This is a genomic window from Aquabacter albus, assembly GCF_040049275.1.
Taxonomy (GTDB): Bacteria; Pseudomonadota; Alphaproteobacteria; order Rhizobiales; family Xanthobacteraceae; genus Aquabacter.
In genome coordinates, this window is sequence record NZ_JBDZDT010000008.1 from 114,009 (window position 1) to 228,474 (window position 114,466).

The 114,466-nt window shown below is 65.9% G+C and carries 102 protein-coding genes (2 of these 102 only partly in view); 48 read left to right on the top strand and 54 right to left on the bottom strand.

Annotated elements, in window-relative coordinates:
* The 6 genes from ABLE91_RS20765 to ABLE91_RS20790 form a co-directional block, all read left to right on the top strand.
* Window positions 1–980, top strand: partial view of an Ldh family oxidoreductase gene (locus ABLE91_RS20765; protein WP_348933914.1) — the 3' portion only. The gene continues 100 nt to the left of window position 1, outside the view; the window shows 980 of its 1,080 coding nt (coding positions 101–1,080); its start codon lies off the left edge, out of view; its stop codon occupies window positions 978–980.
* A 214-nt stretch (window positions 981–1,194) separates the two neighbouring features.
* The gene (locus tag ABLE91_RS20770; protein ID WP_348933916.1) at window positions 1,195–1,749 is read left to right on the top strand and encodes a phosphonopyruvate decarboxylase; all 555 of its coding nucleotides are present in this window, start codon (window positions 1,195–1,197) and stop codon (window positions 1,747–1,749) included.
* 4 nt (window positions 1,750–1,753) lie between these two features.
* Window positions 1,754–2,356 carry a thiamine pyrophosphate-dependent enzyme gene (locus ABLE91_RS20775; RefSeq protein ID WP_348933918.1) on the top strand — a complete coding sequence of 201 codons (603 nt, stop codon included), beginning with the start codon at window positions 1,754–1,756 and terminating at the stop codon, window positions 2,354–2,356.
* A gap of 151 nt (window positions 2,357–2,507) precedes the next feature.
* The gene (locus tag ABLE91_RS20780; protein ID WP_348933920.1) at window positions 2,508–3,500 is read left to right on the top strand and encodes a Bug family tripartite tricarboxylate transporter substrate binding protein; all 993 of its coding nucleotides are present in this window, start codon (window positions 2,508–2,510) and stop codon (window positions 3,498–3,500) included.
* Window positions 3,501–3,658: 158 nt separating this feature from the next.
* Window positions 3,659–4,465, top strand: coding sequence for an N-acyl homoserine lactonase family protein (locus ABLE91_RS20785; RefSeq protein WP_348933921.1), 807 nt, complete (start codon window positions 3,659–3,661; stop codon window positions 4,463–4,465).
* Window positions 4,466–4,499: 34 nt separating this feature from the next.
* A complete protein-coding gene (locus ABLE91_RS20790) occupies window positions 4,500–5,501 on the top strand; it encodes a Bug family tripartite tricarboxylate transporter substrate binding protein (protein WP_348933923.1) in 1,002 nt (333 codons plus the stop codon).
* Between the two features lie 251 nt (window positions 5,502–5,752).
* Here ABLE91_RS20790 and ABLE91_RS20795 read toward each other — a convergent pair whose 3' ends face one another.
* From ABLE91_RS20795 to ABLE91_RS20840, 10 genes are all read right to left on the bottom strand, one after another.
* The gene (locus ABLE91_RS20795; RefSeq protein ID WP_348933924.1) at window positions 5,753–6,721 is read right to left on the bottom strand and encodes a Bug family tripartite tricarboxylate transporter substrate binding protein; all 969 of its coding nucleotides are present in this window, start codon (window positions 6,719–6,721) and stop codon (window positions 5,753–5,755) included.
* 146 nt (window positions 6,722–6,867) lie between these two features.
* Window positions 6,868–8,109 carry a CoA transferase gene (locus ABLE91_RS20800; RefSeq protein ID WP_348933925.1) on the bottom strand — a complete coding sequence of 414 codons (1,242 nt, stop codon included), beginning with the start codon at window positions 8,107–8,109 and terminating at the stop codon, window positions 6,868–6,870.
* Window positions 8,110–8,340: 231 nt separating this feature from the next.
* A complete protein-coding gene (rraA, locus tag ABLE91_RS20805) occupies window positions 8,341–8,829 on the bottom strand; it encodes a ribonuclease E activity regulator RraA (RefSeq protein WP_348933926.1) in 489 nt (162 codons plus the stop codon).
* 53 nt (window positions 8,830–8,882) lie between these two features.
* The gene (locus ABLE91_RS20810) at window positions 8,883–9,224 is read right to left on the bottom strand and encodes a YdhR family protein (protein WP_348933927.1); all 342 of its coding nucleotides are present in this window, start codon (window positions 9,222–9,224) and stop codon (window positions 8,883–8,885) included.
* A gap of 166 nt (window positions 9,225–9,390) precedes the next feature.
* Complete coding sequence (locus ABLE91_RS20815) at window positions 9,391–10,248, bottom strand: helix-turn-helix domain-containing protein (RefSeq protein WP_348933929.1); 858 nt, start codon at window positions 10,246–10,248, stop codon at window positions 9,391–9,393.
* 31 nt (window positions 10,249–10,279) lie between these two features.
* Entirely contained in the window at window positions 10,280–12,988 is a 2,709-nt protein-coding gene (locus tag ABLE91_RS20820; protein WP_348933931.1) for a 2-oxoglutarate dehydrogenase E1 component, read from the bottom strand.
* Window positions 12,989–13,142: 154 nt separating this feature from the next.
* Window positions 13,143–14,261: an isocitrate/isopropylmalate dehydrogenase family protein gene (locus ABLE91_RS20825; RefSeq protein ID WP_348933933.1), complete on the bottom strand. Its 1,119-nt coding sequence runs from the start codon at window positions 14,259–14,261 to the stop codon at window positions 13,143–13,145.
* 24 nt (window positions 14,262–14,285) lie between these two features.
* Window positions 14,286–15,167 (bottom strand): amidohydrolase family protein, encoded by an 882-nt coding sequence (locus tag ABLE91_RS20830; protein WP_348933934.1) that lies wholly within the window; start codon window positions 15,165–15,167, stop codon window positions 14,286–14,288.
* Between the two features lie 12 nt (window positions 15,168–15,179).
* On the bottom strand, window positions 15,180–15,782 hold the full coding sequence (locus ABLE91_RS20835) for an HD domain-containing protein (protein WP_348933936.1): 603 nt from the start codon (window positions 15,780–15,782) through the stop codon (window positions 15,180–15,182).
* A gap of 25 nt (window positions 15,783–15,807) precedes the next feature.
* Window positions 15,808–16,881 carry an Ldh family oxidoreductase gene (locus ABLE91_RS20840; RefSeq protein ID WP_348933938.1) on the bottom strand — a complete coding sequence of 358 codons (1,074 nt, stop codon included), beginning with the start codon at window positions 16,879–16,881 and terminating at the stop codon, window positions 15,808–15,810.
* 516 nt (window positions 16,882–17,397) lie between these two features.
* Between ABLE91_RS20840 and ABLE91_RS20845 the strand changes: the two genes are divergently transcribed.
* From ABLE91_RS20845 to ABLE91_RS20855, 3 genes are read left to right on the top strand one after another with little or no spacing between them, the layout of a single operon-like run.
* On the top strand, window positions 17,398–19,086 hold the full coding sequence (locus tag ABLE91_RS20845; protein ID WP_348933939.1) for an acyl-CoA dehydrogenase family protein: 1,689 nt from the start codon (window positions 17,398–17,400) through the stop codon (window positions 19,084–19,086).
* Window positions 19,087–19,140: 54 nt separating this feature from the next.
* Window positions 19,141–19,986 carry an HTD2 family dehydratase gene (locus ABLE91_RS20850; protein WP_348933941.1) on the top strand — a complete coding sequence of 282 codons (846 nt, stop codon included), beginning with the start codon at window positions 19,141–19,143 and terminating at the stop codon, window positions 19,984–19,986.
* Between the two features lie 2 nt (window positions 19,987–19,988).
* Window positions 19,989–20,789: an HpcH/HpaI aldolase/citrate lyase family protein gene (locus ABLE91_RS20855; protein ID WP_348934354.1), complete on the top strand. Its 801-nt coding sequence runs from the start codon at window positions 19,989–19,991 to the stop codon at window positions 20,787–20,789.
* 101 nt (window positions 20,790–20,890) lie between these two features.
* On the opposite strand, the gene ABLE91_RS20860 is transcribed toward ABLE91_RS20855, so the two are convergent.
* Window positions 20,891–21,724 carry a Bug family tripartite tricarboxylate transporter substrate binding protein gene (locus tag ABLE91_RS20860; protein ID WP_348933943.1) on the bottom strand — a complete coding sequence of 278 codons (834 nt, stop codon included), beginning with the start codon at window positions 21,722–21,724 and terminating at the stop codon, window positions 20,891–20,893.
* A gap of 1,050 nt (window positions 21,725–22,774) precedes the next feature.
* Between ABLE91_RS20860 and ABLE91_RS20865 the strand changes: the two genes are divergently transcribed.
* The 10 genes from ABLE91_RS20865 (at window position 22,775) to ABLE91_RS20910 (ending at window position 32,520) form a co-directional block, all read left to right on the top strand.
* Window positions 22,775–23,875, top strand: coding sequence for an MHYT domain-containing protein (locus ABLE91_RS20865; protein WP_348933944.1), 1,101 nt, complete (start codon window positions 22,775–22,777; stop codon window positions 23,873–23,875).
* A gap of 439 nt (window positions 23,876–24,314) precedes the next feature.
* Window positions 24,315–25,178: an FAD binding domain-containing protein gene (locus tag ABLE91_RS20870; protein WP_348933946.1), complete on the top strand. Its 864-nt coding sequence runs from the start codon at window positions 24,315–24,317 to the stop codon at window positions 25,176–25,178.
* A 9-nt stretch (window positions 25,179–25,187) separates the two neighbouring features.
* Window positions 25,188–25,688: a 2Fe-2S iron-sulfur cluster-binding protein gene (locus ABLE91_RS20875; RefSeq protein ID WP_348933948.1), complete on the top strand. Its 501-nt coding sequence runs from the start codon at window positions 25,188–25,190 to the stop codon at window positions 25,686–25,688.
* Window positions 25,685–28,126 (top strand): aerobic carbon-monoxide dehydrogenase large subunit, encoded by a 2,442-nt coding sequence (locus ABLE91_RS20880; RefSeq protein ID WP_348933950.1) that lies wholly within the window; start codon window positions 25,685–25,687, stop codon window positions 28,124–28,126. Before ABLE91_RS20875 ends, ABLE91_RS20880 begins: the two co-directional genes overlap by 4 nt.
* A 7-nt stretch (window positions 28,127–28,133) precedes the next feature.
* The gene (locus tag ABLE91_RS20885) at window positions 28,134–29,006 is read left to right on the top strand and encodes an AAA family ATPase (RefSeq protein ID WP_348933952.1); all 873 of its coding nucleotides are present in this window, start codon (window positions 28,134–28,136) and stop codon (window positions 29,004–29,006) included.
* Window positions 29,003–30,184 (top strand): vWA domain-containing protein, encoded by a 1,182-nt coding sequence (locus ABLE91_RS20890; protein ID WP_348933953.1) that lies wholly within the window; start codon window positions 29,003–29,005, stop codon window positions 30,182–30,184. Before ABLE91_RS20885 ends, ABLE91_RS20890 begins: the two co-directional genes overlap by 4 nt.
* Window positions 30,185–30,187: 3 nt before the next feature.
* Window positions 30,188–31,021 (top strand): XdhC family protein, encoded by an 834-nt coding sequence (locus ABLE91_RS20895; RefSeq protein WP_348933954.1) that lies wholly within the window; start codon window positions 30,188–30,190, stop codon window positions 31,019–31,021.
* Window positions 31,011–31,613, top strand: a complete 603-nt coding sequence (locus tag ABLE91_RS20900; protein WP_348933956.1) for an SRPBCC family protein — start codon at window positions 31,011–31,013, stop codon at window positions 31,611–31,613. Before ABLE91_RS20895 ends, ABLE91_RS20900 begins: the two co-directional genes overlap by 11 nt.
* Window positions 31,610–32,083: a hypothetical protein gene (locus ABLE91_RS20905; protein ID WP_348933957.1), complete on the top strand. Its 474-nt coding sequence runs from the start codon at window positions 31,610–31,612 to the stop codon at window positions 32,081–32,083. Before ABLE91_RS20900 ends, ABLE91_RS20905 begins: the two co-directional genes overlap by 4 nt.
* A gap of 122 nt (window positions 32,084–32,205) precedes the next feature.
* Window positions 32,206–32,520: a hypothetical protein gene (locus tag ABLE91_RS20910; RefSeq protein WP_348933959.1), complete on the top strand. Its 315-nt coding sequence runs from the start codon at window positions 32,206–32,208 to the stop codon at window positions 32,518–32,520.
* Between the two features lie 158 nt (window positions 32,521–32,678).
* On the opposite strand, the gene ABLE91_RS20915 is transcribed toward ABLE91_RS20910, so the two are convergent.
* From ABLE91_RS20915 to ABLE91_RS20930, 4 genes are all read right to left on the bottom strand, one after another.
* Window positions 32,679–34,307: a putative bifunctional diguanylate cyclase/phosphodiesterase gene (locus ABLE91_RS20915; RefSeq protein WP_348933961.1), complete on the bottom strand. Its 1,629-nt coding sequence runs from the start codon at window positions 34,305–34,307 to the stop codon at window positions 32,679–32,681.
* Window positions 34,308–34,819: 512 nt separating this feature from the next.
* Window positions 34,820–35,029, bottom strand: coding sequence for a hypothetical protein (locus ABLE91_RS20920; protein WP_348933963.1), 210 nt, complete (start codon window positions 35,027–35,029; stop codon window positions 34,820–34,822).
* A 325-nt stretch (window positions 35,030–35,354) separates the two neighbouring features.
* Entirely contained in the window at window positions 35,355–38,495 is a 3,141-nt protein-coding gene (locus ABLE91_RS20925; protein WP_348933965.1) for a multidrug efflux RND transporter permease subunit, read from the bottom strand.
* Window positions 38,492–39,685 carry an efflux RND transporter periplasmic adaptor subunit gene (locus tag ABLE91_RS20930; protein ID WP_348933967.1) on the bottom strand — a complete coding sequence of 398 codons (1,194 nt, stop codon included), beginning with the start codon at window positions 39,683–39,685 and terminating at the stop codon, window positions 38,492–38,494. The genes ABLE91_RS20925 and ABLE91_RS20930 overlap by 4 nt, the downstream gene beginning before the upstream one ends.
* Window positions 39,686–39,965: 280 nt before the next feature.
* Here ABLE91_RS20930 and ABLE91_RS20935 point away from each other — a divergent pair, with 280 nt between their 5' ends.
* Genes ABLE91_RS20935 through ABLE91_RS20945 form a run of 3 tightly spaced genes read left to right on the top strand, consistent with a single transcriptional unit; the run spans window position 39,966 to window position 41,479 of the window.
* Window positions 39,966–40,511, top strand: a complete 546-nt coding sequence (locus tag ABLE91_RS20935; protein WP_348933969.1) for a sigma-70 family RNA polymerase sigma factor — start codon at window positions 39,966–39,968, stop codon at window positions 40,509–40,511.
* Window positions 40,512–40,514: 3 nt separating this feature from the next.
* The gene (locus ABLE91_RS20940) at window positions 40,515–40,985 is read left to right on the top strand and encodes a hypothetical protein (RefSeq protein ID WP_348933971.1); all 471 of its coding nucleotides are present in this window, start codon (window positions 40,515–40,517) and stop codon (window positions 40,983–40,985) included.
* Window positions 40,982–41,479 (top strand): periplasmic heavy metal sensor, encoded by a 498-nt coding sequence (locus ABLE91_RS20945; protein ID WP_348933972.1) that lies wholly within the window; start codon window positions 40,982–40,984, stop codon window positions 41,477–41,479. The genes ABLE91_RS20940 and ABLE91_RS20945 overlap by 4 nt, the downstream gene beginning before the upstream one ends.
* Before the next feature lie 101 nt (window positions 41,480–41,580).
* Here the strand turns inward: ABLE91_RS20945 and ABLE91_RS20950 are convergent, their stop codons facing one another.
* Window positions 41,581–42,579: an AraC family transcriptional regulator gene (locus tag ABLE91_RS20950; RefSeq protein WP_348933974.1), complete on the bottom strand. Its 999-nt coding sequence runs from the start codon at window positions 42,577–42,579 to the stop codon at window positions 41,581–41,583.
* 83 nt (window positions 42,580–42,662) lie between these two features.
* On the opposite strand from ABLE91_RS20950, the gene ABLE91_RS20955 reads away from it, so the two are divergent.
* Complete coding sequence (locus ABLE91_RS20955) at window positions 42,663–43,853, top strand: MFS transporter (RefSeq protein WP_348933975.1); 1,191 nt, start codon at window positions 42,663–42,665, stop codon at window positions 43,851–43,853.
* 238 nt (window positions 43,854–44,091) lie between these two features.
* On the opposite strand, the gene ABLE91_RS20960 is transcribed toward ABLE91_RS20955, so the two are convergent.
* The 3 genes from ABLE91_RS20960 to ABLE91_RS20970 are packed head-to-tail and all read right to left on the bottom strand — an operon-like array spanning window position 44,092 to window position 47,309.
* On the bottom strand, window positions 44,092–45,633 hold the full coding sequence (locus ABLE91_RS20960; RefSeq protein WP_348933977.1) for an MDR family MFS transporter: 1,542 nt from the start codon (window positions 45,631–45,633) through the stop codon (window positions 44,092–44,094).
* Entirely contained in the window at window positions 45,626–46,843 is a 1,218-nt protein-coding gene (locus ABLE91_RS20965) for an HlyD family secretion protein (protein WP_348933978.1), read from the bottom strand. Before ABLE91_RS20965 ends, ABLE91_RS20960 begins: the two co-directional genes overlap by 8 nt.
* Window positions 46,836–47,309 carry a MarR family winged helix-turn-helix transcriptional regulator gene (locus ABLE91_RS20970; protein WP_348933980.1) on the bottom strand — a complete coding sequence of 158 codons (474 nt, stop codon included), beginning with the start codon at window positions 47,307–47,309 and terminating at the stop codon, window positions 46,836–46,838. The genes ABLE91_RS20965 and ABLE91_RS20970 overlap by 8 nt, the downstream gene beginning before the upstream one ends.
* 141 nt (window positions 47,310–47,450) lie before the next feature.
* Here ABLE91_RS20970 and ABLE91_RS20975 point away from each other — a divergent pair, with 141 nt between their 5' ends.
* Window positions 47,451–47,804: a hypothetical protein gene (locus tag ABLE91_RS20975; RefSeq protein WP_348933982.1), complete on the top strand. Its 354-nt coding sequence runs from the start codon at window positions 47,451–47,453 to the stop codon at window positions 47,802–47,804.
* Between the two features lie 175 nt (window positions 47,805–47,979).
* Here ABLE91_RS20975 and ABLE91_RS20980 read toward each other — a convergent pair whose 3' ends face one another.
* The gene (locus ABLE91_RS20980) at window positions 47,980–48,924 is read right to left on the bottom strand and encodes an NAD-dependent epimerase/dehydratase family protein (RefSeq protein WP_348933983.1); all 945 of its coding nucleotides are present in this window, start codon (window positions 48,922–48,924) and stop codon (window positions 47,980–47,982) included.
* Window positions 48,921–50,123, bottom strand: coding sequence for a glycine C-acetyltransferase (gene kbl, locus ABLE91_RS20985; protein WP_348933984.1), 1,203 nt, complete (start codon window positions 50,121–50,123; stop codon window positions 48,921–48,923). Before kbl ends, ABLE91_RS20980 begins: the two co-directional genes overlap by 4 nt.
* Window positions 50,124–50,253: 130 nt before the next feature.
* Between kbl and ABLE91_RS20990 the strand changes: the two genes are divergently transcribed.
* Together ABLE91_RS20990 and ABLE91_RS20995 are read left to right on the top strand one after the other, a co-directional pair.
* Window positions 50,254–50,799, top strand: coding sequence for a helix-turn-helix domain-containing protein (locus tag ABLE91_RS20990; protein ID WP_348933985.1), 546 nt, complete (start codon window positions 50,254–50,256; stop codon window positions 50,797–50,799).
* Window positions 50,800–50,847: 48 nt separating this feature from the next.
* Window positions 50,848–52,095, top strand: a complete 1,248-nt coding sequence (locus tag ABLE91_RS20995; protein WP_348933987.1) for a D-amino acid dehydrogenase — start codon at window positions 50,848–50,850, stop codon at window positions 52,093–52,095.
* Window positions 52,096–52,142: 47 nt separating this feature from the next.
* Here the strand turns inward: ABLE91_RS20995 and ABLE91_RS21000 are convergent, their stop codons facing one another.
* Genes ABLE91_RS21000 through ABLE91_RS21020 form a run of 5 tightly spaced genes read right to left on the bottom strand, consistent with a single transcriptional unit; the run spans window position 52,143 to window position 56,552 of the window.
* Entirely contained in the window at window positions 52,143–53,084 is a 942-nt protein-coding gene (locus tag ABLE91_RS21000; protein ID WP_348933989.1) for an NAD(P)-dependent oxidoreductase, read from the bottom strand.
* The gene (locus ABLE91_RS21005) at window positions 53,085–54,005 is read right to left on the bottom strand and encodes a LysR family transcriptional regulator (RefSeq protein ID WP_348933990.1); all 921 of its coding nucleotides are present in this window, start codon (window positions 54,003–54,005) and stop codon (window positions 53,085–53,087) included. It lies immediately after the preceding gene.
* A gap of 48 nt (window positions 54,006–54,053) precedes the next feature.
* Window positions 54,054–55,214, bottom strand: a complete 1,161-nt coding sequence (locus ABLE91_RS21010) for a M20 aminoacylase family protein (protein WP_348933992.1) — start codon at window positions 55,212–55,214, stop codon at window positions 54,054–54,056.
* A 2-nt stretch (window positions 55,215–55,216) separates the two neighbouring features.
* Window positions 55,217–55,723 (bottom strand): hypothetical protein, encoded by a 507-nt coding sequence (locus tag ABLE91_RS21015; RefSeq protein WP_348933994.1) that lies wholly within the window; start codon window positions 55,721–55,723, stop codon window positions 55,217–55,219.
* 13 nt (window positions 55,724–55,736) lie between these two features.
* Complete coding sequence (locus tag ABLE91_RS21020) at window positions 55,737–56,552, bottom strand: DUF3100 domain-containing protein (protein ID WP_348933996.1); 816 nt, start codon at window positions 56,550–56,552, stop codon at window positions 55,737–55,739.
* A gap of 585 nt (window positions 56,553–57,137) precedes the next feature.
* On the opposite strand from ABLE91_RS21020, the gene ABLE91_RS21025 reads away from it, so the two are divergent.
* The 5 genes from ABLE91_RS21025 to ABLE91_RS21045 all read left to right on the top strand — a co-directional run bounded on the left by ABLE91_RS21025 (window position 57,138) and on the right by ABLE91_RS21045 (window position 66,364).
* Window positions 57,138–60,269 (top strand): DUF2169 family type VI secretion system accessory protein, encoded by a 3,132-nt coding sequence (locus tag ABLE91_RS21025; protein WP_348933998.1) that lies wholly within the window; start codon window positions 57,138–57,140, stop codon window positions 60,267–60,269.
* Entirely contained in the window at window positions 60,262–61,353 is a 1,092-nt protein-coding gene (locus ABLE91_RS21030) for a pentapeptide repeat-containing protein (protein WP_348934000.1), read from the top strand. Before ABLE91_RS21025 ends, ABLE91_RS21030 begins: the two co-directional genes overlap by 8 nt.
* A 46-nt stretch (window positions 61,354–61,399) precedes the next feature.
* Window positions 61,400–61,756, top strand: coding sequence for a DUF4150 domain-containing protein (locus ABLE91_RS21035; protein WP_348934002.1), 357 nt, complete (start codon window positions 61,400–61,402; stop codon window positions 61,754–61,756).
* 34 nt (window positions 61,757–61,790) lie between these two features.
* A complete protein-coding gene (locus ABLE91_RS21040; RefSeq protein WP_348934004.1) occupies window positions 61,791–64,550 on the top strand; it encodes a type VI secretion system Vgr family protein in 2,760 nt (919 codons plus the stop codon).
* Between the two features lie 65 nt (window positions 64,551–64,615).
* Window positions 64,616–66,364: a tetratricopeptide repeat protein gene (locus ABLE91_RS21045; protein ID WP_348934006.1), complete on the top strand. Its 1,749-nt coding sequence runs from the start codon at window positions 64,616–64,618 to the stop codon at window positions 66,362–66,364.
* 219 nt (window positions 66,365–66,583) lie between these two features.
* Here ABLE91_RS21045 and ABLE91_RS21050 read toward each other — a convergent pair whose 3' ends face one another.
* Entirely contained in the window at window positions 66,584–67,510 is a 927-nt protein-coding gene (locus ABLE91_RS21050) for a nitrilase family protein (protein WP_348934008.1), read from the bottom strand.
* A gap of 98 nt (window positions 67,511–67,608) precedes the next feature.
* On the opposite strand from ABLE91_RS21050, the gene ABLE91_RS21055 reads away from it, so the two are divergent.
* Window positions 67,609–68,097 (top strand): winged helix-turn-helix transcriptional regulator, encoded by a 489-nt coding sequence (locus ABLE91_RS21055; protein ID WP_348934010.1) that lies wholly within the window; start codon window positions 67,609–67,611, stop codon window positions 68,095–68,097.
* A 119-nt stretch (window positions 68,098–68,216) separates the two neighbouring features.
* On the opposite strand, the gene ABLE91_RS21060 is transcribed toward ABLE91_RS21055, so the two are convergent.
* From ABLE91_RS21060 to ABLE91_RS21070, 3 genes are read right to left on the bottom strand one after another with little or no spacing between them, the layout of a single operon-like run.
* The gene (locus tag ABLE91_RS21060) at window positions 68,217–68,900 is read right to left on the bottom strand and encodes an MOSC domain-containing protein (RefSeq protein WP_348934011.1); all 684 of its coding nucleotides are present in this window, start codon (window positions 68,898–68,900) and stop codon (window positions 68,217–68,219) included.
* On the bottom strand, window positions 68,900–69,427 hold the full coding sequence (locus ABLE91_RS21065) for a peroxiredoxin family protein (protein WP_348934013.1): 528 nt from the start codon (window positions 69,425–69,427) through the stop codon (window positions 68,900–68,902). Before ABLE91_RS21065 ends, ABLE91_RS21060 begins: the two co-directional genes overlap by 1 nt.
* 16 nt (window positions 69,428–69,443) lie before the next feature.
* Window positions 69,444–70,154 (bottom strand): glutamine amidotransferase, encoded by a 711-nt coding sequence (locus ABLE91_RS21070; protein WP_348934015.1) that lies wholly within the window; start codon window positions 70,152–70,154, stop codon window positions 69,444–69,446.
* A gap of 133 nt (window positions 70,155–70,287) precedes the next feature.
* Here ABLE91_RS21070 and ABLE91_RS21075 point away from each other — a divergent pair, with 133 nt between their 5' ends.
* The 3 genes from ABLE91_RS21075 to gmd all read left to right on the top strand — a co-directional run bounded on the left by ABLE91_RS21075 (window position 70,288) and on the right by gmd (window position 73,859).
* The gene (locus ABLE91_RS21075) at window positions 70,288–71,217 is read left to right on the top strand and encodes a LysR family transcriptional regulator (RefSeq protein WP_348934016.1); all 930 of its coding nucleotides are present in this window, start codon (window positions 70,288–70,290) and stop codon (window positions 71,215–71,217) included.
* Between the two features lie 207 nt (window positions 71,218–71,424).
* Window positions 71,425–72,780: a glycosyltransferase gene (locus ABLE91_RS21080; RefSeq protein ID WP_348934018.1), complete on the top strand. Its 1,356-nt coding sequence runs from the start codon at window positions 71,425–71,427 to the stop codon at window positions 72,778–72,780.
* The gene (gene gmd, locus ABLE91_RS21085; protein WP_348934019.1) at window positions 72,777–73,859 is read left to right on the top strand and encodes a GDP-mannose 4,6-dehydratase; all 1,083 of its coding nucleotides are present in this window, start codon (window positions 72,777–72,779) and stop codon (window positions 73,857–73,859) included. The genes ABLE91_RS21080 and gmd overlap by 4 nt, the downstream gene beginning before the upstream one ends.
* A 105-nt stretch (window positions 73,860–73,964) precedes the next feature.
* Here gmd and serA read toward each other — a convergent pair whose 3' ends face one another.
* Entirely contained in the window at window positions 73,965–75,233 is a 1,269-nt protein-coding gene (serA, locus tag ABLE91_RS21090; RefSeq protein WP_348934021.1) for a phosphoglycerate dehydrogenase, read from the bottom strand.
* Window positions 75,234–75,524: 291 nt separating this feature from the next.
* Here serA and ABLE91_RS21095 point away from each other — a divergent pair, with 291 nt between their 5' ends.
* The 6 genes from ABLE91_RS21095 to ABLE91_RS21120 all read left to right on the top strand — a co-directional run bounded on the left by ABLE91_RS21095 (window position 75,525) and on the right by ABLE91_RS21120 (window position 84,465).
* Entirely contained in the window at window positions 75,525–76,211 is a 687-nt protein-coding gene (locus ABLE91_RS21095; RefSeq protein ID WP_348934023.1) for a response regulator transcription factor, read from the top strand.
* On the top strand, window positions 76,208–77,584 hold the full coding sequence (locus tag ABLE91_RS21100) for a sensor histidine kinase (RefSeq protein ID WP_348934025.1): 1,377 nt from the start codon (window positions 76,208–76,210) through the stop codon (window positions 77,582–77,584). The genes ABLE91_RS21095 and ABLE91_RS21100 overlap by 4 nt, the downstream gene beginning before the upstream one ends.
* Window positions 77,585–77,703: 119 nt before the next feature.
* The gene (locus ABLE91_RS21105) at window positions 77,704–78,294 is read left to right on the top strand and encodes a class I SAM-dependent methyltransferase (protein WP_348934026.1); all 591 of its coding nucleotides are present in this window, start codon (window positions 77,704–77,706) and stop codon (window positions 78,292–78,294) included.
* 613 nt (window positions 78,295–78,907) lie between these two features.
* Window positions 78,908–81,835, top strand: coding sequence for an autotransporter domain-containing protein (locus tag ABLE91_RS21110; RefSeq protein WP_348934027.1), 2,928 nt, complete (start codon window positions 78,908–78,910; stop codon window positions 81,833–81,835).
* Window positions 81,836–82,042: 207 nt separating this feature from the next.
* Window positions 82,043–83,527 carry a S10 family peptidase gene (locus tag ABLE91_RS21115; RefSeq protein WP_348934028.1) on the top strand — a complete coding sequence of 495 codons (1,485 nt, stop codon included), beginning with the start codon at window positions 82,043–82,045 and terminating at the stop codon, window positions 83,525–83,527.
* 203 nt (window positions 83,528–83,730) lie between these two features.
* The gene (locus ABLE91_RS21120) at window positions 83,731–84,465 is read left to right on the top strand and encodes a DUF2161 domain-containing phosphodiesterase (RefSeq protein ID WP_348934355.1); all 735 of its coding nucleotides are present in this window, start codon (window positions 83,731–83,733) and stop codon (window positions 84,463–84,465) included.
* A 29-nt stretch (window positions 84,466–84,494) separates the two neighbouring features.
* Here the strand turns inward: ABLE91_RS21120 and ABLE91_RS21125 are convergent, their stop codons facing one another.
* The 6 genes from ABLE91_RS21125 to ABLE91_RS21150 form a co-directional block, all read right to left on the bottom strand.
* Window positions 84,495–84,746 (bottom strand): BrnA antitoxin family protein, encoded by a 252-nt coding sequence (locus ABLE91_RS21125; protein ID WP_348934029.1) that lies wholly within the window; start codon window positions 84,744–84,746, stop codon window positions 84,495–84,497.
* Window positions 84,747–84,827: 81 nt separating this feature from the next.
* On the bottom strand, window positions 84,828–85,967 hold the full coding sequence (locus ABLE91_RS21130) for a mandelate racemase/muconate lactonizing enzyme family protein (protein ID WP_348934030.1): 1,140 nt from the start codon (window positions 85,965–85,967) through the stop codon (window positions 84,828–84,830).
* Between the two features lie 7 nt (window positions 85,968–85,974).
* A complete protein-coding gene (locus ABLE91_RS21135) occupies window positions 85,975–86,940 on the bottom strand; it encodes a hydroxyacid dehydrogenase (RefSeq protein WP_348934032.1) in 966 nt (321 codons plus the stop codon).
* On the bottom strand, window positions 86,930–87,832 hold the full coding sequence (locus ABLE91_RS21140) for a fumarylacetoacetate hydrolase family protein (RefSeq protein ID WP_348934034.1): 903 nt from the start codon (window positions 87,830–87,832) through the stop codon (window positions 86,930–86,932). The genes ABLE91_RS21135 and ABLE91_RS21140 overlap by 11 nt, the downstream gene beginning before the upstream one ends.
* 1 nt (window position 87,833) lies before the next feature.
* Window positions 87,834–88,976, bottom strand: coding sequence for a mandelate racemase/muconate lactonizing enzyme family protein (locus tag ABLE91_RS21145; RefSeq protein ID WP_348934036.1), 1,143 nt, complete (start codon window positions 88,974–88,976; stop codon window positions 87,834–87,836).
* Between the two features lie 65 nt (window positions 88,977–89,041).
* Complete coding sequence (locus ABLE91_RS21150) at window positions 89,042–90,019, bottom strand: tripartite tricarboxylate transporter substrate binding protein (RefSeq protein ID WP_348934038.1); 978 nt, start codon at window positions 90,017–90,019, stop codon at window positions 89,042–89,044.
* Window positions 90,020–90,176: 157 nt separating this feature from the next.
* On the opposite strand from ABLE91_RS21150, the gene ABLE91_RS21155 reads away from it, so the two are divergent.
* Both ABLE91_RS21155 and ABLE91_RS21160 read left to right on the top strand, forming a co-directional pair.
* Window positions 90,177–90,866: a GntR family transcriptional regulator gene (locus ABLE91_RS21155; RefSeq protein ID WP_348934356.1), complete on the top strand. Its 690-nt coding sequence runs from the start codon at window positions 90,177–90,179 to the stop codon at window positions 90,864–90,866.
* 102 nt (window positions 90,867–90,968) lie between these two features.
* Complete coding sequence (locus ABLE91_RS21160; RefSeq protein ID WP_348934040.1) at window positions 90,969–91,358, top strand: RidA family protein; 390 nt, start codon at window positions 90,969–90,971, stop codon at window positions 91,356–91,358.
* A gap of 25 nt (window positions 91,359–91,383) precedes the next feature.
* Here the strand turns inward: ABLE91_RS21160 and ABLE91_RS21165 are convergent, their stop codons facing one another.
* The 14 genes from ABLE91_RS21165 to ABLE91_RS21230 form a co-directional block, all read right to left on the bottom strand.
* Window positions 91,384–92,205: an HpcH/HpaI aldolase/citrate lyase family protein gene (locus ABLE91_RS21165; protein WP_348934042.1), complete on the bottom strand. Its 822-nt coding sequence runs from the start codon at window positions 92,203–92,205 to the stop codon at window positions 91,384–91,386.
* A complete protein-coding gene (locus tag ABLE91_RS21170) occupies window positions 92,202–93,050 on the bottom strand; it encodes an HTD2 family dehydratase (RefSeq protein ID WP_348934044.1) in 849 nt (282 codons plus the stop codon). Before ABLE91_RS21170 ends, ABLE91_RS21165 begins: the two co-directional genes overlap by 4 nt.
* Before the next feature lie 8 nt (window positions 93,051–93,058).
* Entirely contained in the window at window positions 93,059–94,222 is a 1,164-nt protein-coding gene (locus tag ABLE91_RS21175; RefSeq protein ID WP_348934046.1) for an acyl-CoA dehydrogenase family protein, read from the bottom strand.
* 117 nt (window positions 94,223–94,339) lie between these two features.
* On the bottom strand, window positions 94,340–95,083 hold the full coding sequence (locus ABLE91_RS21180) for a short-chain dehydrogenase/reductase (RefSeq protein WP_348934048.1): 744 nt from the start codon (window positions 95,081–95,083) through the stop codon (window positions 94,340–94,342).
* Window positions 95,084–95,086: 3 nt separating this feature from the next.
* Window positions 95,087–95,968, bottom strand: coding sequence for a polysaccharide deacetylase family protein (locus ABLE91_RS21185; RefSeq protein ID WP_348934050.1), 882 nt, complete (start codon window positions 95,966–95,968; stop codon window positions 95,087–95,089).
* A gap of 20 nt (window positions 95,969–95,988) precedes the next feature.
* Window positions 95,989–96,744: an ABC transporter ATP-binding protein gene (locus ABLE91_RS21190; RefSeq protein ID WP_348934052.1), complete on the bottom strand. Its 756-nt coding sequence runs from the start codon at window positions 96,742–96,744 to the stop codon at window positions 95,989–95,991.
* Window positions 96,745–96,752: 8 nt separating this feature from the next.
* Window positions 96,753–97,616 carry an ABC transporter permease gene (locus ABLE91_RS21195; protein ID WP_348934054.1) on the bottom strand — a complete coding sequence of 288 codons (864 nt, stop codon included), beginning with the start codon at window positions 97,614–97,616 and terminating at the stop codon, window positions 96,753–96,755.
* Window positions 97,617–97,674: 58 nt separating this feature from the next.
* Window positions 97,675–98,646: an ABC transporter substrate-binding protein gene (locus tag ABLE91_RS21200; RefSeq protein ID WP_348934056.1), complete on the bottom strand. Its 972-nt coding sequence runs from the start codon at window positions 98,644–98,646 to the stop codon at window positions 97,675–97,677.
* Window positions 98,647–98,715: 69 nt separating this feature from the next.
* Window positions 98,716–99,495, bottom strand: a complete 780-nt coding sequence (locus tag ABLE91_RS21205; protein WP_348934058.1) for an enoyl-CoA hydratase — start codon at window positions 99,493–99,495, stop codon at window positions 98,716–98,718.
* Window positions 99,492–100,685, bottom strand: a complete 1,194-nt coding sequence (locus ABLE91_RS21210; RefSeq protein WP_348934060.1) for a CaiB/BaiF CoA transferase family protein — start codon at window positions 100,683–100,685, stop codon at window positions 99,492–99,494. The genes ABLE91_RS21205 and ABLE91_RS21210 overlap by 4 nt, the downstream gene beginning before the upstream one ends.
* Entirely contained in the window at window positions 100,682–101,962 is a 1,281-nt protein-coding gene (locus ABLE91_RS21215; RefSeq protein WP_348934062.1) for an amidase family protein, read from the bottom strand. Before ABLE91_RS21215 ends, ABLE91_RS21210 begins: the two co-directional genes overlap by 4 nt.
* A gap of 89 nt (window positions 101,963–102,051) precedes the next feature.
* Window positions 102,052–102,936 carry a LysR family transcriptional regulator gene (locus tag ABLE91_RS21220; RefSeq protein ID WP_348934064.1) on the bottom strand — a complete coding sequence of 295 codons (885 nt, stop codon included), beginning with the start codon at window positions 102,934–102,936 and terminating at the stop codon, window positions 102,052–102,054.
* 90 nt (window positions 102,937–103,026) lie between these two features.
* Complete coding sequence (locus ABLE91_RS21225) at window positions 103,027–103,947, bottom strand: ketopantoate reductase family protein (RefSeq protein WP_348934066.1); 921 nt, start codon at window positions 103,945–103,947, stop codon at window positions 103,027–103,029.
* A 27-nt stretch (window positions 103,948–103,974) separates the two neighbouring features.
* Entirely contained in the window at window positions 103,975–104,784 is an 810-nt protein-coding gene (locus ABLE91_RS21230; RefSeq protein WP_348934068.1) for an SDR family NAD(P)-dependent oxidoreductase, read from the bottom strand.
* 94 nt (window positions 104,785–104,878) lie between these two features.
* Here ABLE91_RS21230 and ABLE91_RS21235 point away from each other — a divergent pair, with 94 nt between their 5' ends.
* The 4 genes from ABLE91_RS21235 to ABLE91_RS21250 all read left to right on the top strand — a co-directional run bounded on the left by ABLE91_RS21235 (window position 104,879) and on the right by ABLE91_RS21250 (window position 109,339).
* Window positions 104,879–105,328 carry a winged helix-turn-helix transcriptional regulator gene (locus ABLE91_RS21235; protein WP_348934070.1) on the top strand — a complete coding sequence of 150 codons (450 nt, stop codon included), beginning with the start codon at window positions 104,879–104,881 and terminating at the stop codon, window positions 105,326–105,328.
* Window positions 105,329–105,343: 15 nt separating this feature from the next.
* Entirely contained in the window at window positions 105,344–106,525 is a 1,182-nt protein-coding gene (locus tag ABLE91_RS21240) for a thiolase family protein (protein WP_348934072.1), read from the top strand.
* A 120-nt stretch (window positions 106,526–106,645) separates the two neighbouring features.
* The gene (locus ABLE91_RS21245) at window positions 106,646–107,686 is read left to right on the top strand and encodes an alpha/beta fold hydrolase (RefSeq protein WP_348934074.1); all 1,041 of its coding nucleotides are present in this window, start codon (window positions 106,646–106,648) and stop codon (window positions 107,684–107,686) included.
* 105 nt (window positions 107,687–107,791) lie between these two features.
* Window positions 107,792–109,339, top strand: coding sequence for a serine hydrolase (locus tag ABLE91_RS21250; protein WP_348934076.1), 1,548 nt, complete (start codon window positions 107,792–107,794; stop codon window positions 109,337–109,339).
* A 10-nt stretch (window positions 109,340–109,349) separates the two neighbouring features.
* Here the strand turns inward: ABLE91_RS21250 and ABLE91_RS21255 are convergent, their stop codons facing one another.
* Genes ABLE91_RS21255 through ABLE91_RS21265 form a run of 3 tightly spaced genes read right to left on the bottom strand, consistent with a single transcriptional unit; the run spans window position 109,350 to window position 112,048 of the window.
* Complete coding sequence (locus tag ABLE91_RS21255) at window positions 109,350–110,132, bottom strand: heme ABC transporter ATP-binding protein (RefSeq protein ID WP_348934078.1); 783 nt, start codon at window positions 110,130–110,132, stop codon at window positions 109,350–109,352.
* Window positions 110,133–110,135: 3 nt separating this feature from the next.
* On the bottom strand, window positions 110,136–111,215 hold the full coding sequence (locus ABLE91_RS21260) for a FecCD family ABC transporter permease (RefSeq protein ID WP_348934080.1): 1,080 nt from the start codon (window positions 111,213–111,215) through the stop codon (window positions 110,136–110,138).
* On the bottom strand, window positions 111,215–112,048 hold the full coding sequence (locus ABLE91_RS21265; RefSeq protein ID WP_348934082.1) for a heme/hemin ABC transporter substrate-binding protein: 834 nt from the start codon (window positions 112,046–112,048) through the stop codon (window positions 111,215–111,217). Before ABLE91_RS21265 ends, ABLE91_RS21260 begins: the two co-directional genes overlap by 1 nt.
* A gap of 396 nt (window positions 112,049–112,444) precedes the next feature.
* Here ABLE91_RS21265 and ABLE91_RS21270 point away from each other — a divergent pair, with 396 nt between their 5' ends.
* Window positions 112,445–114,466 carry the 5' portion of a TonB-dependent hemoglobin/transferrin/lactoferrin family receptor gene (locus tag ABLE91_RS21270; protein ID WP_348934084.1) on the top strand. Its footprint extends 165 nt past the window's final position, so 2,022 of the gene's 2,187 nt are visible here — the first part of the coding sequence; it begins with the start codon at window positions 112,445–112,447; the stop codon falls past the right edge of the window.

The window sequence follows — 114,466 nt, forward strand, 5'->3', positions numbered from 1 at the left end:
TGGACGCCTCTCTTTCAGGCCACGATTCCCATGGGCCGATCCGGGCGCTGGCCTACATCAAGGCGGTGAAGAAGAACGAGCTGATCCCCAACGCGCAGCCTACCGTGCTGTTCTCCACCGACACCATCGCCACCCTGGAGGGCAATCACGGCTACGGCCAGGTGATCGCGCGGGCTGCCACAGACCTCGGCATCGAGAAGGCCAAGAAGAGTGGCCTCGCCATGATCACGGTGCGCAATGCGGGACATATCGGCCGGCTGGGCGCCTGGGCGGAGCGCGCCGCCGCTGCCGGCCAGGCGACGCTCACCTTCGTCAACGCCGCGCGTCCCGGCGGCGCGCAGCTGGCGCCGTTCGGCGGCACCGACCGCCGGCTGAATGCCGGCCCCATCTGCTTCGGCATGCCGTCCGCCGAGGGCAAGCCCGTGGTGCTGGATGTCTCCACGGCCTCGGTCGCCATGGGCAAGATCCGGCTCGCCCGGAACAAGAAGGAGAAGCTGCGCGAGCCCTGCATCGTCGATGGCAACGGCAATCTGAGCGACGATCCCGAAGCGCTCTACGGGCCGCCTCCCGGAGCCGTGCTGCCGTTCGGCGGCCATAAGGGCTCGGGCCTGTGCATGTTCACGGATTTGTTCGCGGGCCTGCTCTCCGGGGCCGGCGCCGACTACGAGGGCCCGCCCTGCGAGTGGTACCCCATCAACAACATGATGGTGCTCCACATCGACGTGGGTACCTTCGCGGACTTCGGGGCGGTCTCGGAGCAGCTCGGCGCCTATGCGGCGTGGGTGAAGAAGTCCCCGCCCCAGACGCCGGGCGGCGAGGTGCTCATGCCCGGCGAATACGAGCGCCTGTCGCGCGAGAAGCGCGGCGCGGGCCTGATCGAGGTGGACGACACCACCTGGAAGCAGGTGATGGAAGCCGCCGATCTCGCCGGCGTGCCGCGCGAGACCATCGATAGCCTGATGGGCAGCGCGGCGGCCTGAGGGCCATCCGCGCGCGCCGGCAGCTGCTGCCGACGGCCGTTGCGGTCATAGCTGTTATGGGCGCCCGCCGCGTTCTGGTCGTGGCCGCCGGACGCTAACGTCGCTTCATCAATTCGCAACGGCGTGTGGGGCGGGCCCCCGCCCGCCGCGAGAGACAACGGGCACTTACGGCGCGGATGCCGCGACCGGCCATCTTCATCCCTGGAGTACATGTATGAACGCATTGGTCAACGCCGAGCATGCGTCCGCCGCGGCCGACTGGCCGGACCGGATCTATGACCTGCTCATCAGCCACGACATCCGGCAGGTGGCATACGTCCCGGATTCGGGCCATTCGCGCCTGATCCGCCGCTGCCATGAGAATGCGGACCTCAAGGTCACCCGCCTCGCCACCGAGGAGGAGGGGATGGGCCTTCTCACCGGCGCCTGGCTCGGCGGCGAGCGCGGCGTGGTGCTGATGCAGAGTTCCGGCGTCGGCAACTGCATCAACCTGCTCTCGCTCAGCATCATGCACCGCATTCCCATGGCGATGATCGTCACCATGCGGGGCGATTTCGGCGAATTCAATCCCGCCCAGGTCCCCATGGGACAGGCCACCCAGACGGTGCTCGAGGCCATGGGCACGCTGGTCTACCGCGCGGACAAGCCGGAGGACGTGGCGCCCACCGTGGACGCCACCCTGCGCTTCGCCTTCAACACCTATCGCCCCACCGCGACGCTGATCGGCCAGAGGATCATCGGCGCCAAGGTCTTCGGAAAGAAGGGCTGACCCCATGACGACGCAAACCCCAACCCTGCTGCGCCGCCGCGAGGTCGTCGGAGCACTGCTCGCCGACCGCGGCGATCTTGTGGTGATCGCCGGCCTCGGTGCGCCCGCGTGGGACATCACGGCAGCCGGCGACGCGCCGCGCAACCTCCCGCTCTGGGGCGGCATGGGCTCGGCGGCCATGATCGGGCTCGGCCTCGCCCTCGCCCAACCTGATGTGCCTGTGCTCGTGGTGACCGGCGACGGCGAGATGCTGATGGGCCTCTCCTCGCTCGCCACCATCTCGGTGAAGCGCCCGCCCAACCTGTCCATCGTCGTGCTCGACAACGAGCATTATGGCGAGACCGGCGGGCAGACGACCCATACCCATTTCGGGGTCGATCTCACGGGGATGGCGGCGGCGGCGGGCATCGCGCGCACGCCCCAGGTCCAATCCATGGCCGATGTCGAGACGCTCCGCAAAGCCATCCACGACAAGTCGGGCACCCTGTTCACCGCGGTGAAGGTGGATCCCGAAACCTTGCCCCTCGTGCTGCCCCCCCGCGAGGCGGTCATTCTCCAGACCCGGATGCGGGAATCCCTGCTCGGGCCGCAAGCGCTCCTGGTCTGACAGGGGGCGGGGCGCAGGATCACAGCGGTGCCCCGCCCCACCCGATTTTCGCGCGTTCAAGACCCGCGCCGCCTGGCGGCGCGGCAATGCCTCTCTACGGCCCAAAGAAGGTCGAAGCAAACAGCCGCAACGCCCCAGGAGAAACGCCGCCATGTCTCATGTCATTGGTAGATGCAGCCTTATCGCCTCGGCCTTTGCCGCCCTGGTTCTGCTCGCAGGCGCACCGGCCCTCGCCGCGGGCTTCCCCGACCGGACGGTCACGATCATCGTTCCGTTCACCGCCGGCGGCGGGCTCGACACCATCGCCCGCATGGTGGGCGAGCAGCTGAACAAGGCCTGGCAGCAACCGGTGGTGGTGGAGAACCTGCCGGGCGCCAACGGCTTGATCGCCACCTCCCGCGTGGCCCGTTCCACGCCGGACGGCTACACCTTCATGATCGCGGGCGCCGGCGAGGTGGCGGTCAATCCCACCCTGATGAAGGGCAAGCTCACCTACGACCCCGTGGATGGGCTCACGCCACTCGCCTTCGCGGCGCGCATCCCCAACGTGGTCGTGGTGAGCAAGGACAGGAAGATCGCATCCTTCCAGGACTTCCTCGCCTACGCCAAGGCCAATCCGGGCAAGGTCACCTATGCGACCGGCGGCGTCGGCAACACCCAGCATCTTGCGGGCGGGCTGATCAGCGAGAAGCTGGGCGTGAGCCTCCTTCCCATCCCCTATAAGGGGGCCGCGCAGCAGGTCACGGACGTGATCGGCGGGCATGTGGACGCGACGCTCGCGAGCTACGCCGTCGTGCAGCCTTTCATCTCCGAGGGGCGCCTCGTTCCGCTCGCCGTTTCCTCGGCGGAGCGGCTGCCGGCGCTGCCCAATGTTCCGGCTATCGCCGAAACGCCGGGCCTTGCCGGCTTCGATGTCATCAATTGGTTCGGCTTCCTCGCGCCCGGCGGCACGCCGGAGCCGATCGTCAACGCGCTCCACGACGCTCTGACCAAGGCTCTGGAGAATCCCGCCGTGCAGGAGCGCATGAAATCCCTCGGCGCCTACTATGTCCGGATGACGCCGACAGAATTCAAGGCCTTCATAAAGGAAGAGACCGCGAAGTTCGCGGACATCGTTCAGAAATCCGGCATCACAGTCGAATAGATCCCCGCCCTCGCGAGGGTCGCCGCAGGCTCCGGTGCCCGACGTCATCGCGGGCTCGCTCATCCTGCGAAATGTGCCGTCGAAAGAATGCTGCGTAGGCACGCCGTGCCCGCGTGCACGACGGTTTCTTCGAAAGAAAAGCTCGACCGAGGAAGACCATGCCCGACGCGTTGCCCGAATACGACCTGTTCGCCATCCGCTATGCCATGCGCAATGCGCAGCGGCGGGATCATTTCATGGGCGGCGACCCTCACGAGGGTCCCATGCCCATGGATTATTTCCTCTGGGTGGCGAAGTCGCCGGAGCGGACCTTCGTCATCGACTGCGGCTTCACCAAGGAGGTGGCCGACAAGCGCAAGCGCACCTTCCTGCGCGATCCCATCGACGCCCTGAAGCTGGTGGGCGTCGATGCGGACGAGGTGAAGGACGTCATCATCAGCCACCTCCATTACGACCATGTCGGAAACTTCCATCGCTTCCCGCTCGCGCAATTCCATCTCCAGGAGCCGGAGATGCACTACGCCACGGGCCGCTACATGCGCTATCCGCGCCTGTCGCACTCCTTCGAGGTGGAGGACATCTGCGGCATCGTCCGGCTGAACTTCCAGCAGCGGGTGCTGTTCTACAATTCCTCCGCCGAGCTGGCCCCGGGCATCACTGTCCATCTGGCCGGCGGGCATTCCGCCGGGCTCCAGTTCGTGCGCGTCCACACGAAGCGCGGCTGGGTGGTGCTGGCCATCGACGTCTCGCACTTCTACGAGAACATGGAGAGCAACCGGCCCTTCCCCACCGCCTTTCACGTGGGCGAGATGCTGGAAGGCTTCGACGCGCTGCGCGCCCTCGCGCCCTCCCCCGCCCATATCGTGCCCGGCCACGACCCTCTGGTCATGAGCCGCTATCCCGCCCCGAGCCCGGAGCTTGAAGGCATCGTGGCGCGCCTCGACGTGCCGCCGAATGTGAGTTGAGCAATCAAACAATCAAAACAGAGAGGAAACGCCAATGCCATCCGTGTCGTCCACCACCAAGCGTCTACTAGCCGCGGCTCTCGCGGTCGGATGCCTCTTCGCCGCCGGCCCCGGCAGGGCCGACACTTATCCGTCCCGCCCGATCACCCTGGTGGTGCCCTTCGTCCCCGGCGTGCCCATAGACCTCGCGGCCCGGCGCCTCGGCCAGGCGCTCACCGAGATCCTGCGCCAGCCGGTGGTGATCGAGAACCGCCCCGGTGCAGGTGGCATTCCCGGCTCCACCTATGTGTCGAAGGCGACGCCCGATGGCTACACGCTGCTCGCCGCCACCCAGAGCACCCACGCCATCAATGTGGGCCTCTACAAGTCCCTGCCTTACGACCCCATCAAGGACTTCACCCCCATCTCGCGCATCAGCACTGCGCCCAACGTGCTGGTGGTCAATCCCGGCCTGAAAGTGAAGACGCTCGCCGAGCTGATCGCGCTTGCCAAGAAGCGCGCTGCGGAGGGCAAGCCCCTCACCTTCGCTTCCGGCGGCAACGGAACCACCTCCCACATTGCCCCCGAGCTGCTGAAGCAGGCGGCCGGCATCGACCTTGTCCATATTCCCTACAAGGGCTCGTCCCAGGGCGTAATGGACGTGATCAGCGGCCAGGTGGATATGGTCTTCGGGCCCATCGCGGTGGTGCGCGGCTTCGTGGACAAGGGAGCGCTCGACGCCCTCGTCATCACCTCGGACAAGCGCTCGCCGCTCATGCCGCAGGTGCCGACCGTCGATGAGGCCGGCCTCAAGAGCGCGGAGATGTCGGTCTGGATGGCGATCTACGCCCCGCCCGGCACACCGGAACCCATCATCGCCATTCTGTCCAAAGCCATCAACGAGGCTGGTGAGGTCAAATCGCTGAAGGAGGGCTTCATCGCCGATGGCAGCGACGTGGTCACCGACAAGTCTCCGGCCGATTTCGTCAAGTTCAACAAGGAAGAGATCGACCGATGGGTGAAGGTGGTCAAGGCTTCCGGCGCGACCGTCGATTGACCCGAACTATTTGACCGGGCGCTGGCCAAGCGTCTGGCATGTCCGCAAGCGCGGCATGCGGTGCACCTTGGCGCGGCGCCCGGCGGGCGGCACAACGGCTCTGGTCGCTCGACTTCGTCAGCGACCAGTTCACAGGCGGATAGCGCTTCGTATCCTCACCGTCGTGGATAATTGCACGCTTGAATGTATCGGCTCGATGGCCGTCACCTCACTGGTGCCGAAATCGCAATGCGGCGTTCAACTACGACCGCTCAAGGCTGATAATTGATCTGCTTGCAGACCTCTCCCCACTTCTCGATATCGTGGGCCAGCAGCTTATCGAATTCCGCAGTTGTCGTGACGAATGGCTCGGCCCCTTGCTTCTCGAGCACGGAGCGGAATTCTTCGGACTTGGCGATGCCGCTGACGTCGGCGGCGATCTTCGTAACGAGCGCAGGGTCCATCTTGGCAGGACCGAGCACACCCCACCAGTGGGTGACGTCGAAACCGGGAACGCCCGATTCCGCAATGGTCGGCACAGTGGGAGCGACGTTGGACCTGGTTCCACCCGTCACGGCCAAAGCCCGGAGCGTCCCTGAATTGACGTAGCCAATCGCTGAAGGGATCGAGGCGACAGTGCTGTCGATCTGTCCGGCGACGACGTCCGTCAGCGCCTGCGCAGCGCCCTTATACGGCACATTCCGGATCTTCACATTCGCATCGATCTTCAGCATCTCGGCAATGAGATGATTGGAAGATCCCGTCACGGCCCCATACATGAGCTGGTCCGGATCTTTACGGGCGAGCTCGATGAATTCCTGGAACGTCTTCACCGGAAGCTTGGAGTTTACGACAATCATGAAGCCCGCGCGTGCTGCCGTCGCGATTGGAGTGAAATCGCGCAGGGCGTCGAAGCCGGGATTTGCAACGACATAGGGAAGCAGCGCATGGGCGCCTTCATAGGTGAATAATAGAGTATATCCGTCCGGCGTGGCCTGGGCCACGCGGCGCGTACCAATTGCAGCCGCCGCGCCGACGATATTCTCCACGACGACCGGCTGTTTCCATCTCTCGCTCAACATCGTCGCGAGAGTCCTGCCGATAACATCTGTAGACCCACCGGGCGCATGGGGCACAATCAATCTGACTGCTCGGCTCGGGTAGGTTTCAGCATGCGCGAGCTGCGCGAAAACAACAGAGACCCCGACAATACAGGCCTTCAGGAAAGCATTGTATTTCATTTATGTCCCTCCCCGGTGTTCTTTTGTGAGCTAGCCGCAACGCATTGAATGCACGCGCGGCCACAGCATGTGGGTCCGACACGTGAGCCCTTGCCAACTCGATTGTCAACGAAATTTGAAATTAGTATTCACTATGTGAAATACAATTAGGAGGCGCGTGGAAGCGCTACCTCCGCTCCTGCGACGATCCCCTTGTCGTGAAGCCCTCCGATCTGGCCGGAGGAAAGCCCGAGGACATTTGCGAGTATCTCATCGGTATGCTCGCCAAGATGCGGAGCGCCTCCTGGCCCGATGCGCTCGGCACCCATGAAACTCGCGGCTGCGCCGGGGGTCGGGTATCGAAGGCTTCCTTGGTGCGCAATCGTCGAGAAAATGGGGTTCTCCGTGCACAATCGGCCATCCTCGGTGATGGCTTCCTTGAGCGTGCGGTAAGGTGCCCAACAAACCCCTGCCCCATCAAAAGCGGAAGAAAGTTCGCTTGCGGTCCGGCGGGAAACGGCAGCTTCAACCAGAGGGAACAGGCGATCGCGATGGCGGAATCTCAGACCCTCGTCGTGCTTGAAAGATGCGCCGATTTCCATTTCCAGCGCCCCGACCTGAGCTTCCAGGCCGAGAACAGCCAGAAGCCCGGACCACTGGCGCGACGTTATCGCGACGATCATGAGGCGATGCCCGTCGGATGTCGCGAAATCACGGCCGAATGCGCCGAAGAGATCGTTCCCCATGCGCGGGCGATCCTCACCCGCCAGCACCTCAGCCACGTTGCCGAGATTGGCCAGGGTCGCAATGGCCATGTCGGAGAGTGGAATTCGCACCTCCTGCCCGATCCCACCGTCGCGCCGACGACGCTCGGCCGCCAGCAGCGCAAACGCGGCGTAGGCGCCTGTCGTTAGATCCCAGGCCGGCAGGACATGGTTGACGGGCAGGTCTCCGAGGCTGCTGGGGCCGGTCATATAGGGCACGCCGACCGCTGCATTGACCGTATAGTCCACCGCGGTCTGCCCATCATTCCAGCCCATGACACGGACCGAGATGAGATCCGCCCGCCGGCTGGCAAGCCTCGCATGGGACAGGAAGCCGTCCGGGGGATAGTTCGTCACGAACAGTCCAGTGTTGGGACCGGGCGCCGTGATGAGTTCGGCGGCGAGTTCACGCCCTTCGGGCCTGGAGAGATCAATGGCGACGGATTTCTTCCCCTTGTTGAGCCCCTGCCAGTAGAGGCTCTCTCCGGTGGGCGCCAAGGGCCAGCGGTGACGGTCGGGTCCTCCACCGATCGGATCCAGCCGAATGACCTCTGCACCCAGCTGAAGCAGATAAAGTCCGCATAGCGGCCCCGCGACGAAGGACGCGGCCTCCACCACCCGGATGCCTCCAAGCAAATCGTACATGGAACTCACCTTCGAAAATTAGAGGCCGCTTTCGATAGCTGACAGCAGGCTTTGGAGGGCTGCAGATGCTGCCTCCAGGCGGCTCTTCGCGGGCGTCGGGAAAATCGCCGGCGGGTATTACAGACTGAGGTGCAGTGAGGGGGAGCAATGGGCTTGGGCGCACCAGAGACACCGCCATTGGCGATCATGCTGGTGTGGTCAGCCTCCTGGAATCATCAGGTCGGCATCCGCTCAATCGAGCGGCCCATCAGCGACAATCAGGCCATCCTCATCCGCGTAGACCCAGCCGCCGGGCTGAAACACGGCATCGCCGAAGTGAAGCGGCACATCGATCTCGCCTGCGGTGGTCACGGTGCTTCTCCAGGGCGTGGAGCCCAACGCCAGAATCCCGATATCGAGCGTGCGCAGAACGCCCACGTCGCGCACCGCGCCACGGATGATCATGCCGGCCCAGCCGTTGGAGACCGCCAGCCCCGCGACCCGATCGCCGGAGAGGGCACTGCGCAGCGAACCGCCACCATCGGCGACCAGCACGGCCCCCTGCCCCTTCTCCGCCAGCACCTGCTTGATGAGGCCATTGTCCTCATGACACTTTACGGTGCGGATGGGCCCGCTGAAGGCGCGGCGTCCGCCGAAATGAGCGAACACGATACCGCAGCTCCGGATGCGGCCGGACGTTTGATAGACGTCTACGAGATCAGTGGTGGCTTTGTCGCTCATGCGTCCTCCTTCGCGAAGCCGTGCAGGGATTGCCGGCTCTTCTTGGCGGAAAATCAGGCGGCGCCGTTGATGGGCGCAACGGCCGGTGGGATCGGGCCGTGGGTGATGCGGCTCATCTCGTCACGGACGTCGAAGATCTCCATCCGCACGTCCGAAAGGGCCGGATTGCTCTTGGCCTTCTGGCCACGCGGAGATGCTGCATAGGCCTCGGCATCGGCGCGTGTGGCAAACAGGAAAAGCCCCCCGCTCTGGCGCTGTTCCGGCTCGTCGAGCCAGAGCTTCCAGACCAAGCCCGGCACGTCGAGGAAGGAGCGCGCGCGCTCCTCGGTATAGGCCTTGGCCCATTCGGCAGGGTCTGCAGTGTAGGTGTAGCTGACCTTGAAAATGGTGGCCATTGGCGTGCCCTCCCGATGCGTCCGGCGGATCGGTTCTCCGCCGTCATTTTCATTTTATTCGCTTGTTGAAAATTATATTCATTTTTCTATCGACGCAAGCCAAAAGCCACCCCGCTGCCGCCCGGGTCAGCAGCGGGGCCTGACGATGGCTTTTGTGGTGAAAGGGCTAGCTGGGCGAAGCGGTGCGTCGGCGGCGCTGTGCCACACCTTTCGCGCCGGGCGCGCTCTGCCCGCCGATGAGGCCGGCATCCTGCGACAACAGCTCGGCAATGGTGCCGGCAGCGCGGCGCAGCGATGGCAGGATCTGCGCCAGGATGCGTTTGCGCTGGCCAGCGCTGTCGAGCACGAGGCTACTCAAGGCGGCGACGATGCGGCCATTCACAATGATGGGTACAGCCACCGCCCAGATGCGCGAGTGGTAGATCTCGTCCAGATACGTCTCATCGGCGAAAGCGTGGCCTTCGCGCCGGGCGAAGGCGAGGCGCTCCGGCAGCTTCTTGCGCAGCTCCGGGCTGGTGTCCCAGCGGCTCTCGGAACTGTCGAGACGCCGCAACATGTCCTCCACTTCCACATCGGACAGGCTGGCGAGATAGACGAGGCCCGTCGCGGTGGCGAGGATCGGAATGCGCGCTCCGAGCCTGCCGGGAATGGACATGCCCTGTGCGCCGCGATTCGTATAAGCGATGATCATGCCGTCGCGCTCGAACACCGCAAGGTTCGAGGGCCAGCCGATCTCCGCGCGCAAGTTCTCGATCAGCGGCGTCGCAAGCTGCACAAGGCGCGATGTGGCGTTGAACCCTCGGCTCAGGGCGAGTGTCTGCGCGGTTACGCCATAGGCTGCGGAGTCCGGCTCGCGATAGACATAGCCAGCGCTCATCAGTGTTTCGAGAATGCGGATGATCGTCGGCTGGGGCAGCCCCGCCCGCTTGGCAATGTCGGTGGCGACGACGGGGCCGACCTCATTGATGATCCTGAGAATATCCAGGCCCCTCAGAATTGCGCGGACAGGCTCGAAGGATGCCATGGATGTTCAACTTTTCTCTGATTCCCCCACATCAGCTATCGGATACTGACGAGAGGTCAAGAGCCCGGGCCAGCAGGTCGCGCTGCTCCGCCTCGTGGCGCTCAACCGAACCGGCGGCAGAGACGGGCATGGCGGGACGCCCCGCATAGCCGAGCGGCACCTTGCCACTCAGCTCACGCAGCACATGATGCCATGGCCCCTGATTCCTCGGCTCCTCTTGGCACCACACCCACTCGGCCCCGGAATAGGTCTCCCGCAGCTTCGCCAAGGCGTGGTGAGGGAAGGGATAGAGCTGCTCCACCCGCACCAGGGCGATTTCCCCGGAAAGGCCGGCTGCGGCACGTGCCTCGGCCAATTCGTAATGAATCTTGCCCGAGCTCAGTACGACGCGACGCACCTTGCCGGGATCCACGCCCATATCCGGAAGCAGCGGACGGAATCGCGTGCCCGGTCCCATGTCCGCGAGCGGCGACACCGCCGCCTTGGCTCGCAGCAGGGACTTCGGGGCGATCACGAAAAGCGGTTTGCGCCAGGGCGCGAGCATCTGGCGCCGGAGCAGATGGAACAGATTCGCAGGGGTGGAGGGATTGACCACCAGCATGTTGCCGGCCGCACAGAGCTGAAGCAGACGCTCGATCCGCGCGGAGGAGTGATCGGGCCCCTGCCCTTCCAATCCATGGGGGAGCAGCACCACGAGCCCGGATTGCAAGCCCCACTTGGCCTCGGCCGAAGCCACATACTGGTCGACCATCACCTGGGCACCGTTGAGGAAATCGCCGAACTGGGCCTCCCACATGACGAGCTGACGGGGATCGGCGAGGCTGTAGCCATATTCGAAGCCGAGCACGGCATATTCCGTGAGCGGGCTGTTCACCGCCTCAAGCCTCGCGCCCTCCTGCGCCAGCGCCGAGAGCGGAAAAAAGCTGCCCGCGCCGTCCTCTGCATGGAGGGCAAGGTGGCGCTGGGTGAAGGTACCTCGCACAGCGTCCTGGCCGGAGAGACGCACGGGGATGCCTTCCGCGAGCAGGCTGGCGAACGCCAGAGCCTCTGCCGTGGCGAAGTTGAGCCCATCGCCCTCGGTGATCGTGGCATTGCGCGCTTCGTAGAACTTTCGCACCTTCCAATGGGGTTCTAATCCTTCGGGTACAAGCCCGGTAGAGCCGCCAAGGCGGCGCAGCTCATCAAGATCGAGCCCGGTGGCGACGTCGTCGCGCATCAACGCTTCCTCGTCTGCAGCCGCGACCGTTTCCCACGCGCGCCCCTGGTCGATACGGCTGTTGTCACGGAAGCTGGCGCTCGCGTCGTAGCTCGCGCGCAATTCCTCCCGGAAGGTTTCTACCGCAGCCCCCGCCCGGGCCTCGGCCTCGGGAAAGAGAGCCTTCACCTGTGCGGCGAAGCTGGTGCGCACCGGCGCATGGGTGTCGATGGCAGCCCAGGTGGCTGGCTGGGTGAACCGTGGCTCGTCCAGCTCGTTGTGGCCATACCGGCGATAGCAGACGAGGTCGATGAGCACATCCTTGCCGAACCGCCGGCGCCAGCCGTAGGCGATCTGCGCCACCCGGGCGACGGCGAGCGGGTCGTCAGCATTGACGTGCAGGATGGGTGCCCCGACCGACTTGCCAATATCGGTGCAATAGCGCGAGCTGCGTCCTTCGGAAGGGAGCGTGGTGAAACCGATCTGGTTGTTGACCACCAGATGCACGCTCCCGCGCACCGAATAGCCGGCAAGTCCGCCGAGCTGCATGATCTCGCTGATCAGGCCCTGGCCCGAGAAGGCCGCATCCGTGTGCAGCAGGACGCAGAACGTCCGGGTCGGGTCCACATCGCGTCCGGCCTGCGTGGCGCGCGCTTGGCCGAGGGTGACGGGCGCGACCACGGCAAGATGCGAGGGATGGGGCAAGAGCCGCACCCGCATGGTGCGCCCATCGTGGTTGAGCTCGCCCGCATAGCCGAGATGATAGGGCACGTCCCCAGTAAAGGTGACGCTGCCGTCAGTGAAATCGTGCCCCTTCAGCTCGCCAAAGAGCGCGGCGAGAGGCTTTCCGAGCACGGTGGCGAGCAGCGAAAGACGGCCGCGATGCATGCCGCCCATCACGACATCGTCCACATCCGGAGACGCCGACAGTAACAACTCGCGCAGGAAGGCGATGGCCGCCTCCCCGCCCTCGACGCCGAACCGCTTCTTGGTGGGGAATTTGAGGCGGCAGAAGCCCTCGAACTCGTCTGCAAGGGCGATGGACGTGAGCGCGCGGCCAAGGACACCGCCATCCGGCGGGGCCCCGAAAGCGGCCTCCATGGCCGCATAGAACCACTCGCGCTCCCCTTCATCGGTGAGGTGCGCGGCCTCGATGCCCACATGTCCCGCGTAGATGCGGGAGAGGTCGTCATTGAGGGCACTCAGGGAGTATCGCTGCGCACGGCCGGCGAGCTTGATGTCCACCACCTCCTCCCCGGCCTCGTCCGCATCTGCCCGGAGGCGATTGAGCAGCGGAACGGTCTCGCGGGGCGCGAGGCCGAGCGGGTCGAGGGCCGCTTCCAGATGTCCGTACTGGCGGTAGGCGTCGCAAAGCAGCGGGGCGAGATAGTGCGCAGTGGACCGCTGCGGGGACGGTGCGGAAGCGTCCTCGAACGTGGTCTCGAAATAGAAGGCCCAGTCCGCCGGAACCGATGACCTGTCGCGCCGATACCGGGAATAAAGGTCAAGGAAGAAGGCGTTGTCGCCGCCGACCGGCAAATGCATGGGCTGCGTCTTCCGATATTCAGGAACGGTCGCCCGGAACTGAGCCGCGCAATAGACTAGGCGCGCAACCCAGTGCCGGCCTCGCATTCCAGGCTTTAACTTTGAAACATGTATTCGACAAGCGAATAAAATAGCCCGCCGGCGGGCGAGGGCATCACCCCCCGGATGCCGCAAGGCGCTCGACGGCGGCGGCCACATGCCCCGCGAACGCCTCGGTTCCAGCCGTGCCGCCGAGATCGCGCGTGCGCTTCTCCGGCGCGCCAATGGCCTCGTCCAGCGCGGCCTCGATCAGCTCGGACGCCTTGACGAGGCGCGGGTCGCCGCGCCGCTCGCCGAGCCAGGACAGGAGCATCGCCGCTGAAGAGATGAGCGAGGACGGATTGGCAACCCCCTTGCCCGCGATGTCGGGCGCCGAGCCGTGCTGTGCCTGCGCAACCGCATACTGGCTGCCGGCATTGAGGGAGGCGGCAAGGCCGAGGCTGCCGGAGATTTCGGATGCTTCGTCGGAGAGAATGTCACCGAACATGTTGGTGGCCACCACGACGTCGAACACGCTGGCGTCGCGGATCAGCAGCGCAGCCATGGCGTCGATGATCTTCTCGTCATAGGCGACGTCCGGATACTCCTTCGCCACCGCGCGGGCGCACTCCACGAAGAGGCCGTCCGACACGCGCAGCACGTTGGCCTTGTGGATCGCCGTCACCTTGTTCCGCCGGCGGCGGGCAAGCTCAAAAGCGGAGCGCACGATGCGGGTCGAGCCTTCGCGGGTGATCTTGCGCACCGCCAGGGCAACATCCGGCGTCGGCATGAACTCGCCCGAGCCCACGAACATGTTCCGGTCGGCATAGAAGCCTTCCGTGTTCTCGCGCACAACCACAAGGTCGATGGGCGAGCCGCAACGCGGCGGGAAACCGGGCCGGGACTTGGCAGGGCGGATATTGGCATAGAGGTCGAGCCGCTTGCGGAGCTGACCCGAGGGGTTGAGGCCGCCCTTGGCGGCGGGGGGATAGTCCATGTGCGAGACCGGACCGAGGATCACGCCGTCCACCGCCTTCGCTACGACCTCCACGTCGTCATGGAAGGTGGTGCCGTGCTTCTCCAGGCTGGCAAAGCCGATGAGCTCCGTTTCGAAAGCGAAGGAGAGGCCGAGGGCCCGCTCCGCCGCCCGCAGCACGGCGAGAGTGGCATTGCAGATCTCGGCACCGATGCCGTCACCTTCGAGCACCAGCAGGCGGACGGGGGATTGGGTCTTGTCCACGATAACCTCGTTCATCGCATCGTTTCGGCAGGAGCCCGCTCAGGCGGGCGGAAATCCATAAAGACGGGCCGGGTTGTCCACGAGCACACGGCGCAGCAACTGCGCATCCCCGAGCGCCTCCCCCAGCAATGACAGCAGCGCGCCGTCATCGAGCGGCCGGTGCGGGTTCAAAGGCATCTCACCACCAGCGCCCCCTGCGTGGCGGCCGGTGTGTGGCCAATCGCTGCCCCAGACCACCCGTTCGGGATTGGCGGCGACGAGCGCACGCATGACCGGCACGGCGGGGGCGAAATCCGTATCGGAACCTGTGACCCGGTCCGCACCGGACAGCTTCACCCAGCATGCTCCGGTCGAAAGCAGCTCCTTCAGCGTCTGAAAGGCGGGGCTGTCCAAGTGACCGGGCTTGGTGAGTGCCATATGGTCGAAGACCAGCGGCACGCCGGCCGTCCGGATGGATTCAGCGGCCCCGGCAATGGAGGCGAGGGACGCGAAAATCTGGATTTGCCACCCGAGCGGGGCGAGCCGCGGAACAAGCCCGGCAATGGCTCCAGAAATCGCCTCCGCGCTGTCTGATCCTTTTGCATTGAGCGTCACACGCACACCGCGGACGCCGGCGGCGTCCATGGCAGCGAGATCCGCATCCTGGGTCGACGCGTCTATGGCAACAATGCCCCGCCCGGCGCCCCCCATGCGACGCAAGGCATCCAGCAGGCAGGAATTGTCCACGCCGTATGGGCTCGGCTGAACGAACACCACCCGCGCGAGGCCGAGCGCGGCCGCCCGGGCCAGGTAGTCCTCCAGGGTTGCCGGCGGCGGTGTGTAGCTGCGCTTTGGCGAGAGGGGGAAGTCCGCCTCCGGCCCGAACACGTGCATATGGCAGTCGCAGGCCCCTGCCGGCATTGAGAAGGAAAGAGAGGTCATCGTCCCGGCGGCTCAGACGAATTCGACGCGGCTGGCAAAGGTCTTGCCCTTGCCCTGGATCACGCCGATGTCTGAATCTGCGAAGTCTGCGTAGAACAGATAGGACGCTTCCAGCGTGTTGGAGCGCAGCCCCGAGGCATGGGTGTGAGTGAGCACCAGGTGCGCCACCTCCAGCGGCAGGCCGTGGGCGAACACCTTATGGGTCGCATAGCCCGCATGCTGGATCTTGGAGCCGAGCTCGCTCTTCTTCCCCGGCAGGGCTGGCCCGCCCGTTGGCTTGCCGGATGGGTCCGGCTCGATCTCCACCACCTTGCTGACATCATGCAGCAGGCAGGCGGCCAGCAGATACTGGTGGTTATAATCTTGCCCATGAAGGCGCTTGCCGATCTCCGCGAGCTCCAGCGCCATGACGGTCACGCCGCGAACATGGTCGATGAGCCGCCGCCCCTTCTCTGCATCGAGATTCTTCGGCACATCCTCAAAGCGGTCCCACGCGCACTCGTCAGCAATCTCCAGCCAGATGTCGATGACACCCTTGCGGAGCTGCGGGTCCGTGAGCCCTTCGATTTCGGGCAACAGCCGGATCAAGCCGGCCGCATCGATCTTTACAGCCATTTGCGTATCCTCGGTCTCAGCTCGATCAGGCGTTGCCGAAGGCGATGCGCTTCGCTTCCTCGCGCGGAACGCCGAATGCCTCGCCTGCCTCCAGAAGCTGTTCCCAGGTCTTCTCATCAAGCTCGATGCCGGTCTCGCGGCGCTTCTTTCGATTCAGCACCTCAAACTCGCCCGGCATCAGGACGCCTTCGGGATTGGGCGAGGGGGATTCCTTGATCCATTCGGCATAGTCCATGACCTGCTGGGTCAGCCCGTGCCCGTAGCCGAGCTGGGCCACGTCGATATGGATCGCCACCATATTGTTGTGGGGATACCACTCGCACGGCTCGCCACGGTAATTGGCGCCTGCTCCGCTGAGGATGCCGCCAAACAGGTCCGTGAAGATGCAAAGGCCCGAGCCCTTGTGCCCGCCGAACGGCAGCAGGGCGCCGGGTGGCGGTCCATAGAGCGCATTCGGATCGTCGGTGAGCTTGCCGTTGGCATCGACGACGCAGGCTTCGCGCAGCGGCGTGCCCCGATTGCGCGCGAGACGCACCTTGCCCATGGCGACGGAGGCGGTGGAAATGTCGAGGATGACAGGGTCCTTCCCCTCCACCGGCATGCCAAGGCAGACAGGCCCCGAATTAAGCCTGCGGTCGCTGCCGCCGAAGGGGGCGAGCTGAGCCCCGCCGGGACGGGCGGAATTGGCGAAGTAGATGGTAGCCTGGCCGGCTTCCGCTGCCCGCTCCGCCCAGGCGCCGAGGCGCCCGAAATGTCCGGCCTCCCGCACCGTGACCATGGCGATGCCGCTCTTGCGCGCCTTGGCGATGCCGGCATCCGTGGCGTCGTGCGCCACCACCTGCCCGTAGCCGTGATTGCTCTCCAGCACCAGAAGGCTGTCGGTCTCCAGCATCGTTGTCGCCGGCCTGTTGGGAAACAACTCGCCCTTCTTCACCGCGTTGACATAGGCCGCGACGCGGATGACGCCGTGTGAATCATGCCCGGAGAGGCATGCATCCACCACGTGGTTGGATACGATATCCGCTTCGCGCTCATCGCTTCCGGACTTCAGGAAGAGGAGACGGGAGAGATCCTTCAGGCGGTCTGAACTGAACAGCATGGCGTCCTCGGTCGGTCATCGAAAGCGGGGGCTAAGCCCGGCGCCTTGAGGGAAGAAGCCGGCGCGTACGCCGGCACCTCGAAGTTGCAGATCCTGGACTGGGCCGAGGCGATCAGGGGAGGGAGGAGAGTGCGCTTGGCACGATGCCGGCCATGAGCTTGGGGATCGAGGCTTCGGGGACGAAGCCGTCGGGGCACGATCCAGAAAGTCGCTCATCGCTCCTCCGAGTGCGTGATACCGAGCAGGCGCGGCGCGGCGAAGCGCCGACAACTCGATCTTTGGACAACCGGGCGCCGGCAACCGGACGGCATATCCGCACGCCTGCCGGTCTTGCGTTCCTCCCGTGCGACCCACGCGGATCGCCACCCATTCCAGGGACTTGCAGGAACGCTAATGGCGTTCAGAAAATTCATCAAGAGAATAAACTGTTCACCAGATGATTTTTTCCGTGACGTCGCGCATGAGCTCCGACTAAGCCTGTGCACCGAAAAAACAGTCCGCCGGGAGGGTGATGAGATGTCCGTGAGCGCCGCTGTTATGAGCATCGAGAAAGAGCGGCTCGACGCCGTCGCCCTTGGCCGCACCGCGAGCGGCCTTCTGGAGAAGCTGCTGGCGGAAGCCACCTCCGCCGTGCGGGCGCGGGTGAGCGAGGGCGGCAGGCTCTCCGCCAAGCTGCTCGATGAAGAGCAGCGCGCCACCCACGGCCTCGCCTGGCTCGCAACTTACGTCTTCGGCGTGCGCGAGCTGGTCCATTACGCTGACCGGCTCACCGAGATGGGCAGGTTCGGTGAGACTGAGCGCCTTCTGGTGCAGATCGGCCTCGGCGAATATGTCGCCCAGGTGCTCGGCGGCATCTCCATGAGCCAAGGCGAGGTGGTGCGCCTCGAAGACCTGTTCGTCGCCCCTGACCTCATCGCCGAGCTGCGCGCGGACGCGGCCATCGCCGCCCTCCTGCGCGGCGGCAACACCTCTGCCGCCCGCGCCGCGCTCGCCGCCATCATCCGCGAGACCGGGTCGACCACCATCGGCGATGCCGGCCTCGACGAGACCATGGAGGCCATGCGCACCGAGATGCGCCGCTTCGTGGAGGCGGAGGTGGCCCCCCACGCCCATGAGTGGCACCTGGAGAACGCCTATATCCCCATGGAGGTGATCCAGGGCCTCGCCGATCTCGGCGTGTTCGGCCTCACCATCCCCGAGGAATATGGCGGCCTCGGCCTGCCCAAGGAGGCCATGTGCCTCGTCACCGAGGAGCTCTCGCGCGGCTATATCGGCGTGGGATCGCTGGGCACCCGCTCGGAGATCGCGGCGGAGCTGATCCTCGGCGGCGGCACCGACGCGCAGAAGGACAAGTATCTCCCCAAGATCGCCTCGGGCGAGATCCTGCCGACCGCGGTCTTCACCGAGCCCAATACCGGCTCGGACCTCGCCTCCCTGCGCACCCGCGCGGTGAAGGAGGGCGAGGTCTACAAGGTCTTCGGCAACAAGACCTGGATCACCCATCCGGTGCGCGCGGACGTGATGACGCTCCTGGTGCGCACCAATCCCGCCGAGCCCGGCTATAAGGGCCTCTCCATGCTGCTGGCGGAGAAGCCGCGCGGCACGGACGCGGACCCGTTTCCCGCCAAGGGCATGACGGGGGGCGAGATCGAGGTTCTGGGCTATCGCGGCATGAAGGAGTTCGAGATCGGCTTCGACGGCTTCGAGGTGCCGGCCGACCAGCTCCTCGGCGGGGTCGAGGGGCAGGGCTTCAAGCAGCTCATGAACACGTTCGAGGCGGCGCGCATCCAGACCGCGGCCCGCGCGGTGGGCGTCGCCCAGTCCGCCATGGAGACGGGGCTGCGCTATGCCGAGGAGCGCATCCAGTTCGGCAAGCCGCTCATCGCTTTTCCGCGCGTGGCCGACAAGATCGTGATGATGGCGGTGGAGATCGCCATCGCCCGCCAGATCACCTATTTCGCCGCTAGAGCCAAGGACGAGGGCCGGCGCACGGACCTGGAAGCGGGCATGTCCAAGCTGCTCGGCGCCCGGGTCGCCTGGGCGGCGGCGGACAATGCGCTGCAGATCCACGGCGGCAACGGCTTCGCGCTGGAGTACCCGGTCTCGCGCCTGCTGTGCGATGCCCGCATCCTCAACATCTTCGAGGGCGCGGCCGAGATCCAGGCCCAGGTCATCGCCCGGCGCCTCCTGGAGGGCGGGAACTGAGCGGGGCATTCCCTGCGCGCCCGCAAACTTCTTCCTCTTTCAGAAAGCAGCCCGATGGCACCTGCGGAGACACTGAATATCGCCCATTTGCGGTCGTGGATCGGGCACGAAGATATCGCGACGGAACACGTCGGCGCGGAGATCGTCCGCAGATTCCACGCCACCTTTGAAGAGCCGACGGACGAGCCCCGACGTGGTGACACGGCACCCCAGCTTCTGCATTTCTGCCTCACCCAGCCCGCGGCGCAAATGTCCGCACTTGGCGAGGACGGTCACCCCGCACGCGGCGGCTTCCTACCGCCCATCCCCTTACCGCGCCGCATGTGGGCGGGAAGCACCCTCACGTTCCATAGCGACCTGAAGATCGGGGAGACGGTTCGCAGAGTCTCCCACATCGCGGACGTGGTCCTGAAAGAGGGGCGGACCGGGCCGCTCTGCTTGGTGACAGTGCAGCACGACATCGACGCCGACGGGCGCGCGATCCTCAGCGAGAGCCAGACCATCGTCTATCTCGGCCTGGGCGATGCGGCGAAAACAGCCGCCGCGCCCGCGCCGGAAGGACGCCACCGGCAGGAGGTTGCCCCCTCTACACCTCTCCTGTTCCGCTATTCCGCGATCACCTTCAACGGCCACCGCATTCACTACGATCGCGCTTACGCCACCCAGGCTGAAGGCTATCCCGGCCTCGTGGTGCACGGTCCCCTCCAGGCGACACTGCTTCTGCGCTACGCTGCTGAATTGCGCGTTGCGCCGCTGGCACGCTTCACCTTCCGAAGCCTTTCGCCCCTGTTCGATACCGAGCCGTTCCTGATGCACGCGGTGGAAGAGGGAGACAGGCTCAAGCTGTGGACAGCATGCACAGGTGGGCCAATCGCGATGATGGCGGAGGCCGGGTGGTGACCATGCAGCCCCTTGATTTCACCGTTCCCCTCTTCGTTCCGGGACACCGGCCCGAGCGGTTCGCGAAGGCTGCCGCCGCCGGGCCGGACGCCGTCATCATCGATCTTGAGGATGCGGTTCCCGCGGACTTGAAACGGGATGCCCAGGCAGCCTTGCGCACCGATTTCTGCGAGTCTCCCGTCCTGGTTCGGATCAATGCAGCGGGAACGCCGTGGCACGCCGGAGACCTCGCCGCGGCCGCGCGGCTCCGTCCCGCAGCCGTGATGTTGCCGAAGGCAGAGGACCCGGCGCTCATCTCCATCATTGTCGCCGATCTCGGACCCGGCATTCCCATCCTGGCCTTGATCGAGACCGCACGCGGCCTTGCGGCGGCTCGCGACATAGCGGCCCATCCCGCGGTTGGTCGCCTGGTCTTCGGCTCGGTGGACCTCTGCGCCGATCTCGGCATGGCGCATGTCCGTGAGGCGTTGCTGTTCGCCCGGTGCGAACTGGTCCTCGCCTCGCGCCTCGCAGGATTGCCCGCGCCCATCGACGGCGTGACCACCAATATCGAGGACGCTGCGGCGGCGACCAGCGATGCCCGCTATGCCCGATCGCTCGGGTTTGGCGGAAAGCTCTCCATCCACCCCCGGCAGATCGCACCCATCCGCGCCGGCTTTCTGCCTGACGCAGAAGAGGTTGCGTGGGCCTATCGTGTGCTTGCCAGCGGGGATGGCGCAACGACCGTGGACGGTGCCATGGTCGATGAGCCCGTGCGGATCCGGGCTCGCTCCATTCTCGCGCGCCAGGCGCGCGCGAGCTAGCTGGGTATCTCGTAACGTATCCAAAGCAGACCGCGATGGATGTGCCTTTACCGGGCTCCCCCCGCGCGGGCACACCCATACGGTGCACAAACAGCGCCCTCTCAGTTCTCCGGCTGAATGTTGGCGTCGCGAATGAGCTGGCCGAGCTTGGTGGTCTCGGCATCCACGAAGGTTTTGAATTGTGCGGCCGACATCGGATCCGGCTGGGCGCCTTGCTCTTCGAGTTTCTTGATCAACGTAGGATCGCGCAACGCCGTCGTGGCGGCAGCGTTGAGGCGCTCGAGGATTGGGGCCGGAGTGCCCGCCGGCGCGAAAAGTCCGTACCAATTGACCAATTCATAAGCCGCCAGTTCGGGGGTCTCTGAAAGAGCCGGAACGTCCGGGAGCCGGGGAAGGCGCTGACGCGAAGTGACACCGATCGGGCGCAGCTTCCCTTCCTTGATGAGCGGCAAAAGTGATGCAGCGCCACTATAGGTCATGCTCACGCGGCCCGTAACCACATCGGTCACGTATGAGCCCGCGCCGCGATAAGGAACTTGAACGATATCGACATTGGCAATCTTGTTGAGCAACGCTCCATTGAGATGCGTAACATTGCCAATCCCGGCATTCGCGAAGGTCAGGATTCCGGGATCCTTCCTTGCCAGCGCTATCAGCTCGGACGCGTCCCGCACCTTCACGTCGCTGGACACGACCAGGACGTTGGCGACGCGCACAACGTTGGTAATCGGTACCAGATCCTTGGCCGGATTGTACGCCAGCTTTGCACCGTAGAGCGCCGGTGCGGCGGCCACCTCGCCGGCCGTTCCCAGCAGGATGGTGTAGCCGTCCGGCGCTGCAGTTGCTGCGGCACGGGCACCCAGCTGGCCGCCCGCGCCGCCGCGGTTCTCAACGACGATGGTCGCCGATCCATTTGGGCTCAATGCGGCTGCCATGGGTCCCGCGAGCAACCGAGCGACGATGTCGCTTGCGCCGCCCGGCGCGAAGCCCACGATCAAGCGGATAGGACGGTCCGGGTAGGTCGATTGAGCATTCGCTGTTGAAGAGCTTCCTGCCGCGAGGCCAAGCAAGCCAAGAAGTAGCGCGGCGACTATACCGCGTCGCGTCCATGGTCGGTGACCGACCTCAAAACCGGTAGCCCTACAATTTACTCCCGTGCTTACATTCATGGCGCGTCTTCTCCCTTGATTTATTTTTCGGAGCTGTCGGCATTTCTCGAACGTTGGCGCTCAGCTCGGTGGCCCCGATGTTCGCGAGGCAAAACAGGGCAACGAGACGGGGCGCCGGCGACCAGAAGAATTCAGATCGAGCGATGCGCTCGGCTTGGTTCACAGCGAGCGACCACCGGGCATTCCCGCACCTATAGATCGCAGGCCGCACTATCCGAGCCCGGTGCCGCCGAAACAAAGCGGCACATCGAGGAAGAAACGGGCTCACATTCTTCGGAATAGATTTTGGCCCGCTCGACAGGACCAGATGGATAGGTGCAGCTGACCTCGAAAGGGGGAGCCATCGGCGTGCTTCCTCACCAGACGGCTTGACGCCATCATCAATTTTTTCATTATTCGCTTGGTGAACATTAAATTCATTTTTATTTCTCGGCAAGCGATATTTCCCCGCGGCCCTGCCCCCAGGCTTCGGCCTCCATGCCGTCCCACGCGTTCAGCAACCGGCAACGTTTCAAACGTTGACGGATAGATGCCGTCAGCTCGGAAAGAGAGGACGATCGCCGGGCCGGACGACCGAGGCTCCTGACCTGCCTCTTCAATGACGCGGGCGCCGACGTAGCCCGCCTTTTTCGACGCCTACGGCCAAGGATCGAGCGCGGAAATCGCCTTCTCGATATTTGCCATGGGCGATGAGAAAAGAGGCGCCGAACCGGGTGGGGCGAATTGTGATCCGCCCGGCTTTGGTAGTAGAAATGTTCAAAAATGCGCCGTCATGGGAGGAACGAAGCGGTGCATGTTCCACATGAGCCATGGCTCGTGGCCCTGTCCGTCCTGGTGGCAATCCAGGGGGCCTATGTGGGCCTGAGCCTTGCTGTGCGCATCAAGGGCACAGACGGTTCTCGGCGCCGCATCTTTCTTGCGGCCTCGTCCATCTGCCTCGCCGTGGCCATCTGGTCCATGCACTTCGTGGGCATGCTGGCGGCGCGCCTGCCCTTCCCCGTGGACTATCTGGTCTTCCCGACCCTGCTCTCGGTGCTGGTCTGCGTGCTGGTGGTGGGCATCGGCATCTTCGCCGCCACGGCCGGGCGGCTGACGCCGCTCTCGCTCGCCGCAGCCGCCACCTTCATGGGGCTCGGCATCGCCTCCATGCACTACATCGGCATGCAGGCGCTCCACGCGAGCGCCCACATGGAGCATGCGCCCCTCTTCGTGGCGGCGAGCGTCATCATCGCCATCGCCGCGTCCGCCCTTGCGTTGCGTCTCGCCGCGCGCTCGGGCCGCCCGCCGCTCTTCCTCTCGGCGGTGGCGCTGGGCATCGCCATTTCCGGCATGCACTATACCGCCATGGCGGGGATGACCATCTTCCCCCATCCCGATCCTCAGCCCCTCGCCCCTGCTTTGTCGCCGGACCTGCTGGCCATCGTGGTGGCCGTGGTGGCCTTCCTCGTGTCCGGTCTTTTCCTGCTGGTGCTGGTGCCCGATCGGCCGGACCGCGACGAGGTGGCACTCGGAGTACCCGCCGGACCGGCCGAGACGATGCCCGAGCCGCCCCCGCGCCATGGTGGGCAGCACCTGCCGGTGGAGCGCGACCGGGCCATCTACCTCCTGCCGGTGGAGGAGATCGTGGCGGTGCGCGCCAATGCCCACTACACGAGCGTGTTCGACGGCACAGCCACCTATTTCTGCTCCCACTCCATCTCGGAAGTAGAGGCGCGCCTCGCCGACACGCGGTTCGTGCGGGTGCATCGCAGCCACATCATCAATCTCGACCGGGTGGTGGCGCTGAAGAACACCGGCGACAACTGCCAGATCGAGCTTACCTCCGGCGGGGAGGCTTATCTGGTGCCGGTGAGCCGCAGCCGCACCGCCTGGCTGAAATCCCAGTTCGGGCTGAAGACGGGGCACGCGGTGTCCTGATCAGGGCTATCGCGGCCCTGCCCGATAGAACCACCGTCATGCCCGGGCTTGACCCGGCCATCCCGGGGGCTCCCGCCGGGTAGAGCTCAAGGGAGAGACATGGATGCCCGGGTCAAGCCCGGGCATGACGGGGGAAATGGGGCGCCCCGTTCCCTCGCCCTGCGCGCCGGAGAGGGCTTGCAGCGCCCCACTCGCCGCACCACAGCAACGCACCTGCGAAACTGCCCCCGCTTCACCGCCCATCCCCTGCCGTGCGAGGGCATACCGGCGCTTTCCGCCATTCGTGCAAGCCTCCCGCAGCTCGTGCAGACGGGCGCCGTTCGTGCAGCCGGCCTTGATGCTGCGCCGCACGGCTCGCCAGACTCCATAGACGAAACCAATCAAGACGCGCCGCGACCGGAGCCTCCCGCTCCGCCAACGCCGGCCAGGAGGAAGCGACGTGATCCCAGGCCCGTTCGCCTACCACCGCCCCAAATCCGTCCAGGAAGCCGTCGCCCTGCTCGCCGATCTCGGCGAGGATGCGCGCCCGCTCGCCGGCGGCCACAGCCTCATCCCGGTGATGAAGCTGCGCCTCGGCGCGCCCTCGGACCTCGTGGACCTCGGCGGCATCGCCGACCTGAAGGGCATCCGCACAGAGGGCGCCGAGATCATCATCGGCGCCATGACCACCCAGCACGAAATCATCGGCTCGGACCTGCTGGCGCAGCGGGTGCCGATCCTGCGGGAGACCTCCCTGCTCATCGCCGACCCGCAGGTGCGCTACATGGGCACCATCGGTGGAAACGTCGCCAATGGCGATCCCTCCAACGACATGCCGGCTGTGATGATGACGCTCGATGCCACCTTCGTGCTCGCGGGCACGGGCGGCGAGCGGCGGGTGGCCGCGCGGGACTTCTACAAAGGCATCTATTTCACGGCCCTCGGGCCCGGCGAGGTGCTCACCGCCATCCGCATCACGCCACCGCCGGCGGGCCACGGCTATGCCTACAACAAGCTGAAGCGGAAGATCGGCGACTACGCCACCGCCGCCGCCGCGGTGATCCTCACCCTGGAAAGCGGCAAGATCGCCAGCTGCGCCGCCGCCCTCTCGAACGTGGGCGACACCGCCCTGTTCGCGGAGGAGGCCTGTCGGTTGCTGGTGGGCACCGCGCTCGACAAGGTGAGCATCGCCAAGGCCCGCGCCGCTGCCGAGGCCATCACCTCCCCCGCCTCCGACAATCACGGGCCGGCGGAATACCGCACCAAGATGGCCGGCGTGATGTTCGAGCGGGCGCTCGCCCGCGCCTTCCAGCGCGCCCAGTAGGAGCCCGCAATGGCCAAGACCCACATCCAGCTCACCATCAACGGCAAAGCCATCGAGGCTTTGGTGGAGCCGCGCACGCTGCTCATCCATTTCCTCAGGGAAGACCAGAACCTCACCGGCCCGCATATCGGCTGCGACACCAGCCATTGCGGCGCCTGCACGGTGGATTTCAACGGCCGCTCCGTGAAGTCCTGCACCGTCTTCGCCGTGCAGGCGGACGGCGGCGACATCCTCACCATCGAGGGCATCGCCAATCCGGACGGCACGCTCAACGCCCTCCAAGAGGGCTTCCGCGAGATGCACGGCCTGCAATGCGGCTTCTGCACCCCCGGCATGATCACGCGCGCCTGGCGTCTGCTCCAGGAGAACCCGCACCCCACCGAGGAGGAGATCCGCTTCGGCATCGCCGGGAATCTCTGCCGCTGTACGGGCTACCAGAACATCGTCAGCGCCATCCAATACGCCGCCGACCGGCTCGCGGGCGGCACCATCAAGGAGGCCGCGGAATGAACGAGATGGCGACCCCTCCGGCGGACGACCGCGCCGCCAAGCTCGAAGGCCTCGGCTGCAAGCGCAAGCGGGTGGAGGACATCCGCTTCACCCAGGGCAAGGGCCAGTATGTGGACGACGTGAAGCTGCCGGGCATGCTTTATGGCGACTTCGTCCGCTCCCCCTTCCCCCATGCCCGCGTCAAGTCCATCGACACCTCGAAGGCGAAGGCGGTGCCGGGCGTCATCGCCGTGCTCACCGCCGCCGACCTGAAGCCCCTCGGCCTCCATTACATGCCGACCCTCGCCGGCGACGTGCAGGCGGTGCTGGCCGATGAGAAGGTGCTGTTCCAGAACCAGGAAGTGGCCTTCGTCGTCGCCACCGACCGCTATGCGGCGGCGGATGCGGCCGAATTGGTGGAGGTGGAATACGAGCAGCTTCCCGCGCTCGTCGACCCCTTCAAGGCCATGGACGCCGACGCGCCCATCCTGCGCGAGGACATCAAGGACAAGACGGAGGGCGCCCACGGCCCCCGCACGCACCCCAACCACGTCTTCACCTGGGAGATCGGCGACAAGGACGGCACCGCCATCGCCTTCCAGAAGGCGGAGGTGACCATCAAGGAGCTGATCTCCTACCAGCGCGTCCACCCCTCGCCGCTGGAGACCTGCCAGTGCGTCGCCGCCTTCGACAAGATCAAGGGCGAGCTGACCCTCTGGGGCACCTTCCAAGCGCCGCACGTCATCCGCACCGTGGCCTCGCTCCTCTCCAAGATCCCCGAGCACAAGATCCACGTGATCGCGCCCGACATCGGCGGCGGCTTCGGCAACAAGGTGGGCGCTTATGCGGGCTATATCTGCTCCATCGTCGCCTCCATCGTCACCGGCCTGCCGGTGAAATGGGTGGAGGACCGGATCGAGAACCTCTCGGCCACCTCCTTCGCCCGCGACTACCACATGACCACCGAGATCGCGGCGACCCGCGACGGCCGCGTCACCGGGCTGCGCGTGCATGTGCTCGCCGACCATGGCGCGTTCGACGCCTGCGCCGACCCCTCCAAATGGCCGGCGGGCTTCTTCAACATCGTCACGGGGTCCTATGACTTCCCGGTGGCGCAGTGCACGGTGGACGGCGTCTACACCAACAAGGCGCCGGGCGGCGTCGCCTATCGCTGCTCGTTCCGGGTGACGGAGGCGGCCTACTGCATCGAGCGGGCCATGGACATCCTGGCCCAGAAGCTGGGCATGGACCCGGCCGAATTGCGCATGAAGAATTTCATCAAGCGCGAGCAGTTCCCCTATCAGTCCGCGCTCGGGTGGGAATACGATTCCGGCGACTACCACGTGGCCATGCAGAAGGCGCTGGACACCGTCGGATATAAGGACCTGCGCGCCGAGCAGAAGGCAAAGCAGGAGGTGTTCCGGCGCGGCGAGACGCGCGAACTGATGGGCATCGGCGTCATCTTCTTCACCGAGATCGTCGGCGCCGGGCCCTCGCGCAATTGCGACATCCTCGGCATCGCCATGTTCGATTCCGCCGAGATCCGCATCCATCCCACGGGCTCGGTCATCGCCCGGCTCGGCACCAAGTCTCAAGGCCAGGGGCACGAGACCACCTATGCCCAGATCATCGCGACCGAGATCGGCATCCCGGCAGACCTCATCACCATCGAAGAGGGCAACACCGACACCGCCCCCTATGGCCTCGGCACCTATGGCTCGCGCTCGACGCCGGTCTCCGGCGCCGCCACCGCCGTCGCCGCGCGCAAGATCAAGGCGAAGGCGCAGATGATCGCCGCGCACATGCTGGAGGTGCATGACGACGACCTGGAATGGGACATCGACCGCTTCCGCGTGAAGGGCAATCCCGAGCGCTTCAAGACCATGACGGAGCTGGCCTGGGCGGCCTACAATTCGCCCCCTCCGGGCCTGGAGCCGGGCCTCGAGGCGGTGAGCTATTACGACCCACCCAACATGACCTATCCCTTCGGCGCCTATGTCTGCGTCGCCGACGTGGACGTGGACACGGGCGAGACGAAGATCCGCCGCTTCTACGCGCTGGACGACTGCGGCACCCGCATCAACCCCATGATCATCGAGGGGCAGGTGCATGGCGGGCTCACCGAGGCCTTCGGCATCGCCATGGGCCAGGAGATCCGCTACGACGAGGACGGCAACGTGGTGACCGCCTCCTTCCAGGACTATTTCATCCCGACCGCGGTCGAGACGCCGCATTGGGAGACGGACTGGACCACCACCCCCTCCCCGCACCATCCCATCGGCGCCAAGGGCGTGGGCGAGAGTCCGAACGTGGGCGGCGTGCCGTGCTTCTCCAATGCGGTGAACGACGCCTTCAAGTTCCTCGGCTCCACCCACATTCCCATGCCCCACGACCATTGGCGCACCTGGATGGCGGCGGAGAGGTTGGGGCTGCACCGGGAGGCCGGCGAAGCCGCGTGAGGCCGCCATGGATCGCGACACCATCGCATCTCGGCTCGCGGGCACCGGCTATGTGGCGGACCGCGACCTCTCGACCGCTTTGTGGCTGATGGATTTCCTGAAGCGCCCGCTGCTGCTGGAAGGCGAGGCGGGCGTGGGGAAGACGGAAGTTGCCAAGGCTCTCTCCGCGCTCCACGGCGCAGAGCTGATCCGCCTGCAATGCTATGAGGGCCTCGACCAGAACAGCGCGCTCTATGAGTGGAACTACCAGCGCCAGCTCCTCGCCATCAAGGCCCATGAGGGAGAGGACCCGGAGGCGGTGGAGGACCGCATCTTCTCGGAGAAGTATCTCCTGGAGCGGCCGTTGCTGGCCGCCATCCGCCGCCTCGACCCCCCGGTGCTGCTGATCGACGAGGTGGACCGGGCGGACGAGGAGTTCGAGGCGTTCCTCTTGGAGCTGCTCTCCGACTTCCAGGTGAGCATCCCCGAACTCGGCACCATCACCGCCACCTCCATCCCCCGCGTGGTGCTCACCTCCAACGGCACGCGGGAACTCTCCGACGCCCTGCGCCGGCGCTGCCTCTACCACTATCTGGACTTCCCCGACGTGGACCGGGAGGCGCGCATCATCCTTGCCCGCATCCCCGGCATCGATACTGCGCTTGCCTTGCAGGTGGCGCGGATGGTGGGCGCCATCCGGAAGGAAGACCTGCGCAAGGTGCCCGGCGTCGCCGAGACGCTGGACTGGGCCGCGACCCTCGCCGGCCTCGGCGTCGCGGACCTCAGGCAGGAGCCGGAGATGGTGCACGATACGCTCATCTGCCTTTTGAAGACGCAGGAGGACCGCGCCGCCATGCCACGCATGGTGAGCGACCGCCTGCTGGCGAAGGTGGAGGGATGAACGCCGCCCTCCATATGGGACCCGAGGGCATCGGCGGTGCCTTGCGCCTGCGCCTCGCTGGCTTCGTGCGCACGCTGCGGGATAGCGGCTTCAAGGTGGGGCTGGCGGAGAGCCGCGACGCACTCGCCTTCCTCGCCTCTCCCCTCGCGCTCCGCCGCGCCACACTCCAGCCGGGCCTGAAAGCTTTGTTCTGCGCCGACCGCTCCGACTGGGCGCGCTTCGACGAGGTGTTTTCGGCCTACTGGACCGGCCACGGCGTGCGCAGCGTCCAGAAGGTGAGCGGCAGCGCGGGCAAGACCCGCGCGCTGGAACGCGCGCCCTCCCCCGGCGCGAGGGGCGAGGGCCTGCCGGACCATACGGAGCGCCGCGAGGGAGACGCCGAGACAGCCAGAGGCGGCAGCCGGCGCGAAGGGGCCTCGCGGGCGGAGCTGATCACCGCCACCGACATCCGCCATATCGCCGACCCTGACGAGACCGCCCGCGTCCACGAACTGACCGCCCGTCTCGCCCGGCGCATGCAGGCCCGCCTCGTGCGGCGCGCCCGGGCGCGGGCCAGCGGGCAGCGGCTCGACCTCCGCCGCACCATCCACCGCTCCATCCCGCGCGGCGGCACGCCGGTGGATCTCGTCTGGCGCAGGCGCAAGAGGAAGCCGCTGCGCATCGTGGCGCTGCTGGACGCCTCCGGCTCCATGAGCCTCTACACGGCCTTCTTTGTCCGCTTCCTCCACGGCCTCGTGACCAGCTTCCGCGAGGCGGACGTGTTCCTGTTTCACACGCGCCTCGTCCATGTCTCGCCCTCGCTGCGCGACCGCAATGTCGCCCGCGCGGTGGACCGGCTCGCCTTGATGGCGCAGGGCATCGGCGGGGGCACGAAGATCGGCGAGAGCCTCGCCGACTTCAACCGCTGGCACGCCAAGCGCATGCTCCATGCGCGCACCGCGCTGCTCATCGTCTCCGACGGCTACGACACCGGCGCGCCTACGGCGCTGGCCGCCGAGATGCGCCGCCTGCGCCGCCGCTGCCGCCGCATCGTCTGGCTGAACCCCCTGATCGGCTGGCGCGACTATGCCCCGGAGGCGCGGGGCATGAAGGCGGCCCTGCCCTACATCGACCTCTTCGCCCCCGCCCACAATCTCGAAAGCCTCGCTGCCCTCGAACCCTATCTCGCGAGGATATGAGCCATGAGCTACGCCCACGACATCCTCACATTGGTCTCCGCCATGAAGGAGAAGGGCGCGCCCTTCGTGCTGGCCACCGTGGTGCGCACCGTCTCCGCCACCGCCGCCAAGGCGGGCGCGAAGGCGGTGATCCTGCCCAACGGCACCATCAGCGAAGGGTGGATCGGCGGCGGCTGCGCCCGCGCCGCCGTGCTGCGCGCCGCCATGGAGGCGCTGGCGGACGGAAAATCCCGCCTCATCTCCGTGCAGCCCGGCGACCTCCTCGCCGGCCTCGGCGTCGCGCCGGGGGAGGAGCGCGAAGGCGTGCGCTTTGCCAAGAATGCCTGCCCGAGCCACGGCACCATGGACATCTTCGTGGAGCCCATGCTGCCCCAGCCGGAGATCATCGTCTGCGGGTCGAGCCCCGTGGCGGTGGCGGTGGCGGACCTCGGCGCACGGCTCGGATTTGCGGTGGCCGCCTGCGCGCCGCCCGCCGAGCAAAGCGCCTTCCCCGAGGTGGACCGGCGCATCGAAGGCTATGCGCTTTCCGTCGCCCATGCGGGCCAGCGCTACATAGTGGTGTCGACACAGGGCAAGGGCGATGAGGCCGCGCTCCGGGCGGCCCTCGCCGTGGACGCGGACTATGTCGCCTTCGTCGGCAGCCTGCGGAAGGCGGAGACGCTGAAGGCGGCGCTCGCCGAGCGCGGCGTGCCGGCAGAGCGACTGGAGCGGCTGAAGGCCCCCGCCGGGCTCGACCTCGGCGCCATCACACCGGAGGAGATCGCTCTGTCGATCCTCGCGGAAATCGTCGCGCAGCGCCGCGCATCCCAAAAAACGGAGCAGCCCGATGAAGCTTGAATTCAACCGCAGCCTCGACCTTCCCGTCCCGGCGGATCGCGCCTGGGCCCTCCTCGCGCAGATCGACAAGGTCGCCGCCTGCCTGCCCGGCGCCGCCATTACGGAGCAGGTGGACGCCATCCATTATCGCGGCCAGGTCTCGGTGCGGCTCGGGCCGGTGAACATGAATTTTTCTGGCACCATCGAGGTGCTGGAGACCGACGCCGCCACACGCACGCTGCGCCTCGCCGGCAAAGGCTCCGACAAGGGCGGCACCTCGGTGGCGGAGATGGAGCTGACCGCGACTGTAGCGCCCACCGGCCCAGACACCTCGCGCCTCACCGGCCAGTCCACGGTGAACATCAACGGCAAGGCCGCCGCCATGAGCGCAAGGCTGATGGGCAGCGTGTCCGAGCGGCTCATCAAGGACTTCTTCGCCAACCTCCTGATGCGCATCGAGGCCGAGCCGGCGCTCGAAGGCGCGACCGCCGCCACTCCACAGACCGTGCCGCCATCCCCGCCGGCCGGGAGCCTCGACGGCTTCGCCTTCATCTGGTCCGTGGTGAAGTCGTTCCTCGCAGGCCTGTGGCCGGGCCGGAGGATCTCGTCATGAGCGCCGCCTTCCTCCTCGGCTTCTGCGGCATGATGATCGGCCTCACACTGGACCTGCAGAGCGTGCTCCCGGAGGCATTAGCCGCCCTCTGCACGGGAAACCGCACTCTGGCGGACAGCATGCTGCTGCATGCGAGCCTGTTGCCGGCGGCGAACCTGCTGATGCTGGTGGGCAGTCTCGTGGGCGCCGGCCTCGGGCGGGGGAGATGGAGCGGGCGCATCGCCTGCTGCGCGCTCATGCTGGTGGGCATGGGGATATTCGAATGGCTCGGCCCGCGGCTGGCGGGCGCGGCCGGCCTCTCCTGGACATTCCCCGCCATGGTGGCTGCCATGACGCTGGGCATGGCGGCAGGCATGGCTCTCTGCGCACTGCCTCAGAAGGCCGCCACCCGGCTGCCCTTGCGGCTGTCCACAGCGGGAAGCACCACTCGCATTGAGCGAGCCGTCTCGCCAAGCCGACCTGCTCGGTGACGAGGTGCGTCACTTCTTAGATGAAGTAAAGGCTGCCTAGGTGGGCGTTGGCCGGGACTCGTGTTTTGCTCTGCGCCATGATGAAGGGTAAGTCGTCCGACCACCCCCTTTCTGGTCCGCCAATGCAACACTTCCTCACTTCTTTTTCCACCCTCGACCCACTCATCGCGCTCGGGGTTTTCATCGCCACGGCGGCGACAGATGCCTGCTATGTGGCCTTCACATCCGCCGTGGTGGCGCGCAAGCGGCTTTCCGCCGCCAATTGGTCGAGCGTCTGGTACATGCTCTCGTCCTTCGCCGTGATCAGCTACACGGAGAATTGGATGTATGTGGTCTTCGCGGCGGTGGGTTCCTGGGTTGGCGCGTTCTTGTCGCTGACCCTCCTGCATCAGCCGGGAAAGGCCCAGGCGCCCATCGGCTCCTCCCCGCCGGAGTAGGCGGTTCTGCGACCGGAGGGCCAGAGGGGGGCGCCGTTCTTCAGGGCGTCGGGCTTGCGCGTGAGCACCGGCATATAGGGCCAGGGGTCGAACATGGACTGGTCACGGCCGAAGCACCGTGCGTGCCGCCCGTCCTGGCGCGATCCGTTCGGCATATTTTATGAGGCCACGCTCAAGGCGGGAACGTGGGCCTCCAGGAAGCGCGGCACATCGTCCGCCTTCATGGGTTTGGCGTAGCGGTACCCCTGGCCGAAATCACAGTTGATGGAACCGAGATAATCGGCCTCCGCCGCCTCCTCTATACCCTCGGCGGTGGTGGCGATGCCGAGGCTGCGGCTCAGTGCCAGGATGCCGGAGATCAGCTTCTTCGAGTTCACGTCGATGTTCATGGACCTCACGAACGACTTATCGATCTTCAGCTTGGTCACCGGGAACATGCGCAGATTCTGCAGGCTGGAATAGCCGGTGCCGAAATCATCGAGCGCGATGTCGATGCCCATGTCGCGGAAGCGCGTCAGGATCGCGTTGGCGGTCTTGTCGTCGTCCACCAGCGCAGTCTCGGTGATCTCGATCTCCAGCCGCTGGGGCGGAAAGCTGTAGCTCTTCAGCGTGCGCAGGATCTGGTCGGGCAGCGCAATGTCCTTCAGCTGGATCGGCGACAGGTTCACCGCGATCTTGAGTTGGTCGGGCCATTTGGCGGCATCGAGGCAAGCGTGCCTCAGGATCGACTGGGTGAGCGGCCCGATGAGGCCGGCATCCTCGGCGATGGAGATGAACACCTCCGGCGAGATGAAGCCCTGCATGGGGTGGTTCCAGCGGGCGAGCACCTCGAAGCCCACCACCACCCCGTCCTTCAGGCGCACCAGCGGCTGGTAGTGCGGGACAATGGTGTTGGCGGCAATGGCGCTGTGCAGGTCGCGCTGGAGCCGCCGGGACTGCTTCAGCTCCAGGTCCATTGTCGGCTCAAAAAAACGGTAGGTGCCCGGCTTGTTGCGCTTGGCGCGATAGAGCGCGGCTTCCGCCGCGCGCATCAGCTCGCTCTCGTCAGTACCGTTCTCCGGCGTCACCGCGATGCCGATGGTGGCGCCAAGGCGCGCGTTAAGGTTGTCGAGCTGGTAGTGCGCGGAGAGCTGGAAAATGAGCTGCTGGGCTGTCTTGCCGAGCGTCTCCACCGTGCGCGGGCGCGGCAGGAAGACAGCGAACTCCTCCCCGCTCACGCGCGAAGCGATGGCGTCGGGCGGCAGCAGAGGCTTAATGCGGTTGGCGATCTCGAGCAGCAGCCTGTCCGCCATCTGGAGGCCATGCAGATCGGTCATGGCCTTGAAGCGGTCGATATCGATGAGCAGCAAGGCGTAGCCGCCGGTCCCCGCTGCTGCGGCGAGGCGCTTGCGCATATGTTCACGCAGCATGCGACGGCTTGGGAGCCCGGTCAGCGGGTCGTACCGGGCGAGGGCGTCGGCCTCCTCGCGTGCCTTGATGACGTCTATCCGCGCCCGGTCGAGGCGGCGCATTAGGCGGAACAGCAGCAGAGCCGGCCCAAACTGGCTCAGGGCGGCAAACGCCACGGCCGTGATGATGAAGCGCCAGCGCGAAGGATCGTCGAAACCAGTGCTTATGCCGATGCCGAGCCAGGGGAGGATGCGCTCCTGGAGCGCGAACTCCCACCAGGTGGACGTGATGCCCATGATCGCCAGCATGGCGACGAAGGAAAGCAGCACGGAAGCCGGCGTGACGAGAGGAGGCGTGCGGTTACTACTCAAGGCGGCCTCCCTCGTCTGAGCGGGCATGTCAGATCGGCATCTAGGTCATATTACCAATTCCGACAAGCCAGGGGTATGAACGCGCAGCGCGTTCGGCGCGACGGATCCGACCCGGGTACGATCCACCATACTTCATCTAGGCAGCTGCCTCTTAACGCGTTGATCCATATACGGAATGGCGGCGAGCTTGAGGGCGGCGAGGTTATCCGGACGCCGGTGCCGAGGCCGCACAGTTGCTTCATCCCGTTGAAAAAGCACTCGACGTGGCTCCGTTGGCGATAGATCCAGGGACTGAAGGTGAAGGCGGACTTGAGCGCACGCATTGCGTGCCTCGCCTTCAGCTGAGACCATATTCAGTCTGCAAACTGCTGGCCACGCTGGACCGCCACCGATGTGTTTAGGCGCTCCAGGTGCCGCCAGCCAAAATCTCCTAGATCACAGACCCTGCAGAACCGGTTGAGACCCACTTGAGGCGAATAAGTTTCGGCCTGTTACATGAGGTTTGTAGTCAAATTCTTCCAAACGATTCACACAAATATTCACACGCGTGGATTCCGGCCACCACTTGCCTGCTCGCGCTCCTTTAGGAGGGCATCGAGCACGGCCTGCTGCTCAGAAATGCGCTCCGATGTGCGCTCTTCATCGGCAGCACCGGAGGACGAGGCGGCCTGCTCCACCAGCTGCCTGAGATTGTCTCTCGCGATGGCAATGCGGTCATCGAGTTCGTCTGTCGGCAGAGGATTGGTCATGTGAGGCCTCCTTCTCAACACCACACAAGATGCACTACCTCTCGAGCGACAACAATTAACAGCGGATTGTGGCCGGTAGGGACACATGGTTCGTGCGCGATAATGTCTATTTCACTTCGGCATCTCGGCGAGCGAACTTCTACATCTCTAGATTGTGATTTGGCATTCAATTATTGATCAATTGATAATCAATTGCCCAGGGGGTTATCCGACATTCGCTCATTGGGTGGGGGCCGGGCGGCAATTGCGTGCCGTTCGGCCTTTCAACTTTTGCGCCGCAACGTACGGTCCTCGCCCCGGCGGACCAGATCGCCACCCTCGCCTGCTATTCCGCCGCGGCGGAGATGCGCGGCTCTGGCAGATCGACCTTGTGCGGCTCCGACCGGCGCTTCTCGCCCCTGAGGCGGGCATTGAGCCGGCCCATGGCGAGATAGATCACAGGGGTCGTGAACAGGGTCAGGATCTGGCTCACCACCAGGCCGCCCACGATGGCGTAGCCGAGCGGCTGCCGCAGTTCCGAGCCGGTTCCCGTGCCGAGCATGAGCGGCACGCCGCCGAGGAGCGCCGCCATGGTGGTCATCATGATGGGCCGGAAACGCGTGAGGCAGGCCTCGTAGATGGACTGCTCCGGCGCCATGCCTTCCACGCGCTCCCGGGCGAGCGCGAAGTCGATCATCATGATGGCGTTCTTCTTCACGATGCCGATCAGGAGCAGGATGCCGATCAGGCCGATCACGCTGAGGTCGAAGCCGGACACATAGAGGATCAGCAGGGCTCCAAGGCCGGCCGACGGCAGCGTCGAGAGGATCGTCAGCGGGTGGATGAAGCTCTCATAGAGCACGCCGAGGATGATGTAGACGGCGATTATCGCCGCAGCGATCAGATAGGGCTGGGTCGAGAGCGAATCCTGGAAGGCCTGCGCGGTGCCCTGGAACGTGCCGATGAGCGTGATGGGCTTGCCCATCTGCGTCTCCGCCTGTCGGATCGCGTCCACCGCCTGGCCCAGCGCATAGCCGGGCGCGAGGTTGAAGCTCAGCGTCACCGCGGGGAACTGGCCCTGGTGGTTGATGGACAAATAGGTCGCCTGCGACGTGTCCACCTTCACGAGCGCTGACAGGGGGATCTGCTCGCCCGTGCGCGGCGACTTCACATAGATCTTGTCGAGGGAGGAGAAGTCCTTCTGCAGGTCCGGGTTCACTTCCAGGATCACGTGATACTGGGAGAGCTGGGTGAAATACTGCGCCACCTGGCGCTGGCCGAAGGCATCGTAGAGCGTGTCGTCGAGCACTTGCGGCTGGATGCCGAAGCGGGCGGCGGTGTCGCGGTCGATGGTGAGCGAAACGGTCGGCGCGGCGGTCTGTTGGTCGGTGGCGACGTCCTGGAGTTCGGGCAATGCCTTGAGCTTGTCGAGGACGCGCGGCGCCCATTCGTTCAGCTCGGTAAGGTTGGCGTCCTGCAGGGTGTACTGATACTGGGTGCGCGACGAGCGGCCGCCCACCCTTATGTCCTGTGCGGCCTGGAGGAAGAGGTTGATGCCCTCCACCTTGGCGAGCTTGGGCCGCAGCCGGTTGATGATCTGCTCCGCCGTCGCCTTGCGCTCGCTGCGGGGCTTCAGCGCGATCCAGACGCGCCCGGTATTGACGGTCTGAGATCCGCCGGTGGCCCCCACCGAGCTCGCCCACTGGTCGACATCCGGATCGGCAGCCACGATTTTCATCAGCTCGGCCTGCTTGTCCGACATGGCCGCGAACGAGATGTCCTGCGCGGCCTCGGTGACGCCCTGGATCATTCCCGTGTCCTGCTGCGGGAAGAAGCCCTTGGGGATGACCACGTAGAGATAGCCCGTGGCCATAACGGTGGCGAAGAACACCGCGAGGGTCACCTTCTGATGGCGCAGCACCCATTTCAGGCCGCGATCATAGGCCGCCAGCATGCCGTCGAAGAACGCCTCCATGGCGTTGTAGAGGCGGCCGTGCTTGAGGCCGTGCTGGTTCTTCAGGAAGCGCGAGCACATCATGGGCGTGAGCGTGAGCGAGACCACCACGGACACCAGGATGGTGACCGTGACCGTGACGGCGAATTCGCGGAGCAGCCGGCCGACGATGCCGCTCATGAGCAGCACCGGGATGAACACCGCCACCAGCGACAGGGAAATGGAGATGATGGTGAAGCCGATCTCGCCGGCGCCGATGAGGGCGGCCTCGAAGGGCTTCTTTCCCTCCTCGATGTGCCGGTAGATGTTCTCCAGCATGACGATGGCGTCGTCCACCACGAAGCCCACCGCGATGGTGAGGCCCACCAGCGACAGGTTGTCGAGGCTGTAGCCGAGCACATACATCACGGCGAACGTGCCGATGAGCGCCATGGGCACCGTGATGCTCGGGATGACGGTGGCCCAGAAGTCGCGCAGGAAGGCGAAGATCACCGCCACCACGAGCGCGATGGTGATCAGCATGGTGAACTGGACGTCGTCCACTGAGGCGCGGATGGTCTGCGTGCGGTCCTGGACGATGTTCACGTCGATGCCCGGCGGCAGCGAGGCGTCGAGCCGCGGGATCATGGCTTTGACTTGGTCCACCGTGTCGATGACATTGGCGCCGGGCTGCTTGAACACGATGAGTTGGATGCCCCGCTTGCCGTTCTGCCAGGAGGCGAGCTGGGTGTTCTCCGGGCCGTCTATGGCCCGGCCGATATCGCGTATGCGCACGGGGGCCCCATCCTTGTAGGCCACCACCACGTCGTTCCAGGGGCTGGCTGCCAGCAACTGGTCGTCCGCATAGATGGTGAAGGACTGGGTCTTCCCGTTGAAGCTCCCCTTCGGGGCGTCCACCGTCGCGGCGGTAAGGACCGCGCGCACGTCCTCTAGGCTCAGCCCGAGCGCGGCCACCTTGGCGGGATCGATCTGGACGCGCACCGCCGGCTTCTGCTCGCCGGTGATGGCCACCTGGGCGATGCCGGGCACCTGGCTGATCTGCTGCGCGAGGATCGTGTCGGCATAATCGTCCAGCTTGATCAGGGGATAGAGATCCGACTGCACCGAGATCATCAGGATGGGGGAATCCGCCGGGTTGACCTTCCTGAAAGTCGGCGGGCTCGGCAGGTTCTTGGGCAACTGGCCGCTGGCGGCGTTGATGGCCGCCTGCACGTCCTGGGCGGCGGCATCGATGTTGCGGCCGAGATCGAACTGGATGGTGATGGCGACGACGCCCAGCGCGCTCGACGATGTCATCTGCGTCACGCCGGAGATCTGGCTGAACTGCCGCTCCAGCGGCGTCGCCACCGAGGACGCCATGGTCTCCGGGCTCGCGCCCGGCAGGGAGGCCGACACCTGCACGGTGGGAAAGTCCACCTGGGGCAAGGGCGCCACTGGCAGCATGGTGTAGGCGACGCTGCCCACCAGAACCAACGCGACCATCAGAAGGGTGGTGGCGATGGGCTTGCGGATGAAGGGGGTCGAGATGCTCATGCGCGCTTGTCGTCCCCGGCGACCTTGGTCGAATCCGGCGCCGCCTTCTGGCCGCCGGGCACGATGGAGACATGGGCCCCGGGCGTGAGCTTGTACTGGCCGTCCACCACCACCTGCTCCCCGGCGGAAAGCCCGGCCGTCACCACCGAGCGGTCCGGATCGACGGGACCAAGGGTGACCGCCTTCTTCTGGGCCACGTTGTCGGAGCCGATGACGTAGACATACATGCCGTCCGGCCCGCGCTGGACCGCTTGCGAGGGGACGGTGACCACGTTCTTCAGCGTGTCCTCCAGCACCTTCACGTTCACGAAGGCGCCGGGCCAGAGCTTGAGGTCGGTGTTCGGGAAGGTGGCCTTGAGCTTGATGGTGCCCGTATCCGAGCTGATCTGGTTGTCGATGAGCGCCACCTTGCCCTCGCCAAGCAGGGTGACGCCGTCCGGCTTGAAGGCCCTCGCCACCACCGCCCCGCGCTTCATGGCCGCCATGGTGGCGTCGAAGCGGTCCTGCGGAAGGGCGAAGACCACGGAGATGGGCTTGAGCTGGGTGATCACCACGATGCCGCCCGTATCGGTGGCGCGGATGATGTTGCCCTCATCGGTCAGGCGCACGCCGGTGCGGCCGGATATGGGCGCGCGGATCGTGGTGTAGCCCAGCTGAACCTGGGCGTTGTCGATGGTGGCCTGATCGCCCTGAACCGCCGCCTCGTACTGCGCCACGAGGGCGGTCTGGGTGTCGAGGGACTGCTGCGAGGCGGCGTTCTTCGCCACCAGCGTCTTGAAACGCTCAAGATCGGCCTTCGCATTGGCCAGCAAGGCCTGGTCCTTCGCCTTGGCGGCCTGCGCCTGCGCCAGGGCCGCCTGATAGGGCCGCGGGTCGATCTGGGCGAGGACGTCGCCTTCCTTTACGTCCTGGCCCTCCGTGAAGGAGACCTTCTGCAGTTCGCCGTCGACGCGCGCGGTGACCGTCACCGTGTTGAAGGCCTTCACCGCGCCGATGCCGGTGGCATAGATGGGCACGTCCTCGGTCTGCGCCTGTGCGGTCACCACGGGGATGGCGGCCGCCCCGCGCTTGGCGGGCTTCGCCTCCGCGGTCCCGGCCGGCAGGCCATACGGCGCGAGCATGTCGAAGTGCCATGCGAGCCCTCCGGCAACCCCGAGCGCCAGAATGAGGACCCAGAACAGACGACGCATCGATATCGCTCCAGCGGAAAGGCTTCGTTCAACCCTTGAACACGCTGCACCGCAAAATCCTGCGCGCGATCCTCGGAAATCACCGAACCGTGATCCGATCGCGTAAGATGCGCAGCGCAGGGTTTCGTCCCGCTCCGTGTTGAAATTCCGTGACGTACCGTGTGCTGGGGGCGCGGTGCTCGCGATAACGGACCCACTCTTGCGAATGCAGGTGAAGGGCGCGAGGAGTTCAGCGCACCATGGTGACATGCTGCGGCAAGGCATGGGATAAGATCCCCGGATGCGCGAGGCCAGCGACGAAGACCTCATGGCGCAGGTGGCGCGGGGCGACGAGAGGGCCTTCCGGACCCTGGCGGAGCGCTTTGCCGGCCGGGCGAGCGGCCTCGCCCGGCGCTATCTCGGCAATGACACCGATGCCGAGGAGGTGGTCCAGGAAGCCCTGCTGCGGGTCTGGACCGCTGCGCCCCGCTGGCGGCCCGAGGCAGCCTTCGGCACATGGTTCTACCAGATCGTGGTCCATCTCTGCCTCAACCGGCTGCGGCGGGCGCCGCACCGGCCCCTGGAGGAGGCGGACGACCCGGTGGACCCCGCGCCCGATGCCCTTGCCCGGCTCCAGGAGCGGGACGAGAACCGCGCGCTGGAGGCAGCAATCTCCGCGCTCCCCGAGCGGCAGCGGGCGGTGGTTCTGCTCACCTATTGGGAAGGTTTCTCCAATGCCCGCACCGCCGAGATCCTCGGGGCGTCGGTTTCCAGCGTCGAGACGCTTCTCGTTCGGGCCCGCAGGAGCCTGCGCGAGCATCTGCGCCGCCCCCGTGACGAGGAGTAGACGATGACCCGCGAACAGCTCGAACATCTCGTCGCCATCCACGGCTCGGACATGGCGGGCTGGCCCACGGAGGACCGTTCGCGGGCCGAGGAATTCCTGCGCCGCGCACCCGAAGCGCGATCCCTTCTCGCCGAGGAGGCGTGCCTCGATGCCCGGCTCGCGGGTGCGTATTCCCGGCAGCTCACACCGGCGGACGAGGCGGCCGGGCGCTCGGCCCTCGCCCGGCTCCTCGCGACCCCTCTGCCGCCGCAGAACCGGTCGGCCACCGCGCGGTGGCTGCCCTCCTGGCTGCTGGCGTTCGACCTGCGCCCATCCTGGCCGAGCATCGCGGCGCTGGCGGGGATGGCCCTTCTCGGCATCTTCGTCGGCAGCTATGCCGACCACGCGCCCTCGGCACCTCCCATGGAGGTTGCCCGCGCGACCCCCGGCCCCACCATGTTCGAGCCCGCACCGCTGCTGGAGTCCGGCCTATGAGAGCAAACATTGCGAGCCCGGCCTGGATGCCGCCCCAGCGCCTCCTGCTGGTGGCCTCCATCGCGCTGAACCTGTTTTTCCTGGGTTGCGCGGCCGCCATGGTGGTGCGTCCGGCACCTTCGCCCGTCATCGCCACGAGCGTCGACCACAGTCCCACCGCCCGCATCGCCGCCATCGCGGCGACCCTGCCGCCGGCGGACGCGCGAATCCTCTACGAGAAATTCCGTGCGGCGGAGCCGGAGATCAACGCCGAGCAGGCGGTCTCGGAGAAGGCCCAAAGCGTGGTCAGGCAGACGCTCACGGCCGAGCCGTTCGATCCCGAAGCCGCCACCCGCGCGCTCGCCACGCTCCAAACCACCCGCCGCGACCTCTGGCACATTCTGCACGGGGTCGCTGTCGAAGCCGCAACGCAGATGTCGGCAGACGGCCGCGCCCGCCTCGCAGGCGGCCTGCCACCGAACGCGCAGAGAACCTCACCGAACCAAGCTCAGTAATGTGAGCTATCCATCTCGGCCGGATCGGATTGCCCGTGTGGCAAGTTCGGCATCATGATCATGTTCCGGAAGGATCCCGGCGGCTTTTTGGACAACGGACGCTATTCCGCTGCACGGATCGGCTGAGCGGCAGCTGAACGGACCGCGCCCGGCGCGCTCCCGATCACCCGTTTGAACGCCCGGCTGAACGCGGCCTGCGAGCCGTAGCCGAGGCGGAGTGCGGCAGCCTCGATGGATACGCGGTCCCGCGCGATCCACTGCGCGGCAAGCCGCATGCGCAGGTCGGTGAGGTAGCGCAGCGGCGTCATGCCGGTCACCTCGAGAAAGCGTTCCGCGAAGACGGACCGGGAGCTGCCCATCTCGGCCGCGAGATCGGCGACGGTCCACCCGCGGCCAGGATCGCGGTGCACGGCGGCGATCACGCGGCCAAGCCGTGGATCGCGCAACGCCGCAGCCCAGCCTGTCGCCGCGCCGCACCCGCACTCGACCCAGGCCCGCACGATGAAGGCGGAGACCACCTCGGCAAGCCGCGCCAATATGCCCGCAAAGCCGGCCCGCTCTCCACTGGCTTCACGCTCCATCGCCTCGAGCATGGGCAGGATTTCCGGGTAGCGCTCCAGTAGGGTGTCGGCCGACATCACGTCCGGCATCAGAGACACCAGCGGGTGCATGCCGCCGAGGTCGAACCCCATGCAGCCCGTGAAGATCACCACGTCGCTATTCCGGCAGGTCTCTTCCACGCAAGCATTGATATCGCCGACCGTGGGGCAGAGCGGCGCGATGCCATAGGCGGCGACCTCGCGGACCGGCGCAGCGGCCTGCGAGACGAGGTCGTGGACACCGCCGTGCGGCAGCAGGACGGCGGCGCCAGCCTCCAGCACCTGATCCGCCTCGTTCTCTCGACGCAGGAAGACGGTGCCGCGCGCGACGAAATGGAACTGCGCCCGCCCCTCCTCGCTGCCGAAGCGCAGGCCGAAAGGGGGAGAGATCTGGATCCGCCGGTAATTGAGCCCGACAAGACGCATGCCGATGAGCAATTCGCTCACGACATCCTCTGATGCGGCGGGCTTGCCACCATTATCGGACGAACGATCAAACATATCGGACTGAATAGCATATATCGTCCGGCACATCGAGCCTATGCATGGTGCAATGCAACAGCATTCCCTGGAAAGGACGACGGATGAGTGAAACGCTCACGCTCGAAAAGGCGGCAGAGGCGCGCGAAGCGCCGGCCTGGGCAGCAGTCGGCGCGATGGCACTTGGAGTGTTCGCGCTGGTGACGGCTGAATTCCTGCCGGCAAGCCTGCTGACCCCCATGGCTGCGGGGCTCGGCGTTACAGAGGCCGCCGCCGGCCAGGCGGTGACCGCGACGGCGCTGGTGGCGCTCGTCTCCAGCCTTCTGGTCGCCGCCGTGACACGGGGCATCGACCGCCGTCTCCTTCTGCTGGCCTTCTCGGCCATGCTTGTCGCCTCGAATCTCATCGTTGCCTTGGCGCCGAACCTGCCGTTGCTGCTTGTCGGCCGCGTGCTTCTCGGCATCGCCATCGGCGGCTTCTGGGCGATGTCGGCGGCGCTGACCATGCGGCTGGTGCCTGAGGCGCTGGTGCCGCGCGCCCTTTCGATGATCTTCAGCGGCGTCTCTGCGGCGACCATCTTCGCGGCGCCGGTGGGCAGCTATCTCGGATATATGCTCGGCTGGCGCAGCGTGTTTCTCCTGGCCGCCGGCCTCGGCGTCGTAACAATCATCGCGCAGATCGCGACCCTGCCCCGCATGGCCCCCACCGGTTCGGCGCAGCTGCGCACGCTTATCGACGTGCTCCGCCGGCCCGGAATCGGCGTCGGCATGATCGCCGCGATGCTGGCTTTCGCCGGACATTTCGCGGTCTTCACTTATATCAGGCCGTTCCTCGAGACGGTCACCGGCTTCAGCATCGATGCGGTGTCGGCAACCTTGCTCGGCTTCGGCGTCGCCAATTTCATCGGAACACTGCTCGCCGGCCCGATGATCGAGCGGAGCCTCAAATTTGCGCTCCTTTCCATGCCGCTCCTGATGGGTGCGCTGGGCATCGCCCTCGTCACGCTCCAGGGAAGCCCCATGGGTCATGCGCTGCTGATCGCGCTCTGGGGGCTCGCCTTCGGCGCAGTACCGGTCGCGTGGTCCACGTGGCTGACCCGCACGGTGCCCGATCAGGCAGAGACCGCCGGTGGCCTGCTCGTCGCCGCCGTCCAGTTTGCGATCTCCGTCGGCGCGGCGGGCGGCGGCGTGGTCTTCGCCTTGGACGGTGCGGTAGGCGTCTTCGGCGCCGCGAGCCTCATCCTCCTGTCAGCAGCGCTCCTCGTCGTCCTAGGCGTACGCACACGCCCGGCTTGAGACTGGAGCGGCGCCTGCCGGCGCGGATCTCCGCGTCGATCACGTCCGGCACGCTGGCCAGCCCTACGGTGAGCCAAGCGGGCGGGTCTTATCGGACCCACCCGCTTGTCCGTTGGGAGACGTCGCGCGCTTGGATATCTCTGCTTTACAGCTTGGAGCCTGCATCGACGTGGAACGTCTCGCCCAGAAGATCTAAGACACCACAATAAGCCTGAAGCTGCCGTCCTGCGTCCTCCCATCACTCCATCACCACGGCGTGGTCGACGTCTGCCGGTGCTTTCGGGGCGCTCTTGAGAAGCAGGACGAGCGGGATCGCGGCGAGGCTCAGCAGCATCATCAGTTTGAAATCATTGATGTAGCTGATGATGGTCGCCTGCTGCGTCACCATGCCGTCCAGCGCCGCCCGCCCGGCGAGCGTCGTGGCCTTGAGGGCGGGCAGATACTCCAGGATCCGGTTGTAGGCTGTCACATAGCTGCCGATGGTCTCGTGGTTGATCTGGATGTTCTCGGTGAGCAGCACGGAGACCACCGAGATCCCGACGCTCGACCCGATGTTCCGCGACAGATTGTAGAGACCCGTGCCTTCGCCGCGCATCTCCGGCGGGAGGGTCGCGAAGGTGACGATGGTCAGCGGCACGAACAGGAAGCCCAGGCCCGCGCCCTGCACGAAGCCGGTGACGACGATGGTCTGCTGGGACACGGCGGGCGTCCAGCCGGTCATGTCGTACATGGCCCAGGCGGTGAGGCCGAGGCCAATGGCGAGCAGGATGCGGGTGTCCACCTTGCCCACCAGCCGGCCCACCAGGAACATGCACGCCATGGTCCCCACCCCGCGCGGACCCATGACGAGGCCAGCGGTGACCACGGGATAGCCCATGAGCGTCTGGAGATAGGGCGTCATCAGCGACATGGAGGCGAGATAGGTGATGCCGACGATGAAGATGAACAGCAGCCCCACTGAAAAATTTCGGTCGAGGAACATGCGCGGGTTCACGAACGACTTGCCTGTCGCCGTAAAGGTGTGGACCAGGAAGATGTAGAAGGCGCTGGCGCAGACCAGGGCCTCGACCATGATCTCGCCCGAGGAGAACCAGTTGAGCTGCTCGCCCCGGTCCAGGAACAATTGCAGCGCGGCGATGCCGACCGAGAGCGAGCCGAAGCCCAGCCAGTCCAGCGAGGCCTTCATGTCCGCCTTGGTCTCGGTGACGAAGGCCGAGACGCCCGCGAAGGCCAGGAGGCCGATGGGCAGGTTGATGTAGAACACCCAGCGCCAGTTGATGTGATCGGTGAGCCAGCCGCCGATGACCGGCCCCAGCACCGGGCCGACCATGACCGACACGCCGAACAGCGCCATGGCCGAGCCGCGCTCCTCAGGCGCATAGATGTCCAGCAGGATGGCCTGGGACAACGGCACCAGCGCAGCGCCGAAGAAGCCCTGCATGAGGCGGAAGCCGACGATCTGCGACAGCGACTGCGCGAGCCCGCACAGCATGGAGGCCACGACGAAGCCGATGATGGCGACGGTGAGCACCCGCTTGCGGCCGAACCGGTTCGACAGGTAGCCGGAAGGCGGCGTCATGATGGCGGCGGCGACGATGTAGGAGGTGAGCACCCAGTTGATCTGGTCCTGGCTCGCCGCCACGCTCCCCTGGATATAGGGCAGCGCCACGTTGGCGATGGTGGTGTCCAGCGCCTGCATGATCACGGCGAGGATGACGCAGGCCGTGATCGCCCCGCGATTGGCCACCGGCACGAACGGGGCCGCCCCCGCGCTAGCCATTGCCGCCTCCGATCCCGAACATGTGGGCGAGGAAGGTGGGGAGGCCGCGGGGATGGCCTGTGTCGATGGCGAGCTCCGCGCTCATGCCGGCGCGCAGCGGCGGCTTGCCGGGCGCGGGATCGATTGTCACCCGCATGGGGATGCGCTGGACCACCTTCACCCAGTTGCCCGACGTGTTCTGGGCCGGCAGCAGGGAGAAGGAGGCGTCGGAGGCCGGGCTGATGCTCTCCACCGTGCCGTTCCATTCGTCGTCCGGATAAGTGTCGATGAAAACCGCCACCTTCTGGCCCGGCCGCACATAGGTGAGCTCGGTCTCCTTGGGGCTGGCCTCGATCCACATGCGCTCGCTGGAGATCAAGGAGAAGCCCGGCTGGGAGACCGGCAGGTAGGCGCCCACCTGGAGCGAATCCACCTTGGTGACGATGCCGTCGAACGGGGCTTTCACCACGGTGTCCGCGAGGTCGCGCTTGGCACGATCCACGGCGGAAGCCGCCTGGAGGTAGAAGGGATTGTCCTCCAGCTTCTGGTTCGCGTCGCCGCCGAGCTGGGCCAGCATGGCCTGGGCCTGGGCTTTTGCGACCGCCACCTTCTGCTGCGCAGCCTCAAGGTCGTGCTTGGCGCTGTCATAGGTCGCCTGCGAGGCGGCGGCGGTGGCGAGCAGGTTCTTCTGCCGGTTGAAGGTGGCCTCGTAGAAGGGCAGGTCCGCCTCCGCCTGCTTGATCTGGACCAACGCCTGTTGGTAGCTCGCCTGGAGGGTCAGGATCTGGTTGCGCACCGTGCCGAGCTGCGCCTCCGCACCCGCCAGCGCGATCCTGTAATTGTCGTCCTTCAGGCGGAACAGGAGCTGGCCCTTCTTGACGAGCTCGTTGTCATGGACGGCGATCTCCACCACCGTGCCGGGCACGTCGGTTGAGACGCCGACCGTGTCGGCATGGACATACGCGTTGTCCGTAGTCATCACCTGGCCGCCGGTCACGTAGAAATAGCCGCCCACGACGAGCGCCACCGGCAGAGCGAGGAACAGGAGCCGGCGCACGCGCCCACGCGGCGAGGCCTTCTTTGGCGCGGCCGCGGGCGACGATGACGCGGGTGGGGCCTCAGGCTCGGGGGCCGGCTTGCGGGCGGTTTCCAAGCGCGTGATACGTGTCTCGGCGTCGGGGGCTGAAGGGGCCGGGTCTTCCGGCCGGTTCTGAGAGATGCTCTCAGCCATGGCTCTTTTCCTTGTCTTCGTCCTCCACCGGCGCGCCGCAGGCGGCCGTGAGGTTGGTCTTCATGCGGCCGAGCATGTCCAGAAGCTGCTGGCGCTCGGTCTCGGAGATATCGAGGAGGGCTTCGCTGCGTGTCGCCTCGCCGACCTCCCGCATCACCGAGAGCAGCGGGCGGGCCGCCTCGGTGAGAAAGAGCAGCCAGACCCGTCGGTCGGTGGGATGCTGGCGCCGCTCGATGAGCCCCCTCGCCTCCAGCCTGTCCACGATGCGGCCGAGCGTGATGGGCTCGATATCGATGAGTTCGGCGAGCCCGCCTTGGTGGATGCCCTCGTTATTGGCGAGATAGGCCAGCGCCTGCCATTGCGCGCGCGTCAGCCCGTGACCCCGTGCGCGCTGCTCGAAGCGCTTGCGCAGCAGGCGGGCGACATCGTGGAGCAGGAAGCCCAATGTTGGTGTCGTGTTCGGCATGAAAGTTCCCGTGGGGAAATCTGAAGCGTACCTATCTTGAGCACCAATATAATAAGTTTGACTGACAATAAGCAATGCGTTAATTCTCACACCATGGTGAATGGATCCTGACGGGCGCCTGGACCCCGGCTGGAGAAAGCGATGAAACGGCACTTCAGATGGATTCTGGCGGGGGCGGGGTTGGTGGCGCTTCTCGCGTCGTCCGCAACGCTGGCACAGACCCAGCAGGTTTCGGCGGCGAGCTGCGCCGGGGCGGCCATGCTCGGCGGCACGCAACTCATGTGCAGCCACACCGACCCCACCGCCCCGGCGGAGTTCTGCACCTTCAGCTGGACCCTTCAGACCACCGCGGGCGCGCCGAAGATCGTCGAAGGCTCCTTCATGGTGCCGCCCGGGGCGAACAACCTGGTCGTCTATCAGAGCGGCGGGTTTTCGGCCGCGCTCGCCAATCCGATCATCCTCTGCCAGGGCCGCGCAGAGCGGGATGCGAAGTAGCCCGTGGGCTGGGCGTCGAGAGGCGCCACGCAGAAAGCATCCGGATCCAGGCACTTCAGCCGGGACGAGGCCTGGCCGATGAGCGCGAAGGGGGCGGCGTGGCTCTCCGGGAAGCCACGAACCGCCCCCTTAAGGCGGGTGAAGGTGCGTTCGGGGAAGCTATGTCCTCGCAGCCTCAGGAAGGATGGCTGAGATTGACCAGCATGTCCTTGGTCATCGCCGCCAGATCGAACTGCGGACGCCAGTTCCAGTCGGTGCGCGCCAGGGAATCGTCGATCGAGTTCGGCCACCCCTCGGCGATCTTCTGGCGGAAGTCCGGCTTGTAGACGACCTCGAAGTCGGGGTGATGCTTCCTGATCTCCGCGGTGATGTCCTCCGGCGTGAAGGTGACACCGGCGAGATTGTAGCTGCCGCGCTCGCTGATCCGCTCACGCGGCGCGTCCATCAGCTCCAGCGTCGCCCGGATCGCGTCCGGCATGTACATCATCGGCAGCGCCTCGTCCGCCTCCAGGAAGCAGGTGTAGGTTTCGTGCCGTAGCGCGTAGTGGAAAATGTCGATGGCATAGTCCGTCGTGCCGCCGCCGGGCGGCGCCTTATAGGAAATCAGGCCGGGATACCTGAGGCTGCGCACGTCGACGCCCTTGTTCTCGAAATACCACCGGCACCAGCCCTCGCCGGCGAGCTTGGAGACGCCATAGACGGTCTTCGGCTCCATGACGGTGCGCTGGTGCGTGTCGTCCGCCGGCGTGGTCGGGCCGAAGGCGGCGATGGAGCTTGGCCAGAAGACCTTGTCGAGGTCCCGGAGCGCGGCCACTTCCAGCACGTTGATGAGGCCGGTCATGTTGAGCTGCCACGCCCAGCCCGGATTCTTCTCGCCCACCGCGGAGAGGGCGGCGGCCAGATGATAGATCTGCGTGATGCCGTGCCTGTCGACCAGCGCCGTCACCTGGTCGATGTCGGTCGCGTCCAGCGCCTCGTGCGCGATGTGCGCGTGCCGGCCCTTGGGATCGATGTCGCTGGTCACGACTTGCTGCGAGCCGAGGCGCTCGGCCAGCGTGGCCGAGAGTTCCGTGCCCAGCTGCCCGTTGGCCCCGACGATGAGGATCTTGGGGGCAGTCATCGAATGATCTCCAATTCGCGCCCAGCCGCGCCGAAGGCTTCGAGCGCGTGATTGAGGTCCTCTTCGGTATGCAGGGCGCTGATCTGGACCCGGATGCGGGCCTGGCCCTTGGGCACGACGGGGTAGAAGAAGCCGATGACATAGACGCCGTGCTCGAGCAGAAGCTGGGCGAGCCGCTGGGCCTTTTCGGCGTCGTAGACCATGACAGGGATGATCGGGTGCTCGCCGGGCTTGATATCGAAGCCGAGCGCGGTCAGGCCGCGGCGGAACAGCGCCGCGTTGCGCTCCAGCCGGTCGCGCAGTTCCGTGCCGTGCTCCAGGATGTCGAGCACGGCGAGGGTAGCGCCGACGATGGGCGGTGCGATGGTGTTCGAGAACAGATAGGGCCGCGAGCGCTGACGCAGCAGCGCCACCACGTCGGCCGAGGCGCTGGTGAAGCCGCCCGAAGCGCCGCCGAGCGCCTTTCCGAGGGTGCCCGTGATGATGTCGATCTTGCCGAACACGCCGCAGTGCTCGTGAGTGCCGCGCCCGCGGGCGCCCAAAAAGCCGGTGGCGTGGCTGTCGTCGACGCCGAGCAGGGCACCGGCCGCGTCGCAGATCGCGCGGATCTCGTCGAGGCGCGCGATGGTGCCGTCCATGGAGAAGACGCCGTCGGTGAACACGATCTTGAACCGGGCGCCGGCGGCGTCGGCCTCAGCCAGCTTCGCGCGCAGGTCGTCGAGATCGTTGTTGCGGTAGCGGTAGCGCTGCGCCTTCGACAGCCGGATGCCGTCGATGATGGAGGCGTGGTTCAGCTCATCGCTGATGATGGCGTCCTCGGGCCCGAACAGGGTCTCGAACAGGCCGCCATTCGCGTCGAAGGCGGAGCCGTAGAGGATGGTGTCCTCGGTGCCGAGGAAGCGGGAGAGCCGCCGCTCCAGTTCCTTGTGGGTGTCCTGGGTGCCGCAGATGAAGCGCACCGAGCTCAGGCCGAACCCGCGCTCGTCCAGAACGCGCCGCGCCGCCGCGATCACCGCGGGATCGGAGGACAGACCCAGATAGTTGTTGGCGCACAGGTTAATGACATGCCGGCCGTCCGCCGTTTCGATCTGTGCGCCCTGGGGCGAGGTGATGATCCGCTCGCGCTTGAACAGGCCCGCCTGATCGATGGCCGCCAGCTCGGCACGGACCGAACCGTAAAATTCTAGGGGTGTTGACATGTCCTGGGCCTCCCGCCATGGTGTTCGATATGGCGGATATCCGTTATATCGAACATAAATATCCATTATAAAAGACGACGCGCCGATGCAACCCCCTCCCGACAAAAATCCTCAGAGCGGTCCACCGGCGGTGGGCGAGCGGCTGCACGCGGCACGCAAAGCCCGGAAACTGTCGCTGGACGAGCTGTCGAAGGCCGCCGGCGTCTCGAAATCCATGCTGTCACAGATCGAGCGGAACGAGGCGAACCCGACGGTGGCCGTGCTGTGGCGGCTGACCAACGCGCTGAACGTCGCGCTCGCGGAATTCCTCACCGTCGAGCAGCAGGAGCCGGTATCGCCCGTCGTGTCGGTCGTCCCATCCTACGCGACCCCGGTCATCAAGAGCCCGGACGGCAAGTGCGTCCTGCGCATTCTGGGTCCCGTGGACACGGTCAACCGGATCGAATGGTACGAGCTGCGCATCGAGCCCGGCGGCGTCCTCTCGTCCGAGCCGCACCAGATGAACACCAAGGAACATCTTTCCGTCTTCAGCGGTCAGGTCGCGGTGGATGCCGGCGGCACGCGCAAGGACGTCCGGCAGGGCGAGACCGCCCGATATCCCGCCGACATCCGCCATTCCATCACGAACGAACAGTCTGAACCGGCGATCGCCCTTCTCGTCGTCGAGTACAGATAGATCCCTTCACGCACGCGCAAGAAAAACGCGCGAACTGCGGAGCGCAGAGTGAGTAAAATCGCCATCATCGGGTCGGGCATAACAGGCGTCACCACGGCGCACGCGCTGCTCGAACGCGGCCACTCGGTCGTCGTGCTCGACCGTCATCGCTACGCGGCGATGGAGACCTCCTACGCCAATGGCGGCCAGCTTTCCGCCAGCAATGCCGAGGTCTGGAACAACGGGCAGACCCTGATGAAGGGGCTGAAATGGATGCTGCGCAACGACGCGCCGCTGCTGCTGAACCCGCTGCCCAGCCTGCACAAATACAGCTGGCTCGGCGAATTCGTCAGCCATATCAGGCATTACCGCGCCAACACCATCGCCACGGCCCGCCTCGCCATCGAGGCGCGCCGCCACCTGTTCGCCATCGCGGAGAAGGAAGGGATCGCGTTCGACCTCGAACGCCGGGGCATCCTGCACATCTATCGCACCAAGCAGGATTTCGAGGACGCCGCCCGCGTCAACCGCCTGCTCCAGGAAGGCGGGCTCGACCGCCGCCCGGTGACACCGGAGGAGATGCGCCAGATCGAGCCCACGGTCCATGGCAGCTATCACGGTGGCTTCTTCACCCCTTCGGATGCCACCGGCGACATCCACAAATTCACCCGCGGCCTCGCCGATGCCTGTGAGCGCCGCGGCGTGGAGTTCATCTTCGAAGCCGAGGTGACTGACATCGAGCATCGCCCGGACTGCGTTTCCCTGTCCTGGACCACCGGTGAGGACGGGGCCGCGATCGAGCGGCTGGAAGCCGATGCGGTGATCATCTGCGCCGGCGTCGCCAGCCGCCGGTTCGCCACGCTGCTCGGTGACCGCGTCAACGTCTATCCGGTGAAGGGTTATTCGATCACCGTCCAGCTCGATGACGCGCGCAGCCAGGATGCGGCGCCCACCGTCAGCCTGCTCGACGACGCCACCAAGATCGTGACGAGCCGGCTCGGGCGTGATCGCTTCCGCGTCGCCGGCACGGCGGAGTTCAACGGCGAGAACCGCGACATCCGCGACGACCGGGTCCGCCCCCTGATCGCCTGGGTCGAAAAGCTGTTCCCGGATGTCAACACCAGCCGCGTCATCCCGTGGTCGGGCCTGCGGCCGATGATGCCGAACCTGATGCCGCGCGTCGGCGCGGGGAAGCGTCCGGGCGTGTTCTACAATACCGGCCACGGCCATCTCGGCTGGACCCTGTCGGCCGCGACGGCGGAGATGGTCGCCGAGACGGTGCACGGCTGGACGACGCGCAACGCGAGGCCCCAGTAAGGGACACCATCGGGCGCAGGGGCGGTCCTCTGCGCCCCTTTTCCCGATCACGTCTCCGACGCGGACGGATCGGTGAAGGCACCCATGCGCGTAAAATCCTCGGCGTCGTCCAGGCGGTCGGTGCTGTCGAGCCAGAGCTGGGCGACGTGCTCGCCTAGCGGCAGCGCCACCCCGGCCTGTTCGGCGATGTCCAGCACGAGGCGCACGTCCTTGCGCATCAGTCCCATGGTGTAACCGCATTCGAAGCGGTTCGACATGATCCAGTTCGGAAAGTGGACCTCGCTGATCGCCGAGCGGCCGGTCGATGCGTTGATCACGCGCAGCGCCGATTCCGCATCGAGCCCGGCAGCGGATGCGAGGCGCAGCGCCTCGCCGGTGCTCACCATGTGCGCTGCGACCAGCAGGTTGTTGACCAGCTTGGCGACGTTGCCGGAGCCGTTGGGACCCACATGCATGATCTTGGAGGCCAGCGCCTCGATCACCGGGCGGGCATAGGCCGCGTCGGCCTCTGCGCCGCCGATCATCATGGTCAGGGTACCGGCGGCGGCGCCGATGGGGGCGCCGGAGACCGGCGCGTCGAGGAAGCCGTGCCCGGCCGCCGCGAGCCGGGCGCTGAGCCGGCGGCTGACGTCCGGTTCTGAGGTCGAGGTGTCGATGACGATGGTCCGCTCGCACCGGCCAGGGCCGAGCAGCGCGCCGGCCGCCTCAACTACCTCCTCGACCTCCCGCGCGGTGGGAAGCGAGAGCACCGGATAGGCCGTGGCGCCCATCACCTCGGGGACGCCGGAGCACACAATGACGCCGGATGCGGCGGCCAGTTCGCGGCGCTCCTCCAGCACGTCGTAGCCATACACCGTGAAGCCCTTGCGGATCAGTGTCCGGGCCATCGGCAATCCCATATTGCCAAGGCCGATGACACCGGCGGAGCCTCGCTGATCCGTTCTCATCGAACGTCCTTTCCGTTGCACGGTGCCCCGCAGGGCACCCATTCAGACCATGGGGACATCGTGAAACGCCACCATTTCGCGGGCCAGATAACCCGCCATTCGCTCGATCGACGCCGGCAGCCGCCGGCCCGCCCGCACCATCAGGTGCGCGCTTGCCTCCACCAGCAGAGCATCGGTCAGCTCGACCACCGCGACGCCGCCGCGCGCCAACTCGGCCGCCACCGCAAAGCGGGGAAGAAAGGTGATGCCAAGCCCGCTGGCGGCGAAGCGGCGCAGCACGTCGATCGACGGCGTCTCCATCGCCGGTGCCAAGGTGAGCCCGGCATCGGCGGCGGCGCGGCCGAGGAGCTGGCGGATGCCGTGCCCCACTGTCAGCAGTGCCATCGGGCTCTCGATCACATCGCGCAGCCCGACGGCCTCACGGGCGGTCAGGGGGTGACCGGGAGCGGTGACGACACAAAGCGGCTGACGCTGGATCGCCAGCGGGCGCACACCGGTGTCGATGGTGGGGTTGTAGGCGACCCCGATATCGGTGTCGCCCTGGGTGATGGCTTCCAGGACGCGGTCGGTGCCGGCAACGTCGATGCGGAAGCGGATGGCCGGATAGATCTCGGTGAAGCCCGCCACCCCGTGCTCGATCAGGTCGGCGATGAACCCTTCGTCGCAACAGACCCGGACGATGCCCTGCCGCAGCTCCTTGAGCTGGCCGATCTGCTCGGTCAGCACCTCCTGGTCCTCGAAGGTGCGGCGGGCGTGCTCGGCGACCAGATGGCCGGCCTCGGTGATGACGACGCCGCGCGAGGTGCGCTCCAGCAGCGGCACGCCCAGCCGGTATTCCAGATCAGCGATCTGGCGGCTGACCGCCGAGGGCGCGAGGCCGAGGAACTCCGCCGCGCCGCGAATGGACCCCGTGCGCATCACCGCCAGCAGATGGCGGAGCACCTTCGGGTCCAGCACGGTCATGATGGTCGGTCCTCGGCCTGCTCGGCTATGTCCTTACTAGCCGCCTTTTCAGGCGCAGGGCAGAGCCCGCTCGACGACCTCGACCCACAAATCGGCGCCAAGCGGCAGAATGGCGTCGTTGAAGTCGAAGCGCGCGCTGTGCAGGCCGGGATTCTCGCCCTCGCGCCGTGCGCCGAGCCAGAGGTAGCAGCCGGGCTTTTCCTGCAGCATGAAGGCGAAATCCTCCGACACCATGCTGAGCGGCGCGGCGGCGGCGTTGAGCCCAACCCGCGAAGAGCTGGCGGTCTCGCGCATGAAGCGGGCCGCGGCAGGATCGTTGACCGTGGCCGGGTAGCGCGACTGATAGTCGATCACGGCCTCGCAGCCGAAGGCGCGGGCGACGCTGCCGGCGATGAACTTCAGGCGCTCCTCGACGGTGCGCCCGGCCTCGTCGGAGAACCAGCGCGTGGTGCCGCGGATGGTGCAGATGTCAGGGATCACGTTCCAGGTGTCGCCGGCGTGGATCTGCGTCGCCGAGACCACCACCGCCTCGAGCGGCGACACCGCGCGGCTCGACACGGACTGCAACGCCGAAAGCACCTGGCCAGCGGCCAGGATGGGGTCGGCGCCCTTATGCGGCATGGCGGCATGGGCGCCGCGGCCGCGCACAACGATCTCGAACACACCGTAGGCCGCCATTATGGGGCCGTCGAGCGCCGTATAGGCGCCGACCGGCAAATCGGGCCAATTGTGCAGGCCGTAGACAGCATCGGTGGGATGCTCGCGGAACAGCCCGTCCTCGATCATCCGCAAAGCGCCCGCCTCGTTCTCCTCGGCGGGCTGGAACACGAAGTGCACCGTGCCGTCGAACGTGCCCTCAGTGGCGCAATGTTGGGCGGCGGCCAGCAGCATGGCGGTGTGGCCGTCATGCCCGCAGGCGTGCATCCGGCCCGGGGTCAGCGAGGCATGCGCGACCCCGCTGTCCTCGGTGATCGGCAAAGCGTCCATGTCGGCGCGGATGGCGATCGCGCGGCTGCCTGAGCCGCGCGACAGCGTACCGACCACACCAGTGCCGCCATACCCGGTCCGCACCTTCAAGCCCCAGCCTTCCATGAGGCCGGCGACCAGACGGGAGGTGCGATGCTCCTGGAAGGCGATCTCCGGGTGCCGGTGAAGGTCCCGGCGCCAGGCGACCGCCTCGGCAATGGCCTCGTTGCTCAGAACGCTCATTCTCACCAACCCAGACGCAGGGTGAGGTCGGCGATCACCACCGAGCCCATATAGGTGCCGAACATGACGCAGATGGCCACGATGACGATCTTCCAGCCCGAGCTGCGCGCGATCTGGAATTCGTTGCTGGTCAGCGCCAGTCCGCCATAAGCGAGGATCGGCGACGCCATGGCGACGAAGTTCAGCTTGGTGACCTGCTCCACCACATAGGCGGCGCCGGGGACGCCGGGGATGGTGACGATGATCGCCACCAGCGAGATCCAGGCGACGCTCGGCAGGTAGAACGGCATGAGGCGCGTGAGAATGACGCCGACGATCGAGCACAGGCCCAGGATGACCATGCCGGGCAGCGCGATCAGGGGGCTGGTGCCGGTGGCCACCCAGTTGGCGACGAGGCCGAGGGCGCACGCCACCACCAGCAGGCCGGCGGTCTTGAGCACGTCGGTCTTGCGCTCGTCGGAACTGCCGGCTTCGAGGACGGCGGCGGTCTGTGTGTTGTCGATGCTCATGATTTCGTCCTCCTCAGACGGCGGCCGCACGGCGCTCAGACGGGCGTGCCTTGTCGTAGAGCCATTCGGTGAGCGGCAGGGCGACGAACAGCCCGACATAGAGGCCGGTGGCATAGGTCAGGATGTTGCTGGCCGCGGCGAGCGCGAGGATGAGGTCCTTCTGTTCAGGAATGACGGCCACCAGCGAGGCGGTGCAGGCGGCGAGCATGCTGCCGGAGCCGACGCCGCACGACATGGCGAGCGCGCGGACGTCGAAGATGCCGAGCGCGTGGATCATCGGCGGCATGAACGCGAAGACGAAGGTGCCGATCAGTGTGCCGGTGGCGTAGACGCCCATGGCGCCGGCGCCCTCGGGGCTTTTCAGGCCATACTTGTCGGCGATCAGCGCGAGGTTGGCCTCGCGGTCGATGGAGTAGCTGGCGCCGATCGACTCGCGTCCCATCTTCAAAAGGAAGACCGCGACCGGGAAGGCGACCACGATGGTGCCGAGGTTGCCGATCTCCTGAAGGATCAAAGCGGGGCCGGTCTCGATGATCTTCTGGATCTGCGGCCCGACGGTGGTGCCGAACTTGGCGATGAAGGGCATGAAGGCCACGCTGATCATCGTCGCCGCCAGCTTGACCGCGCGCGGCGTCAGCAGCTTGCCCATGACCGGGAGGATGCTCGGGTTGAGGATGATGCCGAGCACGAAGGCATAGAGCATGGGCAGCAGGATCACCGCGGCGACGCCGATGGGGATCCGGATCACGCCGATGCTCTCGACGATCAGGACGATCCCGAGGACGACGGCGTGCAACGCGTAGAGGCTTGCTTGGGAGGATTTTTGCATTTGAAGTTCCCGCACTGTTCTGGTCGGCAATTGCCAGTCTTTTTGTTGGCTAATCGCGTGAGTATGCGGTCGACGTCATCTCAAGGTAGGCGCTAGTTGCGCAACGTCCGTTGCCAATTCGGCAACGCGGGGCTCGGGAGCACCACGGCCCGGAACTTTGGCTGCCGGGGTGCCGTCAACAGGATGCTCCCGATGGTGACGGCGGAACGCCGCGCATGTGCAGATCGGCGTCGCTTTCTCTTCGGTGACACGGCCGCAAACTTTCCAGCCACATTCGTAGATTATTTCTGCCTTCCGCATCGAGATTTTCATCCCAATACGATCGATTGTCTCCAGGCGCGCGATGGATGCAGCAAATCTCATTAGGCAGATAGAGCTATCCGAACAGCGTTCTATTTTGTCACGCGGTTCAATTGACAGCCAACTGCTTCCGCCTACCGATCAAGCACGGCTTTCTACGTATAGATTATCCGACCGCGGCAACCCTGTTCTATGGTGTTGATGTACCGTCGTAATTCCGTAAAGAAGTATCAATATTACTGGATTTCGAATTATCTGCGTTAAGTTATTTCAATGCCACTTTTCATGAAACCGCGCACGCTCTCGCTGCTGACGAAAGTCGAGCGACGAAGGGAGAGTGTGCGGTATATCGTTTCCGTGGTGGCGGCGTTTGATCTTGCCGATCCCTCGCGCCTCGACAGCGAACAGACCCTTTGGACGATGCTGGCTCAGGTGTTGCCGCCCGGCGCCGCGCTGGATGCCAGCATGCCCAAGCCCCGGGCGGAGCTTCTGATCGGCGGCCGCATCCACGCCCCCAAGACCCAAGGCTTGATGCTCGAAGCGGAGGTGGGGGGCATCAGGCGACGCTTCGCAGTGTTCGGAGACCGATGGTGGGCTGGCAGCCCCAACGGCTACAAGCCCACGCCCGCGCAGCCCATATCGGACCTGCTGCTCGAGCCCGCACGCGCCTTGGGTGGCGCCCGCCACCCAACCAACCCGCTGGGTGTCGGCTGTGACGCGGCCGAGCGCGTCGGAAAGGGGGAGCCGGTCCCGCTGCCGAATATCGAGAATTCCGACACCCTCATTCAATCGATCGTCGACGTCCCCGCTCCCGCGCGGTTCGGCCCGCTGGATGTCTTCAGTCCCGAACGCCGCACGCTCGCCGGCACCTATGATCAGGCCTGGGCGGAGAACCTCGCGCCCGCACTGCCCGATGATATTCATCCCGATTTCTTCATGACCGCTCCCCCCGAGCAACGCTTCGCGGACTATCTGCGCGGCGATGAACCCTATCGGCTCCGCAATTTTTCCGCCGACGAAGTGGAGATCTCCGGCCGCCTGCCCGCTGTCCGCCCGCGCGTCTTCGTCGGATGCGGCGAACGGAGCTGGGTGGAGCTGACCATGCGGCTCGACACGCTGTGGCTGCTCGCCGGAGCGCGGCGCGGGGTCCTGATCTGGCACGGCATGACGCGCATCGAGGATATCGAGGGCAAGGACGTGACCGATGTCCTGCTGGGCTATGAACGCATGGCCGCCCCTCCCCGCCCCGTCTCTCACTATGCCGAGGTGCGCCGCCTGCGCACAAATCCTGACACGGCATTCCGCCATGCCTTTTCGGAATCCCAGCTCACGCCGCCGCGCGACCCCGCCGAGGACGCCCGGCGCCGCGCCGCCCGCGTGACGCAGGCGCGCGAACGCGCCGCTGCCCATGCCGAGGTGATGACCTTCCTCACAAAGCGCCAGTTGGACGCCGCCGGCATCCCCGCCGCGCTGCGTCCGCCGCCGCCGGAGGCGAGCGACGACCTGCTGCTGATGCCGACCCCGGAGGAACTCGCGGAGGGCGATTTCGATCTCGGCGAAATACTGGACGTCATCGAGGAAAAGCACCGCGAGGCCGAGGAGAAGCTCCAGGCGTTATCCAAGCTCGGCCAGGGGATCCACTCGGCGATGGACGCGGTGCAGCGGCCGGGGGCAACCCCATCCGACATCGACGCTCTGCTGTCAGCCATGTCCCCTCTGATGGGAGACACGGATCTCGCCACCGAACTGGACAAGAGCCTCGGTCAAATCCAAATGCCCGCGCCCGACCTGCCGGACGGCACGCCGCTGTCGCCGGCGATGACCGCTGCCATGGACAAGGCGGCGGAGCTGGGCGACTGGCGCGGCATGATTCTGGACGGGCTCGGCGGATCCGACGACGAGGCCCTGCTGAAGGAAGCCCACGCACGTTTTCTCGACCTTCCGGAATCGCGCCCTTTTGCGGGCGCGCGGGCGGGCCTTCGGGCCGCTTCGGACGTGCCGCAGATCGAGTTGCCGCCGGACGTGTCGAAGCCCGGTACACCTGCCGCCCCACCGCCCGCCCCCCCCATCACCGCGCTGCTGGACAAGCTGGCCGGTCCCAGCCTTCCCGATGTTCCGGTAGCGGGCATGGCGCAGAAGCTGACGGAGGCGGACAAGGCGATCGCGGCACAGCTGCCGAACTTGAAGCCTGCGCCGGGACGCTCGGCGATCGACGCCCTGCTGGCCGCCATGGGGGGCATGGATGATCAGAATCCGGACGACCGGACGCCGGACCAGATGCTGGCGCAGGTGAAGGCCGACATGGCCGATGTCGAGGCGCTGCTCGACGAGAGCGAGCCCAGGATGAAGGACGCGATCGCCCAGGGCCGGCGGATGTCGCTCACGCCGAGCTATCCTCAGGAGGTGCTTTCGCCGCGCCTCGCCAAACGATTTGGCGATCTGGTCCTGGCCGACATCCGCGCGGGCATCGATCTGCGTGGCCGCGACCTTGCCGGCGTCGACCTCGCCGGCGCGGACCTGACCGGCCTTGACCTGTCTGGAGCCTTCCTGGAACGCGCCAATCTTGCCAAAGCCCGTCTCAGGGGCGCGAAACTGGTGCAGACCGTCTTCGCCGGCGCGCGGCTCGCCCACGCCGACCTGTCCGATACGGACCTGAGCGACGCGAACCTTGCCGGCGTGGATGGTACGGCGCTCAACCTGTCCGGCGCGCGGCTCAACCGCACGCAGATGATGCGGGCGCGCCTGCGAAGGGCGGTCATGCGGGGCGCGAGCTGGAACGAGATATCAGCCGTGGAGATCGAACTGGACGGGGCGGACCTCGTGCTCTGCCGCTTCGATGAAATCACGTTCGTCAAGAGTACCTTCAGGAGGGCACGGTTTGACCAGGCTCTCCTGCGGCAATGCCAGCTTGTGGAGTGCGATCTCTCCGGCGCCGCCTTCAACGGGGCGTACCTCGACCGGTGCGCCCTCGTTGCCGTCACCGCCCCGGATGTGAGCGCCGTCCAGGCGGATCTGCGCGGCAGCAGTTTCGTGGGCGGTGTCGATCTCTCGCGGGCGGATTTCTCCGCCGCGCTGGTGAGCGACTGTGCATTCCACGCCGCGAACCTCGTCGCCGCGCGTTTTCACCGCGCCACGCTCGACCGCGCCTCCATGGCTGAAGCCAAACTTGCCGGTGCCAGTTTCCGGCTGGCCTCCATGCAGGAAACGCTTCTCGATTCCAGCGACATGCAGGACGCAGACCTCGTCGGCGCGCATCTTCTGGATGCCAAGCTCCATCGGGCAAATCTCGCCCGCGCGCGGCTGCAGGGTGCGAACCTCTATGGCGCCGACATGATGGATGCAGACCTGTCCGGAGCCGACCTTTCCGGGGCAAATCTTGCAAAGACCGTGCTGGCCCTGGAGACCCGCAATGTCTGACGCCGCGGCCCGCGAGGATCTTCTGACGCATGCGCGGCTGAGCATCCCGTACAAACGGGGCGACTTTGCCCTCACCAACTGGATCGCGACCGACGACCTCTCCAACGGCATCATCATTGAGACGAGCTTCCGGGGCGCGCGGTTCGACCGGGCAACCTTGCGCGAAACCCTGTTCATCAGATGCGATCTTTCGGGCACCTCATTCGCTGGCGCCAGCCTGGAGGGCTGCCGGTTCATCGAATGCGATCTTTCTCGGACGAATTTCGAGGCCAGCACCCTGTTGTCGGCGTCCTTCGTGTCCTGCGCGATGAACCCTGCCGGCTTTTCCCGGATGACGGTTTCGGACTGCAATTTCCTCAAATGCGACCTTGCGCGCACCCGATGGGTCGGAGCGCGGATCGACGGCTGCGCCCTTCTGGAATGCGTGCTCGACGAGGTCGACTTCTCCGGCATGGTCGCGACGCGCATGATCGCCAACAAGGCCGACCTGCGCGCGGCCCGGCTGGACGGCCTCGTGCTCGACACCGTGCTTCTTGTTGAGGTGGACCTTTCCGGGTGCGACCTCACTTCGGTGTCGCTGGCGCGGGTCAATATGACAGGAGGGCACCTCGGGGAGGCGAACCTTGCCGGGGTGGACCTGTCCGGCAGCTTCCTCCAGGAATGCATACTGGCCGGCGCCGATCTCAGCGGGGTCAACGCACCCCAGGCCTTCTTCGCCAAGTCCGACCTCACCGGTGCGCGCTTTACGGACGCGCGGCTGACAAACGCCAACTTCATGGGGGCACGCCTCGGAGGAGCGGATTTTTCCGGCGCTGACCTCAGGGAAAGCGTCATGGTCGGGGCCCAGGCCCCTGGCGCCCGCTTCGCCGGAGCGGACCTGTCTTACGCGCTGCTGAATGTCTCGCGGCTGGAAGGCGCGGATTTCTCCCGCACCGAGCTTCTGCGCACCAACCTCCACAGGGCCGTCACCAACGGCGTGCTGTACTTAGGTGCGACTGGCCAGCCCCTGGGCACCGATCAGGAAAGGGCTCTGGCGGAGCTTTACAGCCCCTACAAGGTGCGGTCGGCAACGGAGGAAGACTGAGATGCCGGGTTTTGCGAACTCCCAAGGCCCCATAGCCGCACCCGACATGGCTTTTCCGGATCCCTGCAAGACGATCGTGGGGCCTGCGGTGGTCGTCATCCCCTATCCGGTCATCGGGCTGCGGAACACGGCGGTCCCCAATCAGCTCAAGACGTGCGTCTCGGCCATGCCCGTCCATAATCTGGCGACCTCGATCCCCCTCACCAACGGCGACAATGCGGGCACGCTCCTCGGCATCATCTCGCAGACCGAGATGGGGCCATCGCGGAACATGCTGGGGTCTTCCAATTTCTTCGTCGGAGGGACGCCTGTGACCACCATGGGCGCGCCCACCCTTCAGAACAATCAGGCGCCGGGCCTCACCTCCGCCGCCACGCAGATCAAATTGATGTCCATGCGCTGAGCGCGCCTTTCATTTTTTGAATAAGGGGGAGCCAATGGCCGTCGATCTGAAGCTGAAACTGTCCATCGCCAAAATCGCTGGTGCGACGGGTGAAGCGGTCACGCATTTCGATTGCCGGGCCATCAAGGGACGCGAGGCGATTTCGGAACCCTACCGGTTCGAGGCGTCCTTCCTGGCAAGCGATGCGACCTTGAGCACCATCCGAGGCAAGACCATTGTCGGAAAGAAGGGATGGCTCACCATCTCGGCCGGTTCCCAGGACAACTTCGGTTCGGGGACGGATTCTACTTCACCCCCCAATGCAAGCATCTTCGCCGGCATCATCCTGGAATTCCGTGTCGACGCGATCATGAACGCGCAAGGCCAATATGCCTGCTATGCTGTCTTGGCTCCAAGCATATCCGCCCTGAATTACAATCAAGTGTCGAACATATTTGCGACATCTGAAGTATCAAAGACTGATTTCATTAAAGGCCTGTTGTCCAGCAATCCCGACAATTCGACCACGGGTGGCCATCAGCAGAGCCTCGAATTCAATGTTTCCTCGAGTATCAACGATATAAAGATTGAACTTCCGGATAATATTACAAAATACAACGAAACAGACTTTTCCTTCTTCTCTCGCATGGTTGAACATTACGGAATATTCTATTACTTCGAACATGGAAAACCTGGTTCTGGCTCCGCAAATGTAAAATCCGACTACAGGGACAAAATCCGGATCGGAGCGCAGAATGCGGACTTCCTTCGATTTTCATCCTCTCCAGTCGTGACCACCAACAACGCGACAACCGCAACGGATCTTCTGAATCCGTGCGTTCTGTCTTTTTCACAAGTGCAGAGGCCGCACGCCAAATCGTTCGTGGTCCGTGACTATAACGAGACCGGCCCGGCAAGTGACATGCTGGCCTCCAGCGAGGTCGTCGGCTTGAACGAAGGTCAAGATAACGACGGCATCGGATCCATTGTTGAATATGGCGACCATTTTGCTGATCACAATGAGGGCGTCGAGTTCGCAAAAATCCGCGCGCAGGAACTCGCATGGCAGGCCAGCGTGTTCGAAGGCGAAAGCACGCTAATGGGGCTGCACGCCGGGATGATGCTTCAGATCAAGGGGTTCTCGTCGTCGAGCGCCGAGGAATACCTTGTTGTTTCCATCGAGCATTCCGCCGCGGCCTCGAACTATTGGCACCCCGACCTCGGCTTGGCCAAGGACGAACGGTATCGCAACCGCTTTGTCGCGATCCCCTCGTCATTGCAGTTTCGTCCCAAGCGCCAGACGCCGCGACCGGTCATGGCGGGCGTGTTCAATGCCGTGGTGGCGGGGGCGCCAAAGAAACGCGCCGTGCTTGATGGAGAGGACAAGTATCACGTCAATCTCCAGTTTGACGAAAGCGACAAAAAGCACGCCATGGGCACGCTGAATCCCAGCAGCGTCGCAGTGCGGCAGATCGAGCCCTACGCGAGTTCGGGCGTGGACGGGGTTGCGAGCGGCCTGCATTTTCCGCTGGTGCCCAACACCGAGGTCTTGATGGCCTACGTCAATGGCGATCCCGATCGGCCGATCATTGTCGGAGCGGCTTTCAACAGCATCAACCAGAACCTCGTCAAAAGCGCATCCTCCACCGCGAACCGCCTGCGCACCGCGGCGGGCACCCTGCTGGAGATGGAAGACGGGTCCGTCACCGAGGCGGGTGGGAAGGAGACGCGCGGCCCGCGCTATCTGCGCATGGATGTTCCGGTCTCCTATAACGACGCCGCCACTTCCGGCACCTATTTCCGGATGGGCGCCCAAGCAAGCGACGAGACGAAGGATGGCAAGAATGTTGTCGCGACGGGGCTGACCTACACGGCCTCCGGCGTCGATGCCACCGGCGCGGGCATGACGAGCGATCCCATAAAGGGCTCTGGGAAGGGAATCCAACTTTACAGCCAGGATGATCTGGATGTGAACGTGCGCGGCGCCGGATTGATGAAATTCGGCAAGGGCCACACGACGGAGACCTCGACCGGGGATTCGACGCACACCGTGTCCCGAGGGCAGTATGTGCTGACGGCCCAAGGCGACATCATCATCACGGCCGGAGCCGTTTCTCAGACGGGGGGGGCCCCTTCGCCAGACGAGACCGCGCTAAAGTCCGCCGGCGCTCAGCCAAGCGGCACCGATCAGATGCCCACCAGCGCTCAGATGGGTGGCAGCACTCCGAAATCCCCTCGTGGTCAGATGGGCGGTCCCGCCCAGATGTCCGCCGCCCAGTCGGATGGCGCCGGTGGTGGGGGAGGCGGAGATGGTGGCGGGTCCTTCACGGTGAAATCGCAAGGGCCCACAAAAATCTTCACTTATGGGACATTCACGAAATACACGGCGGGTGAGTCCTTCACCGTATTTCTCGGCGCAGAGCAGACACTCAAAGCAGCCATGTCTATGACGGTGCAATTGGGGGCGGCATTTACAGTGACCTTGGGCAGGAAAACTGATATTATTATAGGTGGGTCAACGAAAACCGTACTTGGGAGCGGCGACATGAAAGTCGCCACGCGAGATGCTAAGATTTTAGCAGGCGCTGATCTTAAATTGGCTAGATCTGATAGTAAAATTCTTATCGGCGAAGACTTCAAAGTCTCAGGCTCGAACAAAACCATTCTAATGAATAAACTGACCTTAGCGAACCTAGCTACGATCAGTGACAAGATCAGATCTCATGTGGGTGAAATAAGTATAGGGAAAAACGCAATCAAAACCGGTAAAAACTCTCTCGAATCCAAGATAAATAATCTGACCGTATTCACATAATCATGACTGCCCCTTCCTCAGCACCAATTTTACCCCGAAGGCAGATCGAAGCCGCGACCCGCTTGATGAAGGATGGACGGCACGAAGAGGCGGAGATTCTCATCGCGCATATGCTGGCTGAGCGGCCCGGCGACGTGGATGCGCTGATACTGAAAGCGGCCATCGCCATGAAGCAGGGCGCGGTGGAGCCAGCTTACTTTCTACTGGCCGAACTCGCCTCGCAGGTGCCCGACCGCGCCGACGTGATCGGCAATCTCGGCGCCGCCCATGCGGCGCTCGGGCGGACCGAGGAAGCGCTCGCCTGCCTCGAACAGGCGGTGTTGCTCGCGCCGGAGGATGCCCGGCGCCGAAGCGAGCTGGGGCGCATGCTGCTCATCCGGGGCGAGTTCGTCCGGGCGCGCGAAGAAATCGTGCGCATGCAGCAACTGGCGCTGCTGGCGGGCGATACGGAACTCCTGGCGGAGGGCTGGTCCGCAGCCGCCGCGCTGCTGATGCTGGAGGGCGAGCCCGCCCAGGCGGAAAAGGCGCTGCGCACCGCGCTGGACCTGCGCCCCGGCCATGGCGACGACCTCGCCATGCTGGCCACCTTGCTTGTGCATGCGGGGCGGACCGAGGAGGCGCTGCCCTTTGCCGAGCAGGCCTATCTGGCGAGCCCTGCCAATCACGAGCGCGCCCTGTCGCTGGCCTCGTGCCTTGCCGATCTCGGCCGGCCGGCGGAGGCCGAGCGGCTGATCCGCCGCGTGATCGCCATCGCGCCCGCTTATGTGCCGGCGCAAGCGGCGCTGGCGCGCAGCCTGATCCGTCGCGGGGATACGGCAGGTGGCCTCGCGGTCTTCGCCCCCGTGGTGCGCCACCTCGCCGATGATCCGGACATGCTGCTGGAGATGGCGCGCCTCCTGCGCCTTGCCGGCGATCTCGACAAGGCCCTCGTCTTCGCCGATAGCGCGCTGAAGCTGGCGCCGGACAAGCCCGAGGCCCACCAGATGCGCACCCGTTTGCTCATGGGCATGGGGCGCTTCGATGAAGTATGGCCCGCTCCCAAGGAGCGGATGACGCCTGAGGCGTGGGGCCACACCCCGCTTTTCGTGCCGGAGGGCCTGGCGGCGGAGGAGGTGCTGCTGCTGGCGCGGTTCGCCCGCCAGTTGGTTCCAAGCGGCCGCCTTGCGTGCCATGCGGAGGCCGCCCTCGGTCCATTGCTGGAAGGCGTCGCGGGCCTCGCGCCAACCGAGTCCGCAGCGCCCGAGCAAGCCTGCCCGCTCACTGCCCTGCCCGAACTCCTGGGCGTATCGCCCGAGGACATGGCCGCGGAAGGCTATCTTGCCGTGGAGAAGACCCGGTATGACCGGTGGGGCGAGCTGTTCTCCGGCCTCGCACGTCCGCTCATTGGCATCGTTTGGGATGGCGACCCCTCGGGGTTATCGCTTGACGCCCTCAAGGCGGCGCTCGCGGAGCCCGGGACGCTGGTGTCACTCGTTTTCGACCAGCGCCGCGCCCATCTACAGGGCGAGCAAGAGATCGTGGATGCGGGAGCACATTTCACGGACGCGCGGGACCTCGTGGCGGCCGTCGCGCGGCTCGATCTGGTCTGCGGGGCGGATGGACTTGCGTTGCACGTGGCCGGCGCCCTGGCCCAGCCCGCCATCGTGATCATTCCCCCCACCCAACCCTGGACGTGGGCGCACCGGAACGGGCGCTCCCTGTGGTATCCCAGCGCGCAGGTGGTTCGACAAGAGCAAGTCAGCGACTGGGATCCCGCGCTGGAAGCCTTGGGACAGGCCGTGCGCGAGAAGTTTTCTGTTGCTGGACTGATCTAGAAGCAGCGGGCGCTCGAATGCCCCCCAACGCCGCAATGCTGCCGCGCAGCCTTAGCCAATCCGACCAGCGAGCGTGGACCGACGCCACGGCCTCATCCCCGTGTGGTTCTGCTGCCTAAGGCCTGCCCAGCGGCGATATGACCTGCAATGGTGGGCCGGCCGTCGCCAACGCAGAGCGCCGGCTGGAGATGCTTTCGGGCGTCTCCATTGCTGTTGTCCTCAGCGGGGCAGCGCGCTGCCACCGCGATAGCCGAGCATCTGGTCGTAGAGATCGACGCGCCGGTCGCGGGGCAGGTCATTCAATTGGTTCCAGATGGACGCCGTGCGTGTCGCGACCACGTCGATGTCAGCATAGAGGATGGTGTCTTCGTCCGGTCCCGCGATGCGGCCGATGGGCCAGCCATTGGTGCAGGCGATGAGCGAGTTGCCCATGAAGCCGGAGGTGCGCTCCACGCCGATGCGGTCGGCGGTTGCGATGAAAACGGTGTTGGCGTGGGCGGCCGTCATGGCGAGGTAGGCCGCCATGCAGATGCCGCTGGCGTCATAGAGGGGCGGCGGCGTCCACACCCAGCCCGTGGGAATGCAGATGATGTCCGCGCCCTGCTGCGCCACGATGCGTGCGGTCTCTGGGAACCAGATGTCCCAGCACACGAGGAGCCCGATGCGGCCGATCCGCGTGTCGAACACGGGATAGCCGAGGTCACCGGGAGTGAAGAACAGCTTCTCTTCGTTCCAGAGATGGGTCTTGCGATACTTGCCGATGAAGCCCTCCGGCCCCACCAGAACAGCGGTGTCATAGAGCTTCGCCCCATCGAGTTCCGGCAGGCAGCCGACGATGTAGACGCCGCGCGTCCGCGCGAACTCCTCCCAGCCGCGCACCGTCGGGCCGGACGGCACGGGCTCGGAATGGGCATAGGCCTCTTTGCGGGAGAAGAAGGTGTAGCCGGTGGTGGCAAGCTCCGGCAACACGATGAGGTCTGCGCCCTCCGCGACGGCCGTGTTGAGCCGCTGCTCGACGGCGGCAAGGTTGGCCCCGCGATTCTCCAGCCCGACCTGCGGGTTGAACTGAACCACGGCAACCCGCGCCGGGCTATTGCGGCGGGGTGCGCCGGTTTCGGTGGCGATATCCTCAGGGTGCTCCGCCATGGGGCTCCGCTCCATTTCTAGTTCTATTATCGAACCATTTGGAATGAAGCCTGTCTAGTTCTATTTTAGAACCAAGCCACGCATCCCCGGAGCAAGAAATGAAGCGGAAGAGCATGGAGGAAGCCGAGTGCCCGGTGGCGCGCGCTCTGGACCTGATCGGAGATTGGTGGACACTGCTGATCGTGCGCGACGCCTTTGACGGCATGCGCCGGTTCAGCGACTTTCAGTCCAGCCTCGGCATTTCCAGGGGCATCCTTTCAGCCCGCCTTAAGGGGCTGGTGGACTGTGGCATCCTGGAGATGGTGCCGCCGGAGGATGGCGGCGCGCATCATGACTATCTGCTGACGGCAAAAGGGGCAGCGCTGTTTCCCATCCTTGTGGGCCTGCGCCAATGGGGCGAGACGCACTGCTTCGAGCCCGGCGAACCCCATTCCATCCTGGTGGAGAGGACGACCGGCCGCAGGATCGGCCCGCTCAAGCTCGAGGATGCCTCAGGACAGCCTCTCGAGGCCGCCATGACGGAGGTCCGAAAGGTCGCTGCCGCGCCGGTGCGCACAGGAAGGAAACGCGCTGCGCAGAACGCTTAGGATCTGCCGGCGCGCCGCAACACCGGCGGCGAACTGTTCCGCGGCCCAGAAGTACGGCCCGCTATGGGAATTCACCCCATGGCAGATCGCGATGACGGCACGCTCCAGCGAGCGGAATTCTAAGCGGGGCCATCGAGACGCGCTCCCCAATCCTCGACCTTGCCTGCGGCCAGCCGCTTGCGGCACGTCTGCCGCCATCCTTCGCTGAGCTCGGGAATCTCGGCAATCAGGCCGAGTTCATCCCTGTCGATCTCGCGGGCGAGCATCGCCCGCATCAGGCGGCCCACGGTCCATTCCGGCCTCGGCCGATGGTCGAGGCGGCAGGGGCTGCCCGGCACCACCTCGCCGGCCTCGATCACGCGGTAGTACCAGCCGGTTCGTGCCGTCGCGCGCACGCGCTTCGGCAGCTCGGGCCAGCCGGAATGCGCGCCCAGCCGCCAGCATGGCTGGCGGCCCTGGCTGATCTGGAGACGAACGCCGCCAAGCCGATAGATGTCACCTACGCAGACATCATCCTCGGTGAGGCCCGCCGTCGAGATGTTCTCGCCGAATGCGGGGGCACGGTGGAAGGCGGGAACGTCCGGGTTCTCCAACCGCCACGCGGCGTAATGGTCGTGCGGATAATGATGGATCGCCTTTTCCAGGCCACCGTGATGCTGGGTGTCGCCCTGGGCGTCGCCGACGATGCCGGTACGGGTGATCGTCCACGGGCCGGGCATGGGCCGCTTGGCGATGCCGCTGGCGACAGCCCGCGGGCCAAGCGGCGCCAGCGTTCCGCAATAGAGGATGTCGATAGGCGTCATCACGCCTCGCACGCTCCGCCCCCGCATCCGGCCGCGGCTTCGGAGATCGATGCCGGCGGCGACGCAGGGTGCGTGCCGGCGAGCTCCGCCGCAATCATGGCGCCGAGCGCCATGTCGCTGTCCTGTCCGAAGCCATGATGGCGGATCGTTCCGTCGCGGCCGATGAGGATGCTCGTGGGCGTCCCGCGCATTCCGTAGCGGGCCATGATCTCGGGAATCGGGCCCGTACCGGACGGCTGGTCGACCGCGATCGGAAATGTGTAGCGATATTCGTGGATGAAGGCGGCGAGCGAGACCGGCGTCATGGCGGCGTGATGCTCGAAGACCGCATGCAGGCCGATGACCTGAAGGTCCGAGCCGCGGAACAAATCGTGGGCGCGCTGAGCCTGCGGCGTTCCGTGGGACACGCAGCCCGGACACAGCATCTGGAACGCGTGCACGAGCACGGGTCGTCCGCGCAGGCCGGCAAGCGTCAGCAGGCCCGGACTGTTGAACCATTGCGAAACGACGAGTTCGGGAGCGATCATGGGGGCCTCCGGCATGCTAGCGCCAGTTCCAGTTGACGGCGTCGAGCCACTCGGCAAAGAGCGCGCGGCTCGCGGTCTTCAATCTCTGACCGTGCGCCGCGCTGTCGGCGCGCAGGGTCCGCGGATCGATGCCGGCTGCCGCGATCTCGGCGGCATGCCCGATCAGCCACGCCTCGATTTCGTCGGCATCCACCTCGGCATGGAATTGCAGGCCGAGAATGTTGGGGCCGCGCGCGAACGCCTGGTGCGGGCACAGAGGCGTCGCGGCGAGGCTGAGTGCGCCGTCGGGAAGGTCGAGATTGTCGCCGTGCCAATGCAGCACCGGCACCCCCTCCAGATGGCGGAGCGGCGAGGATGCGGCCTCTGCCACCAACTCCACTGGCGCCCAGCCGATTTCCTTGGCCGGACCGGGCCGCACACCGGCGCCGAGCGCGGCTGCCATCATCTGCGCGCCGAGGCAGATCCCGAAGGTGGGCCCCCCAGCCGCGAGGCGCCGCTTAAGGATGGCCAGTTCGTCCGCGATCCACGGATACCGGTCCGCCTCACAGACCCCGACCGGGCCGCCCAGCACGATCAGCAGATCAGCGTCGAGCGGCGCGTGCGCATCGAGCCGACCCGCTCCTGCATCGAGCATGCGCACCTCGAAGCCGCGCTCGGCCAGGAGCGGGCCAAGCGTGCCGAGATGCTCAAAGGCAACGTGCCTTATTGCGACACACGAAAGCGGCATGTTGCGCCCCCCGCCCAAGCTCTGGCTGTGACTGTGCGTTGGAATGTGCGGACGGCCCGCCTCCGGCGGAAGACGGCACTGGTTGTTGCCGGTATAACGTGGGGTTATCACTGGAGCGGGGACGGAGGCGGCCTTGTCGGACCGGACGCGCGAGTTTGCGGACCAGCATCTGAGGACTTTCCTGCGTGTCGCGGAACTCGGCAGCCTGCACAAGGCTGCAGGGCTCATCGGCGTATCGCAGCCCGCGCTCAGCAAGCAGATGAGCACCCTCGAGAGCAGCCTTGGCGTGCGGCTGTTCCGGCGCACCACGCGCGGCGTCACACTGACGCCGCAGGGCGAAATCCTGTTCGGGCGGCTGCAGCCGGTGTTCGACGAGATCGATACCGCCGTGCTGGAGCTCGACCGGGGGACGCCGTGTCTCCAGGGCGAGATCGTGTTCGGCGCGATCGAAACCTTCAGCTTCATCGATCGGATCTGGGATCTCGTCGCCACGCTGTCTAAGAAGAACCCCTTGCTCTCCGTGGGGATCAAGCAATTCAGCAGCTCGGTCATCGTCAACAAGGTTTCGACCGGCGAGTTCGACTTCGGCATCGTGCACGAGAATGCGGACTTTCCGCCCGACATCCAGCAGACCCCGCTGTTCCGGGAGAAGCTGGCCATTGTCTTCTCGCCTCGGCATTTCGATGAGGCGGTGATTTCAGGCTATCCTGAATGGCCGAAGGGCGTCTCCCTGATCTCGTTCGACGCCGGCTCGGCGCTCGGCCGGCTGGTGCGCAACCACAACAAGAACCACGGCATCGCGATCAGGATCGAGACCAACTCGGTGCAATATTTGCTGGATGCGACGGCCCGCGGGCTCGGCGTGACCATCCTTCCGGAATTCTTTCCGATCGCCTTGTCACGCGACCATGATCTGGCACGCTGCTACTCGCCTTTCCTCAACACCATTCGCGGCAATGTGCTCATCCAGCGCCGGCGAGGTGGACTCTCGCCGCAGGCGAAAGCGCTCATGCAGCATGTGACGGCGATGTTCGCGAACGGCGACCAGCAGGCTCCCCGATGAAAGCGCCGTGCAGGCGGCAGGAGATGGCGGCACCCGAATATCAAAGGAGTACTGTGCCTCTCCAATTGGATAAAGAGCCGTCCCTTTCGACAAGCTGAAAGTGATCCGAGGACCCCTAAAATCACGTAGGGTAATCTCTTAAGCGCGATCCACGCGAATTGCATAGATCTGGCCTGTCGACTGGCCCACAGCTTTCGGGAGACGGGCATGAAGATCGCTATCGTCCATGAATGGCTGATCACCTATGCAGGCTCCGAAAAGGTATTGGCTGCTATGCTGGAGGAGTTCCCGGACGCGGAACTCTTTTGCCTGATCGACTATCTTCCCGAGGAAGACCGCAAGCGACTCGGCGGACGCCATCCGAAAACGACCTGGCTCCAGCATATTCCCCACATCCGTAAATGGTACCGCTACTTCCTGCCGCTCATGCCCCTGGCAATCGAGCAGCACAATATGTCGAATTATGATGTCGTCATCTCCAACAGCCATGCAGTTGCAAAGGGCGTTATTACCGGCCCGGATCAACTGCACCTGTGCTACTGCTACAGCCCGATGCGCTATGCCTGGGATCTGCAGGAACACTATCTTCGTGAGAAAAGTAATGGCAAAGGGGCGATTGGAATAGCCGCGCGAATAATTCTCCATCGCATGCGCATGTGGGACACGCGTACCGCCTTTAGCGTGGATCATTTCATCGCGTGCTCCAGTTATATTTCACGCCGCATCGCCAAGGCTTATCGCCGAAATTCGATCGTGATCTATCCCAACGTTGATATCGATGCCTTTCCCCCCGGTAATGAGAAAGGCGAATATTACATTACGTCTTCACGCTTCGTTCCATATAAGAAAGTCGACCTTATCGTCGAAGCTTTTTCACGCATGCCGGATCGCCGACTGCTTGTCGTCGGAACCGGGCCGGAGATGCGGCGGGTGAGATCGCTTGCGACCGAGAACATATCCATACTCGGCTTCCAGGAGCATTCGGACCTGCTGCGGCTCTTGCAGGGCGCGAAGGCGTTTATCTTTGCCGCGGAGGAGGACTTCGGCATCGCCCCCCTGGAAGCCCAGGCCTGCGGGGTGCCGGTCCTAGCCTTCGAGCGAGGCGGCGCCAGCGAAACGGTGCTGGATGGCGTCACGGGCCTTCATTTCAGCGAACAGTCCGCTGCCGCGATCCGCGACATCGTGGAAGTATTTGAACGCATGCCCTCGCACACGTTCGACCCCGCCCGCATCAGGGCGCATGCGGAGCGCTTCTCCACGCGGACATTCAAGAAGAATTTCCGCGCATTCGTGGAGCACGCCTGGCGGCTGCATCGGGAGCGCCTGGCCTCCCAGAAAGGCTTCGCGGAATTCCCCACGCTCCAGCGGTCGATAAACGACGGGGATCTCGTCGAGAGTATCCGCCATTCGAGCGCCGAGCCCGCCGACATCCTCGAGACGATACCGGCCGCTTCTCATGGCGATGGTCTTCAGCCGGAAACTCATCCTCCTTCAGCCGATACCGAACCGTTGGACCGGAAGGAAAAGCTGCGGGAAATCCATTATGTCGAGAGCGCGCCATGAAGACAGTGAAGACAGCGCTGATTACGGGCATTACCGGCCAGGACGGCCCCTATCTGGCACGCCTCCTCCTTCAAAAGGGGTATCAGGTCCATGCCACCTACAGGCGATCCAGCTCTGCAACCTTTTGGCGCCTGGAGTATCTCGGAATCCAGGATCACGAGAACCTGCATATCGTAAATCACGACATTACGGACTTCGGCGGCACCATTCGGCTTCTGCAGGAATGCCAACCCGACGAAGTCTATAATCTCGCGGCGCAGACCTTTGTGGGCAGCTCCTTTGAGCAACCGTCGCAGACGTCACAGATCACCGGCATGGGCGTTCTGAACCTGCTTGAAGCCGTCCGAATCGTAAACCCGCGCATTCGCTTCTACCAGGCATCGTCGGCGGAGATGTTCGGCAAGGTGCAGGCCATGCCCCAGACCGAGGAAACACCCTTCTATCCGCGAAGTTCTTATGGCGTCGCAAAGCTGTTCGCGCATTGGATGACCATAAACTATCGTGAATCTTATGGAATCTTCACGGGTATCGGAATTCTCTTCAATCACGAGTCACCCCTGAGGGGCTTGGAGTTCGTGACCAGGAAGATCACCTCTTCCGTCGCCGCGATCAAATACGGAGCGCAGGAGAAACTGGCTCTCGGCACCCTCGACACGTACCGGGATTGGGGGTTCGCGGGGCATTATGTGGAAGGGATCTGGGCCACCCTGCAGGCGGACCAGCCGGACACTTACATATTTGCGACCAACACGACGAAATCCGTGCGCTCATTTGCGGCCATGGCGTTCCAGGCGGCGGGGATAGCGCTTGTGTGGCGGGGAGCCGGAGCGTCCGAGCGCGGCTACTGCGCGGAAACGGGGCGAGAACTGGTCTATGTGGATCCCGCGCTGAGGCGCCCCGCGGAGGTCGATATCCTGCAGGGTGATCTTGATAAGGCTTTGCGGCTGCTCGGGTGGCGTCCCAAGACCTCGGTCGAGGAGCTGTGCAGCGCGATGGTCGAAGCCGATCTCATCCGCGCCGAGACCAAGCATAGAAGAAGCGAGATCTGCACGCCCGCAGCGCGCTCCTCGGCGGCGTGATCGCGCGCAAGATCTGTCCCGCGCAAGCGCTGTGAGACAAGCGACCGGCGTAAACGGGTGGATTGGGCAGGCCGAAAACCTGCCCAATCCACTGCCCGCGCCAATTCAGACCTTGTACTCATAGAGCAGCCGGGCGCGGATGGTGCCTTCCAGCGCGCGGATATCTTCCAGGACACGCTGGCTGTCCGCAGCCGAGGCATCCGCGTCGAGCACCACATAGCCGATATCGGCATGGGTCTCGTAATATTGCGCGGCAATGTTCACGGAGTGGCGCGCGAGCACCTCGTTCAACCGGCCGAGCATGCCCGGCAAGTTGCGCTGGACCTGGATGAACCGCGTTCCCAGGGGACGCGGCGGCAGCTGCACCTGGGGGAAATTGACCGCGCCCACGGTCGAGCCGGTGTCGCTGTAATCCACCAGCTTGCGCGCCACCTCGGTGCCGATGCGCTCCTGAGCTTCCTCGGTCGAACCGCCGATATGAGGGGTCAGGATGACATTGTCCAAGCCCTGGAGCGGCGTCACGAAACGCTCGCTGTTGGAGCCGGGCTCCACCGGAAAGACGTCGATGGCCGCGCCGCGGAGCTTGCCGGCGCGCAGGGCTTCGGCGAGGGCGTCGAGGTCCACCACCGTGCCGCGGCTGTTATTGATGAGATAGGCGCCGGGCTTCATCGCCGCGATCTCGTCGCGGCCCATCATCCCGTGGGTGGCCGCCGTCTCGGGCACGTGGAGGCTGACCACATCGCTGTGCGCCAGCAGTTCGCGGAGGCTTACGGTCGGCTCCGTATTGCCGTGGCGCAGCTTGTCCGTGTGATCGTAGAAGATGACCCGCATGCCCATGGCTTCGGCGAGGTAGGAGAGCTGCGAGCCGATATTGCCGTAGCCGACGATGCCGAGTGTCTTGCCGCGGACCTCATGGCTGTAGGTCGCGGACTTGTCCCAGCGGCCCTCATGCGCCGCATTGGACTTCGTCACCACACGCCGCATCATCATGACGATCTCGCCGATAACCAACTCCGCGACGCTCCGCGTGTTGGAAAAGGGCGCATTGAACACGGGAACGCCATAGGCGCGGACCGCGTCGATATCCACTTGGTTGGTCCCGACGCTGAAGCAGCCGATGGTGATCAGCCGGTCCGCCGCTTCCATGATCTCCGCGGTGATGTGCGTGCGCGAGCGGATGCCCAGGATGTGCACGCCCTTGATGGCTTCCTTCAGGGCCTCGCCGTCAAGCGCCTTGGGAACGCGGGTGATATTGGCATAGCCCGCAGCCTTCATCAGTTCCACGGCGCTGTCATTGACGTTTTCAAGAAGCAGCACGCGGATCTTGTCTTTGGCCAGCGAGAGATGCGGCGAATAAGAGTGGCTGTCGTGCACGGTCTCGGCGTCCTTCAGCGGTAATTGGGGCGGGTGGAGGAAAACCCGAGAGGAAGGTGTGTCTTTGGCTTGAAGCAGGCGCTCTTGAGGCGGGCGGGACCTTACTGCTTTTGCCGCCGACGTCCAGGGTCCAAGCCAGAGGCTCCTTGCCACGCCGATCCTTACGCCATTGCCATCGAGCAGCGCCTTTAACGATGTTCCGCCCACGGGCAGCGAGGAAGCATACGTAATGTAGCCGCAATGCTGGTGCGTTAGCGCGACTCTTGTCAGCATCGCGAAAGCCAGAATTTCTTGCGTGTCCTCCTTGTCGAAGATGAGCCCGAAATGGCCGAGGCGCTCCATGCCGCGCTTCACAGCCACGACATTGTGCTCGACCATGTGGCGACGCTTGCCGAAGCGGAAGAGGCGCTCGCCGATCCCCTGCACGACGTCGTGCTCCTGGACCGGCAACTGCCGGACGGTGACGGCCTGTCGCTTCTGGCAAAGCTGCGCGGGACGGCCAGGACTGGTGCCGGCAATGTGCCGGTGATCATGCTGACCGCGCGCGGCGACATGGCCGACCGGGTCGCCGGCCTTGATGCCGGCGCGGACGACTACATCGCCAAGCCGTTCGCGGTGGAGGAATTGCTGGCGCGGCTGCGGGCGGTGCTGCGCCGGCCCAGCACGCTCGCTCCGCAAATGGTCCAGGCGGGGCGCCTGTCGTTCGACCAGGTGCACCGGGAGGCGAGCATCGACGGCCGGCGGCTGGATCTGCCGCGCCGTGAACTTCTGGTGCTGGAGACGCTGCTGCGGCGCCTGGGGCGCACGGTCATGCGCGCGGCGCTGGAGGAGGCCGTCTACGGATTTGCGGACGAGGTGCAATCGAACGCGCTCGACGCCCACATATCGCGGTTGCGGCGCAAGCTTTCGGAAGTCGGCGCAGGCGTGGAAATCCACGGCATCCGCGGCGTCGGCTATCTTTTGCGTGCCGCCGCATGAGTAGCGAGAGATCCTGCTCGCTCAACTGGCGCCTCGTCTCGCGGCTGGTGGCCCTGCAGGCGGGCATCCTCATCATCTTCATGGCGCTGATCCTTTCGGCCCTGTGGAGCTGCGGCTACCTCGTCCATCTCGAACCGGAGGATGCCGTCATCGCCGCCATCGGCGATGCAGCGGTGCGCGACGCGGATGGCGGCCTCGCGCTGCGCCAAACACCTGAACTGACGCGGATGCGGCGCGAGGCTCCGGACTTGTGGTTCTCCTTGCGCGACCGGCAGGGACGATCGCTCAGCGAGGGGGCGATACCCCCCGAATTCGCCGGCGTCGGTGCCTCGCTGGACGGGGTCGGCCAGGCGCGGCTCGGCTGGAACCTGGGCGATACCGCCCGCTCGACCGCGCGGATGAAATGGATCACGACGGCTTCGGCGGGCGACATCCAGGTACTCACCGGCCCGGGCGGAAGCATCGGCCCGAGGCAGATCGCCCTGGCTGCGTTCATGGTCTTCGCCAGCGTCATCCTGCCCACGCTGGCCTTGATGACCCTCGCTACCGTGATCGCCACGCCCTTGGTGGTCCGGCGGGCACTGGCGGGGCTGGATGCGGTTGCCGCCGGCGCGACCCTGATCGATGTGGACGACCGCGGCGCCCGCCTCCCCGTGCGCAACGTGCCACGCGAAGTGATCCCCCTGGTCAGGGCGGTCAACGATGCGCTCGGCCGTCTCGATGAAGGTTATGAGCGCCGACAACGCTTCCTGACCGACGCGGCGCACGAACTGCGCACGCCCATCGCCATCCTCGGCACCCGGTTGCAGGCATTGCATGCCAGTCCCGAGCGGACGCGCCTGCTGGCGGATCTCGCCCGCCTGTCGACGCTCGCCGACCAGTTGCTCGACCTGCAGCGCGTGGCGCTGCATCCAACCGATTTCGGCACCATCGACCTTGTGGATCTCGGCCGGCAGGTGACAGCCGACCTTGCGCCGCTCGCCATCGCGGCGGGCTTTGAAATGTCGTTCGAGGCCGAGGCGCGGTCGGGCCGCGTGATGGGGGACCGGCTCTCTCTGGAGCGCGTGCTGACAAACCTAGTGCAGAACGCCATCGACCATGCGGGCCGGAAAGGCTGCATCACCGTGCGGGTGGCAAGCGGAGGCATCCTGGAGGTTGCGGACGAGGGAGCCGGCATTCCCGAGCAGGACCGGAGCCGCATCTTCGAGCCGTTCCAGCGGCTACGGCCGCGCAGCAAGGGGGCGGGGCTGGGGCTGCACCTCGTCAGCGAGATCGTGCGGCTCCATCGCGGCTCCATCAAAGCGCTCGAAGGATCGAACGGCGGCGCGCGGTTCCGGATCACCTTGCCGACAGCGCCGGTGGAGGCTCATTGATCCTCCTCCCGTAATGCTGCCGCAACCCGGCTCCCGCAGAGATGCCGACAGGGGTGCCCCCAGTGCAGGCCACGGGTCGGAGCACAGCCATATTTCATTCGACGGATACCGCCCTCCACATGTCGCACACCATCACGCCGGATACGTTCCATTTCCTTCGCGCCTGGATCTCCGCCCCGAGGCTTGTCGGCGCCCTGGCCCCCTCCGGCCGGGCTCTCGCCGACCTGATCACCAGCGAAGTCGGCCCGCATAGCGGTCCCGTCCTCGAGCTGGGCCCCGGCACGGGCGTGTTCACCCGTGCTCTCCTGGCCCGCGGCGTCCCTGAGGACAGGCTGACCCTGGTCGAGTACGGCGCGGAATTCGCAGAGATGCTGCGGGGCCGCTTCCCGGCAGCGCGGGTGCTGCAGATGGATGCCGGGCGCCTCGCCCGACGCCAATTGTTCTCGGACGCGCCCCTTGGGGCCGTAATCAGCGGCCTGCCGCTGCTGAACATGAGCCTGCGGACCACCGTGGCGATCCTGGCCGGTGCCTTCGGGTACATGCGGCCGCGTGGCTCTTTTTATCAGTTCACCTACGGCCCGGTGTGCCCGGTCCCACGGCCAGTGCTCGACCGTCTCGGCCTCAAGGCGACGTTCGTCGGCCGGGCCATGCTCAACATTCCTCCAGCCGCCGTCTACCGCATCACCGCGCGCAATCGGCCGGCGGGATAAAGCCAGGGGGATATGGCGGGGGCGATGCCGCCGGGCGCATCATCATCGGTCAGTATATTCGGATCGGGGGAGCCGGCTTCCCGGAGCACGCATGCTGCTGTTCAAGAACTCTCATGACCATACAAAGTGAGGAGGAGCCAGAATGATGCGCAGGCGCTTTATCCCAAGCGTGTTCCTTCCAATGCCTCTAGATAATCTTTCGCACGCCAGCTTCTGTTTTAGAATCTACAAGATCAATTAACGTACAAATTATGAATTCTGAATTATTTCAAAATATTTCACCCCACCCCATTAAGCTCTAGGATCTCGAGTTGCCAAAGGCCCGTCGTCCACAGGACAAGGTCGGTTTCTCGTTTGGAGAAGCAGAAACTCGCAAATCATCACTTGCAATGGAGGCTGAAAGGACATCAACGGAGAAATACAACACACTGATTATCTTTGATATTTTATGCAATTTTCGCGCGCATGGCCGACCTCAAGCGCTGGCGTGCGAGGGCCGCATCTCACCGCCCTCTGCGTTTGCCCACTATCTTCGCCGAAGGAACTTCGCTACTTACTTATCGGTTCGTGAGGCTATGATTTAGTCATTTATTGTTTCGGGGGGACAATCTTCATGCGTAAGGTCATTGCCGTCCCGGCTGCATTGGCAGCGCTGATCACCCCGGCCTTCGCCGTCAACCTCAACGATCCCCAGGCGGCGGCGGTGGGGGGCATCCCGGGCTGGTATGACCAGGCGAATGCCTATCCCAACGTGGTGTCGTTCTATGTTCCTCCCGGTGCGGTGCCCACCGCCCCTGAGGGGGGATCGAACTGCACGGGCACGCTCATCAACAGCCGTACGATCCTGACCGCATCCCACTGCATGATCAGCGGAACAACAGGTATCGGGCCTGCTTTTTCCACGCAGATCATCCGGTTCAATCCCGACGCAAACATCCCATCGCAGAACGACCGCGCCATGAGCGGCGCGATGGCGAACCCGGCCTATAATCCGGAGAACGATGACGGCAGCGCCGCCAACGATATCGCGCTGGTCTCGCTGGCGCGGCCCGTGACGGGCGTGACCCCTGTCACCCTGATCCAACCCGGCCAGCCCGTGCCGCCGGCAGGCTCGCTCGTGCGCATCGTCGGTTTTGGCTCTGCGGGGACCGGGACGCAGCCCGACACCGTAGTCGACAGCCGGCGCCGGGCGGCGGAATCGACCATCGGCGGCTACTGGATGATGGGGCCGCAATACGGCACCGCCGGCGAGTTCGGCGGTCTCCAGATTCAGTTCCGCGATCCGACGGACCCTGATCGCTACAACGTCTTCAACCAGACCGGTCCGGTACCGCAATGGCAGGCCCAGCCGGGGCCGGGCGACAGCGGCGGTCCGCTCTTCCTGGTGATGCCTGACGGCTCGCTGCTTCAGATCGGGACGGTGGTCGCTGGCGACAACGGCTATGGCGCGACCGACAGCTACACCGTGATCCAGGAGCAATATGGCTGGATCCAGGCCAGCAACCCGCTCCGTTCCACCACAGCCGTGGCCGGCAGCTTCAACTGGAGCGATTCCGCCGCCTGGCTTGATACGCTGGGACGCAGCGAAGTGCCGAACAATGCCGATGGAAATTTCACCGGCTATGGCACGCTCGGCAAATATTTCGACGTCAGCCTCTCCAATGCCTCGCAGATCACGGTGGACATCTCGCCCACCATCGACACGCTGAGCGTCAGCAATTCCGCCGCGTCCCTGAATATCCTGCCCGGCTCGACCCTCACCGTGGTGCTGGGCACCGAGGTCTCCGCCGGCCAGATGACCGTTGGGGGCATCCTCGATACGGGCACGCTGCTGCTTTCCGGCGGCCTCATCACTGGCGGCGGCACCATCAATGCGCCCTACGGCTTCGCCCAGACGGGCGGCGTGGTGGCCCCCGGCACCGCCAATGCGCTGGGAACCCTCACCGTCAACGGCGCCTTCACCCAGACCGCCGGCGGCACCCTGGCGGTGCGCGTGGACGAGACGGGCTCCGACCGCCTCCTGGTGAACGGACAGGCGAACCTCGCCGGCACGCTCGCGCTGTCCCTCTTCAAGAACGCCCCCGCGGCAGGCCAGACCTTCTCCGTGGTTGCCGCCGAGAGCATCAATGGCGGCTTCTCGCAGATCTCCTCCACCCTTCCGGCCTTCCAATGGTCGACGCAGACGGTGGGCAACGCCATCGTGCTGACCGCCGACGTCAATTATGCGGACGACGTTCCGGTCTCGCCGCAGATCGCGCCAGAAACGACACAGGCGGCGACCGGCGCCGCGCAGGCTCTCAACGCATTGGCGGACCGCCTGCCGACCGCCGCTCTCGAACAGGCGGCCGAGACCGTCACCATCGGCAATGCGGTCTTCCCTTCCACCCCCGCGCTCGCAGTGGCGGACCTCAATACGCTGAATGCCGGCCAGCTCGCGCTGGCGCTCGCCACCTTGCCGCCCATGGGCTTTTATGGCGAGACCGCCTTCGCCCTTCAGTCCTCGCGGCTCATCTCCCGGGTGCTCACCGACCGGCTGAACGAACTCGACAGCGCACCGCTGCCGGGCAGCACCTTCAATGTGGCGACCCGCGGCGCGACCGACGCCGAGACGGCGTCCGCGCTCGCTTACGCCGCCCCGGCGAAGGCGCAAGGCAGCCGGCAGCCGTCCGCGCTTGCCGCCGTCAAGGCCGTGCCCGCGGTACCGCCGACGCCGGCGAGCGCCTATGGCGTGTTCGTGGCCGGCAGCCTGATGACCTCGGGCGGTGCCAGCGACACCGCCTTCACCACATCGGGCGTCACCGCGGGCATCGACTATCGCGCGACGCCCAATTTCACCATCGGCGTCGCCCTCACCTATCTCAGCGACCAGCGCTCGGCCGACAACATGTCGCTGGACAGTCAGGGCTATGCCCCAACGCTCTACGGGCGCTGGTCGAGCGGCCGCTTCTTCCTCGACGGCTATCTCGGCTATGCCTTCAACCAGACCGACACGAGCCGCACCGTGATCCTCGGTGATGAGGTCCTGAACGCCACCGCAAGCCCCAGTTCCAACCAGTTCCTGGCCGGCGCCCTGGCGGGGATGCGGCTCGATGCGGGCAGCTTCGTCCCTTCCATGACGGTGACACCCTTCGTCGGCCTCGACTTCACGCAGATCCATGTGGACGGCTATTCGGAGACCGGCACGGGCGCCCTCGCCATCGCGCTCAACTCCCGCGATCTGAACGAGACACGCGCCACCGCCGGCTTCGACCTCTCCTGGAACGTGCCGCTCGCGCAGGCGGTCTTCACGCCGCGGCTGAAGGCCAGCATTACCCAGCGCTTCGGCGACCTCACCGACGAGGCGGAGGCCTTCTTTGTCGCCGCGCCCGATCTGCCCTTCCAGATCTCGGGTCCCGCCACATCCCAAACCTACGGCTCGCTGGGCGCCGCCCTTGCCCTCCAGGGAGCGGCCTGGTCGGGCCTCGTGTCCTACCAGGCGGACATGGACGGCTCCGGCATTCTGGACAACAGCATCTCCGCCAAGCTGCGCTATGCCTTCTAGCGTTTGATCCCGGATTCTGATGGGGCTTCTTTTCGTCGGAACGGGAGCTTTGGGGCAGGTTCTCAGCCGCGCCCTCACCACCATCAATTTCCGCCTTGATGACCGGCTATGCCTCGAAGCCTGTTCGGCATCGAGGCTCCCATGCGATTTCATGCGCTCCCGGTTTTCATATTCGCTGCGCTTCTCGTGGCGCCTCCGTCAGCCTATGTGACCCGGGCTTGGTCGCAGGATGCCGCGCCCGCACCGCGCGCGGCGGGCCCACGTGGCGGGGACGAGGCGCGCACCGCGCCCCAGGGTGTCAGCTTGCCGCCGGATTCCGTCACCCGGCATGAACTCGTGCTTGCCGGCCGCACGCTGCGCTATACGGCAACGGCCGGCGCGCTGCCGGTGCGTGACCGGGAGGGGCGCCCGCTGGCGGAAATCGCCTATGTCGCCTACGTGCTGGAACGCGAGCCGGGCACCAGCGCCACATCGAGGCCCGTCACCTTCGCCTTCAACGGCGGGCCGGGCGCGGCTTCGGCCTATCTCAATCTCGGCGTGATGGGGCCAAAACGGCTTCCCGTCGGCAGGCAGGGCGACACCCCTTCAAGTCCGCCTGTCCTCGTGGACAATGCCGAGACCTGGCTCGATTTTACCGACCTCGTCTTCATCGATCCCGTCGGGACAGGTTACAGCCGCTTCACCTCGGGCGGGGATGAGACGCGCAATCTGCTCTGGTCCGTCGAAGGCGACTACAAGTCGCTCTCGCGTTTCGTGGCCAACTGGCTGCGGCTGAACGACCGGCTGACCTCGCCGAAATTCCTCGTCGGCGAGAGCTATGGCGGCTTCCGCGCGCCGAAGATCGCCAGCGAGCTGCAGACGGGCGATGGCGTCGGCGTCTCCGGCATCGTCATGATCTCGCCTGTCCTCGACTTCACTTATCAGCGTGACGCCCGCACATCGCCGTTGAAGTGGGTGGTCTCGCTGCCGAGCATGGCGGCCACGCGGCTCGAACGCGAGGGCAAGCTCTCGCGTCCGGCGCTTGCCGAGGCAGAGGCCTACGCTACCGGCGCGTATCTCTCCGACCTCCTCAAGGGGCCTCGCGACCGGGAGGCGGTGAACCGCATGACCGGCCGGGTGGCCGCGCTGACCGGGCTCGATCGCGATATCGTCGAGCGCCGTGGAGGCAAGGTCGATACCGGCACGTTCCTGCGCGAGCTCGACCGCGACAAGGGCGTGGCCGGAAGCCCCTATGACAGCAATGTCGCCGGCCTCGATCCCGATCCGGACGCGGCCCGAAGCGGCGCGCCGGATGCCGTGCTGGAGGCGCTCACCGCGCCATTGACCAGCGCCATGCTCGATACCTATGCCAATGAGCTGAAGTGGCGACCCGAAGGACGCTATTTCCTGCTCAACGACGAGACCAACCGGCGGTGGAATTACGGCGAAGGCCGCGGCGACCGCGAGTCCATGAGTGAGGTGCGCAAGGTTCTGGCGCTCGATCCGCGCCTGCGGGCCATGGTGGCCCACGGGTTCACCGATCTGGTCACACCCTATTTTGAATCGAAGCTCCTGCTCGATCAGCTGCCCGCGCTCGGCGATCCGTCCCGGGTCAGGCTCGAGGTCTTTCCGGGTGGCCATATGTTCTATTGGCGCGATGGGTCGCGGCGCGATCTCCACGATGCGGCCCGCAGCATGATCGAGGCCCAGTGAAGGCTGGCGGAGGAAAACCATCGCTCGGGATGAAGGAGACCAGCCGATGGCGAGGGGGCGGCGCTTTGGCCTATGCTCGCAAATCACTATCCCCACCGAAGAATGACCCGTGCTTCCCTGGCCACAGCCCGACGCCGCGAGAGTGCCCGATGGCAGCGGCCAGCTCTGCCTGATACAGCCGGCCTGACCACGGAGAGCGTATCCTGGAGACGTCCCTTTACCTGCCCGTGAAAGGGTTTCTGGAAGGCCTCGGCTTTGCCGTCAAAGGCGAGATCGGCGGCTGCGATCTGGTCGCGCTTGCGGGAGATGGAACTCCGGTCGTAGTCATCGGGGAGTTGAAGCTCAGCTTCAATCTGGAGCTCGTCCTCCAGGCCGTCGACCGTGCCAGCGCCTGCGACGAGGTCTGGCTCGCAGCACGCACGTCCGTGCGCGGGAACGGGCGGGAAAGCGACTCGCGTTTTCGCAACCTGTGTCGGCGCCTTGGTTTCGGGATGCTCGCCGTCTCGCCCGCGGGCGAGGTTACAATCATCGTAAGCCCCACATCTCCCATGCCGCGCAAGGACCCGCGCCGTAGGTCGCGGCTCGTGGAGGAGCACCAGCGCAGGCAGGGCGATCCGGCCGTGGGAGGCGGGTCCCGCGCGCCCATCATGACCGCATACCGGCAGCAGGCGCTCGCCTGCGCCCGTGCCATGGCGGAGGCGCCCAAACGCCCGCGCGATCTTCGCGCGTTCGCCCCGAACGCCGGAAAAATCCTTCTGGACAACGTCTATGGCTGGTTCGCCCGTGCGGATCGCGGCATCTACGGCCTCACGCAGGCGGGGCGCGAGGCGCTGGTCCGTTGGCAGGTGCTTCCTGGTGCTGAAGGAGCCTCCCGCGCCCTGGAGGTGAACGACGAGAGCCAGCGGGGTTCCGATCTCAACCAGCCCGTGGAGAGCTGAACGCGCTGCGCCGGCTCCCCTCCCCTCGGTTAAGTCTTGTCCACCATGGCTTTGCGCAGCACTTGATTGATCCGGTCCTGCCAACCGGGGCCCTCTTCCTGGAAGTGCTCAAGAACGTCGCGATCTATCCGGATCGATACGGTTTCCTTGGCATTGGGAATGGCTGGTGACCTGGGCGCTTTTGGCGCCGCCTCAACGGGCTTTGTGGTGGCCGATCGGAAGGCCGCTTCCGCCATGTCGCGCGCGGTGCCACCGGAACGCCGCGTTGGTGGCTGAGACATCGCCTTCTCCTTCGCCAGACCACGTATGGGTCTGGCGAGACTTTAGCGCACCGGAAGCCGCTGGCTAGGTGAAAGGCGCACTCACACGTAACAGGGGCCATCGATCAGGGGATGGGCGGCGATGAAGGCCTCGTCCACCTCGATGCCGAGGCCGGGCCCCTCCCGGGTGGTCACCGTCCCGTCCGCATCCAGCTTATAGGGCAGGCCGCAGACCTCGTCCCGGAAGGGGTTGTGGTGGGCGACGTCCCCCTCGAAATAGCCGGGATTGTCCACCGCACAGAGCAGATGCAGCGTCGCCACCATGTTGATGCCAGTGGCGGAGGTGTGGGGGTTCACCGACACCTTCCAGGCGGAGGCCAGCGTCGCGATGCGGTGGCATTCGGTGATGCCGCCCGCCTTGGATAGGTCCGGCTGCGCGAACGAGACCGCGCCGTCCTCCAGGAGACGGGTGAACTCGAAGCGGGTGAAGTGGTTCTCCCCCGCCGCCAGCGGCGTGGTGCCGAGCCGCGAGGCATCCATGTAGGCGCGGTAGTCGTGGGGCGGGAAGGGCTCCTCGAACCAGCCGACGCCCGCCTCCTCATAAGCAGGCATCACCCGGCGCACATCGTCCAGCGAGCAGCCGGTATTGCCGTCCACCAGGATATCGATCTCATCGCTCACCGCTTCGCGCACCGCCTGAACGCGGGCGATGTCGCGGCGGGGGGTGTCGCCCACGCGCAGCTTCAGCGCCTTGTAGCCCTGGGCCACATAGGACTGCGCCTCGTCTGCAAGCAAAGCGGGGTCCTGCCAGCCCAGCGAAATGCCGCCCGCATAGGCCTTGATCTTCTTCGGCGCGCCGCCGAGCAGGCGATGGATCGGCGCATTGAAGGCCTTGCCGCGAATGTCCCACAGCGCGATGTCGAGCCCGCTCAGGGCCATGGCGGCCGCCGCGCCCATGCCGTGGCTGGCGAGCTGCATGCGGTAGACCTTCTGCCACACGCCCACCACGTCCAGCGCATCCATGCCGATCACCAGCTCGGAGAGGGTGGTGTCGATGAGCTTCGCGATGGCGCCGGGGCAGCGGCCGTGATGGGCCTCGCCCCATCCGACGACGCCCTCATCGGTCTCGACCCGCACCAGGACCGCATCGCGCTTCACGGCGCGGCCGATACCCAGTGTGACGTTCTTGCCCTCCGGCACGCGGAAGGAGACGGGGACGGCGCGAATGGCGGAGATGCGCATGGGGACCTCAGGCGGCGGGTTTGCGGTAGTCGGGATTGACGAGGTTTTTCGGCGCCTCGCCCCGCAGCATGCGCAGTACCTCCTCGGCCGCGCCGATGCTCATGGCGCGCATGGAGGTGGAGGTGATGCCCGCGACATGCGGGGTCATCAGCAGCGTGTCGAGCCCGAACAGGGGATCGTCGCCGTCGACCGGATGCACGTCGTAGACATCGGTCGCGGCGCCGGCGATGCGGTGCTCGCGCAGCGCCACGAGCAACGCCGCCGTGTCCACGATGGGGCCGCGGGCCGGGTTCACGAGGACCGCGTGCGGCTTCATGCGGGCGAGGAGGTCCGCACTCACCAGCCCCTTGGTCTGCGCCGTCAGCGGGCAGGCGACGACTACGGCGTCGCTCTCGGCGAACAGCCTTTCGAGCGACACCCCTTCGACGCCCTCGACCGCCGCACCGGAGCGCGACGCGCCGAGCACCCGCATGCCGAAGCCGCCTTGGGCGATGGTGGCGATGCGCTTGCCGATGGATCCGAGGCCGATGATGCCAAGGGTGGTGCCTCCCAGCTCGCTGGTGGTGTCGGCAAGGCCGCGGGCCTTGTTCCATCCCCCGGCACGCAGGCGTGCATCCATGCGGCCGAGCGGCCGGCGCAGATGGAAGAGAGCGGAAAACACATACTCCGCCACCGCCTGGGTGTTGCTGCCCGGCAGGTTCGCCACCGGGATGCCGAGGGCGGTCGCCGCCGCGACGGGGATGAAGTCCAGCCCCACGCCATGGCGCACCACGCCCTTGAGGCGGGTCGCGCCGGCAAAGACATCGTCGGGCAGCTTCGCCCGCACGATCACCGCGTCGGCCTCCCGCGTGTGGCGGCGGAGCGTCTCGTCGGACGTGTCCGCGCCCACCACGATGCGGGCATGGGGCGCCAGGAGCGCGGTGCCGTCGGGGTGGAGCGCATTGGTGGCGTAGACGATGGGCTCAGGGGCCATGGTGGGCGCCTTCCTCGATGGGATTGACGAGGGCGCCGAGCCCCTGGACCGAGGCGCGCACCACCGTGCCCGGCTTCAGCCAGGCCGGCGGCGTGCGCATGCCGGCGACGCCGGCCGGCGTGCCGGTGGCGATGACATCGCCGGGCTCCAGCGCCTCGCGGTGGGAGAGATAGGAGACGAGGTCGGCCACGTCGAACACGAGGTTCGAGGAGACGCCGTCCTGGAGGACAACGCCATCCACCGCAAGGGTCAGGGCCAGACCGTGCGGGTTGCCGACCTCGTCCGCCGTCGCGAGGAAGGGACCAAGCGGGCCGAAAGTGGGCAGGTTCTTCCCCCGAACGAACCCGCCGTCCCGCTTGATCATCTCGCTGGCGCTGATGTCGTTGAAGATGGTGTAGGCGGCGACGTATGACAGCGCGTCCTCGCGGGAGACCCGCTCCGCACGGCGGCCGATCACTGCGGCGATCTCCACCTCATAGGTGCATCCGCCGATGTCCGGCGGCAGGAGGATCGGGGCGCCCTGCCCCACCACGCTGGACGGCTGCTTCATGAACAGCACCGGCGCCTCGGGCGCCGTCATGCCGCGTTCCGCCAGGGCATCCTTGTAATTGAACGCTAGGGCGTAGATGCGCGGCGGGATGAAAGGGGCGAGCAGCTCCACGTCGGAGAGCCACAGCGCCGCCTCGTCCCGCAGCCCATGGGCGGCGATGGCGGCGGCCCTGTCCGGCAGGCCGGCGGCGATCAACCCCGCCACAGTGGGAGCCACGCCGCCGAGCGCGCCGGCCATGGAAGGATGGGCGAGATCGCACAGGATGTCCGCTGCGCTGGAGCCATCGCCCTGGAGGACACCGGCGCGCGCGACGCCCTCGTGGCGGAAGGTGACGAAGCGCATGTCAGCCCACCCGGTAGCGGTCGATGACGGTGCGGTCGATCTCGATGCCGAGGCCCGGGCCGGTGGGGATCTTCACCCGGCCGCGCTCCTGCACGATGGGCTCCTTGGCGAGGTGATCGCGGAACGGGTTCTCGCACTGCTCAAATTCCAGCAGCGGCTCATAGGGGAAGAGGCTGGGCGGCTGATCGGCGAGCGCGCCCAGGAAGTGAAGGGTGGCGGCGATGCCCACCGCCGAGCCCCAGGCATGGGGCACGCACTCGACGCCATGGGCGGAGGCGAGCGTGGCGATCTTCTTGCACTCAGTGAGTCCGCCGGCCGCGCAGACGTCCGGCTGCACGATGTCCATGGCCTTGCGCACGATGGCGTCGCGGAAGCCCCAGCGGGTGAACTCGTTCTCGCCGCCGGCCACCGCCATGTCGAGGGCGCGGGCCACTTCCACATAGCCGTCAATGTCTTCCGGGGAGATGGGCTCCTCGAACCACTCGATGTCCAGTTCCTCTAGCTTGCGGCCGAGGCGGATGGCGACGGGCACGGAGAAGGCGTGGTTGGCGTCCACCATGAGGCGGATGTTCGGGCCGACGGCGTCGCGCACCGCCTTCACGCGCTCGAAGTCGCGGTTGATGTTGCCGAGGCCGATCTTCATCTTGATGGCCTTGAAGCCCTCGGCCACATAGCCCTCGGCTTCCTCCACCGCTTCTTCCACGAGCCGGTCGAAATCCGTGAAATAGAGGCCGGTGGCGTAGCAATCCACTTCGGTGCGGAAGGCGCCGCCGATCAGCTTGTGCACCGGCTTGCCGACGCTCTTGCCGATGATGTCCCAGAGCGCGATGTCGATGCCGCTGATGGCGGCGATGGACATGCCCTTGTTCCCGTAATCCTTGATGCGGTTGTAGAGATCTTCCCAGATGACCTCCACGTCGAACGGGTCGCGGCCGGTGATACGCGGGCCGAACTGGGTGTCGATGAACGCCTTCGCCACCGCCGAGGGGCCGTAGCATTCGCCCCACCCGACGATGCCGTCGGCGGTCTCGATCTCCACGAGGCAGGTGCTGCGGGTCTTGTAGAGCCAGCCCCTGGACGAGGTGAAAGGCTTCTCCACCGGGGACGACATCACATGGGCCTTGACGCTCTTGATGAGGCTCACGACGCACTCTCGCTATTGGACATGGAAAGGGAGGGACCGGGCGCGGCGCGCCCGGCCGGGGACGCTCACTCGGCCTTGAAGACCTGGGTGGCGACGGCATTCAGCGAGGTCTGCACGGCCTCGACTTCCTTATCGAGGGCGTCGCCCGTGAGATTGTCCACGACCACCCCGTTCTCGACGGCGAACGCCTTGAAGCGCGGATCCTGGATCGATTTTTCGAAGGCGCTGATCAGCTTGGCGCGCACGTCCGGCGGCACCTTGGCCGGGGCGACGATGTAGGCCATCTGCACCACGGGGCCGTAGGGGAACACGTCGTAGCCCTTTTCCTTCATGGTCGGCACGTCGGGGAAGACGGAGAGCCGCTCATTGCCGAAAACGGCGATGGGGCGCACCTGTCCGGCCTTGATCTGGCCGATGCTCTCCGAAGGCTTCAGCACCGCGGCGTCGATCTGGCCGCCGGCGAGGTCGGTGATCACCTTGGCGCCGCCGGGATAGGGCACGTTCACATAGTCCACGCCGGCGGCGCGGGCGGTCATGCTCGCGAAGATGTGGTTGAGATTATAGGAGCCCGGCGTGCCGATGGTGACCTTGCCCGGCTTCTTCTTCATCTCTTCGATGAATGCGACAACGTCCTTCGGCCCTTCGCTGGCGACCAGGAGCATCAGCGGGTCGGTGGAGATGCGGGCGATGGACGCGAACTGGTCGTTGCGCAGCAGCGTCTTCTTCTGGGCGATCATCGAGAGGGTGGAGGACGTGCCCATCCCCAGCATGTAGCCATCGGGCGGCGCGTTCGCGACCCGGCTCATGCCGATGGTGCCAGTGCCGCCGGGGACGTTATCGACGATGATCCGGATGCCGTTCTCGGCGAGGATCGGCGCCAGGACGCGCGCGGCGATGTCGTTGGAGCCGCCCGCATTCCACGGCACGACCAGCCGCACTTCGCGAGAAGGAAACTTGTCTTCGGCCGCCGCCGGCAGCGCCACCAGCAGCGCCATCGCCCCAAGCGCCGCCTTGATCCAGGCGCGCGAAGATGTGTTGCGCACGGCCTTTCCGGACGCACACTCGGCGCGCCCGTCGGACATCCTCCCCATGATGCTTCTCCCTAGTTTGTTATTTGTTATAACAAACAACATGCGCCATGCTTGTCAATGCCTTCCAATCCAGGCACCCATAGGAAATTGTGCGGAGCCGGATGTGAGCGTGGTCGACCGGAGTTTCTCAAGGATCGAGCGTGAGCCCTTATGGGATCGCGCCCATACCCAGTTGCGCGAAGCCCTCCTTGCGGGCCGCTTCGAGCCGGGAAGCGCCCTCGTCCTGCGGCATCTGGCGGACACGTTCGGCATCTCCATCACGCCGGTGCGCGATGCGGTGAGCCGCCTCGTCGCCCAGGGGGTGCTGGACCAGGGGCCGCGCAATTCCGCCATCGTGCCTGATGTGCGCGCAAACATGCTGCAGGACCTGATGATGGTGCGCTGCGAGCTGGAAGGCCGCGCGGCGCGGGAGGCCGCGCTCAAGGCCAATGGCGCGGCGCTGGAGGAGCTCGACGGCCTGCTCGCTTTGATGCGCAAGATGATCGCCAGCCGGCAGCTCGACACCTATCTCGACGTGCACCGGCGCTTCCATTTCGGCGTCTATGCCCTCGCCGGCATTCCGGTGCTGCTGGAGATGATCGAGAATCTGTGGCTGCGCTGCGGCCCGGTCCTGTCCTTCGTGGTGCCGGAATATGTGGTCTCCCTGAAAGGCACGGACCACCACGCCGCCGTCCTCAAGGCCATCCGCCAGGGGGATGGGGCCATGGCGGAAGCGGAGATCATGGCCGATATCGAGGAAGCCGGACGCTACCTCCTGAGCCTCGCCGACGCCTCAGGCCGCATCCGCCGCATGTCCTGAGCGGTCCGGCCGCGCGTCCGAAGGCCTGACCACGGCACATGGAAAACCGGTGGCAATTCCGGTTAAGCTTCGCCTTCCAAAGAAGGTGAAGGAGGAAACATCGTGCTGAAAACCAGCAACCCCGCCACGATTGCGCCGCCTGCGGCGATGTACAGCCACAGCGTGGAAGTGCCGCCCAATGCCCGTTGGCTTTATATTGCGGGCCAGGTCGGCGTGCGCCCGGACGGCACGCTGGCGGAAGGCTTCGAAGCGCAGCACGACCAGATCTGGCAGAATACGCTGGCAATCCTGGCCGACGCGGGCATGGGTCCGGAGGACATCGTCCGCCTCAATGTCTATTCGACCGATCCGGAAGGACGCAAGTTTCTGGGTGTTCATCGCCAGAAATACTTGAAGCCGGGACATATACCAGCCTCGACCTGGGTCGTCGTCTCGCGCCTCGCACTTCCCGAATGGCTGGTTGAAATGGAGACGGTGGCGGCGAAGATTTAAGAGACGAAAGCCCGGCGCGCGACGCTCATGCGTCAGGCGGCGCCGAGCCCCGTCTGGCGCGGGCGAGGATGGAGCGGGCGCGGACGCGCACCGGCTCGTCCACCATGGCGCCATCGACGGCGGCGGCGCCGTCCCCGCTGGCGATCACCCGCTCGGCCCAACGGATGTCCTCTGGGCTGGGACGGAAGCCCGCGTGGATGGGAGCGATCTGGCGCGGATGGATGGCGAGTTTCCCGCCGAAGCCCAGGGCGGCGGCGTAGCGCGCATCGTCCTCCGCCTCGTCGGGAGCATCGATGCGCGTCGTCACGCCATCGAGCGGCGCTGGCAGCCCCGCGAGGCGCGACGCAAGCACCAGTTCCGAGCGGGCGCTGAGCAGCGCCTCCCGCACATGGGCGCAGCCGAGATCGGCGCAGAAATCCACCGAGCCGAAGGCGAGGCGGCAGACCGCGGGGTGCGCCGCGAGCGCCCGCGCATGCGCCAGCCCCAGAGCCGTTTCCACGAGGGCAAGGATCGTAACATCCAGCCCCAGATGGGTAGCGACGGCAGCGAGGGTTTCAGGTCGCTCCGCCTTCGGCAGGAGCACTGCGGCGGGCCTCAGGCGCGCGACCACGGCGAGGTCATCGGCGTGCCAAGGCGTGCCGGCGGCATTGATCCGCACCAGGATCGGGAGGGATGTGAAATCCGTGCGCAGGGCATCGCGGGCCTGCGCCTTTGCGTCCAGCGGGACGGCATCCTCCAAATCGAGGATGACAGCATCCGGTTCAGCGGCGGCCGCCTTCCCGAAACGCTCCGGCCGGTGCGCCGGGACGAAGAGAGGAACGATGAAATCGAGGCTCCCGGCCGTCACCACGCTGCCTCCGCCGTCATGGCGACGGGGCCGCCCGCGCGCGCCGTCCAGAGCTTGATCCCCGCGCCTTCCGGCTCCGCATGCACGTGGAACATCTCATTGTCGAAGAGCGGGGAGAGGCCGCGGAAGGAGAAGCGGGCGGGTGCCGCGCCCTTCAGCTCCGCCGCATAGCGCAGCATGAGCGTGGCCTGCATGGGGCCATGGACAACGAGGCCCGGATAGCCTTCCACCTGCGTCACATAGGGATGGTCGTAATGGATGCGGTGGCCGTTGAAGGTCAGCGCCGAATAGCGGAACAGAAGCGGCGGGGACGGGTCCACGGCGCGCCGGTGGTGCCCTTCCGGCGCCGGCGGCGGGGCCGCCTTCTGCACGCCGCTGTCGAGGTCGCGATAGACGATGTCCTGCCGCTCGGTGAGGATGGCCCGGTCCCCGGCGGTGACCTCGTGCATGACGGTGACGAAGCACAAGGTGCCAGTGCGGCCCGTCTTCACCTCCACATTGTCGATGCGCGACAGGCGGCGCACGGCATCACCGACCTTCAGCGCATCATGGAACACGAAGCTTCCCGCCGCCCACATGCGGCGGGGCAAGGGGACGGGGGGCAGGAAGCCGCCGCGCGCGGGGTGCCCGTCCGGCCCCAACGCCTTCGTCTGGGCCACGGGCTGGGCGAGGCACCAGTGCAGGAGCGTGGGGGCGAGGTCGCCGGGCTGCGGGTCGCCCGGCTCCTCGTCGAACATCGCCCGGAATTTGCGGACGAGTTCGGGGCTCACGCTCTCGGACGCCGCCTCCTCGCGGCCGATCCAGGAGCGCAGATGGTCGATGTCGAGCGCGGTGGGGCTGGTCATGTTCGCCTTCAGAAAGAGCGCGGCAGGCCGAGAATGTGCTCGGCCACATAGCTCAGGATGAGGTTGGTGGAGATGGGCGCCACCTGATAGAGCCGGGTCTCGCGGAACTTACGCTCCACATCATATTCGCAGGCGAAGCCGAAGCCGCCATGGAACTGGATGCAGGCGTTCGCCGCCTCCCAGGACGCCTTGGCGGCAAGATACTTCGCCATGTTGGCCTGGGCGCCGCAGGGCTGGTGCGCATCATAGAGCCGGCACGCCTCGAAGCGCATGAGGTTGGCCGCCTCCACTTCGATGAACGCCTCGGCAATGGGAAACTGGACCCCCTGGTTCTGGCCGATGGGGCGGCCGAAGACGATGCGCTCCTTGGTGTAGGCCGACACCTTGTCGATGAACCAATAGCCATCGCCGATGCATTCGGCGGCGATGAGCGTGCGCTCGGCATTGAGCCCGGTGAGAATATATTTGAAGCCCTGCCCCTCCTCGCCGATGAGGTTCTCGGCGGGAATCTCCAGATTGTCGAAGAACAGTTCGTTGGTCTCGTGGTTCACCATGTTGAGGATGGGGCGCACCGCCATCCCCCTGGTCATGGCGTCCTTGATATCGACGATGAAGATGGACAGCCCCTCGGACTTCTTCTTCACCTCGTCCACGGGCGTGGTGCGGGCCAGGAGGATCATCAGGTCGGAGTGCTGGACGCGCGAGATCCACACCTTCTGGCCATTGATGACGTAGCGGTCACCCGTCTTCACCGCAGTGGTCTTGATCTTGGTGGTGTCGGTGCCAGTCGTGGGCTCGGTCACGCCCATGGACTGAAGGCGCAGTTCGCCCGAGGCGATCTTCGGCAGATAGCGCTGGCGCTGCGCCTCCGAACCATGCCGGACGAGGGTGTTCATATTGTACATCTGGCCGTGGCAGGCGCCGGAATTCCCACCCGCCCGGTTGATCTCCTCCATGATGACGGACGCCTCGGTGAGGCCGAGGCCTGAGCCGCCGTATTCTTCGGGAATCAGCGCCGCCATCCAGCCCGCTTTGGTCAGGGCATCCACGAACGCCTCGGGATAGCCGCGCGCCTCATCCACCTTGCGGTGATACTCGGCCGGAAAGTCCGCGCACAGCGCGCGGATCGCGTCCCGGATATCCTGAAACTGGTCGCTTCCCACCGTCTGCATGTCCCTTGGATCCTCGGCGTAACTGTCTTTTTCAGGCGCGCGCGGGAGCGGTGCCTTCTGATTCCGGCAGCACTTCATTCAGGTCGAACGGGCGCGCCCGTGCAGGCGGGCGTGCCGTTACCGATGGCCGCTGCCGCCGTCCACGTCCAGCACTGTGCCGCTCACATAGCCGCAGGCGGGGGAAGCGAGGAAGGCGGTGGTGCGGGCGATCTCCTCGGGCTCGGCGAAGCGGCCGAAGGGCGCGGTGGCGGACAGTTCCTCCACACTCTGCCCGCTCTGCGCCGCCAGCGTCACGATGCGGTCAGTGCGCGTGCCCGAGGGGTTGATGCCGAAGACGCGGACGCCGAAGTCCGGCGCCTTGCCGCCCACCGCTTCAGTGAATGCGATCAGCGCCGCATTGCCGGTGGCGCCGCAGACATAATTGTAGCGGGGATGGCGCCCGGCGAGGCCGATAATGTTGACGATGGTGCCGCCGCCCCGCGCCTTCATGGCGCCGAGATAGAGCTGGGTCAGGTGGATATAGCCCATCACCTTGAGCGCCCAGGCCTGCTCCCAGCGCTCCATGGTGAGGTCCAGCAGCCCGCCGCCGGGGATGGCGCCGGCATTGTTGACGAGGATGTCCACGCGGCCGGCCTCGGCGACCAGCCGGTCCCGCTCGGAGCTCTTCGACAGATCCCCGCTCCAGGTCTCCACCGGCCCGAGGGCGCGCAGCCCGTCCGCCGTCCTGGCGAGGGTATCGCCGTCGCGCGCGGCCAGCAGCACGCCGCAGCCCTCTTCGAGAAAGGCTTGGGCGCAGGCCGCGCCGATGCCCTTCGAGCCGCCCGTGATGAGGACGCGTTGTCCGTTCAGCTTCAGATCCATGGCTCAGACTTTCGCGGGGCTGGCGGCGGCGAACCAGTCACACATGGCGCTGCCGGTGGTGAAGAGGACGCGGTCGCTGGCCTGGAGCATATCGATCATCTGGACCAGCTCGTGGAAACGATGGGGCACGCCGATGAGATGCGGGTGCAGGCCGATGGCGAACACACGCGGCGCCCTGATGCTCTCCTCCTCGAACAGGGCCAGCGTGTGCGCGACGCGCTTCAGCATCTCCCCCGTGGCATGGCGCTCGATGGCGTAGATGATGGAATCGTTGACGTCGAGATTATAGGGCATGGCCACCAGCGGGCCATGCGTGGTGGTCATCCAGGACGGCACGTCGTCCACCACCCAGTCGCAGACATAGTCGACGCCGTTCTGCTTCAGGAGGTCCGGCGTGCGCTCGCTCTCCCTGAGGCCCGGTCCCAGCCAGCCACGGGGGCGCGTGCCAGTGAAGCCGGCGATCTTCTCCAGGGCGGCGGCGATCATCTCCGCTTCCGCATCGCCATCCGTATTCTGAATGGCCTTCTGATGCAGGCCGTGGCCGATGAATTCCCAGCCCGCCTTCAGCATGGCCTCGGCGGCTTCCGGATAGGCGTCGATCACGCCGGCATTGAAGCTGGTGGAGGCCGGCAGGCCACGGCTGTTGAACAGGTCGATGATGCGCGGCATGCCGGCGCGCATGCCGTAGTCCGCCCAGGAGAAGTTCGGCACATCCGGCACCGTGCCCTGGCCGTGGGGCGGGGTGATGATGCTGCGCGGCATGGGCCGGTCGAACTGCCAGTGCTCCACATTGACCACGAGGTGGACGAGGATGCTCTTGCCCTCCATGGGCGGCAGCGGCGGGCGCGAGGTGGAGAAGACATACGGGATGCGCGGATTGGCCATGTTGGGTCTTTCTTGTTTCGTCAGTGCACGCCGCGCATCTGCGCCATGATCTCGGCCTTGAAGCCCAGGAACTCGCTCTTCAGCAGGTCGTTCACGGAGCGCGGACGCGGCAGGGTGATGGAGATTTCGCGGATGATGCGGCCCGGCCGGGCGGCCATGATGCACACCCGGTCCGCCAGCAGGATCGCCTCGTCGATGTCGTGGGTGACGAACAGGACGGTGGTCTTGAAGCGCTGCCACACGTCCAGCAGCAATTGCTGCATGGAGAGGCGGGTCTGTGCGTCGAGGGCGCCGAACGGCTCGTCCATCAGCAGCGCCTTCGGCTGCATCACCAGGGCGCGGGCAATGCCCACCCTCTGGCGCATGCCGCCGGAGAGCTGGACGGGGAGCGCCTCGAGGAAGCCCTCGAGGCCCACGAGCCTCAGGATCTCCTTGGCGCGGGGCTCGTATTCGGCGCGCGGGACGCCCTGCACCTGCGGCCCGAAGATCACGTTCTGCCAGACGTTCAGCCAGGGCAGGAGCGCGGCCTCCTGGAACACCACGCCGCGATCGGGGCCGGGGCGGCGCACCGGCCGGCCGTCGAAGCTGATGGAGCCCTCGCTCTGGGCCTCGAAGCCGGCGAGGATGTTGAGAAGGGTAGACTTGCCGCAGCCGGAAGGGCCGAGCAGGGCCATGAACTCGCCCTCGGCGAGGCTGACATCCACCTGGTCCAGCGCCCGCACTTCCTGCGTGCCGCCGAACACCTTGGAAACCCCGGTTATGGAAACGGTGCCCATGGTGCGCCTCACGCGTTGTAGGATTGCAGGCGGCGCCAGCGGAGCACGAAGTGATCCACGCGCACGATGAGCCAGTCGGACAGGTAGCCAAGCAGGCCGATGGTGACCATGTCGGCGATCACGATGTCCATACGGCCGACATAATAGGCGTCCCACAGCACGTAGCCGAGGCCGGACTTCACCGCGACCATCTCGGACACGATCACCGCCGTCCAGGCGATGCCGAGGCCGATGCGCAGGCCCGTGAAGATGGAGGGCAGAGCCGCGGGCAGGACCACCCGGCGCAGCACGGTGAAGGGCGAGGAGCCCATCATCAGCGCCGCGCGGATCCAGTTCTTCTCCACGTCCCGCGTGCCGTGCGTGGTGTTGATCACGATGGGATAGAAGGCGCCGATGGTGATGAGGAACACCGAGCCGAAATCGGAGATGCCGAACACGGCGATGGAGATGGGCAGCCAGGCGGTGATGGGCACCGGGCGCAGCCACTGGATGGTGGGATCGATCACCATGGACACCAGCTTCGACCATCCGATGCAGATGCCGAGCGGCACGCCGATGAGGATGGCGATGGCAAAGCCCTTCGCCACGCGGATGGTGGAGAAGACGACGCTCTCGGCCCAGGTCCCGGAATAGGGGTTGAGGCCCATGGTGGAGGAGGCGCCGAACGCCCATTTCAGCCACGCCTCCCAGACCCGGTCCGGCGTGGGCAGGGCGCCGCCGAAGACGGAGCCGTTAGTGCCGCTCATCTGCCAGGAGACAACGAGCACGACAGGAAGGATGAGCGCGAGCAGCGTCGCGCCGACGCGAGGCACGGCGAGGCCGCCGGCCACGCGGCGCGGCTTCGAACGCCGTTCCGTGGTGATGGTGGACATGAAGGCGGCTCCCCGCGGATGGAATGGGCCGGCGCCGGATCGCTCCGGCGCCGCGCGGTCAGTTCTTCAGCGCCTTGTCGAGATAGGTGCTGTTCCAGGAGCCGTCGATCTGCCCGGACACATCCTTGGTGATCACGCCGAGATCGGCAAAAGCCTTCGCCTGCCGCTTCAACTGGTCGGGCGTGACCACCGGGCCGAGCTTGATGATGTCGGCGATGCGGCGGGAAATGTCGGCATCGAGGCCGGTGAGCTTCTCGATGGCGGTGCCGAACGCGGCCGGTGAAGCCTCCAGCGCCTTCATCTCTTGCACATAAGCGGTGACGAAGGCCTGCACGGCGGCATCCTTGCCGGCGATCTTCTCCTTGTTCGCCGCCAGCATGCCGAGCTCGGCGCCCACCGCCTTGGAGGCGCTGTAGTCGAGGTTCTTGGCGAAGGTGCCGTAGCCCTTCATGACGGGGACGGATTCGAACGGCTCCCAGGTGACGATGGCGTCCACCTCGCCCTTCTCCAGCGCGGCGTCGAAATTGGCGCCGCCGCCCTGGATGTTGATGGCCTGGAAGGAGTTGTAGGGAATGCCCTTCTCGATAAGGGTCGCGGCGAACTGGAACCACACCGCCGAGCCCGGCGCGATGGCGATCTTCTTGCCCTTGATGTCGTCCCAGCTCTCGAGCTTCACGTTCTTGCCGCCGATCACGTATTTCGGCGAGGAGCCCACACCCATGATGCCGACGAGGCTTGTGGCGCCGTTCGCGAGGGTGATGGGAAGATCGGCCGGGCCGACGGCGGCGATATCGAGCGAGCCCGCCTGGAGCGCCGTGCGGGCGTCAGCATAGCGGGCGAACTCCACCAGCTTCAGGTCCACGCCCTGGGCCTTCAGCTTGTCGGAGATCAGGATCATGGGCGCAAGGTGGGCCACCTTCGGATAGCCCACCGTCAGGGTAACAGGCGCGCCTTGGGCGAAAGCCGCCGCGGGCGCAAGGCTGGCGATGAGGAGACCGGACAGGCCGGCAAGGAGGGTGCGACGCTGCATGTTCTTCAAGTCCTCTGGTCTTTATTGTGGATTAAACGCGCAGTTACGAAACACTCGGGAGTGAAGGGGTCAGGTGCCGGTGAAGTTTGGCGGCCTCTTTTCTTTGAAGGCCGTCTGGCCTTCTTTGTAATCGGCGCTGGCGAAGCAGCGGGCGACGAGGTCGGCGACCGCTGCCGTGTTCCGCTCGCCCTCGGGCCTGGCGAGTTCGATGAGGGCGCGCTTGGCAGCCATCAGGGTGAGCGGGGCATTGATGGCGAGCGCGCCGAGATAGGCGCTGCATTCGGCCTCGAATGTTTCGCTGCTCCAGGCCTTCGCCACCACGCCGAGGCGCTCCGCCTCGGCGGCATCAAGGATGCGGGCGGAGAACAGGATGTCGGCCGCGGCATCCGGCCCGAGCTTGCGGGCGATCAGTGAGACGCCATCGAAGCCATAGCCGAGACCGAGCCGCGCGGCAGGCACACGGAACCGCGCATCGCCCCGTGCGAGGCGGATGTCGCAGGCGAGTGCGAGGCCGAAGCCGCCGCCGAAGCAGATGCCGCGGATCACCGCGACAGTGGGTTTTGCTGCCCCGATGAGCGCGGCGACGCCCTGCGCCACCGCTTCGTCATAGGCAGCCACCGCCTCGGCGCCCGTGCGGCGCTCGCCGAACTGGGAGATGTCGGCGCCGGCGCAGAATGCCTTGTCGCCCGCGCCCTCCAGTACGATGGCGCGCACGGTCGGATCCGCCTCCGCCTGTGCCACGCAACCGGGCAGAGCCGACCACATTTCGAACGTCATGGCGTTCATTTTCGCCGGCTGGGCCAGCGTGATGCGGGCGAGGGCCCCCTCGGTCGAATAGACGATGCTCATATCACCCCTCCCGCTCGCAGGGCCGCGATCTCGCCGCTGCCGAGCCCGATCTCCACGAGGAGGTCGTCGCAATCAGCGCCCTTGTCCGCCAGCGGCGTCTTCACCTCGGCGGGCGTGCGTGAGAGGCCGATGGGCTGGCCCACGAGGCGCACGTCGCCGAGGCGTGGATGGGGCACGCTCTGCGCGACCTTCAGGTGCTCCACCTGAGGGTCTGCGAACACCTCGTCCATGCGATAGATCGGGCCGGCGGGCACACCCACCGCTTCCAGCCGCTCCAGCCAGGAGGCGGAGGTGTCGGAGGCAAAGACCGGGTCGAGCAAAGCGCGCACCGCCTCGCGATGGGCGAAGCGCTGCTCCTGGGTCGCATAGCCCGGGTGGTCGGCAAGGTCCGTGCGCTGGATCGCTTCGCACAGATTGCGCCACTGGCCATCGCCACCCACGCCGAGATTGATGAAGCCGTCCGCCGTCTCCATCACGCCCATGGGGGTGGAATAGGGATGGTCGTTGCCCGCCTGGGGCGGAACCTCCCCGGTGATGAGATAGCGGGCGGCCTGGAAGTCGCACAAGGCGATCTGGGCCTGGAGCAGCGAGGTCTGCACCCACTGGCCTTCGCCTGAGACATCCCGTTCCCTGAGCGCCACCAGGATGCCCGTGGCCGCATAAAGCCCGGCGGTGGAATCCGCGACCGCGACGCCGGCCCGGACCGGCCCCTGCCCCGGCAGGCCGGTCACCCACATGAGGCCCCCCATGCCCTGCGCGATCTGGTCGAAGCCGGCGCGGGTGGCATAGGGCCCGTCCTGCCCGAAGCCGGAGATGGAGGCGAGGATGATGCGCGGGTTGCGGCGCTTGAGGGACGCATAATCGATCCCGAGGCGGGTCTTCACGTCGGGCCGGTAATTCTCGACCACCACGTCCGCGGTCTCCACCAGCTTCAGGAAGATCTCCAGGCCTTCCTTGCGCTTCAGGTTGAGGGTCAGCGACCTCTTGTTGCGGTGGAGGTTCAGCATGTCATAGCCGTCGCGGGCGCCCGACATGGTCTCGTTGGGATCGACGCCATCCGGCGCCTCCACCTTGATCACGTCGGCGCCGAAATCCGCGAAGATGCGGCAGCAGGTCGGACCCGCGCGCACCCGTGTCAGATCGAGGATGCGCAGATTGGCGAGCGCCGGGGTCGGGGCGGGAAGGCTCACGCGATACTCTCCTTGAAGCTCGAAACGGGGCGCGCGCGATGCCAGCCGATGTGCGACTGGATGTGCCGCGCCAGCGCGATCAGCGCCCGGTCACTGCCGGGTGCACCCATGAGCTGCGCGCCGATGGGCATGCCGTTGGTGTCGTGGCCGATGGGCAGCACGACCACCGGCAGCCCCAGCCCGTTGGCGAGGCGGGTGAAGGCGGACAGCCGGTAAAGCGTGCGCCCCGAAAAGCCCGGCGCCTGTGGATCGCAGGCGGAGACGGTGGGTGTCACGCAGGGCATCACCGGAAGCAGCAGCGCGTCGTGCGCACGGAACATGGTGGCAGCGGTGGACCACGCCGCATCGAGCCCGCCGCGGAGCACAGCGAGACTCTCCGGGGACATTGCGCGGCCCTTGGCGAGGCGCACGGCGAAGACCGGATCCTTTTCCGCGGCGGGGATGGCGGAGAGGCTGCGCGCGCTCTCTCCCAGCAGCAGGCCGAGCACCGCCTCGTCCGTCGCGCGCATGAGAGGCGCGAGGGCCATGTCCGAAAGGTGCAGGTCGAGGCGGGCGATGGCCGCGAGCGCCTCTTCGAACGTCGCGGCGATGTCCGGATCGCAGTCCGCCAGAAGATCCCGCGCGACACCAATGCGCGTGCCATGCGGCAGCGCCTCCGGAGCGAACACGGCGGCGGCGCGGTCCAGCCATTCGGCGTCGCTGCCAAGAAAGCCCAGCGTGTCGAGAGTGGGAACGAGGGCGAAGGTCCCATCCATGGGGATCAAGCCCGCGCTCGCCTTCCAGGAGGAGACGCCGCAGCATTGGGCGGGAATGCGCAGGGACCCGGCAGTGTCCGAACCGAGCGCCAACGGGACGGCACCCGCCGCCACCGCGACCGCCGATCCGGAAGAGGAACCGCCGCAGATGCGTTCGGGATTCCATGGATTGATAGGCCGCCCCCGCCAGCCATTGGCGCCGGAGGGGTCGAAGGCGAGCGGCGACATCTGCGTAATGGCCACGAGGCGCCCGCCAGCCGCTTCCATTCTCTCGATCAGGGGGGCAGTGGCGGCAGGCGGGGGCATGGGCGGAGCGTCGAGTCCGAGCCCCGGGCTCCGGCCGGCCAGATCCACCATGTCCTTCACCGCATAAGCGAAGCGGCCACCGGGGGCCGGAAGCGGAAAGTCCACGAAGGCATTGAGAGCTGCCGCACCGAGGCATCGCTCCCGGGCCTCCGCCACGGGATCGCGGAGGCCGTCGCCGACAGGCGCCGATGTGAGATATGCCTCCAAAACGCTCATGCCCCTTTCTCGATCAGAAAGAGTTTAGAGGCGGAAAGTTTCTTCGTGGAATTAGAAAAGGGCGGATACTGATATCTAAAAAGGAGAAATCACTTTCGCAGTTCGTCCAGCAGCTTCTGTGTTGTGCCTGATAGCTCCTCATTCTCCCGCACGCAGATATCGATCTCGCGGATGGCCCAAGGCTCGTCCAGGTGCACCAGAGTGAGGTCGAGGGCAGTGACCAGGGGCCGGAGCGCGGCCTCGGGAAGCACGCCGATGCCGAGGCCGTGGCGCACCATCTGGCACATGACCTCGAAGCTACGCACCTGCACACGCACCTTGAGATAGCGCCCGAGATCCCGCGCCCGTTCCACCACCATGCGGTTGACAGCAGTGCCGATCTCGAGCGCCACGAAATCCTCGTCCATCAGCTCGGAAAACCGCACCGAACGGCGCTGCGCCAAAGGGTGGCCGGGAACCGTGACCACGGCGAGCCTATCCTTCGAATAGGGAAAGCTGGTGAGCCCTTCCAGCGCCTGCCCGCGCACGATGACGCCGAGGTCCGCCTGCTTGCGGGTGACGGCATCGATGGTGTCGGCGGTGGGACGCTCGTCGAGGTCGATGCGGATATCGGGATGGCGCTGGGCAAAGGCTGCGAGGTCAGTGGCGAGCCCCGCCACCAGGGCGGAGGAGGAAGCGGAGACGCGCACCGTCCCCCGCGCGCCCGTCAGGTGGTCGGCGAGCCCTGCCACATAGCGGTCGGCGAGATGGAGCACGGATTCCGCATAGGCCAGGGCCGTCATTCCGGCCATGGTAGGCTCGACGCCATGGGGCAGCCGCCGCACCAGCGGCATGCCCGCCTCCTCTTCCAGCAGGCGCAGGCGGCGGCTCGCGGCGGACAAGGCGATGTTGATGCGCTCCGCGGCTTTCGAAAGGCTGCGCGTCTCGCAGATGGCGACGAACAAGCGCAGGGATTGAAGGTCATGATGGAGCATTCATCGCATTCCGCCCGCGCGCCGGCGCGGTTCGCAATGGTGCCCCGGACTATCCCGCGTCCGCAATCCGCATGGCGGGAGCGGCGGATGTCAGGCTTTCAGGCCCTGCGCATAGATGGAGAGGTTCGCATAGGACGCGGAGATGAGCGGGGTCGGGATGCCGGCCTTCGCGCCGCGCGCCGAGAGATCGCCGAGGATCTGGTCGGCCTCCACGGGGCGATCATTCTGAAGGTCGCGATACATGGATGAAGCCCAGGCCGAGCCCTTCTCCGTCAGCTGCGCGCGGGCCATGGCCAAGAATTCCGCGCTCGGCGGCACGCCCGCCGCCGAGATCACGGAGACCACCTCGTCCAGGAAGGCGAGGCTGAAGTCGCGCCCGCCCGGAGCGGCCTCGATCTCCCCGATATTTCCCCGCATGAGGCACGTGATGCCGCCGAGCGCCGCCAGCAAGGTCCATTTTTCCCACATCTCGCGGGCGATGACGGGCGAGAGGCGGGCCGTGAACCCCGCGCCGGTCAGCGTCTGGTCCAGGCGCTCGATGCGCTCCGAGCGCGTGCCGTCCATCTCTCCATAGGCGAAATCCTGGAGCTTGGAGAGTTGAATGATGCGCCCTTCCCCGTCGAGGATGGTCGCCACCTTGCAGGCGCAGCCCGCCACCGCATGGGCATCGAAGCGCGCGGTGAGGACATCCACATGCCGCATCCCGTTGAGGACGGGAAGGATCATGGTGTCGGGCCCCACCGCCGGGGCGAGGTCCGCCACCGCCGCGTCGAGGGCATAGGCCTTCACGCTGAGGATGATGGCATCATAAGGTCCGTCGAGGGCATCCGCCGTCACCACTTTCGGCTGGAGCGTCACGTCTCCATAGGGGCTGACGATCTCCAGCCCGCGCGAACGGAGCTGCGCCGCGCGGGCCGGGCGCGCAAGGAAGGTGACGTCCCGCCCCGCCTGCGCCAGCCGGCCGCCAAAATATCCGCCGACCGAGCCGGCGCCCACCACCAGGAGCTTCATCTCATTCCCTCCCTTCGCTGCGCGCCGTCAGGCCGCGCTGGCCGTCGGCCGATAGCGGGCAGCGACGTCACGCTGCGAGAGATGCGGCCCGAGTGCCAGGCGCGCCGCGTCGAGCGTGTCCCACAGGCCATCGTCCTCCAGCGGAGGGATGGTCACCAGCTCCCCTTTGTCGAGACCGACCAGGGCGGCGTCCACCAGATCCTCCGCATCCATGACCTTGCCGGGCAGCAGGCTGTCCACATCATGCCCGCTGCGGGTCCAGATCTCGGTGCGGGTGGCACCAGGCAGGACCGCCTGCACGCGCACGTCGGCGTCCTTCAGCTTGGCGGCCAGGGAGAGGCTGAGATTGAGGATGTAGGCCTTCGAGCTGCTGTAGACGCCCTCGAACGTCTCCGGGATGAACGTCACCACCGAGCCGATATTGATGATCGTCCCGGTCTTGCGGTCGGCGAAGGCCCGTCCGGCGGCAGCGGCGAGAAGTGTGGGCGCGGTGACGTTCACGGCGATGAGCCGTTCGAGCGCTTCCGGCGCGTTGTCGAACATGCCGCCGTTGAGGGTGATGCCGGCATTGTTGACCAGCAGGGAGATGGCGGGGTCCCGCTCCAGGCGCTCCGACACGCCTGAGACGGCGGCAGGATCCGCGAGGTCGGCGACGATCACGTCCACGGTGCGCCCGGTCTGCGCCCGGATGCGGGCGGCATTCTCCTCCAGCCGCTCCGCGGTGCGCGCCACGAGGATGAGGTCGTATCCGCGCCGGGCCAGGCGGTCGGCATAGATGGCGCCGATCCCACCCGAGGCGCCGGTGATAAGGGCCGTTCCGATGATGGCCTTGCTCATGATGTGTCTCCTCTCAGACCCGCCAGAAGGGCGGATCCGACTGCGACGAAAATAGTTACTTTCATTTTGATAGCTAAGTCACTATCATTTTGCAATGGACAATCGAGTTCTTTCGCAGAAGACCTGCCCTGTGGCCCGCGGCCTCGCCTGCGTGGGTGATGCATGGAGCATGCTGATCCTGCGGGATGCTGGCCGGGGGCTGACGCGCTTCGACCAGTTCCGGCGCAATCTCGGCATCGCTCCGAACATTCTCGCCCGGCGCCTTGCGGCACTGACCGAGGTGGGCCTTCTGGAAACGCGCCGCTACAGCGACCACCCGCCGCGCGCGGACTATGTGCTGACCGAGGCGGGGCGCGATTTCCTGCCGGTCCTGGCGCTGATCGGCGCATGGGGCCGCAAGCACAATGGTCGCGGCCATGTGAACCGCCTCATAGACGCCGAGACCGGCGCGGAGGTCCGCCCCATCGCCATCGATGCCGCCACCGGCATCCCCATCGGCACCCGGCCGCTGCGCATGGCGGCGGCCGAGGCCCCCAACTCCTAGACTGAAGAGGCAGCCATGAAGAGAGAGATCATTCTCGCACATCCGGTGCGCACCGCCATCGGGACCTATAACGGGTCGCTGAAGGGCACGCCCGCCAGCGATCTCGGCGCGGTCGCCGTCCGCGGCACGCTGGAAAAGTCAGGCCTTTCGCCGGAGCACATCGGCGCTGTGATCATGGGCAACGTGATCCAGGCCGGCAACAAGATGAACCCTGCCCGGCAGGCGGCCATCGGCGGCGGGCTGCCGGTCTCCGTGCCGGCCTATACGGTGAACCGTGTCTGCGGTTCGGGCGCCCAGGCTGTCGTCACGGCGGCGCAGGAAATTGAGCTCGGCCTGAACGATGCGGCAATCGCCGGCGGCATGGAGAATATGGACCGCGCGCCCTATCTCGTGGACGGCGGGCGCTGGGGCTATCGCATGGGGGATGCCGCCATCCTCGACAGCATGTTGCGCGACGGGCTCAACGATGCGTTCTCCGGCGAGCATTCCGGCTGGCACACGGAGGATCTCGTCACCCAGTCGCAGCTGACCCGCGAAGCTCAGGACCGCTGGGCGGAGCGCTCGCAGCACCGCTTCAGCGCGGCCCGCGACGCCGGCAAGTTCAAGGATGAGATCGTCCCCGTCACCATCAAAGGCCGCAAGGGCGAGGAGCACTTCGAGATCGACGAGACCCCACGCCCGGACACGACGCTGGAAGGCCTCGCCAAGCTGAAACCCGCCTTCCGGAAGGATGGCACCATCACCGCCGGAAACGCGCCGGGCCTCAACAGCGCGGCCTCCGCGATGGTGGTGGCGGAGCGCGGCTTCGCCGAAGCCGCGGGCGTCGAGCCCCTGGGCCGGCTCGTGGCTTACGGCATCGGCGCGGTGGAGCCGGGGCTCTTCGGCCTCGGCCCGGTTCCCGCCGTACGCCAGGCCCTGGAGCGGGCAGGATGGACCATCGCGGACCTGGAGCGGGTTGAGATCAACGAGGCCTTTGCCGCCGTGCCGCTCGCGGTGATGAAAGAGCTGGGGCTTCCCGAGGACATCGTGAACGTGGAGGGCGGCGCCATCGCCCATGGCCACGCCATCGGCGCCACGGGCGCGGTGCTGACAACGCGCCTGCTCCATTCCATGCGCCGCGATGGCATCCGGCGGGGCCTCGTGACCTTGTGCATCGGCGGCGGCCAGGGCATCGCCTTGGCGCTGGAAGCGGCCTGACGGGCACCCGGCGCCTCGGATCGCGGCTCGAACAGCAGCGAGGGCAAGAAAAAGAGCACCTGAGACGCGGCCATAAATGCTAACAAGGCTGCCTCGTCCCCCGACCTGATGGAGGCCGGCATGCGCGTCGCGCCACAGCGGTGTTTCCACATCATGATGGCGCGCCTCGTCTCGAGGCCGGGCGTTGGGCCGCTCCGCACGGCAAGCCTCGCTTTGCTCGCCTTCACACTCGGCGGGGATCTGTCCGTGCCGACGGCCGCGGCCGAAACTAACGGCGTCAGTGCCGCCGCGACCGGCGGAGACTTCACCGGCCTCATGGATATTGGCGGCGGCCGCAGGATGTATCTGACCTGCCGCGGCACCGGGCGGCCGACGGTGGTTCTCGTGGCCGGCCTCAAGGCGTCCGCCGACGATTGGACCAACTTGGAGGGTCAGGCGGCCTCCGTCTTCGCGCGCGTCGCCAAGGTGTCAAGGGTCTGTGCTTACGATCGGCCGGGCACGCCGGTCGGCGACCAGCCAAGCCGCAGCGACCCGGTGCGCCAGCCGACCACCGCGGCGGACGCGGTGGCGGATCTGCATGCCCTGTTGGGTGCGGCACGCGCGCCTGCGCCCTATGTGCTGGTCGGCCATTCCTATGGCGGCCTGATCGCGAAGCTGTACGCGCGGATGTATCCGCGGGATGTCACAGGCCTTGTGCTCGTCGATGCCCTCAGTGAGGGTCTTCAGGAAGCGGAGACGCCGGAACAATGGGTGATCCAGCGCGTGCTGATGGAAGGCGAGATCGCGGAAAGCGTCGCCCTTTATCCTGCGCTGGAACGGATCGATGCCGATCGCAGCTTCGATCAGGTTCGCGCCGCGCCACCATTGAAACCGCTTCCGCTGGTCGTTCTCTCGGCCGACCGGCCCTGGGGTCCTCAGATTCCGGCACTGATCGCCAATGGGACCTTGCCGGCAGGCGTGCCTCCCGACTTCGGCTACATTACGGACGCCGCGCAAGAGAAGGCCCAGGCGCGACTGGCCGCGCTCGTCCCGGGCGCGAGGCACATCACCAGAACCAATAGCGGCCATGAAATCCATAGGGAGCAGCCCGAACTGGTCAGCGACGCGATCATCCAGGTGGGTGATGCGGTCCGTGCCGGAAAGACAAGCCTCGCTCCCTGACGCTGAACGCCCAGGCCTGCACGCCCATCTCCTGCACCCCCTCTCCTGCCACCTCCTTCATCCTCGCCCGGGTGAAGCCTGCCAAAGCAGAAGGACGCTGCCTCCATGCCCCTGCACCGAGCATTCAAGGCCATCTTGTCCCTCACCATGGCCAGCCTCCCCTTGTGCCAAGCCGCACTCGCAGCGGACCCGTCCACGTCCGACGCCGTGACGACGCAGCGCGCCCAGGCACTGATCGCCGAAGTGGACGCCTACGCGACCCGCGGAATGAAGGCGTTCGATGTTCCCGGCCTCGCCATCGGCATCGTTGCGGGCGACAAGCTCGTCTATGCGAAGGGCTTTGGCGTGCGCAGCAAAAGCAGTGGCCAGCCCGTGGATGCGCAGACCATCTTCCAGGTCGGCTCAACGACGAAGGCGTTTCTGGCGACCAGCCTCGCCATCATGGCCGACCGGGGCAAGCTCAATTGGGACGACCGCGTCGCCGATCTTTATCCGGCGTTCCAGATGAAGGATCCATGGGTGACGCGGGAGTTCCGTGTCTTCGACCTGCTGGCCCAGCGCACCGGTATGCCGCCCCTGGCCAACGACATGCTCGCCATGACCGGCTTCGATGAGGCGGCGCTGCTCGCCTCGCTCCGCCATGTGGAGCCCGTGTCGAGCTTTCGCACCCGTTTTGCCTACACCAACGTCACGCACCTCTTGGCCAGCCGCATAGTGGCGCAGGCCGCCGGAGCGCCGGATTGGAGCGTGGTGCTCCAGAAGGAGCTGCTGGACCCGCTCGGCATGAAGGCGTCCACCACCACGTTCGAAGCGATCGAAAGCGCGCCCAATCATGCCAGCGGCCACCGCTGGACGCCTTCGGGCACCGTCGAGGTCCCGCTGACCCCGATCTTTCCCTACAATCTCGCCGGGGCCGGCAACATCAACTCCAATATCGAAGATATGGCCCGCTGGCTGCGATTGCAGCTCGGGCGCGGGACGTTTGAAGGCCGCCGCATCGTCTCGCCGGAGAACCTCGCCGTCACCCGGATGCCGAAGGTGGCACTGACCGATGCGCTGTCCTATGCGATGGGCTGGTACGTCTTTCAGACCGCCAATGGCAGCATCATCTGGCATGATGGCGATGCGCTGAGCTACAGCTCATTCGTCGGCTTCGCGCCCGACAGGAATGCCGGCGTCATCATCCTCACCAACGAAACCAATGTGGGCTTCCCGTCGGCGCTCGGCGTGTGGATGCTGGACCAGATCCTGGGAAATCCCAAGGTCGACAACGTGATGCTCAAGCTCCCGGAAGAGACGGCCCAATTCGTGGCCAGCGCCAACGCATTTGCCAGGCCCGCAAACCCGCGCCCGCCACCATCCCTTGCCCCTCTCACCGGCACGTTCGTGAATGCGAGCATGGGCGAGGCGACAGTGGAAAAGGACGGAGATGCGCTGATCCTGGAACTGGCGACCGGCGCGAAATTCAGGTTGGCGCCCTGGGACGGCGACGTCTTTGCCGCCGAACTCGTGCCGGCCGGCCGGTTCGGCCCGATCGCCGATCTGCACTACATGACGAGGGGATTTGCACAGTTTCAGATGGATGGCGACGGCAAGCTCAATGTCCTTCAGCTTACGGTCGCAGATCAACCATATGCGTTCAGGCGCAAGTGAGCGGCTGCGATCACGTCCTGGCCGCGGCGTCATGAACCGTTTGGGGCAGCACAAACGGCCCTGAGGGAACCGCGTTTACCCGGGTTCGGACATCGAATGCTTCGGACAGCGTGGTATCCGTGAGCACCTCTTCCGGCGTGCCCTGAAAGAGCAGCCTGCCGTGCTTCAGCACCACGAGATGGTCGGCCGCCATGGCCGCGAGATTGAGGTCGTGAAGCACGGCGAACACGCCGCCCCCACGCCGTACATGATCGCGGGCGATGCGCAGGACGAGGAGCTGGTGCGCGAGGTCGAGGCTTGCGGTCGGCTCGTCCAGCAGAAGGAAGCGGGGCGCATCGCCCGCGCCTGTCTCCAGCTGCGCCAGCACGCGGGCGAGGTGGGTGCGCTGGCGCTCGCCGCCCGAGAGGGAATCGAACCGCCGGGCGGCGAAGCCCGACAGGTCCACGCGTTCGAGCAGACCCTCGATAAGCGGCAGCGCCGCCTTGCCGCCCATCAGGCCGAGCCCGACCACCTCCGCCACGGAGAAGGGGAAGGCGACGTCCGTCTGTTGCGGCAGCACGGCGCGCCGGCGCGCCAGCACCGCCGGCGGCAGGGTCTTCAGCGGCGCGCCATCCAGAAGCACCGTGCCCTCATCGGGCGCCATCTCGCCTGCGAGCACCTTGAGAAGGGTGGACTTTCCCGCTCCGTTCGGCCCCACCACCACGATGACCTGTCCAGGCGCCAGGGTGATGCTGACATGGGACAGGAGCGCCTTGCCGGCACGCCGGACAGTGATATCGCGGACTTCGTACATGTCTCACCCGAGCGCCGTGCGACGCTGCATCAGCAGCCAGAGGAAGAAGGGCGCGCCCACCAGTGCGGTCACGACGCCGAGCGGCAACTCGGCGGGCGCCGCAAGAAGGCGCGCCGCGATGTCCGCTGCCAGCAGCACCGCGGCGCCGAGCAAGGAGGAGGCGGGCAGCAGGATGCGGTGTCCCGGCCCCAATGACAGCCGGACGAGGTGCGGCACCACGAGCCCGACGAAGCCGATGACCCCGCACGCCGCCACCGACGCGCCCACGCCACCGGCCACCGCTATGATTGCCGCCCGTTTCAGGCGCTCCACCCGGATGCCCAGGTGAAATGCCTCCGCCTCCCCCAGGGCCAGGGCATCGAGCCCTCTGGCGAGCACCGGGCCGGCGGCAAGCATGGCGAGGACGAACGGGGCAGCAAGCCCCGCCTTCAGCCATGTGGCGCCGCCGAGGCTGCCCATGGTCCAGAACAGGAATTCCCGCGACTGCTGCTCCGTCGCCATGAAGATCAGGACCCCGGTCCCGGCGCTCGCCAGGGCGCCGATCGCGAGGCCCGCAAACAGGAGGGTCGCGATGGACGTGTATCCTTCCCGCATGGCGAGACGGCCGATGAGCAGCGTGGTGACGAGCCCTCCTGCAAACGCGGTGAAGGCGAGCGTCATGGCTTGAAGAAACGGCGGCAAGGCGAGCGAGAGGCTGCCCCCGAGCACGATGAAGCCGACCGCTGCGAAGGCCGCGCCAGGCGCGACACCGATAAGCCCGGGATCGGCGAGGGGATTGCGAAACACGCCCTGCATGATGGCTCCGGCGACCGCCGTGCCTGCGCCCACCAGGGCGCCGAGCACCGCGCGCGGCAGGCGCACATCCAGCACCACCACGCGCTCACGCACCCCGTAGCCATTGCCGGAGGGCACGCCGGCGAGGGCATCGAGGATGACCTGGAAGACCCGCTGCGGCGCGATACTCACCGGGCCAAGGCAAAGGGCCGCCAGGAACATGGCGAGCGCCAGAAGCGCGATGACTGCAAGGCCGGAAAGGGGCGAGAGGCGGGCGCCGCTGCCGCCTGCGTGGGACGGAGCGCGCATCAGTTCGGTTCCGAGGCGAAGGCGCGCGGCGGCAGCGGAGGCATCTGGGCTCCGGGCCGCAAGGCCAGCGCCAGATCACGCACGGCCCGCGGGGTGCGCGGCCCGAAGCTAAGCAGGTAGGAGCCGGGCAGGACGATGAGGCGCTTGTCCTGCGCCGCTGCCGTACCCCTGAACGCCGGGAGCGAGAAGAGAAGGTCCGCCGTCAGCGCCTGCCCGCCCCCGCTCATGACCACGAGGGCCCTGGGGTCGGCGGTGAAGGCGGCTTCGTCCACGGCCGGCTTGTATCCCTTGATGGAGGCCATGGGGTTCTCGGCCCCGGCGAGGGCCAGCATCGCATCGGCGGTCGTGTCGCTGCCTCCGACCACCGCCGTTCCGGACGCTGCGGAGAGGACGAACACAGCACGGGGCCGCTCCTGCAGGTTCGCGACACCGGCCTTCACCGCTTCGAAGTCCTCGCGGACCGCCACTGCCAGCCGCCGGCCGGCCTCTTCCTCTCCCACGGCCTTAGCCACGGCCTCGATCTTCCGGATCACCCCATCAGGCGTGCGGGCGTCGGGAATGATCACCACGGGCACCGAGGCGTTCTCCAGCACATCCAGCGTCGCGCGCGGGCCGGAGCCTTCTATGGCGAGGATGAGAGAGGGTCCCGTGGAGAGGACCCCCTCCGGCGCGAGGGTGCGGGAATAGCCCACATTGGGCAATGCGCGAGCTGCCGCCGGGTAGACGCTGGTCTGATCCACGGCGATCACACGGCCCCCAAGGCCCATGGCAAACAGGATTTCGGTGACGGAACCGCCGATGGAAACGATCCGGCTGGTGTCGGCGACGCTCACGCTGCGCCCCGCGGCGTCAACCACTGTGCGCGCAGGGCGTTCCTGCGCCAATACTGATGATGAAAGACCCAGAACTATCGTAAGAATGCACCTAGAAAGCCAATAGATCATGATTCTGTGATTCGCATCCCTGATCGTGGGTCGCATATCCATGTATTTTAGCATTCCGATTCACCGACTTTGGAATTTTTACAATAAAAACCCCGCGCCAATCGGCTGATTAAACTGAGGATTCAATGTCACTCATTGGAGTTCAATGCAAGATTAGAGCTAATCAACTTGACCTGATGTGTGGCCACAGCCTAGGCCGTAAGGGAACGGCGCCCCAATCGCGCTGGGCCCAGCCAGGCCTTTTGCTGGCGTTAGCCGGGCAATTCAATTCTTTGGAGGCTTGGAATGACACGCGTTCCGGCGAAGGGTGGCGTGCGCCCGCGATTCCGCCCTGTTCTGCTATCCGGCGTGGCAGGCGCCGCGCTTCTTGCCGGGCTTGTCACGACGGCCGAGGCCCAGACCATGCCCGGCGCTGCCGCGCCGCCCGCCCAAACGGATGAAATCTCGCTGGATTCCATCACGGTCGTCTCCACCCTCACGGGGATCAAGACTGTCGACACCCTGGGCGCCGTCAGCGTGCTGCGCCCGGAGGATTTCCAGCTGCTCATGGCAGATCAGACGTCCGACCTCTTCCTCGGAATGTCGGGCGTCACCGCGATCCAGAACGGCAACAGCCAGCAGACGTCCATCAACATCCGTGGCCTTCAGGACTTCGGCCGCGTGGCGGTGTTCGTGGACGGGGCCCGTCAGAATTTCACGCAGCTCGGGCATGCCAACGCCGCCGGCTCGTTCTTCCTGGAGCCGGCATTGCTTGCCGGCGTGGATGTGTTCCGTGGCCCGGCGTCCAACATCTACGGTTCCGGCGCCATCGGCGGCGTGGTCACCTTCCGCACCAAGGACGTCGATGACATCCTGAAGCCCGGACAGACCTGGGGGGTCGAGGGCACCGGCGAGATCGGCAGCAACGGCCCCATGGGCTTCGGCTCAGCCTTCGGCGCGGCACACATCGGCCAGAATGTGGACCTCTTCTGGGGCGGCACCTATCGCAAGGCGAGCGACTATGTGGACGGCAATGGCGATGACGTGCCCGGCACCGCCTACGACACCTGGACGGGCATCGCCAAGGCCACGTTCCGGCCGGCGGATTTCCACGAGATCAAGCTGACGGGGCTGAACTACAATTCAACCTACACGACGAGCAACGACGTCCCGACGCCGACCCTCACCCAGTACGGCACGCAGGTGATCAATCAGACGCTCACGGCCAGCTACAATTACGACAACCCCGGCGACAATCTCTTCAGCTGGCGCAGCAACGTCTACTGGAACCGCGTGCAGCAAGACCAGGTGAAGGTCGCGGGAACGCCGAGCACCATTACGGGCGCCATAGGCAATCCCCGCACCTTCACCATCGACACCACCGGCTTTGATGCAAACAACACCTCGCGCTTCGATGTTGGGGGCGTGCGCAACGCGGTGACGCTCGGCGGCGAGTATTTCCACGACGATGTGAGCAACATCGACAATTACGGCTTCGGCGACGGCTATAATCCCAGCGGCGAGCGCAATGTGGGGGGCGCGTTCGTTCAGTGGCAGGGCAATTATTCCTCCTGGCTCGAAGCCATCGCCGCCGTACGCTATGACAGCTACTCGCTGAACGGCGAGGGCACCTCCAACAGCGACAGCCGCGTCTCGCCCAAGGCCACCGTGGGCATCACGCCCTTCTCCTGGTTCACGGTCTATGCCACTTATGCGGAGGCGTTCCGCGCGCCGACCGTGACCGAGACCCTGGTGTCGGGCGCCCACCCGCCGGCCATTCCCATCGTCACCTGCCCGGATGGCAGCTTCGGCACGTTCTGCTTCATGCCCAATCCGGACCTTGCGCCGGAGGTGGGCAAGAACAAGGAAATCGGCGTCAACATCAAATATGACGACCTGTTCGTGAAGGGGGACAAGATCCGCCTCAAGGCCAATGTCTACCGCAACGACGTCTCCGACTATATCGAGCTGGTGCAGTATGGCCGCACCCGGTTCGGCACCACGGCCTATGCGCAGTATCAGAACATCTCATCCGCCAAGCTCACCGGCTTCGAGCTGGAGAGCATGTATGACACCGGGCTGTGGTTCGTCGGCGTGAACGGCACCATCACCAACGGCGAGAACACGTCGAACGGGCAGCCCCTTTCCTCGGTGATGCCGGACAATATCGCCACCACCCTCGGCGTACGGCTCTGGGACAACAAGCTGACCGCCTCGGTCCGCTGGGTCGCCGTGGCGGCCATGGAGGACCTGCCGGTGGGCGCCGTCTATGACCCCACCCCCGCCTTCAACCTGGTCAGCCTCTATCTCGGTTACGCGCCGAGCGAG

Bases quoted from the DNA above. Each gene is read 5' to 3' on its own strand.
- ABLE91_RS20770 (WP_348933916.1), top strand. From the start codon at position 1,195: ATGAACGCATTGGTCAACGCCGAGCATGCGTCCGCCGCGGCCGACTGG.
- ABLE91_RS20775 (WP_348933918.1), top strand. From the start codon at position 1,754: ATGACGACGCAAACCCCAACCCTGCTGCGCCGCCGCGAGGTCGTCGGA.
- ABLE91_RS20780 (WP_348933920.1), top strand. From the start codon at position 2,508: ATGTCTCATGTCATTGGTAGATGCAGCCTTATCGCCTCGGCCTTTGCC.
- ABLE91_RS20785 (WP_348933921.1), top strand. From the start codon at position 3,659: ATGCCCGACGCGTTGCCCGAATACGACCTGTTCGCCATCCGCTATGCC.
- ABLE91_RS20790 (WP_348933923.1), top strand. From the start codon at position 4,500: ATGCCATCCGTGTCGTCCACCACCAAGCGTCTACTAGCCGCGGCTCTC.
- ABLE91_RS20795 (WP_348933924.1), bottom strand. From the start codon at position 6,721: ATGAAATACAATGCTTTCCTGAAGGCCTGTATTGTCGGGGTCTCTGTT.
- ABLE91_RS20800 (WP_348933925.1), bottom strand. From the start codon at position 8,109: ATGTACGATTTGCTTGGAGGCATCCGGGTGGTGGAGGCCGCGTCCTTC.
- rraA (WP_348933926.1), bottom strand. From the start codon at position 8,829: ATGAGCGACAAAGCCACCACTGATCTCGTAGACGTCTATCAAACGTCC.
- ABLE91_RS20810 (WP_348933927.1), bottom strand. From the start codon at position 9,224: ATGGCCACCATTTTCAAGGTCAGCTACACCTACACTGCAGACCCTGCC.
- ABLE91_RS20815 (WP_348933929.1), bottom strand. From the start codon at position 10,248: ATGGCATCCTTCGAGCCTGTCCGCGCAATTCTGAGGGGCCTGGATATT.
- ABLE91_RS20820 (WP_348933931.1), bottom strand. From the start codon at position 12,988: ATGCATTTGCCGGTCGGCGGCGACAACGCCTTCTTCCTTGACCTTTAT.
- ABLE91_RS20825 (WP_348933933.1), bottom strand. From the start codon at position 14,261: ATGAACGAGGTTATCGTGGACAAGACCCAATCCCCCGTCCGCCTGCTG.
- ABLE91_RS20830 (WP_348933934.1), bottom strand. From the start codon at position 15,167: ATGACCTCTCTTTCCTTCTCAATGCCGGCAGGGGCCTGCGACTGCCAT.
- ABLE91_RS20835 (WP_348933936.1), bottom strand. From the start codon at position 15,782: ATGGCTGTAAAGATCGATGCGGCCGGCTTGATCCGGCTGTTGCCCGAA.
- ABLE91_RS20840 (WP_348933938.1), bottom strand. From the start codon at position 16,881: ATGCTGTTCAGTTCAGACCGCCTGAAGGATCTCTCCCGTCTCCTCTTC.
- ABLE91_RS20845 (WP_348933939.1), top strand. From the start codon at position 17,398: ATGTCCGTGAGCGCCGCTGTTATGAGCATCGAGAAAGAGCGGCTCGAC.
- ABLE91_RS20850 (WP_348933941.1), top strand. From the start codon at position 19,141: ATGGCACCTGCGGAGACACTGAATATCGCCCATTTGCGGTCGTGGATC.
- ABLE91_RS20855 (WP_348934354.1), top strand. From the start codon at position 19,989: ATGCAGCCCCTTGATTTCACCGTTCCCCTCTTCGTTCCGGGACACCGG.
- ABLE91_RS20860 (WP_348933943.1), bottom strand. From the start codon at position 21,724: ATGGCAGCCGCATTGAGCCCAAATGGATCGGCGACCATCGTCGTTGAG.
- ABLE91_RS20875 (WP_348933948.1), top strand. From the start codon at position 25,188: ATGGCCAAGACCCACATCCAGCTCACCATCAACGGCAAAGCCATCGAG.
- ABLE91_RS20880 (WP_348933950.1), top strand. From the start codon at position 25,685: ATGAACGAGATGGCGACCCCTCCGGCGGACGACCGCGCCGCCAAGCTC.
- ABLE91_RS20885 (WP_348933952.1), top strand. From the start codon at position 28,134: ATGGATCGCGACACCATCGCATCTCGGCTCGCGGGCACCGGCTATGTG.
- ABLE91_RS20890 (WP_348933953.1), top strand. From the start codon at position 29,003: ATGAACGCCGCCCTCCATATGGGACCCGAGGGCATCGGCGGTGCCTTG.
- ABLE91_RS20895 (WP_348933954.1), top strand. From the start codon at position 30,188: ATGAGCTACGCCCACGACATCCTCACATTGGTCTCCGCCATGAAGGAG.
- ABLE91_RS20900 (WP_348933956.1), top strand. From the start codon at position 31,011: ATGAAGCTTGAATTCAACCGCAGCCTCGACCTTCCCGTCCCGGCGGAT.
- ABLE91_RS20905 (WP_348933957.1), top strand. From the start codon at position 31,610: ATGAGCGCCGCCTTCCTCCTCGGCTTCTGCGGCATGATGATCGGCCTC.
- ABLE91_RS20910 (WP_348933959.1), top strand. From the start codon at position 32,206: ATGCAACACTTCCTCACTTCTTTTTCCACCCTCGACCCACTCATCGCG.
- ABLE91_RS20915 (WP_348933961.1), bottom strand. From the start codon at position 34,307: ATGCCCGCTCAGACGAGGGAGGCCGCCTTGAGTAGTAACCGCACGCCT.
- ABLE91_RS20920 (WP_348933963.1), bottom strand. From the start codon at position 35,029: ATGACCAATCCTCTGCCGACAGACGAACTCGATGACCGCATTGCCATC.
- ABLE91_RS20925 (WP_348933965.1), bottom strand. From the start codon at position 38,495: ATGAGCATCTCGACCCCCTTCATCCGCAAGCCCATCGCCACCACCCTT.
- ABLE91_RS20930 (WP_348933967.1), bottom strand. From the start codon at position 39,685: ATGCGTCGTCTGTTCTGGGTCCTCATTCTGGCGCTCGGGGTTGCCGGA.
- ABLE91_RS20935 (WP_348933969.1), top strand. From the start codon at position 39,966: ATGCGCGAGGCCAGCGACGAAGACCTCATGGCGCAGGTGGCGCGGGGC.
- ABLE91_RS20940 (WP_348933971.1), top strand. From the start codon at position 40,515: ATGACCCGCGAACAGCTCGAACATCTCGTCGCCATCCACGGCTCGGAC.
- ABLE91_RS20945 (WP_348933972.1), top strand. From the start codon at position 40,982: ATGAGAGCAAACATTGCGAGCCCGGCCTGGATGCCGCCCCAGCGCCTC.
- ABLE91_RS20950 (WP_348933974.1), bottom strand. From the start codon at position 42,579: ATGTTTGATCGTTCGTCCGATAATGGTGGCAAGCCCGCCGCATCAGAG.
- ABLE91_RS20955 (WP_348933975.1), top strand. From the start codon at position 42,663: ATGAGTGAAACGCTCACGCTCGAAAAGGCGGCAGAGGCGCGCGAAGCG.
- ABLE91_RS20960 (WP_348933977.1), bottom strand. From the start codon at position 45,633: ATGGCTAGCGCGGGGGCGGCCCCGTTCGTGCCGGTGGCCAATCGCGGG.
- ABLE91_RS20965 (WP_348933978.1), bottom strand. From the start codon at position 46,843: ATGGCTGAGAGCATCTCTCAGAACCGGCCGGAAGACCCGGCCCCTTCA.
- ABLE91_RS20970 (WP_348933980.1), bottom strand. From the start codon at position 47,309: ATGCCGAACACGACACCAACATTGGGCTTCCTGCTCCACGATGTCGCC.
- ABLE91_RS20975 (WP_348933982.1), top strand. From the start codon at position 47,451: ATGAAACGGCACTTCAGATGGATTCTGGCGGGGGCGGGGTTGGTGGCG.
- ABLE91_RS20980 (WP_348933983.1), bottom strand. From the start codon at position 48,924: ATGACTGCCCCCAAGATCCTCATCGTCGGGGCCAACGGGCAGCTGGGC.
- kbl (WP_348933984.1), bottom strand. From the start codon at position 50,123: ATGTCAACACCCCTAGAATTTTACGGTTCGGTCCGTGCCGAGCTGGCG.
- ABLE91_RS21000 (WP_348933989.1), bottom strand. From the start codon at position 53,084: ATGGGTGCCCTGCGGGGCACCGTGCAACGGAAAGGACGTTCGATGAGA.
- ABLE91_RS21005 (WP_348933990.1), bottom strand. From the start codon at position 54,005: ATGACCGTGCTGGACCCGAAGGTGCTCCGCCATCTGCTGGCGGTGATG.
- ABLE91_RS21010 (WP_348933992.1), bottom strand. From the start codon at position 55,214: ATGAGCGTTCTGAGCAACGAGGCCATTGCCGAGGCGGTCGCCTGGCGC.
- ABLE91_RS21015 (WP_348933994.1), bottom strand. From the start codon at position 55,723: ATGAGCATCGACAACACACAGACCGCCGCCGTCCTCGAAGCCGGCAGT.
- ABLE91_RS21020 (WP_348933996.1), bottom strand. From the start codon at position 56,552: ATGCAAAAATCCTCCCAAGCAAGCCTCTACGCGTTGCACGCCGTCGTC.
- ABLE91_RS21025 (WP_348933998.1), top strand. From the start codon at position 57,138: ATGAAACCGCGCACGCTCTCGCTGCTGACGAAAGTCGAGCGACGAAGG.
- ABLE91_RS21030 (WP_348934000.1), top strand. From the start codon at position 60,262: ATGTCTGACGCCGCGGCCCGCGAGGATCTTCTGACGCATGCGCGGCTG.
- ABLE91_RS21035 (WP_348934002.1), top strand. From the start codon at position 61,400: ATGGCTTTTCCGGATCCCTGCAAGACGATCGTGGGGCCTGCGGTGGTC.
- ABLE91_RS21040 (WP_348934004.1), top strand. From the start codon at position 61,791: ATGGCCGTCGATCTGAAGCTGAAACTGTCCATCGCCAAAATCGCTGGT.
- ABLE91_RS21045 (WP_348934006.1), top strand. From the start codon at position 64,616: ATGAAGGATGGACGGCACGAAGAGGCGGAGATTCTCATCGCGCATATG.
- ABLE91_RS21050 (WP_348934008.1), bottom strand. From the start codon at position 67,510: ATGGCGGAGCACCCTGAGGATATCGCCACCGAAACCGGCGCACCCCGC.
- ABLE91_RS21055 (WP_348934010.1), top strand. From the start codon at position 67,609: ATGAAGCGGAAGAGCATGGAGGAAGCCGAGTGCCCGGTGGCGCGCGCT.
- ABLE91_RS21060 (WP_348934011.1), bottom strand. From the start codon at position 68,900: ATGACGCCTATCGACATCCTCTATTGCGGAACGCTGGCGCCGCTTGGC.
- ABLE91_RS21065 (WP_348934013.1), bottom strand. From the start codon at position 69,427: ATGATCGCTCCCGAACTCGTCGTTTCGCAATGGTTCAACAGTCCGGGC.
- ABLE91_RS21070 (WP_348934015.1), bottom strand. From the start codon at position 70,154: ATGCCGCTTTCGTGTGTCGCAATAAGGCACGTTGCCTTTGAGCATCTC.
- ABLE91_RS21080 (WP_348934018.1), top strand. From the start codon at position 71,425: ATGAAGATCGCTATCGTCCATGAATGGCTGATCACCTATGCAGGCTCC.
- gmd (WP_348934019.1), top strand. From the start codon at position 72,777: ATGAAGACAGTGAAGACAGCGCTGATTACGGGCATTACCGGCCAGGAC.
- ABLE91_RS21100 (WP_348934025.1), top strand. From the start codon at position 76,208: ATGAGTAGCGAGAGATCCTGCTCGCTCAACTGGCGCCTCGTCTCGCGG.
- ABLE91_RS21105 (WP_348934026.1), top strand. From the start codon at position 77,704: ATGTCGCACACCATCACGCCGGATACGTTCCATTTCCTTCGCGCCTGG.
- ABLE91_RS21110 (WP_348934027.1), top strand. From the start codon at position 78,908: ATGCGTAAGGTCATTGCCGTCCCGGCTGCATTGGCAGCGCTGATCACC.
- ABLE91_RS21125 (WP_348934029.1), bottom strand. From the start codon at position 84,746: ATGTCTCAGCCACCAACGCGGCGTTCCGGTGGCACCGCGCGCGACATG.
- ABLE91_RS21130 (WP_348934030.1), bottom strand. From the start codon at position 85,967: ATGCGCATCTCCGCCATTCGCGCCGTCCCCGTCTCCTTCCGCGTGCCG.
- ABLE91_RS21135 (WP_348934032.1), bottom strand. From the start codon at position 86,940: ATGGCCCCTGAGCCCATCGTCTACGCCACCAATGCGCTCCACCCCGAC.
- ABLE91_RS21140 (WP_348934034.1), bottom strand. From the start codon at position 87,832: ATGCGCTTCGTCACCTTCCGCCACGAGGGCGTCGCGCGCGCCGGTGTC.
- ABLE91_RS21170 (WP_348934044.1), bottom strand. From the start codon at position 93,050: ATGACCAGCCCCACCGCGCTCGACATCGACCATCTGCGCTCCTGGATC.
- ABLE91_RS21175 (WP_348934046.1), bottom strand. From the start codon at position 94,222: ATGCAGACGGTGGGAAGCGACCAGTTTCAGGATATCCGGGACGCGATC.
- ABLE91_RS21180 (WP_348934048.1), bottom strand. From the start codon at position 95,083: ATGGATCTGAAGCTGAACGGACAACGCGTCCTCATCACGGGCGGCTCG.
- ABLE91_RS21185 (WP_348934050.1), bottom strand. From the start codon at position 95,968: ATGGCCAATCCGCGCATCCCGTATGTCTTCTCCACCTCGCGCCCGCCG.
- ABLE91_RS21190 (WP_348934052.1), bottom strand. From the start codon at position 96,744: ATGGGCACCGTTTCCATAACCGGGGTTTCCAAGGTGTTCGGCGGCACG.
- ABLE91_RS21195 (WP_348934054.1), bottom strand. From the start codon at position 97,616: ATGTCCACCATCACCACGGAACGGCGTTCGAAGCCGCGCCGCGTGGCC.
- ABLE91_RS21200 (WP_348934056.1), bottom strand. From the start codon at position 98,646: ATGCAGCGTCGCACCCTCCTTGCCGGCCTGTCCGGTCTCCTCATCGCC.
- ABLE91_RS21205 (WP_348934058.1), bottom strand. From the start codon at position 99,495: ATGAGCATCGTCTATTCGACCGAGGGGGCCCTCGCCCGCATCACGCTG.
- ABLE91_RS21215 (WP_348934062.1), bottom strand. From the start codon at position 101,962: ATGAGCGTTTTGGAGGCATATCTCACATCGGCGCCTGTCGGCGACGGC.
- ABLE91_RS21220 (WP_348934064.1), bottom strand. From the start codon at position 102,936: ATGCTCCATCATGACCTTCAATCCCTGCGCTTGTTCGTCGCCATCTGC.
- ABLE91_RS21225 (WP_348934066.1), bottom strand. From the start codon at position 103,947: ATGAAGCTCCTGGTGGTGGGCGCCGGCTCGGTCGGCGGATATTTTGGC.
- ABLE91_RS21230 (WP_348934068.1), bottom strand. From the start codon at position 104,784: ATGAGCAAGGCCATCATCGGAACGGCCCTTATCACCGGCGCCTCGGGT.
- ABLE91_RS21235 (WP_348934070.1), top strand. From the start codon at position 104,879: ATGGACAATCGAGTTCTTTCGCAGAAGACCTGCCCTGTGGCCCGCGGC.
- ABLE91_RS21240 (WP_348934072.1), top strand. From the start codon at position 105,344: ATGAAGAGAGAGATCATTCTCGCACATCCGGTGCGCACCGCCATCGGG.
- ABLE91_RS21245 (WP_348934074.1), top strand. From the start codon at position 106,646: ATGCGCGTCGCGCCACAGCGGTGTTTCCACATCATGATGGCGCGCCTC.
- ABLE91_RS21250 (WP_348934076.1), top strand. From the start codon at position 107,792: ATGCCCCTGCACCGAGCATTCAAGGCCATCTTGTCCCTCACCATGGCC.
- ABLE91_RS21255 (WP_348934078.1), bottom strand. From the start codon at position 110,132: ATGTACGAAGTCCGCGATATCACTGTCCGGCGTGCCGGCAAGGCGCTC.
- ABLE91_RS21260 (WP_348934080.1), bottom strand. From the start codon at position 111,215: ATGCGCGCTCCGTCCCACGCAGGCGGCAGCGGCGCCCGCCTCTCGCCC.